The 113,866-nt window shown below is 53.4% G+C and carries 110 protein-coding genes and 1 tRNA gene (1 of these 111 cut by a window edge); 56 read left to right on the top strand and 55 right to left on the bottom strand.

Annotated features, from left to right (window positions below):
* Together AC2FNE_RS05480 and tig are read left to right on the top strand one after the other, a co-directional pair.
* Window positions 1-629, top strand: partial view of a porin gene (locus tag AC2FNE_RS05480; RefSeq protein ID WP_170605193.1) — the 3' portion only. 496 nt of this gene lie to the left of the window's left edge; the window shows 629 of its 1,125 coding nt (coding positions 497-1,125); its start codon lies beyond the left edge, outside the window; it ends in the stop codon at window positions 627-629.
* A 183-nt stretch (window positions 630-812) separates the two neighbouring features.
* Complete coding sequence (gene tig, locus AC2FNE_RS05475; RefSeq protein WP_170475298.1) at window positions 813-2,144, top strand: trigger factor; 1,332 nt, start codon at window positions 813-815, stop codon at window positions 2,142-2,144.
* A gap of 95 nt (window positions 2,145-2,239) precedes the next feature.
* On the opposite strand, the gene AC2FNE_RS05470 is transcribed toward tig, so the two are convergent.
* The 6 genes from AC2FNE_RS05470 to rpsF all read right to left on the bottom strand — a co-directional run bounded on the left by AC2FNE_RS05470 (window position 2,240) and on the right by rpsF (window position 6,044).
* Complete coding sequence (locus AC2FNE_RS05470; protein ID WP_496804922.1) at window positions 2,240-3,094, bottom strand: acyl-homoserine-lactone synthase; 855 nt, start codon at window positions 3,092-3,094, stop codon at window positions 2,240-2,242.
* A gap of 98 nt (window positions 3,095-3,192) precedes the next feature.
* Window positions 3,193-3,894, bottom strand: coding sequence for an autoinducer binding domain-containing protein (locus tag AC2FNE_RS05465; RefSeq protein WP_170605196.1), 702 nt, complete (start codon window positions 3,892-3,894; stop codon window positions 3,193-3,195).
* Window positions 3,895-4,159: 265 nt separating this feature from the next.
* On the bottom strand, window positions 4,160-4,648 hold the full coding sequence (locus AC2FNE_RS05460) for a lytic transglycosylase domain-containing protein (protein ID WP_170605198.1): 489 nt from the start codon (window positions 4,646-4,648) through the stop codon (window positions 4,160-4,162).
* A gap of 153 nt (window positions 4,649-4,801) precedes the next feature.
* Entirely contained in the window at window positions 4,802-5,422 is a 621-nt protein-coding gene (gene rplI, locus AC2FNE_RS05455; protein ID WP_496804921.1) for a 50S ribosomal protein L9, read from the bottom strand.
* A gap of 12 nt (window positions 5,423-5,434) precedes the next feature.
* The gene (gene rpsR / locus AC2FNE_RS05450) at window positions 5,435-5,662 is read right to left on the bottom strand and encodes a 30S ribosomal protein S18 (protein WP_005608650.1); all 228 of its coding nucleotides are present in this window, start codon (window positions 5,660-5,662) and stop codon (window positions 5,435-5,437) included.
* Between the two features lie 28 nt (window positions 5,663-5,690).
* The gene (gene rpsF, locus AC2FNE_RS05445; RefSeq protein WP_170382745.1) at window positions 5,691-6,044 is read right to left on the bottom strand and encodes a 30S ribosomal protein S6; all 354 of its coding nucleotides are present in this window, start codon (window positions 6,042-6,044) and stop codon (window positions 5,691-5,693) included.
* Between the two features lie 268 nt (window positions 6,045-6,312).
* Between rpsF and AC2FNE_RS05440 the strand changes: the two genes are divergently transcribed.
* Window positions 6,313-6,831, top strand: a complete 519-nt coding sequence (locus tag AC2FNE_RS05440; RefSeq protein WP_496804920.1) for a hypothetical protein — start codon at window positions 6,313-6,315, stop codon at window positions 6,829-6,831.
* A gap of 127 nt (window positions 6,832-6,958) precedes the next feature.
* A complete protein-coding gene (locus AC2FNE_RS05435) occupies window positions 6,959-7,531 on the top strand; it encodes a YceI family protein (RefSeq protein WP_496804919.1) in 573 nt (190 codons plus the stop codon).
* A gap of 60 nt (window positions 7,532-7,591) precedes the next feature.
* Here the strand turns inward: AC2FNE_RS05435 and AC2FNE_RS05430 are convergent, their stop codons facing one another.
* A complete protein-coding gene (locus AC2FNE_RS05430) occupies window positions 7,592-8,821 on the bottom strand; it encodes a cytochrome b/b6 domain-containing protein (protein ID WP_170605204.1) in 1,230 nt (409 codons plus the stop codon).
* A 174-nt stretch (window positions 8,822-8,995) separates the two neighbouring features.
* Here AC2FNE_RS05430 and fabD point away from each other — a divergent pair, with 174 nt between their 5' ends.
* The 7 genes from fabD (at window position 8,996) to mltG (ending at window position 15,333) form a co-directional block, all read left to right on the top strand.
* Window positions 8,996-9,934, top strand: coding sequence for an ACP S-malonyltransferase (gene fabD / locus AC2FNE_RS05425; RefSeq protein WP_170605205.1), 939 nt, complete (start codon window positions 8,996-8,998; stop codon window positions 9,932-9,934).
* 45 nt (window positions 9,935-9,979) lie between these two features.
* Complete coding sequence (fabG, locus tag AC2FNE_RS05420) at window positions 9,980-10,717, top strand: 3-oxoacyl-[acyl-carrier-protein] reductase (RefSeq protein WP_170472745.1); 738 nt, start codon at window positions 9,980-9,982, stop codon at window positions 10,715-10,717.
* 211 nt (window positions 10,718-10,928) lie between these two features.
* Window positions 10,929-11,162 (top strand): acyl carrier protein, encoded by a 234-nt coding sequence (locus tag AC2FNE_RS05415; RefSeq protein ID WP_039529899.1) that lies wholly within the window; start codon window positions 10,929-10,931, stop codon window positions 11,160-11,162.
* Window positions 11,163-11,299: 137 nt separating this feature from the next.
* On the top strand, window positions 11,300-11,839 hold the full coding sequence (locus tag AC2FNE_RS05410; protein ID WP_170472742.1) for a GNAT family N-acetyltransferase: 540 nt from the start codon (window positions 11,300-11,302) through the stop codon (window positions 11,837-11,839).
* Window positions 11,840-11,962: 123 nt separating this feature from the next.
* Complete coding sequence (locus AC2FNE_RS05405) at window positions 11,963-12,706, top strand: 1-(5-phosphoribosyl)-5-[(5-phosphoribosylamino)methylideneamino]imidazole-4-carboxamide isomerase (RefSeq protein WP_496804918.1); 744 nt, start codon at window positions 11,963-11,965, stop codon at window positions 12,704-12,706.
* 200 nt (window positions 12,707-12,906) lie between these two features.
* The gene (fabF, locus tag AC2FNE_RS05400; protein ID WP_170472736.1) at window positions 12,907-14,172 is read left to right on the top strand and encodes a beta-ketoacyl-ACP synthase II; all 1,266 of its coding nucleotides are present in this window, start codon (window positions 12,907-12,909) and stop codon (window positions 14,170-14,172) included.
* Window positions 14,173-15,333: an endolytic transglycosylase MltG gene (gene mltG / locus AC2FNE_RS05395; RefSeq protein WP_170472733.1), complete on the top strand. Its 1,161-nt coding sequence runs from the start codon at window positions 14,173-14,175 to the stop codon at window positions 15,331-15,333.
* Window positions 15,334-15,424: 91 nt separating this feature from the next.
* Here mltG and AC2FNE_RS05390 read toward each other — a convergent pair whose 3' ends face one another.
* The gene (locus AC2FNE_RS05390) at window positions 15,425-16,687 is read right to left on the bottom strand and encodes a DEAD/DEAH box helicase (RefSeq protein ID WP_170605330.1); all 1,263 of its coding nucleotides are present in this window, start codon (window positions 16,685-16,687) and stop codon (window positions 15,425-15,427) included.
* A gap of 507 nt (window positions 16,688-17,194) precedes the next feature.
* Between AC2FNE_RS05390 and AC2FNE_RS05385 the strand changes: the two genes are divergently transcribed.
* From AC2FNE_RS05385 to AC2FNE_RS05365, 5 genes are all read left to right on the top strand, one after another.
* Entirely contained in the window at window positions 17,195-18,082 is an 888-nt protein-coding gene (locus AC2FNE_RS05385; RefSeq protein ID WP_496804917.1) for a DMT family transporter, read from the top strand.
* 205 nt (window positions 18,083-18,287) lie between these two features.
* Window positions 18,288-18,650, top strand: coding sequence for a hypothetical protein (locus AC2FNE_RS05380; RefSeq protein WP_254442495.1), 363 nt, complete (start codon window positions 18,288-18,290; stop codon window positions 18,648-18,650).
* Window positions 18,651-18,702: 52 nt separating this feature from the next.
* A complete protein-coding gene (locus tag AC2FNE_RS05375) occupies window positions 18,703-19,818 on the top strand; it encodes a DNA-packaging protein (RefSeq protein ID WP_496804916.1) in 1,116 nt (371 codons plus the stop codon).
* A complete protein-coding gene (locus AC2FNE_RS05370; RefSeq protein ID WP_496804915.1) occupies window positions 19,779-21,392 on the top strand; it encodes a phage tail protein in 1,614 nt (537 codons plus the stop codon). Before AC2FNE_RS05375 ends, AC2FNE_RS05370 begins: the two co-directional genes overlap by 40 nt.
* A 6-nt stretch (window positions 21,393-21,398) precedes the next feature.
* The gene (locus AC2FNE_RS05365) at window positions 21,399-21,695 is read left to right on the top strand and encodes a DUF7742 family protein (RefSeq protein ID WP_170472718.1); all 297 of its coding nucleotides are present in this window, start codon (window positions 21,399-21,401) and stop codon (window positions 21,693-21,695) included.
* Here the strand turns inward: AC2FNE_RS05365 and AC2FNE_RS05360 are convergent.
* Window positions 21,676-22,014, bottom strand: a complete 339-nt coding sequence (locus tag AC2FNE_RS05360) for a TraR/DksA family transcriptional regulator (RefSeq protein ID WP_170472715.1) — start codon at window positions 22,012-22,014, stop codon at window positions 21,676-21,678. The two genes, AC2FNE_RS05365 and AC2FNE_RS05360, sit on opposite strands and share 20 nt — an antisense overlap.
* An 86-nt stretch (window positions 22,015-22,100) precedes the next feature.
* On the opposite strand from AC2FNE_RS05360, the gene cysE reads away from it, so the two are divergent.
* Complete coding sequence (cysE, locus tag AC2FNE_RS05355) at window positions 22,101-22,922, top strand: serine O-acetyltransferase (protein ID WP_170472712.1); 822 nt, start codon at window positions 22,101-22,103, stop codon at window positions 22,920-22,922.
* Between the two features lie 129 nt (window positions 22,923-23,051).
* Here cysE and AC2FNE_RS05350 read toward each other — a convergent pair whose 3' ends face one another.
* From AC2FNE_RS05350 to AC2FNE_RS05325, 6 genes are all read right to left on the bottom strand, one after another.
* Window positions 23,052-24,350 (bottom strand): pyruvate dehydrogenase complex dihydrolipoamide acetyltransferase, encoded by a 1,299-nt coding sequence (locus AC2FNE_RS05350; RefSeq protein WP_496804914.1) that lies wholly within the window; start codon window positions 24,348-24,350, stop codon window positions 23,052-23,054.
* Between the two features lies 1 nt (window position 24,351).
* A complete protein-coding gene (locus AC2FNE_RS05345; protein ID WP_170472707.1) occupies window positions 24,352-24,612 on the bottom strand; it encodes a hypothetical protein in 261 nt (86 codons plus the stop codon).
* A 4-nt stretch (window positions 24,613-24,616) separates the two neighbouring features.
* Window positions 24,617-25,981 carry a pyruvate dehydrogenase complex E1 component subunit beta gene (locus AC2FNE_RS05340; RefSeq protein WP_170605223.1) on the bottom strand — a complete coding sequence of 455 codons (1,365 nt, stop codon included), beginning with the start codon at window positions 25,979-25,981 and terminating at the stop codon, window positions 24,617-24,619.
* Between the two features lie 15 nt (window positions 25,982-25,996).
* On the bottom strand, window positions 25,997-26,986 hold the full coding sequence (pdhA, locus tag AC2FNE_RS05335) for a pyruvate dehydrogenase (acetyl-transferring) E1 component subunit alpha (protein ID WP_170472703.1): 990 nt from the start codon (window positions 26,984-26,986) through the stop codon (window positions 25,997-25,999).
* Between the two features lie 167 nt (window positions 26,987-27,153).
* Window positions 27,154-27,453 (bottom strand): FtsB family cell division protein, encoded by a 300-nt coding sequence (locus AC2FNE_RS05330; protein ID WP_170472700.1) that lies wholly within the window; start codon window positions 27,451-27,453, stop codon window positions 27,154-27,156.
* 144 nt (window positions 27,454-27,597) lie between these two features.
* A complete protein-coding gene (locus AC2FNE_RS05325; RefSeq protein ID WP_496804913.1) occupies window positions 27,598-28,788 on the bottom strand; it encodes a phosphoglycerate kinase in 1,191 nt (396 codons plus the stop codon).
* Window positions 28,789-28,922: 134 nt separating this feature from the next.
* Between AC2FNE_RS05325 and AC2FNE_RS05320 the strand changes: the two genes are divergently transcribed.
* A complete protein-coding gene (locus tag AC2FNE_RS05320) occupies window positions 28,923-29,429 on the top strand; it encodes a peptidylprolyl isomerase (protein ID WP_170472694.1) in 507 nt (168 codons plus the stop codon).
* Complete coding sequence (locus tag AC2FNE_RS05315; RefSeq protein WP_170605227.1) at window positions 29,422-29,970, top strand: peptidylprolyl isomerase; 549 nt, start codon at window positions 29,422-29,424, stop codon at window positions 29,968-29,970. The genes AC2FNE_RS05320 and AC2FNE_RS05315 overlap by 8 nt, the downstream gene beginning before the upstream one ends.
* 43 nt (window positions 29,971-30,013) lie before the next feature.
* Here AC2FNE_RS05315 and aqpZ read toward each other — a convergent pair whose 3' ends face one another.
* The 6 genes from aqpZ to AC2FNE_RS05285 form a co-directional block, all read right to left on the bottom strand.
* Window positions 30,014-30,703 (bottom strand): aquaporin Z, encoded by a 690-nt coding sequence (gene aqpZ, locus AC2FNE_RS05310; protein ID WP_496804912.1) that lies wholly within the window; start codon window positions 30,701-30,703, stop codon window positions 30,014-30,016.
* Window positions 30,704-30,819: 116 nt separating this feature from the next.
* A complete protein-coding gene (locus AC2FNE_RS05305) occupies window positions 30,820-31,599 on the bottom strand; it encodes a HalD/BesD family halogenase (RefSeq protein WP_496804911.1) in 780 nt (259 codons plus the stop codon).
* A gap of 131 nt (window positions 31,600-31,730) precedes the next feature.
* Complete coding sequence (locus AC2FNE_RS05300; RefSeq protein WP_170472683.1) at window positions 31,731-32,231, bottom strand: bactofilin family protein; 501 nt, start codon at window positions 32,229-32,231, stop codon at window positions 31,731-31,733.
* Window positions 32,221-33,546 (bottom strand): DUF5930 domain-containing protein, encoded by a 1,326-nt coding sequence (locus AC2FNE_RS05295; protein WP_496804910.1) that lies wholly within the window; start codon window positions 33,544-33,546, stop codon window positions 32,221-32,223. Before AC2FNE_RS05295 ends, AC2FNE_RS05300 begins: the two co-directional genes overlap by 11 nt.
* A gap of 173 nt (window positions 33,547-33,719) precedes the next feature.
* Complete coding sequence (locus AC2FNE_RS05290; protein WP_254442509.1) at window positions 33,720-34,541, bottom strand: ferritin-like domain-containing protein; 822 nt, start codon at window positions 34,539-34,541, stop codon at window positions 33,720-33,722.
* An 88-nt stretch (window positions 34,542-34,629) separates the two neighbouring features.
* Window positions 34,630-35,091: a peroxiredoxin gene (locus AC2FNE_RS05285; RefSeq protein ID WP_170472678.1), complete on the bottom strand. Its 462-nt coding sequence runs from the start codon at window positions 35,089-35,091 to the stop codon at window positions 34,630-34,632.
* 69 nt (window positions 35,092-35,160) lie between these two features.
* Between AC2FNE_RS05285 and AC2FNE_RS05280 the strand changes: the two genes are divergently transcribed.
* The 4 genes from AC2FNE_RS05280 (at window position 35,161) to AC2FNE_RS05265 (ending at window position 41,696) form a co-directional block, all read left to right on the top strand.
* A complete protein-coding gene (locus tag AC2FNE_RS05280; protein ID WP_496804909.1) occupies window positions 35,161-38,538 on the top strand; it encodes a YhdP family protein in 3,378 nt (1,125 codons plus the stop codon).
* 45 nt (window positions 38,539-38,583) lie between these two features.
* Entirely contained in the window at window positions 38,584-39,630 is a 1,047-nt protein-coding gene (gene queA / locus AC2FNE_RS05275) for a tRNA preQ1(34) S-adenosylmethionine ribosyltransferase-isomerase QueA (RefSeq protein ID WP_496804936.1), read from the top strand.
* A 108-nt stretch (window positions 39,631-39,738) separates the two neighbouring features.
* Window positions 39,739-41,010 carry an MFS transporter gene (locus tag AC2FNE_RS05270; protein WP_170605238.1) on the top strand — a complete coding sequence of 424 codons (1,272 nt, stop codon included), beginning with the start codon at window positions 39,739-39,741 and terminating at the stop codon, window positions 41,008-41,010.
* A gap of 107 nt (window positions 41,011-41,117) precedes the next feature.
* Window positions 41,118-41,696, top strand: coding sequence for a DUF924 family protein (locus tag AC2FNE_RS05265; protein ID WP_170472665.1), 579 nt, complete (start codon window positions 41,118-41,120; stop codon window positions 41,694-41,696).
* Here the strand turns inward: AC2FNE_RS05265 and AC2FNE_RS05260 are convergent.
* The gene (locus AC2FNE_RS05260; RefSeq protein WP_170605242.1) at window positions 41,693-42,127 is read right to left on the bottom strand and encodes a hypothetical protein; all 435 of its coding nucleotides are present in this window, start codon (window positions 42,125-42,127) and stop codon (window positions 41,693-41,695) included. The genes AC2FNE_RS05265 and AC2FNE_RS05260 overlap by 4 nt on opposite strands.
* A 213-nt stretch (window positions 42,128-42,340) precedes the next feature.
* Here AC2FNE_RS05260 and lpdA point away from each other — a divergent pair, with 213 nt between their 5' ends.
* Window positions 42,341-43,735: a dihydrolipoyl dehydrogenase gene (lpdA, locus tag AC2FNE_RS05255; protein WP_170605244.1), complete on the top strand. Its 1,395-nt coding sequence runs from the start codon at window positions 42,341-42,343 to the stop codon at window positions 43,733-43,735.
* Between the two features lie 54 nt (window positions 43,736-43,789).
* Here the strand turns inward: lpdA and AC2FNE_RS05250 are convergent, their stop codons facing one another.
* Complete coding sequence (locus AC2FNE_RS05250) at window positions 43,790-45,175, bottom strand: dipeptidase (RefSeq protein WP_496804908.1); 1,386 nt, start codon at window positions 45,173-45,175, stop codon at window positions 43,790-43,792.
* A gap of 335 nt (window positions 45,176-45,510) precedes the next feature.
* Here AC2FNE_RS05250 and hemA point away from each other — a divergent pair, with 335 nt between their 5' ends.
* The 3 genes from hemA (at window position 45,511) to ispG (ending at window position 49,271) form a co-directional block, all read left to right on the top strand.
* Window positions 45,511-46,734, top strand: coding sequence for a 5-aminolevulinate synthase (hemA, locus tag AC2FNE_RS05245; protein ID WP_496804907.1), 1,224 nt, complete (start codon window positions 45,511-45,513; stop codon window positions 46,732-46,734).
* Window positions 46,735-46,864: 130 nt separating this feature from the next.
* Window positions 46,865-48,079: a helix-turn-helix domain-containing protein gene (locus AC2FNE_RS05240; protein ID WP_170605336.1), complete on the top strand. Its 1,215-nt coding sequence runs from the start codon at window positions 46,865-46,867 to the stop codon at window positions 48,077-48,079.
* 70 nt (window positions 48,080-48,149) lie between these two features.
* Window positions 48,150-49,271 carry a flavodoxin-dependent (E)-4-hydroxy-3-methylbut-2-enyl-diphosphate synthase gene (gene ispG, locus AC2FNE_RS05235; RefSeq protein ID WP_170605251.1) on the top strand — a complete coding sequence of 374 codons (1,122 nt, stop codon included), beginning with the start codon at window positions 48,150-48,152 and terminating at the stop codon, window positions 49,269-49,271.
* Between the two features lie 95 nt (window positions 49,272-49,366).
* Here the strand turns inward: ispG and AC2FNE_RS05230 are convergent, their stop codons facing one another.
* Both AC2FNE_RS05230 and AC2FNE_RS05225 read right to left on the bottom strand, forming a co-directional pair.
* The gene (locus tag AC2FNE_RS05230) at window positions 49,367-50,125 is read right to left on the bottom strand and encodes a DsbA family protein (RefSeq protein ID WP_170605253.1); all 759 of its coding nucleotides are present in this window, start codon (window positions 50,123-50,125) and stop codon (window positions 49,367-49,369) included.
* The gene (locus AC2FNE_RS05225) at window positions 50,122-51,504 is read right to left on the bottom strand and encodes a M48 family metalloprotease (RefSeq protein ID WP_496804906.1); all 1,383 of its coding nucleotides are present in this window, start codon (window positions 51,502-51,504) and stop codon (window positions 50,122-50,124) included. The genes AC2FNE_RS05230 and AC2FNE_RS05225 overlap by 4 nt, the downstream gene beginning before the upstream one ends.
* Between AC2FNE_RS05225 and AC2FNE_RS05220 the strand changes: the two genes are divergently transcribed.
* From AC2FNE_RS05220 to AC2FNE_RS05210, 3 genes are all read left to right on the top strand, one after another.
* Window positions 51,503-52,666 carry a pyridoxal phosphate-dependent aminotransferase gene (locus tag AC2FNE_RS05220; protein WP_170605257.1) on the top strand — a complete coding sequence of 388 codons (1,164 nt, stop codon included), beginning with the start codon at window positions 51,503-51,505 and terminating at the stop codon, window positions 52,664-52,666. The genes AC2FNE_RS05225 and AC2FNE_RS05220 overlap by 2 nt on opposite strands.
* A 65-nt stretch (window positions 52,667-52,731) precedes the next feature.
* Window positions 52,732-53,952, top strand: coding sequence for an N-acetylmuramoyl-L-alanine amidase (locus AC2FNE_RS05215; protein WP_170472638.1), 1,221 nt, complete (start codon window positions 52,732-52,734; stop codon window positions 53,950-53,952).
* A gap of 95 nt (window positions 53,953-54,047) precedes the next feature.
* Window positions 54,048-56,537 carry a penicillin-binding protein 1A gene (locus AC2FNE_RS05210; protein WP_170605259.1) on the top strand — a complete coding sequence of 830 codons (2,490 nt, stop codon included), beginning with the start codon at window positions 54,048-54,050 and terminating at the stop codon, window positions 56,535-56,537.
* Here the strand turns inward: AC2FNE_RS05210 and AC2FNE_RS05205 are convergent.
* The gene (locus AC2FNE_RS05205; protein WP_496804905.1) at window positions 56,531-57,364 is read right to left on the bottom strand and encodes an aminoglycoside phosphotransferase family protein; all 834 of its coding nucleotides are present in this window, start codon (window positions 57,362-57,364) and stop codon (window positions 56,531-56,533) included. The two genes, AC2FNE_RS05210 and AC2FNE_RS05205, sit on opposite strands and share 7 nt — an antisense overlap.
* A gap of 77 nt (window positions 57,365-57,441) precedes the next feature.
* On the opposite strand from AC2FNE_RS05205, the gene prfB reads away from it, so the two are divergent.
* From prfB to AC2FNE_RS05190, 3 genes are all read left to right on the top strand, one after another.
* Window positions 57,442-58,566, top strand: a complete 1,125-nt coding sequence (gene prfB, locus AC2FNE_RS05200; RefSeq protein ID WP_170605263.1) for a peptide chain release factor 2 — start codon at window positions 57,442-57,444, stop codon at window positions 58,564-58,566.
* A gap of 179 nt (window positions 58,567-58,745) precedes the next feature.
* Complete coding sequence (locus tag AC2FNE_RS05195; RefSeq protein ID WP_170610501.1) at window positions 58,746-60,143, top strand: amidase; 1,398 nt, start codon at window positions 58,746-58,748, stop codon at window positions 60,141-60,143.
* Window positions 60,144-60,171: 28 nt separating this feature from the next.
* Window positions 60,172-60,969: a DUF2189 domain-containing protein gene (locus tag AC2FNE_RS05190; protein ID WP_496804904.1), complete on the top strand. Its 798-nt coding sequence runs from the start codon at window positions 60,172-60,174 to the stop codon at window positions 60,967-60,969.
* Window positions 60,970-60,992: 23 nt separating this feature from the next.
* Here AC2FNE_RS05190 and AC2FNE_RS05185 read toward each other — a convergent pair whose 3' ends face one another.
* The 4 genes from AC2FNE_RS05185 to AC2FNE_RS05170 all read right to left on the bottom strand — a co-directional run bounded on the left by AC2FNE_RS05185 (window position 60,993) and on the right by AC2FNE_RS05170 (window position 65,700).
* On the bottom strand, window positions 60,993-61,757 hold the full coding sequence (locus tag AC2FNE_RS05185) for a helix-turn-helix domain-containing protein (protein WP_254442497.1): 765 nt from the start codon (window positions 61,755-61,757) through the stop codon (window positions 60,993-60,995).
* 310 nt (window positions 61,758-62,067) lie between these two features.
* Window positions 62,068-62,628, bottom strand: a complete 561-nt coding sequence (gene ilvN, locus AC2FNE_RS05180) for an acetolactate synthase small subunit (RefSeq protein WP_170472618.1) — start codon at window positions 62,626-62,628, stop codon at window positions 62,068-62,070.
* A complete protein-coding gene (locus AC2FNE_RS05175) occupies window positions 62,625-63,887 on the bottom strand; it encodes a glycosyltransferase family 87 protein (RefSeq protein ID WP_496804903.1) in 1,263 nt (420 codons plus the stop codon). The genes ilvN and AC2FNE_RS05175 overlap by 4 nt, the downstream gene beginning before the upstream one ends.
* A gap of 61 nt (window positions 63,888-63,948) precedes the next feature.
* Window positions 63,949-65,700, bottom strand: a complete 1,752-nt coding sequence (locus tag AC2FNE_RS05170; protein WP_170605271.1) for an acetolactate synthase 3 large subunit — start codon at window positions 65,698-65,700, stop codon at window positions 63,949-63,951.
* 426 nt (window positions 65,701-66,126) lie between these two features.
* Between AC2FNE_RS05170 and AC2FNE_RS05165 the strand changes: the two genes are divergently transcribed.
* Both AC2FNE_RS05165 and AC2FNE_RS05160 read left to right on the top strand, forming a co-directional pair.
* The gene (locus AC2FNE_RS05165; protein WP_496804935.1) at window positions 66,127-66,972 is read left to right on the top strand and encodes a HalD/BesD family halogenase; all 846 of its coding nucleotides are present in this window, start codon (window positions 66,127-66,129) and stop codon (window positions 66,970-66,972) included.
* A gap of 46 nt (window positions 66,973-67,018) precedes the next feature.
* Window positions 67,019-67,408: a bleomycin resistance protein gene (locus tag AC2FNE_RS05160; RefSeq protein ID WP_496804902.1), complete on the top strand. Its 390-nt coding sequence runs from the start codon at window positions 67,019-67,021 to the stop codon at window positions 67,406-67,408.
* Window positions 67,409-67,444: 36 nt separating this feature from the next.
* Here AC2FNE_RS05160 and AC2FNE_RS05155 read toward each other — a convergent pair whose 3' ends face one another.
* Together AC2FNE_RS05155 and AC2FNE_RS05150 are read right to left on the bottom strand one after the other, a co-directional pair.
* Window positions 67,445-68,089, bottom strand: coding sequence for a response regulator transcription factor (locus AC2FNE_RS05155; RefSeq protein WP_170472595.1), 645 nt, complete (start codon window positions 68,087-68,089; stop codon window positions 67,445-67,447).
* Complete coding sequence (locus AC2FNE_RS05150; RefSeq protein WP_496804901.1) at window positions 68,089-69,525, bottom strand: cache domain-containing protein; 1,437 nt, start codon at window positions 69,523-69,525, stop codon at window positions 68,089-68,091. The genes AC2FNE_RS05155 and AC2FNE_RS05150 overlap by 1 nt, the downstream gene beginning before the upstream one ends.
* A 249-nt stretch (window positions 69,526-69,774) precedes the next feature.
* On the opposite strand from AC2FNE_RS05150, the gene AC2FNE_RS05145 reads away from it, so the two are divergent.
* The 3 genes from AC2FNE_RS05145 (at window position 69,775) to AC2FNE_RS05135 (ending at window position 74,278) form a co-directional block, all read left to right on the top strand.
* On the top strand, window positions 69,775-70,857 hold the full coding sequence (locus AC2FNE_RS05145) for a TRAP transporter substrate-binding protein (protein ID WP_170605279.1): 1,083 nt from the start codon (window positions 69,775-69,777) through the stop codon (window positions 70,855-70,857).
* A 122-nt stretch (window positions 70,858-70,979) separates the two neighbouring features.
* Complete coding sequence (locus AC2FNE_RS05140; protein WP_170605281.1) at window positions 70,980-71,906, top strand: TRAP transporter small permease subunit; 927 nt, start codon at window positions 70,980-70,982, stop codon at window positions 71,904-71,906.
* A 17-nt stretch (window positions 71,907-71,923) separates the two neighbouring features.
* Window positions 71,924-74,278, top strand: a complete 2,355-nt coding sequence (locus AC2FNE_RS05135) for a TRAP transporter large permease (protein ID WP_170605283.1) — start codon at window positions 71,924-71,926, stop codon at window positions 74,276-74,278.
* Between the two features lie 298 nt (window positions 74,279-74,576).
* Here the strand turns inward: AC2FNE_RS05135 and AC2FNE_RS05130 are convergent, their stop codons facing one another.
* From AC2FNE_RS05130 to AC2FNE_RS05115, 4 genes are all read right to left on the bottom strand, one after another.
* Window positions 74,577-74,969 carry a VOC family protein gene (locus AC2FNE_RS05130; protein WP_496804900.1) on the bottom strand — a complete coding sequence of 131 codons (393 nt, stop codon included), beginning with the start codon at window positions 74,967-74,969 and terminating at the stop codon, window positions 74,577-74,579.
* 6 nt (window positions 74,970-74,975) lie between these two features.
* Window positions 74,976-75,800, bottom strand: a complete 825-nt coding sequence (locus AC2FNE_RS05125; RefSeq protein WP_170472576.1) for an arginyltransferase — start codon at window positions 75,798-75,800, stop codon at window positions 74,976-74,978.
* 76 nt (window positions 75,801-75,876) lie between these two features.
* On the bottom strand, window positions 75,877-76,308 hold the full coding sequence (locus AC2FNE_RS05120) for an RDD family protein (protein WP_170472573.1): 432 nt from the start codon (window positions 76,306-76,308) through the stop codon (window positions 75,877-75,879).
* A 66-nt stretch (window positions 76,309-76,374) separates the two neighbouring features.
* Entirely contained in the window at window positions 76,375-76,797 is a 423-nt protein-coding gene (locus tag AC2FNE_RS05115; protein ID WP_170472570.1) for a DUF2852 domain-containing protein, read from the bottom strand.
* Window positions 76,798-76,909: 112 nt separating this feature from the next.
* Between AC2FNE_RS05115 and AC2FNE_RS05110 the strand changes: the two genes are divergently transcribed.
* The 5 genes from AC2FNE_RS05110 to AC2FNE_RS05090 are packed head-to-tail and all read left to right on the top strand — an operon-like array spanning window position 76,910 to window position 82,168.
* Window positions 76,910-77,338 carry a DUF4440 domain-containing protein gene (locus tag AC2FNE_RS05110; RefSeq protein ID WP_496804899.1) on the top strand — a complete coding sequence of 143 codons (429 nt, stop codon included), beginning with the start codon at window positions 76,910-76,912 and terminating at the stop codon, window positions 77,336-77,338.
* Window positions 77,335-80,127: a [protein-PII] uridylyltransferase family protein gene (locus AC2FNE_RS05105; RefSeq protein ID WP_496804898.1), complete on the top strand. Its 2,793-nt coding sequence runs from the start codon at window positions 77,335-77,337 to the stop codon at window positions 80,125-80,127. The genes AC2FNE_RS05110 and AC2FNE_RS05105 overlap by 4 nt, the downstream gene beginning before the upstream one ends.
* Window positions 80,114-80,386, top strand: a complete 273-nt coding sequence (locus AC2FNE_RS05100) for a hypothetical protein (RefSeq protein WP_170472560.1) — start codon at window positions 80,114-80,116, stop codon at window positions 80,384-80,386. The genes AC2FNE_RS05105 and AC2FNE_RS05100 overlap by 14 nt, the downstream gene beginning before the upstream one ends.
* 40 nt (window positions 80,387-80,426) lie before the next feature.
* Complete coding sequence (locus AC2FNE_RS05095) at window positions 80,427-81,629, top strand: RSP_2647 family RNA methyltransferase (protein ID WP_170472557.1); 1,203 nt, start codon at window positions 80,427-80,429, stop codon at window positions 81,627-81,629.
* Window positions 81,626-82,168, top strand: coding sequence for an RSP_2648 family PIN domain-containing protein (locus tag AC2FNE_RS05090; RefSeq protein ID WP_170605291.1), 543 nt, complete (start codon window positions 81,626-81,628; stop codon window positions 82,166-82,168). The genes AC2FNE_RS05095 and AC2FNE_RS05090 overlap by 4 nt, the downstream gene beginning before the upstream one ends.
* Window positions 82,169-82,235: 67 nt before the next feature.
* On the opposite strand, the gene AC2FNE_RS05085 is transcribed toward AC2FNE_RS05090, so the two are convergent.
* The 7 genes from AC2FNE_RS05085 to AC2FNE_RS05055 form a co-directional block, all read right to left on the bottom strand.
* Entirely contained in the window at window positions 82,236-82,925 is a 690-nt protein-coding gene (locus AC2FNE_RS05085) for a M48 family metallopeptidase (RefSeq protein ID WP_170605292.1), read from the bottom strand.
* 158 nt (window positions 82,926-83,083) lie between these two features.
* Window positions 83,084-84,907: a hypothetical protein gene (locus tag AC2FNE_RS05080; protein WP_496804897.1), complete on the bottom strand. Its 1,824-nt coding sequence runs from the start codon at window positions 84,905-84,907 to the stop codon at window positions 83,084-83,086.
* A 170-nt stretch (window positions 84,908-85,077) separates the two neighbouring features.
* Window positions 85,078-86,262, bottom strand: coding sequence for a vWA domain-containing protein (locus tag AC2FNE_RS05075; RefSeq protein ID WP_170608783.1), 1,185 nt, complete (start codon window positions 86,260-86,262; stop codon window positions 85,078-85,080).
* A 4-nt stretch (window positions 86,263-86,266) separates the two neighbouring features.
* Window positions 86,267-86,437: a hypothetical protein gene (locus AC2FNE_RS05070; protein ID WP_170478012.1), complete on the bottom strand. Its 171-nt coding sequence runs from the start codon at window positions 86,435-86,437 to the stop codon at window positions 86,267-86,269.
* Window positions 86,438-86,443: 6 nt separating this feature from the next.
* Complete coding sequence (locus tag AC2FNE_RS05065; RefSeq protein WP_496804896.1) at window positions 86,444-87,808, bottom strand: DUF2927 domain-containing protein; 1,365 nt, start codon at window positions 87,806-87,808, stop codon at window positions 86,444-86,446.
* Window positions 87,805-88,254 carry a GNAT family N-acetyltransferase gene (locus AC2FNE_RS05060; protein ID WP_170608785.1) on the bottom strand — a complete coding sequence of 150 codons (450 nt, stop codon included), beginning with the start codon at window positions 88,252-88,254 and terminating at the stop codon, window positions 87,805-87,807. The genes AC2FNE_RS05065 and AC2FNE_RS05060 overlap by 4 nt, the downstream gene beginning before the upstream one ends.
* Window positions 88,255-88,377: 123 nt before the next feature.
* Window positions 88,378-89,223 carry an AAA family ATPase gene (locus tag AC2FNE_RS05055; protein ID WP_170478003.1) on the bottom strand — a complete coding sequence of 282 codons (846 nt, stop codon included), beginning with the start codon at window positions 89,221-89,223 and terminating at the stop codon, window positions 88,378-88,380.
* Between the two features lie 367 nt (window positions 89,224-89,590).
* Here AC2FNE_RS05055 and dksA point away from each other — a divergent pair, with 367 nt between their 5' ends.
* Both dksA and AC2FNE_RS05045 read left to right on the top strand, forming a co-directional pair.
* Window positions 89,591-90,013, top strand: coding sequence for an RNA polymerase-binding protein DksA (dksA, locus tag AC2FNE_RS05050; protein WP_170478164.1), 423 nt, complete (start codon window positions 89,591-89,593; stop codon window positions 90,011-90,013).
* Between the two features lie 72 nt (window positions 90,014-90,085).
* Window positions 90,086-91,234, top strand: coding sequence for an FAD-dependent monooxygenase (locus AC2FNE_RS05045; protein WP_496804895.1), 1,149 nt, complete (start codon window positions 90,086-90,088; stop codon window positions 91,232-91,234).
* 4 nt (window positions 91,235-91,238) lie between these two features.
* Here AC2FNE_RS05045 and xth read toward each other — a convergent pair whose 3' ends face one another.
* Window positions 91,239-92,018, bottom strand: a complete 780-nt coding sequence (gene xth / locus AC2FNE_RS05040) for an exodeoxyribonuclease III (protein WP_170608787.1) — start codon at window positions 92,016-92,018, stop codon at window positions 91,239-91,241.
* A 60-nt stretch (window positions 92,019-92,078) separates the two neighbouring features.
* Window positions 92,079-92,402: a HesB/IscA family protein gene (locus AC2FNE_RS05035; protein WP_170608788.1), complete on the bottom strand. Its 324-nt coding sequence runs from the start codon at window positions 92,400-92,402 to the stop codon at window positions 92,079-92,081.
* Window positions 92,403-92,478: 76 nt separating this feature from the next.
* On the opposite strand from AC2FNE_RS05035, the gene AC2FNE_RS05030 reads away from it, so the two are divergent.
* The 6 genes from AC2FNE_RS05030 (at window position 92,479) to scpB (ending at window position 99,061) form a co-directional block, all read left to right on the top strand.
* A complete protein-coding gene (locus AC2FNE_RS05030; RefSeq protein WP_170608789.1) occupies window positions 92,479-93,621 on the top strand; it encodes a deoxyguanosinetriphosphate triphosphohydrolase in 1,143 nt (380 codons plus the stop codon).
* 102 nt (window positions 93,622-93,723) lie between these two features.
* Entirely contained in the window at window positions 93,724-95,469 is a 1,746-nt protein-coding gene (gene argS, locus AC2FNE_RS05025; RefSeq protein WP_496804894.1) for an arginine--tRNA ligase, read from the top strand.
* Between the two features lie 39 nt (window positions 95,470-95,508).
* Entirely contained in the window at window positions 95,509-96,627 is a 1,119-nt protein-coding gene (locus AC2FNE_RS05020) for an SPOR domain-containing protein (protein ID WP_496804893.1), read from the top strand.
* On the top strand, window positions 96,624-97,631 hold the full coding sequence (gene nagZ, locus AC2FNE_RS05015) for a beta-N-acetylhexosaminidase (RefSeq protein WP_496774151.1): 1,008 nt from the start codon (window positions 96,624-96,626) through the stop codon (window positions 97,629-97,631). Before AC2FNE_RS05020 ends, nagZ begins: the two co-directional genes overlap by 4 nt.
* Window positions 97,621-98,415, top strand: a complete 795-nt coding sequence (locus tag AC2FNE_RS05010; protein WP_170477989.1) for a segregation and condensation protein A — start codon at window positions 97,621-97,623, stop codon at window positions 98,413-98,415. Before nagZ ends, AC2FNE_RS05010 begins: the two co-directional genes overlap by 11 nt.
* Entirely contained in the window at window positions 98,408-99,061 is a 654-nt protein-coding gene (scpB, locus tag AC2FNE_RS05005) for an SMC-Scp complex subunit ScpB (RefSeq protein WP_496804892.1), read from the top strand. Before AC2FNE_RS05010 ends, scpB begins: the two co-directional genes overlap by 8 nt.
* Before the next feature lie 303 nt (window positions 99,062-99,364).
* Here scpB and AC2FNE_RS05000 read toward each other — a convergent pair whose 3' ends face one another.
* From AC2FNE_RS05000 to AC2FNE_RS04965, 8 genes are all read right to left on the bottom strand, one after another.
* Window positions 99,365-100,444 carry a 2'-deoxycytidine 5'-triphosphate deaminase gene (locus AC2FNE_RS05000; protein WP_170608793.1) on the bottom strand — a complete coding sequence of 360 codons (1,080 nt, stop codon included), beginning with the start codon at window positions 100,442-100,444 and terminating at the stop codon, window positions 99,365-99,367.
* 61 nt (window positions 100,445-100,505) lie between these two features.
* Window positions 100,506-100,582 (bottom strand) — tRNA-Pro (locus tag AC2FNE_RS04995).
* A 61-nt stretch (window positions 100,583-100,643) separates the two neighbouring features.
* Window positions 100,644-101,264, bottom strand: coding sequence for a MerR family transcriptional regulator (locus tag AC2FNE_RS04990; RefSeq protein WP_496804891.1), 621 nt, complete (start codon window positions 101,262-101,264; stop codon window positions 100,644-100,646).
* An 18-nt stretch (window positions 101,265-101,282) separates the two neighbouring features.
* Window positions 101,283-101,585: an integration host factor subunit alpha gene (gene ihfA, locus AC2FNE_RS04985; RefSeq protein WP_008755922.1), complete on the bottom strand. Its 303-nt coding sequence runs from the start codon at window positions 101,583-101,585 to the stop codon at window positions 101,283-101,285.
* A gap of 96 nt (window positions 101,586-101,681) precedes the next feature.
* Window positions 101,682-102,653 carry a beta-ketoacyl-ACP synthase III gene (locus tag AC2FNE_RS04980; RefSeq protein ID WP_170477977.1) on the bottom strand — a complete coding sequence of 324 codons (972 nt, stop codon included), beginning with the start codon at window positions 102,651-102,653 and terminating at the stop codon, window positions 101,682-101,684.
* 20 nt (window positions 102,654-102,673) lie between these two features.
* Entirely contained in the window at window positions 102,674-103,762 is a 1,089-nt protein-coding gene (gene plsX, locus AC2FNE_RS04975) for a phosphate acyltransferase PlsX (protein WP_170608795.1), read from the bottom strand.
* 24 nt (window positions 103,763-103,786) lie between these two features.
* A complete protein-coding gene (gene rpmF / locus AC2FNE_RS04970; RefSeq protein WP_008756996.1) occupies window positions 103,787-103,993 on the bottom strand; it encodes a 50S ribosomal protein L32 in 207 nt (68 codons plus the stop codon).
* 205 nt (window positions 103,994-104,198) lie between these two features.
* On the bottom strand, window positions 104,199-104,735 hold the full coding sequence (locus AC2FNE_RS04965; RefSeq protein ID WP_496804890.1) for a YceD family protein: 537 nt from the start codon (window positions 104,733-104,735) through the stop codon (window positions 104,199-104,201).
* An 84-nt stretch (window positions 104,736-104,819) separates the two neighbouring features.
* Between AC2FNE_RS04965 and AC2FNE_RS04960 the strand changes: the two genes are divergently transcribed.
* The 3 genes from AC2FNE_RS04960 (at window position 104,820) to AC2FNE_RS04950 (ending at window position 108,009) form a co-directional block, all read left to right on the top strand.
* Window positions 104,820-105,293 (top strand): outer membrane protein assembly factor BamE, encoded by a 474-nt coding sequence (locus tag AC2FNE_RS04960; RefSeq protein WP_170477968.1) that lies wholly within the window; start codon window positions 104,820-104,822, stop codon window positions 105,291-105,293.
* Window positions 105,294-105,390: 97 nt separating this feature from the next.
* A complete protein-coding gene (locus tag AC2FNE_RS04955) occupies window positions 105,391-106,131 on the top strand; it encodes a GNAT family N-acetyltransferase (RefSeq protein WP_496804889.1) in 741 nt (246 codons plus the stop codon).
* A 69-nt stretch (window positions 106,132-106,200) separates the two neighbouring features.
* Window positions 106,201-108,009: an ABC-F family ATP-binding cassette domain-containing protein gene (locus tag AC2FNE_RS04950; RefSeq protein ID WP_254442661.1), complete on the top strand. Its 1,809-nt coding sequence runs from the start codon at window positions 106,201-106,203 to the stop codon at window positions 108,007-108,009.
* A gap of 167 nt (window positions 108,010-108,176) precedes the next feature.
* On the opposite strand, the gene AC2FNE_RS04945 is transcribed toward AC2FNE_RS04950, so the two are convergent.
* Entirely contained in the window at window positions 108,177-108,932 is a 756-nt protein-coding gene (locus tag AC2FNE_RS04945) for a 3-hydroxyacyl-CoA dehydrogenase (protein WP_170608798.1), read from the bottom strand.
* Between the two features lie 187 nt (window positions 108,933-109,119).
* On the opposite strand from AC2FNE_RS04945, the gene AC2FNE_RS04940 reads away from it, so the two are divergent.
* Entirely contained in the window at window positions 109,120-109,836 is a 717-nt protein-coding gene (locus AC2FNE_RS04940; RefSeq protein WP_174823051.1) for a hypothetical protein, read from the top strand.
* A 95-nt stretch (window positions 109,837-109,931) separates the two neighbouring features.
* Here AC2FNE_RS04940 and tyrS read toward each other — a convergent pair whose 3' ends face one another.
* Window positions 109,932-111,176: a tyrosine--tRNA ligase gene (gene tyrS, locus AC2FNE_RS04935; protein WP_496804888.1), complete on the bottom strand. Its 1,245-nt coding sequence runs from the start codon at window positions 111,174-111,176 to the stop codon at window positions 109,932-109,934.
* Window positions 111,177-112,379: 1,203 nt separating this feature from the next.
* Here tyrS and AC2FNE_RS04930 point away from each other — a divergent pair.
* Window positions 112,380-113,669, top strand: a complete 1,290-nt coding sequence (locus AC2FNE_RS04930; RefSeq protein ID WP_496804887.1) for an MFS transporter — start codon at window positions 112,380-112,382, stop codon at window positions 113,667-113,669.
* Window positions 113,670-113,866: the final 197 nt, after the last annotated feature.

The raw sequence follows: 113,866 nt of genomic DNA, 5'->3' as shown, positions 1-113,866 counted from the left end.
AACCGGATGGAGTGCTAAGTGACATTACGGTGGGCGACTCGGCAAGTAACTTCGACGGCGGGCGCCGAGGCCGAATTCGTTATGACACTCCCGATTTTAATGGCTTTTCGGCCGCTATTGCCTATGGCCAGAACATCCTGTCCAGCAGCGACGATGATGACTATTACGACATCGCAGTTAGGTACAAAAACACGTTTTCCGGCGGTGTCGAGTTTGCTGCGTCCTTGGCTTATGCCGTGCGGGACTTTGACGATGGTTCGGGCGAGCGAAAGGATACGATCGGGTCGGCATCGGTTCTGTTTCCAAGCGGCTTCAGTTTTACAGCTGCCTTGGGATCACGCGATGATACAGCCGACGGAGCCAGCGACCCGGACTATTGGTACGCTAAGCTAGCTTACGAAGGCGACTGGGTTTCGTGGGGTAAAACCGGCGTTGGTATCGACTATTTCGATGGATCGGATTTCGAGAATGACGGTTCCAGCACCAAGTCGTGGGGTATCGCAGTGGTGCAACGCATCGACAGCATCAACACTGATGCCTACCTGAAATACCGTAACCATGACTTTGACGACACGGTTGATTTTGACAAAAACGAAGCATGGGTTTTGGGCGCGCGTTGGCGTTTTTAGTCCGGTTTGCTTGCGATGCCCCGCATTGAAGGTGAATAGGCACCTTTTTATAGGCTTTTACGTGGGCAAAAATGGGTTGATTTGGGCTTTGCCCCTTGCACGCAGGCTGCATGGCAAATAGAAGGCGTCAAATTTGCCTGGCGCGCCGTTTTGCGCGCCCCGAATCCTATGGGGAATACCATAATGCAGGTTACCGAGACGCTGAACGATGGTCTGAAACGCGGCTACAATATCGTAGTATCCGCAGCCGAGCTGGACGATAAGGTCAACGAAAAACTGACTGAAGCGCAGCCGGAAATCGAGATGAAGGGTTTCCGCAAAGGCAAGGTGCCGATGGCGCTGTTGAAAAAACAGTTTGGTCAGCGCTTGTTGGGCGAAGCAATGCAGGAAACCATTGACGGAGCGATGAACAAACACTTCGAAGACAGTGGCGAGCGCCCCGCGTTGCAGCCCGAGGTCAAAATGACCAACGAGGACTGGAAAGAAGGCGACGATGTCGAGGTCGCAATGTCCTACGAAGCGTTACCGGAAATCCCTGATGTGGACCTGAAGTCGGTTGATCTGGAAAAGTTGGTGGTCAAAGCAGATGACGCGGCAGTTGAAGAGGCGCTGAGCAATCTGGCCGAGACTGCTCAGGATTTCAAAGCGCGACGCAAAGGCTCGAAAGCCAAAGATGGCGATCAAATCGTATTTGATTTTGTTGGCAAGGTTGATGGGGAAGAATTCGAAGGCGGATCAGCCGAAGACTATCCGCTGGTGCTGGGATCCAACAGTTTCATCCCTGGCTTCGAAGAGCAGCTGGTCGGCGTAAAAGCCGAAGAGGAGAAGGAGGTAAATGTCACCTTCCCTGCCGAATACGGAGCCGAGCACTTGGCAGGTAAGGATGCCGTTTTTTCCTGCACGATCAAAGAAGTCAAAGAACCGGTTGCTGCCGAAGTCAATGATGAGTTAGCCAAGAAATTCGGTGCCGAAGACCTGGCTGCGCTGAAAACTCAGATATCCGAGCGTTTGGAGGCCGAATATGCTGGCGCATCGCGTGCGGTGATGAAGCGTGCATTGCTGGATGCGCTGGACACCAAAGTCGCGTTCGACTTGCCGCCGTCATTAGTCGAAGCAGAGGCCAAACAAATCGCGCATCAGCTTTGGCACGAGGAAAATCCCGACGTCGAAGGCCACGATCACGATCCAATCGAGCCAACAGACGAACACACCAAACTGGCCGAGCGCCGTGTGCGTCTGGGGCTGTTGTTGGCTGAACTGGGCCAGAAAGCGGAAGTTGAGGTAACCGACGCTGAAATGACGCAAGCGATCATGAACCAAGCGCGTCAGTACCCGGGTCAAGAACGTCAGTTTTTTGAGTTCGTGCAACAGAACGCTCAGATGCAGCAACAGCTACGCGCGCCACTGTTTGAGGACAAGGTTGTCGACTATGTCTTTGAGCTGGCAAACGTCGAAGATAAAGAAGTCAGCAAAGACGACTTGCAAAAAGCTGTCGAGGCGCTCGAAGAGGAATAGTCCTTTTTGTTACGTTTCCTGACAAATCTCAATTCGGAGCCGCCTTAACAAAGGCGGCTCCGAGATGGGGCTTTTGTTCAAAGAAAGCAAGTGAGTCAAGCTTCATGAACAAAAGCACGAGGGTTTCGAAGCAAAACAGTTTTTCGCTCGGCTGAAAATCCTGTCGCCAAAGCTGTTACGAGCCTAAAAACATCCTGACGCTCACTATCAGTGTTCGACGCGTTTAATTGTTCCAGAAAGTATCTTTCAAGATCGGTAATTGGTTTACGATCTTGATTTGCCGGTAAATGTTTCGCGGGGATTTTGGCATTTAAAAGCTCCAATGCGGTTTGCTTCGCAATAAAAACATCACCGTGAATACCGGCAAACTCGCGAACTGCCGATATCCTTTCTTCGGTGCAATCCAACAAAGCCGCCAAGGCGGAAACTTTGCCCATCGGAACCGTCCTGCCAACGTAATCGTAGGGCGCGCAATTTGAACGTTTTAGTACGCGGTCCATAACCGGGTCGATCACCGTAATGATGTCGCTGATACCCGCGCTGCGGGCATATTCAAGCGATCCGATCATCAATTCACACGATGCGTATGAGACCGAGTTCTTACCCTTGCTACGGGTTAATCGATTTGTGTCGACGCAAAAGCGGGTAGATTCCCAAAGTGTCGCGCTGCGAATGGGTGCCTGACCGTCCATGATCGCAGAAAAAACATCTGCCAGCATGTGTGGGCCAGTTGTTTGAAGAGCTCGAACAGCCGCGACGACATTTCCTCCGTCGTCCAGCCCTATTACATATGCCGGATCCAAATGATCAAATTCGTCAATTTCTCGGCCGTTTTCGATTTTGACATCCCAACCAAGGCGCCCTCCAAACACTCGGGCTCGTAGCCTGAACATGTCATCTAGTACATCTCTGAACTGATGTCGGTTTAACCCGTCAACTACCAAGATCATAGTTTCCCCCAAAGAGTGGTGTGTCGGTAACCAATGGTTCACCCTTTCTCACACTGAATCTATTAGGGGTTTCCCGTAGTTTGCCGCATTTCGGGGGCTTATCCTGGGTAGATTAAGCCGATTCCAATGGCACGACCTACCGCTTGCGGGGTGGTTAACGCATTAAGCTTTCGCCGTGCAGAACGCAAGTGAACTTCAACCGTACGATGAGAAATAGATAAGATATCGCCGATGTCCTGTTGGGATTTTCCAGCGGCTGACCATTGAAGAATCTCCAGTTCCCGATTGGACAAAGAAGGCTGGTACAACATCCGGCTTACCGTGTCGGACGACATAACGTTGTCGTGTATATGAACTGCAAGGGATTGCAGATCCGTTATCACGTTGCCAATCAGTTTTTTCCATTCTTCCGGAGAGCAATTACGCGTGGCACTCAGTAGGCCGATGTCGCCGTAAGGACCCCGAACGGGAATTGTAACCCCCTGATCAGGTATTCCAAAGTCATGTGCGTCGCTAAAAACGCGTTGAAAGTCCTTGCCTCTTTCCAAACGACTCCAATCTACGGGTGCGATACTTCGCTGCGCCCTGTGGAGAGTCGGGTCTATCAAGTGCAGGCCGTGCTCTTGATAGTGAACCTTCCATTCGTCGCTGTATGTCACGTGGCCATGGATCGAACCCGCTGCGGGATTGATACCGGCATACGCCGCATGATCCATTTCGTATTTCTCGCACACCTTTTTGAGAAACTCATCGTACTGAGCGTCCTCATCCGGCAGAGTGCTGAGATCGACTATTTCCATGTATCAATGACCCATCGTCCCGCGCGTCAGCGGCCACCTCCTTAGGGTTGAAAGGCCCCCTAACTTACCTAGCGTCATGCAAGACTTCACGCTTCCCAAATTATGACAAGAAGATGGGGCAATTGTGTGTCATTTTGGGCGGAAAACGCGGATGTCGCAGGTTTTACGTGTGGAAGTCGAGTATTTTGAGCGATTTCATGCCGTTTTTGCGAAATTCAGAGGCTAGGATATTGTGCGCCCAAATGGAAACTGAGCTGGAAATGCACTAATTTGCCTCGGGAACGAGGCCTGTTTCAACAAGCATTCCTCTCTTTTTCGCCTCAGGGTAGTATCCCTTGGCGTATAAGAAAATCGCGCGTTGCTGATCCCCATCAGACAAAAGCCAAGCGCCTCGCAGATACTTTCCGGCAAATTCAAGGTTTGTGTCAGCGTCCAACAGCCCTTGGGCGTTGCCTGTGTAGCCCATGGAACGCGCCGTTGCCGGCAGAATTTGCAGTAACCCGTAATAGGGGCGGTTCACTGCCCAAGGCCGGTGGGTGCTTTCACGTATCGCGAGTTTGTGGAGCAGTTCTCTTGGCATCGCGTAATGATCAGCCCATTTGTTGATGGAAGCACGGAGTTCTGGCGTCTCGTTCGGGTAAAGTGGAGGTTCATAAAATTCAGCGTTGCGGGTTGGCGTATCCGGACCACCGCAGGCGGCCAGGGGTGCGGCCGACAACAAGATAAGAACATTACGACGCAGAAGATTTGTCATATGATTGCTCCAAAACTCAGGCGCGAATGATATTGATCGGATTAGGGACTGCAACCTTACGCTGGAAATGCGGCCAAATTTTGCTGGCTGACATCAGTACGGAAAAAGGGCCGCGCAAGTCGCACGACCCTTGGGTGTTAAAAATCAAAAGCTTTAGGCTTTAGCTTTGTCTTCCTCCGCCGGAGCTTCTTCAGTAATAAGCTCTTCGTCCTCTGAGGCGGCTGAGCCGATGTCGTCAAACAGTTCTGCAATTTCGAACTCAGCGGCGGCCTCTTCTTCGGCAGCCAATTCTTGAATCGATTTTCCAGAGGCTTGCAGTTCGGCTTCTTCCTCCGAACGGGCAACGTTCATCTTGATCTCGACTTCGACTTCGGGATGCAATCTGACGGCAACCGAATGAAGGCCCAGTTCTTTGATCGGCGCGACCAAAGCAACTTGTTTCTTGTCGACAGTGAAACCTGCCTCGGTTGCGGCTTCGGCCGCGTCCCGGGGCGTAACGGATCCGTAGAGAGCGCCAGCATCAGAAGCGGAACGAATGACCACAAATTGCTGACCATCCAGCTTTTCGGCCAGAGCTTCAGCTTCTTTCTTGGTTTCTAGGTTATTAGCTTCGAGTTGCGCTTTTCTGGCTTCGAATGAGGCGATGTTTGCCTCAGACGCACTCAGCGCTTTGCCTTGGGGCAACAGAAAGTTGCGGGCAAATCCCGGTTTGACGTCGACGACGTCGCCCATCTGCCCCAGTTTCGCAACGCGTTCCAAAAGGATAACTTGCATGTCAGTCTCTCCTTACTTCACGGCGTATGGCAGCAGGGCGAGAAAGCGTGCGCGCTTGATCGCGCGTGCGAGTTCGCGCTGCTTCTTCGCCGAAACGGCAGTAATGCGCGAAGGAACGATCTTGCCACGCTCAGAGATGTAGCGCTGTAGCAAGCGGGTGTCCTTGTAGTCGATTTTCGGCGCATTTTCACCCGAGAACGGGCAGACCTTGCGGCGGCGGAAAAATGGTTTTGCGGCCATGGTTTTTTGTCCTTTCGTCAGGCGTTGATCAGCGGCGCTCGCGGCGGCCTTCGCGCTCGTCGCGCTTCTGCATCTGGACCGAGGGTCCTTCGGCATGCTCGTCGACCTTGATGGTCAGTACGCGCATAACGTCTTCGTGCAGGCGCATCAGGCGCTCCATTTCCTGAACGGCACCAGCAGGGGCGTCGGTTTTCAGGAAGGCATAGTGGCCCTTGCGGTTCTTGTTGATCTTGTAAGCCATCGTCTTGACGCCCCAGTATTCGCTGTCAACGACGTTGCCGCCATTGTCAGCCAAAACGGTGCCGAAGTGTTCGACAAGGCTCTCTGCCTGCGCGTTGGACAGGTCCTGACGCGCGATCATTACATGCTCATAAAGTGGCATGTGCACTCCTGTTTCTATCAAGGCGCATTTCAAAGGCGGGGTCATTTTGTCCTTCGCGACCCTGCCACGAGAGGCTGCGCGATTCATGTATCTTGCGAAGGATGGCCCCGTATACACGTTTACGCGCGCGGGGCAAGCCCTGCTGCTTGCGCCATTGAGAAGCCGCCCAATTTCCTTTGTGGCGCCCAATTCATGTCGCTTTTCACCCCGAGGTTGTTCATGAAGCCGGGAGAACCCCGGGGGATGGAAAAACTGACAGGGCGAGACAATGGCCGTGATGAACGCAAATACTTTCGAACAGGCGGCGCCAGCAGCAGCCTTTGAAAAATCGGTACCAGTACTGATCACCTTTGCGCCGAACTGGAAGGCTCGAATGGTTTTATCGAGGGTAATTGGCGCCTTTTTGGTCTTATCGGCGTTTTCGATGTGGCTGATGCCGGGATCAGTCATGGGCGCAGAAGTTTGGCCGATCAAGTTGGCTGCCTCACTTATGTTCCTTATCGTGGGTGTCAGCCTTCTTACCATAGAAGTCATGGACAGTCGCCCGGACGCTTATTTTGACCCGATCCGCCGCGAAGTCCGGATTTTGCAAAAGAACGAAAATGGCCGCCCCCAAACGGTTCTGCGTCGCGAATATGACTCGTTGGGTGGCGCGCGTTTCGAGGATAATCAGGTCGAACTATTTGATGTAGACGGCAGCCTATTAATGAAACTGCCGCTGGAATCGGCTGACGTCAGCCGTGCTCTCAAAGGGCAGCTGAGCCAAAACGTCACTATTTTCAGCTAAACTTCGATCTGTTCAAAAAAGAACAGAGTTTGTGAATCCTTTGGTCTTGTGTGCTGCCTTCGGGCAGCACATTTTCATTTTCGGGCATCCCCTTCGGGCTGCATCCAAACATTTGCGGAGATTGTTTATGAAATCCATCGTTTTTGCTGCTGCTCTGGCTGTTTCGGCAGGTGCGGCGTTCGCCAGCGCAGAGAGGTACGTTCTGGACCCCAGCCACAGCCAGGTCGTATTCAGCTATAACCACCTGGGTTATTCAACTACAACCGGCATGTTCTCGGGGTTTGAGGGCGAGATTATGTTTAACCAAGAAGACCCGGCCGCGTCGAGCGTCAGCGTTTCGATGCCCGTAGTCGCGATGATCACAGGTTGGAAACCTCGCGAAGACCATTTCATGACCGAGGACTTCTTTGGTGTTGCCGAGGAGGACTTGATCACGTTCAACTCCACCAACATTGAGGTGACAGGCGAGAACACTGCGAATATCACTGGCGATCTTACAATGAACGGAGTGACCAAGTCGGTTGTTTTGGATGCCAAGTTGAACCAGTTTGGCGAACATCCGATGGCCAAAAAACCTTGGGCGGGATTTGATGCGACCACCACTCTGGTGCGCAGCGAGTTCGAACTTGGCCAGTTTGCGCCATTCGTTGGTGATGAGGTTGAGGTCAAAATTTCCGTCGAGGCACAAAAAGCCGACTGAACCAAAACCTCTTACCCTTAGAAACCGCCGGGATTTCTAAGCCCAGCGGTTTTATTTTTGCTATCCCCCTGACTTTGAGGCGGTAAGTTCGACCGAGATTGTGACACCGAAAGCCAGAGAGTCTTCGGCGGGCATGGATTTCCCAATGCCAAAGTCCAGGCGGTTGACTTCTAATACACCCGAAACGGTCGCGATGCCGTCCTGCACCGCCAAGTCAAACGGCAAAGTAATGTCGATAGTTTCACCGCGGATCGTGAGGGGGCCACGTGCCTCATAACCGACGTCCGTTTTATAAATATCAGCGTCGAAATTTGCAGTTGGAAATTGAGCGCTGTCAAAAAAGTCAGAGCCCATGGCCTGATCTGTAACTGTCCCCAGGCTAAGCGAGCCTATCGCGATATTAACATCGACGGATCCAGCAAGACCTGGCTCGGGAGGGTCATCAAAAGTAATGGCAGCGGTCCAGTCCGCGAAGGTGCCAGTTACTGGGCTGCCTAGTTGTGTGATCGTGAATGACAATGTGCCTTCCTGCACATTCCAGTCGGATTGCACCTCGGTCAGTTCAGTGGTCTCAGTTCCGGCTGTTGAATGATGTGTGAATACGCCGGCATACCAACCACCTGTCAAGACCGCGGTCCAGACCGCCAAGGCCGCAAACGCTGGAGTTGCAGAATGATGCTGTGCAGGAGGCTCTGCTACATCTGATCGTCCGGGAAGCATTCGGCGCAGTGTCCCATCCCGATCAATGATGTGGTGCTTTAGCGCCCCCGCGATATGCATCAACAGAGACCCCGCCAAGATCAGAATAAATAACCAGTGCAGCCCTGCAGTGACTTCAGCCAACGTAGCCGATTTTGGAATCAAGGGCAGGTTCTGGCCAAAAGGCCATAATATGGGTGCGAAACCTTCGGCTGCTGCGTGGTGCACCCAGCCCGACAGCGGGACCAGAACCAGCGACCCATACAAAAGCCAGTGCACAGTTTCGGCAGCAAAGGCCTCGGGTTTGTTTTCGGCGTTCAAAAGACCGGGTTTCGTCTGGGTGGCTGCCCAAAGAATGCGGGCCAACGCAACAAAGAAAACGGCGATCCCAACCGTCTTGTGCAATGAAAACATGCCTGCCGCCTGGGCGATGTCCGCCTCGGTAGAGGGGATGGACGGGTCATAGATGGCCTTGGCAAGGTTGTTCGCGAACCAGCCTAATGGCAGGGCAGTGAAAATTAGAAAAGCAGTCAGCCAGTGAAATGTCTTTGTGACACTGCCATAGCTGGCGAAAGTGTTGCTTGAGGCCATAGGTCAAACGCTCCGGAACTGATAGGCTGTGCCCAACCTAGGGACCCCACGCACAGACACAACAGCAGGTTATGCACAATGACGGTGCCCTGATGCAGATCGCAGGCAATGCTTGTGCCGCGTGGCTTGTCGGTTTACACCCCGCCGAAACTTGATGTTACACATGAGGTTGCAATGACACTTGCGTTCGTTTTTCCGGGGCAGGGCGCCCAAACCATTGGAATGGGCAAGGCGTTGGCCGAAGCCTACCCTGCCGCTCAAGCGGTTTTTGACGACGTAGACGAAGCGCTGGGCGAGAAGCTGAGCAATTTGATCTGGACCGGTGAAATAGAAGAACTGACACTGACACAAAACGCGCAGCCCGCCTTAATGGCGACCTCGATTGCCGCGATGCGCGCCCTCGAGACAGAGGGCGTTTCGATTACGAAGGCATCCTTCGTTGCGGGGCATTCGCTGGGGGAGTATTCAGCGCTTGCCGCAGCTGGTGCTTTGTCGGTCGCAGATACGGCTCGTTTATTGCGTACGCGAGGTCTGGCTATGCAAAGTGCAGTTCCTGTCGGCGAAGGTGCGATGGCGGCAATTCTTGGCCTAGATCTTGATGCAGTTCGCGCCGTTGCTGAAGAGGCGGCGCAAGGCGCGATTTGTCAGGCCGCAAATGACAATGACCCGACTCAGGTTGTTGTTTCCGGATCGAAATCTGCTGTGGAGCGTGCAGCCGAAATCGCTAAGGAAAAGGGCGCCAAACGCGCGGTGATGCTTCCTGTTAGTGCCCCATTCCATTGTGCGCTGATGCAACCGGCTGCGGACGCCATGGCCGAAGCGTTAGCTGCAGTTGAGATTCAGGGACCCGTAGTTCCGCTTGTGGCCAATGTGCGCGCTGAAGCTATAACCGACCCTGACCTGATCCGGCGGTTGCTTGTGGAACAAGTCACTGGTTCAGTTCGGTGGCGTGAAAGCGTTCAATACATGGGTAAGCAGGGTGTTACCGAGACATGGGAAATCGGTGCTGGCAAGGCTTTGACGGGTATGATCCGCAAAATTGACAGAACTATCGTTGGCAAGGCCGTCGGAACTCCGGAAGATGTGCAAAAGGTCCTGCAAGCCGAAACTTAAAAAACAAAATCTAACCCATTCCGGGTGCTGGACGAGGAACAAAGAATGTTTGATTTGACTGGTAAGAATGCACTGATCACCGGAGCTTCGGGTGGGATAGGCGGCGACATCGCGCGAGCTTTGCACGGCGCAGGCGCGACGGTCGGCTTGTCCGGAACGCGGGTAGAACCGTTGAAGGCGTTGGCCGAAGAATTGGGCGAGCGCGCTCACATTTTGCCCTGTAATCTAAGCGATCCGGAAGCTGTAGATGCGTTGCCAAAACAGGCGATAGAGGCGATGGGGTCAGTTGACATACTTGTCAATAACGCGGGTATAACGCGTGACAACTTGTTTATGCGCATGTCTGACGAAGATTGGCAGAGTGTGATCGACGTTAACATGACTGCCACAATGAAGCTTTGCAAAGGCGTGATCCGAGGCATGATGAAGGCGCGATGGGGTCGTATAGTGAATATCTCTTCCATTGTCGGTGCAATCGGAAACCCGGGTCAGACCAATTATGCGGCGTCCAAGGCTGGTATGGTTGGATTCTCCAAAGCCCTTGCGCATGAGGTCGCTACACGCGGCATAACGGTAAATGCCGTTGCCCCAGGCTTCATTACAACTGCTATGACCGAGAAACTGACAGAAGATCAAAAGGCAGGTTTACTGCAGCAGGTTCCTGCCGGCCGGATGGGTGACCCTAATGAAATCGCCGCCGCTGTACTGTATCTTGCCAGCCCCGAGGCAGGCTATGTCACCGGAAGCACCTTGCATGTGAATGGTGGTATGGCCATGTTATAACTGCAACTCGCGGCCGATGCGAAAGCGTTTGCCTTGTGCGTAGTCTGTGCTATAGGCGGCGCATATGCACAGAGACCGGTCAGGTTGGCCGGTTTTCTTACTTTCCCGGGCATCCGGGACCCAAACCGCCCGGAAAGGGCAAATCAGAGCCACCCCGAGCGGGCATGGGCAGAACCGGGCACACCGCCCTGATAAGGAATGAGGAATAGACATGAGCGACGTCGCAGATCGCGTAAAAAAGATCGTTGTTGAGCACCTGGGCGTAGAAGAAGACAAGGTGGCTGAAAACGCTTCCTTCATCGACGATCTGGGTGCAGACAGCTTGGACACAGTTGAGCTGGTTATGGCCTTCGAAGAAGAGTTCGGCATCGAGATTCCCGATGACGCCGCCGAAACCATCCAAACTTTTGGCGACGCCGTCAAATTCATCACAGAAGCATCCTGATCGCATTGATCCCGATGAAAACGGCGCTTCCGGGCAACGGAGGCGCCGTTTTTTTGCGTTTATGTTCAATTCTAGCTTGCGAGAGGTAAAAGGTGTTCGCACTGTGGTGACGAGGCATAATTCGAGCGGGCAAGGGCATGATAAGATCCACCCCGATGATAAACACGGCGCGATTGACGCTGTGCGCACTGCGACCTGAGGACTTTGAACGGTACGCAGAAATATGGAGCGACCCAAACGTGGTACGCCACATTGGCGGTTCTCCGCGCAGCAGAGGTGAGGCTTGGGACTCTTTTCTGCGAAATGCTGGGCATTGGCAAATGACCGGATTCGGCCAGTGGGCCGTCGTATTGCAATCGAATCGCAAGTTAATAGGCCAGGCCGGGTTCTTTTTCGGGAATCGATCACTTGGGTCAGATTTTGACCAGTATCCCGAATCCGGATGGGTTTTGGCGCCCGAAGGTCAGGGTCAAGGTTACGGTTTCGAAGCAGCACAGGCAGCGCATGATTGGTTTGACCGAGTTATTCCAGGCCCGCTTGTTGCTTTGATCGATGCGGACAATTCAGCATCGCAAAACTTAGCGGTAAGGCTGGGATACTCGATGCTGCGCGAAGCAGAATACCGGGAAACTCCGGTTTATCTGTTTCGCAGAAATGGTCCTCCTTCAAAAGTTTGAAACGCTCGTTCAGCCACGATGACGCAAAATGCGCTTCGTTTGCCGAAACTGGGTGAAACACCGGTTTCAGCGACATGTATGCTATCCTAGGATTTCAGAGCGAATGGGCGGAGGAGCAAGCTCATGAGGATTTACCCTACGATGGAATTGCAGAACGGGCGTTGTGTTACATTAGACAAAGGGCGCCTGGACGAAGCAATGATCTGGCATGTAAACCCGGTTGAAACGGCCCGTAGATGGGCCGCCACGGGCGCTGAATGGATGCACCTGACTGATTTTGATGCGGTTGAAGGTCGCGATACTAACTCAGGTTTGGTGGAAGAAATAATTCGCAGCGCGGAAATCCCCGTTCAACTGGCCGGTGGAATGCGAACCCGCGAGAATGTCGAGTACTGGATCGACAAGGGCGCAGGCCGGGTCGTAATCGGCACAATGGCGGCCAGGGACCCCAATCTCGTCAAGGAACTTGCTAAGCTTCACCCTGATCAGATCGTCTTGGCGGTGGATGTCTGGCGCGGATACGTTATGACCGAAGGGTGGCGCACGCAGAGCGCGTTTACCCCCGAAGCATTCATTGACGCCTTCGCAGACACGCCTTTCGCCAGCATATTGGTCACGGACATCGATAGTGACATGGAAGACGTAGAGGCGCAGCTTGGTTTGATTTCAGGTCTGGCGCAGCACTCCCGAACGCCAGTGGTGGCCAGCGGTGTTGTTCGCAAGGTCGATGACATTTCCAGGTTGGCGTACATCCACAACATTGCCGGAGCTTTGGTAGGGCGCGCATTGTTCCGTAAGGCGGTCGATCTGGAGGAGGCTTTGAATGTGGCAACTGCTGCGCACGAACCCGTCGCACAGTTCCAGTAGGTGAATTCGTTAACCTTTTGCCTGCCCCTTTTCACGAAAACAAAGGGGCGGGTTTTATTTTGGCGATTTCATCCGATAACTTGGATCGTTTATCAAATGGTCAATGTATCTTGGCGCGGAATTTGCCGTTCCTCTTGCCCCCGGGGGGCGGAGCGGGGTATGGACGTTTCGCATAACAGGAAGCAGGCAAGAGGCACTTCATGCGCAGAGTCGTTGTTACCGGGCTAGGATTGGTCACTCCTTTGGCCAGCGGAGTCGAGGAAAGCTGGTCGCGGCTTTTGGACGGAGAATCCGGCGCTGGACCTATTACCTTGTTCGATGCCGAGGCAAGCGGGGTTTCCACGACTTATGCTTGTGAAGTTCCACGTGGAGACGGAACGAACGGAACATTCAACCCTGATGATTGGATGCCACCGAAAGAGCAGCGCAAGATTGAGGATTTTATACTTTATTCAATCGCTGCCGCTGAAATGGCTTGTAAAGATGCCAACTGGACGCCCGAGGATGAAGAGGACCGCTTGCGCACTGGGGTGCTGATCGGGTCAGGTATCGGTGGCTTGGGATCGATTGCCGAAACAGCCAACTTGATCAGGGATAAAGGACCACGCCGAGTATCGCCGTTCTTTATTCCCGGAGCACTGATCAACCTGGCGTCTGGGCAGGTTTCAATCCGCTTCGGTTTCAAGGGCCCGAACCATTCGGTTGTGACGGCATGTTCAACAGGCGCGCACGCAATTGGTGACGCCAGCCGTATTATCCGATCAGGCGATGCCGATGTTATGATTGCTGGCGGTGGCGAAGGCTGTATTTGCGAAATCGGTATCGCTGGTTTCAACGCGTGCAAGGCCCTTTCTACCAAGTACGCCGATAATCCCAAGGCAGCCAGCCGACCATATGACGTCGACCGCGACGGGTTTGTTATGGGGGAAGGTGCAGGTATCGTCGTGCTGGAGGAGTACGACCATGCAATAGCGCGAGGCGCAAAGATTTATGCCGAAGTTCTTGGCTATGGCATGTCTGGAGACGCCTATCACATTACTGCCCCTTCCGAAGATGGTGACGGAGCAGAACGCTCAATGAAAGCCGCATTGCGTAGCGCTGGGCTAGAGCCAAAAGATCTTGATTACATCAATGCTCATGGAACTTCGACCATGGCGGATACAATTGAACTGGGCGCTGTAGAGCGGCTGTTGGGGGACCACGCAAGCAATGCGACTATGACGTCGACCAAGTCCGCGACAGGTCACTTACTGGGCGCTGCTGGCGCTATTGAGGCAATTTTCTCGATTCTTGCTATTCGAGACCAGGTGGCGCCTCCGACGATAAATCTGGATAATCCTGCAGTGGAAACACCCATCGATCTGGCGCCAAATGCCAAGCGGGAACGAGAAATCAACGTGGCTTTATCTAACTCGTTCGGTTTTGGCGGCACCAACGCAAGTGTGATCTTCGGAAAGGTCAGCTAAATGTGGCGAGGTCTTGCGTCAAACATGCTGACCATTCTGGTGGTTGGCATGTTTCTAATTGGTGGCGTGATATTGTGGGGCCAGTCGCAATACAGAGCGGATGGGCCGTTGGAAACGGCAATTTGCCTGCAGGTGAAAAGCGGTTCGAATATGACACGGGTTAGCCGCGAACTTGAAGATCAAGGCGCGATCAGCAACGCAACGATCTTTCGCATGGGAGCGGATTATTCTGACAAGTCGCAGCAGTTGAAAGCCGGGAGTTTTCTGGTTCGGGAAGGCTCATCCATGGAACAGATCGTGGAGGACATCACAAAAAGCGGTGCCAGTACATGCGGGACAGAGATCGAATACCGTATAGGTGTGACCAGAACGCAGACGCGAGTCCGTGAACTGGACCCGGCTACGTTGGACTTTGTTGAAATCGCAATGTTCGAGACAGACGTAGATGAAACGCCGGATATTTACGGAGAAAAACGCAACGACGCGGATACTCGGTATCGTATTTCGTTGGCGGAAGGGGTTACCAGTTGGCAAGTCGTTGAGGCGTTGAAGTCGGCCGATTTCCTTGGTGGTGAGGTCGCGGAGATTCCGGCAGAAGGAATGTTGGCGCCTGATAGCTATGAAGTGACGTCAGGAACAGACCGAAATGAAGTATTAAGCGATATGCAGGCCAAGCAGCAATTGAGGATCAACGCCGCTTGGGAGAGACGGCAGGACGGTTTGCCTTTGAGCAATCCAGAAGAAATGCTGATCCTTGCTTCTATCATCGAAAAGGAAACTGGTGTGCCAGAGGAGCGCGGTCAGGTGGCCAGCGTTTTTGTGAACCGATTGAATCAGGGTATGAAGTTGCAAACGGATCCGACGGTTATTTACGGCGTAACTAAGGGTCGCGGCGTTCTGGGCCGTGGTTTGCGCCGCAGCGAACTGAATCGACCAACCCCTTGGAATACTTACCAGATCGATGGATTGCCACCGACTCCGATTGCCAACCCAGGACTCGCTAGTCTTGAGGCGGCTGTAGCGCCGGACGATACGGATTTTGTGTTCTTCGTGGCTGACGGAACAGGCGGCCACGCGTTTGCTGAAACGCTTCAGGAGCACAACCGTAATGTCGCGAAGTGGCGTGAGATAGAAGCGGAGCAAAACAACTCCAACAACTAAACTTTGTTTCGGCAAATGCCGGCGCAAGGATCTTATTGTTTCCTGTCGCTGTCATAGCGACAGGAAACAATATTTTTAATGTCCGGTGACGTCAGGCAGCCTTTCTGCGTCTTGGACGGCGTCTTTTTTGCGCCGCCGGTTTAGCACCGCCTAAGTTCTGATTGCTGCTTGGACCGCGGCGACCTTTGCCTCGGTGTCGCGCCTGTTTTGTTTTTTCTACTGCTTCCGGCATCGAGCCGCTTGCAACTGGTATTTCGGCTTTCATCAACTTTTGAATTTGCCGAAGTTGATCAACTTCGTCCGTGGTGCAGAATGAGATAGCCTCTCCTTCGCGCCCTGCGCGTGCTGTACGGCCGATGCGATGGACGTAATTGTCTGGTACCGTGGGCAGGTCGTAGTTGATTACGTAGGCTACGCCGGGAATATCGATACCACGCGCGGCGACATCGGTTGCAACCAAAACGTTGATTTCGCCTTGTCGGAATGCCTTGATCGCACGATCACGTTGACCCTGAGTTTTGTTGCCGTGAATTGAGGCAGCATTGAACCCGTCTGACACCAGTCCTTTCATCAGTTTTTCGGCGCCGTGTTTTGTGCGTGAAAACACTAGCGTCAGAGCGCCAGCGTCCTGGGACAAAATTTCGCGCAATTTGGCAGGCTTTTCGGAACGAGCCACAAAGTGTACGGACTGCGTGATCTTGTCTGCGGCTTTACCAGGAGGGGAAACTTGCACGCGTTTGGGATTGCTGAGATAGGCCCGGCTCAGTTCTTCCATTTGTTTTGGCATTGTCGCGGAAAACAGCATCGTTTGCCGTGGTGTGCCAAGTTCTGGCGCGATGCGGCGCAAAGCGTGAATAAAGCCCATGTCCAGCATCTGATCAGCTTCGTCCAATACCAGATGTTTGACCGAGCTAAGATCGACTGCGCCACGATCCATAAGGTCAATTAGTCGGCCCGGAGTGGCCACCAGAATGTCTGTGCCGCGCGCAAGAAACATGACTTGTTTGTTGATGGACTGGCCGCCAACCACGGTTGCGACCCGAATTTTTGTCTTATGCGTCAAGGCGCGTAAACTGTCGGCGATCTGATTGACCAATTCGCGCGTGGGGGCAAGGACCAGCGACTTGGTCGTCTTGGGCGCCGGCTTGCCGGGTTGCGCTAGAAGGTGGTCAATCAACGGCAGGCCAAATGCCAGCGTTTTTCCGGTACCGGTCTGTGCCAATCCTAAGATATCTTGGCCATCCAACGCCAATGGAATTGCCTGATTTTGGATCGGTGTGGGCTGGATGAGTTTTGCGCGTTTTAGTGCTTGGTTCAGTTCTGGCGCAAGCCCGAGCATGTCGAAATCGAACAAGTAATATTCCTTCATTTTCTGCGGGATTGTCCCACAGACGAGTTATTGCAGAGCACGCAGTATGCGTGGTCAGCAGGGGTTGTGCGCGACCTCGGGAAGAACGGAAATACCCCGCCACATGTGGCCGTCGCTTCAAGAACCCTGCGTGATGGGGAACTGGAGGTTATAGGGCGCTGCAGGACCAGCTCAATTGGCCCTTTGTTGCTCACGCGTTAGCGCTGTTTTGCGAGGCCAATGCGTGTTGAGGAAGAGAATGTCAAGACCGAGCTCGGTGGAATGGACTTCTTGTCTATGGTCAGTATCATTTTCGGAATAATATTGTATCGCGAGTGTTACACTGACGCGAATTGGCTTTAATGGTTACGCTTGGTCGCAACAATTTTCCTGTGATGTTAACGATTTGTTAAAAACTTTTTTTTCAATGCTGTTGGTTCCGAGTTGCATTCCAAAAGTAATTGGGCACGAGTGCAATCCATCAAAGTAACGACCTAAGAAATTGGACCGGTAATGACCCAGGGAATCACGCAAAATCACGACATTCGAACAGCCAGCATAGCACTGGTGTGTGGAGGAATGCTGTGGGGTCTTTATTGGATTCCAGTCCGATTTTTTTTGGAAATGGGTCTGGATGGCGCCTGGCCGGGGATCGCGATGTATACAACTGCGCTTGTCGTTTTGATCCCGATTTTGTGGAGAAGTCGACAGGCTTTGGCTCAAGAATGGCGCGGCCTAGTTTTCAGTGGTGTATTCACAGGGGCAGCATTCAGTCTGTATTCGATCAGCTTGGCCTACACAGAAGTCGCCCGATCGATCCTGCTTTTCTATTTGACGCCAATTTGGGGCACTGTCTTAGGATTTGTGTTCTTAGGCGAGAGATTGGGTCCCCTCCGGTTACTTAGCCTATTGTGCGGGGTTTGCGGGCTTTTTGTAGTTCTAGGCGGTGAACAATCGATTCCTTGGCCGCGCAATGTGGGCGACTGGTTAGCGCTGATTTCTGGCATGACATGGGCCGTTGGGACGCTCGGACTATACCGAACCAAGTCGGTGCCGGTTGGGGGGCAAATTTTCGCTTTTCTATTCGGCGCACTGATCCTGTCAATTGTTAGCTTATTCCTTGGGGCCGGGGCTTTGAGGTTGAATGGCGGCAACGGCGTCTTAATGGACGTTTTGCCATTCGCTGCCCTTTCCGTTCTTTATACTCTTCCGATGATTTATCTTACGATTTGGCCTTCTACAAAGCTCACTCCAGCGCGAGTCGGCCTGTTGTTGATGAGCGAGGTTGTGGTTGGACTAATGTCTGCTGCATTGCTGTCCGGAGAACCGTTCGGCATGCGAGAGTTCTTTGGCGCTGCACTTATCGTAAGCGCGGCGTTTTTGGAGATTGCGCGAGGATAGATTTAGTTTCAACAGAGCCTGCTGAAATGAATTTTTCTATGATGTTGCGCTTGATAGGTTCGATGGGCGTTGCGATCATGTTGCGTAACATATTGACTTCACGCGCTTTACAATTTTAAATTGTGCCATGCTAGAAGAAGTGTGAAGCGGCCCTGGGGCGACCTGGAGGCCGCTTTCGTTTCTCTCGTGCGGAGATCACTCACGCATGAGGTCACAGGCAAATATGACTTTGATAACCCCGGAAGAGCGGATTTCGCAGACTGCAGATCTTTTGCAGTCGCTCGAGAGGTCCATTCGCAATCTGCGCCAAGCAGCGGAAGAACTGCGCAGGCGGATTGGAGCCGGGGAGGATGCAGATTTTGCTGGTTCAGCGAAACAACTCGGTCAGCTAGAGGGGCTGATCCGAAGTTGCCAGAAAGTGGAGATAAGCTTTGTCGAACAACACCACAGGCAAGCCGGAATTGCCCAAGGAGGTTACGCGCTCGACCTTGAACGGGCGCGATCTGAGATTGGGTGCAGGCTGGCTCGCCTCCGCGCCTGCTGCGGTGCAGGACAGATTTCTAAGTGAGATTGGGGAGGGGGGGCTGTGCGCCCTCCCTTTTCTGTTCGAGTTTTGGGCAATGCCACATCAGCTGCCACCAGAAGGCGATTGGCGGTCATGGGTGATTATGGGCGGACGCGGTGCAGGTAAGACGCGAGCAGGTGCCGAATGGGTGCGCTCGATGGTCGAGGGTGCAAAGCCGATGGATTGCGGCGAAGCCAGACGGGTTGCGCTGGTCGGCGAAACTTTCGATCAGGTTCGCGATGTGATGATCTTTGGCGAAAGCGGGATTTTGCGGTGTTCACCGCCAGATCGCCGCCCAATGTGGAAAGCTACCGAGCGAAAACTAATCTGGCCGAATGGAGCAGAAGCACAGGTGTTTTCTGCGTATGACCCGGAAGGTTTGCGAGGGCCACAATTCGATGCGGCTTGGGTGGATGAGCTGGCGAAATGGAAGAAGGCAGGTGAAACTTGGGATATGTTACAGTTCGCCTTACGGCTGGGCGAGCGACCGCGCGTCTGCGTAACGACGACACCGAAGAATGTTAAAGTTTTGAAGGATCTTTTGGCGTCACCGTCGACGGTACAAACGCATGCAAAGACCGAGGCGAACCGCGCTAACCTGGCCGGATCGTTTTTAGAGGAAGTGAGGTCACGATACGCGGGTACGCGGTTAGGACGCCAGGAATTGGACGGCGTTTTGCTGTCAGATGCCGAAGGCGCGCTATGGACAGTGTCGATGCTGGACTCAACGCGAACTGACTATGTGCCCAATTTGGACCGCATCGTGGTCGCTCTGGATCCAGCAGTTACGGCGGGTTCAGATGCGGATGCTTGCGGAATCGTAGTGGTAGGTGCCCAGATGGAAGGATCGCCGGAAGATTGGCGAGCATTCGTACTGGCGGACAGAACAGTGAAAGGGCTTGGCCCAGCGGGATGGGCGCAGGCGGCGATTGACGCGATGGATGAATTCGGGGCTGAACGGTTGGTGGCCGAGATCAATCAAGGCGGAGATTTGGTTGAAGAGGTCGTTCGGCAAGTAGATCCTCTGGTCCCGTTCCGAGCAGTGCGGGCATCTCGCGGCAAGATCGCGAGGTCAGAACCCGTAGCGGCGTTGTATGAGCAAGGGCGGGTTGCTCACGCGACGGGGCTGTTGTGTCCGAAATCTGCCGTCGAGCTGGTGTCAGCGACATAGACGTGTCCGGGCTGCATGGGGTTGTGCGTGGTTACGCGATTGAGGATGTACTGGATGGCCGCCAAGCTCTGCAGCCGCTGATGATGCGATACGGGTTCGACGCTATTGAGCGCGACGGTAAGCTGGTGTTCCGGATGCGTAGTGGTCTTAAGGCCTTTGACGTAAACCCAGACGGATTTGCGATCAACTCTGATGTCGAAGGCACTGTTGAGTATCGGCGTGAAGCCGAGGCAGAGATGGCCGGACGGGTCCGACTACGCTTTGTTCAATCCGACGCAGATCACGATATCGTTGCCGAAGAAGCGGTGCTGCCGGATGATCGTACTCATGCAGTTGCAGTGAACGAAATGGCTCTGTCAATGACCCGGGGCGAGGGACGTCAAACTGTCGAACGGTGGCTCAGCGAGTCTCGGATGTCGCGCGAAACCGCGCGCTTCGCCTTGCCGCCGTCTCAGCTGAATCTTGGCGCTGGTGACGTTGTTCGCTTGAAAGGCATGGATCAGCAGGACTTCCCGAGTTTTCGTATTGACCGGATTGAACAGGCTGAAATGCAGCTGGTCGACGCGGTTCGGATTGAACCCGACGTTTATGCCCCCGCCGAGATCACTGACGATGGCGTCAACGCCAGACCTTTTATCGCGCCGACACCCGTTTTACCGGTACTTATGGATCTACCGCTCATTACAGGGGCAGAGGCCGCACATGCGCCCTATCTTGCTTTGTCGGCAGACCCGTGGGCGGGCAATGTAGCTATTTATGTCGCTGCGCAGGACGAAGATTATGCCCTGCGACAAGTTATTTCGGATCAGGCGGTAATAGGTTTCACAGAGTCACCGCTTTGGCGGGCCAGCTCCGGAATTTGGGATGAAGGCAGGCCACTTCGGGTCAACTTGATCGACGGCTTTCTGGAATCACGACCGCGAGAAGCTTTGCTGAACGGTGCCAACTTGGCTGCCATTGGTGACGGCACTCCCGATAATTGGGAAGTAATCCAGTTCTCTGACGCAACATTGGAAGAAGGCGGAATATTTAACCTTTCAGGTCGGTTGCGCGGCCAATTGGGAACAGATTCAGCTATGCCTGAAGTTTGGCCTGAGGGCTCTGTTTTCGTTTTGCTCGATGATCGTATCAGCCAACTCAACTTGCTCCGCAATGAACGACGCGTTTCAAAACATTATCGGATCGGTCCCGCATCGCGTGGGTATGAGGATCCAGCTTTTGTTCACCAGGTCGAAGCATTTGACGGCAACGGTTTGCGCCCATATGCGCCGGCTCATCTAAAAGTCGTGTCAAAGACCGACGCTGACAGCTTTTCGTGGGTGCGCCGCACGCGGGTGGATGGAGATGACTGGGGCGGCTTGGATGTTCCATTGGGTGAAGAGACCGAAGCTTATTTGGTTCGAGTTCGCTCAAACGGGGTACTATTGCGCGACGAGACGACCGCGACTCCAATTTGGTCTTACTCGGAAACAGCGAAGGCTGCAGATGGTGTAAGCGGGACTTACGTTGTCGAAGTTGCTCAAGTTTCAGCGATCTTTGGCCCAGGCCTTTTCGCATCTTGCACTGCAAGTTAGTCCATCTTGCGTACTGTTTTGCATGGTGATGTAAGTGCAGCGGCGCGGGCCTTGTTGGCCGCGCCGCCTTCCGAGCGGGAATCCATATGCTTACAAATGTTTAACGAGGCGCAATTGGCGCACGAATACACTTCGGATATGGGCCGTTTACATCCTAAATACGGGAACGGATCCCTGATGGCTGTCGCGTATATTCGTCGATTGGCGGATGAGCCCAGTTTCAACGACCTGCAATATTGTGAGTGTTTCGAGATAGTTCTACGTAATCTTATCCGGTTTAATATCAGTCAGAGGCACAACTGACGCACTTGCTTGCCGCAAGGTCCAGTTCCAGACGCCCCCGAGCGATTAAGTCTCCGCAATCTTCGCAATAGCCGTACTCGCCTTCGGCAATTCGGCTGAGCGCGGTCTGAAGCCGGCGCGTTTCTACATCCCTGCGGGCCTGCTGGGCCTTTGCCATCGCCTGGTTTTGTAACGCATCCATGCGGCTGAGGCGTCCAACGGCCTGCTGATCAAGTTCGACAATCGCTTGTGCGTCGTGGCCTGACGCTGACTCCGCCTCGAGAGACGCCAACCGAACTTTGATAAGTCGTTCAAAATATCGGTGATCATGTTCGTTCATTTTTTGTTGTATAACACATCAGGGGTTTGCGTTTGGTGATTTTGACCTTAGATGGCTATTCTAGGCGCAGAAAAGGATCAAAAGCCATGTTCGAAAAGCGCAGTCAAATCACCAACGTCGATCCTGTTTGGGATCGCATAACGGCAGAGGCTCTGGCGGCCGTGGAAAAGGAACCACTTATGGGTGGTCTGGTTCACGCCTGTATCCTGCATCACCGCAGTCTCGAGAGGGCTTTGTCCTATCGCATTGCCGCCAAGTTGTGCTCGAACGAGATGTCGATGATGGTCTTGCGTGAAATCGTTGAAGAAGCCTATTCGGACGACGCCTCTTTGCTAGAAGCGGCGCGGGCGGATCTGATGGCGGTATACGAGCGTGATCCGGCCTGTCACCGTCTGCTGCAGCCAGTGCTCTATTTCAAAGGATATCAGGCGATGCAGGCTTATCGCGTAGGTCATTGGCTGTGGCGAAAAGGCCGGCATGACTTGGCGTATTTTGTTCAGATGCGTTCGTCTGAGATATTTGGAATTGATATCCATCCGGCTGCGAAAATTGGCAAGGGGATTATGATCGACCACGCCCATTCAATCGTGATCGGCGAAACTGCCGTTGTAGGTGATAATGTTTCGATGTTGCACTCCGTGACGCTGGGCGGGACAGGTAAGGAAGAGGAAGATCGTCATCCCAAGATCGGAGATGGAGTACTGATTGGGGCTGGTGCAAAGGTTCTTGGGAACATCACGGTTGGCCATTGCAGCCGCATCGCAGCCGGATCTGTGGTGTTGGAGGAGGTTCCAGCCTGCAAGACGGTTGCGGGCATTCCCGCGAAGATTGTCGGTGAAGCAGGGTGCGATCAGCCCTCGATTTCAATGGATCATATGCTGGGAAAGAATCACCAGGATCCAAGTTAAGCTTGTCGCATCGATGCGAGAACAGTCTTTGAACTCTTGAGTTGATCGGAAACTAAACGCCGCTTTTCGATCATTACAAATCTTGGCCCCGCCCGATTTCCGTTCGGGTGGGGCTTTTTGTGAATTACATCAAGCCAGCATCACCATCGGGTTTTCAAGATTTTCGACAATGGCTTGCAGCAATTGTGCGCCAAGCGCTCCGTCGATAACGCGGTGATCAACTGACATTGTGACGGACATGATCGTGGCTACTGTCAGTTCTCCGTCATCTCCGACAACGGGTTTTTTCAGTCCAGTTCCGACCGCCAAAATACCAGCGTGGGGTGGATTCACGATTGCATCGAAGTTGTCGATACCGAACATGCCCAGATTGGAAACGGCAAACGTACCGCCCTGATATTCATGCGGAGCCAACTTACGTTCCCGGGCGCGACCAGCAAGGTCTTTCATCTCGGTCGACAAAGCAGAGAGCGATTTGGTATCGGCGTCTTGCAGTACAGGTGTGAACAAGCCGCCTTCGATAGCGACGGCAACAGCTACATCCGAAGGTTTCAATTGTAAGACCCTGTCTCCGGCCCAAACAGCATTGCACTCGGGTACTTGTTGCAGGGCGTTGGCAACGGCTTTGATGATAAAGTCGTTAACGCTCAGTTTCACTCCGCGACCTTCTAGCTGTTTGTTCAGCTGGCTTCGGAACTTCAACAGTGCATCCAGCTTGATGTCACGACGCAGATAGAAATGCGGAATGGTCTGTTTGGCTTCGGAAAGTCGGGCGGCGATCGTCTTGCGCATTCCGTCCAGTTTAATTTCTTCGAATTCGCGACCTTCGTACATCTTGGCAACTGCGTCAGCTGAAGGACCCGCTGGGGCAGCAGCAGAGGGGGGGGCGGTTGTAGCGGCCGGAGCGATGGCTGGTGCGCTTGCTGTCGCGCCTTCGACATCCGCCTTGACGATCCTGCCATGCGGACCGGAACCGTTAATTTGCGCTAGGTCGAGTCCTTTTTGCGCTGCAATTCTACGTGCCAAAGGCGAAGCGAAGATACGGCCTCCATCAGCCTTTGCAGGGGCGGCTGGAGCAGGGGCAGGGGCCTCGGATGTCGCGGGCGCGGCTTCGTCGCCCGCCGCCGTGTTTGGCGCGGCCGCAGGGGCAGGGGCTGGCGACGTCGAGATATCATCAGCGCTTTCGCCATCTTCCAACAGAACCGCAATAGCGGTGTTTACTTTAACGCCTTCGGTTCCTTCCGGGATTAGGATTTTGCCAACGACACCTTCGTCGACCGCCTCGAACTCCATCGTGGCTTTGTCGGTTTCTATCTCAGCCAGCAAGTCGCCGGAGGATACAGTGTCGCCTTCTTTGACGAGCCATTTCGCAAGCGTGCCTTCCTCCATAGTGGGAGACAGAGCAGGCATCAGGATTTCGGTGGGCATTTCAGCGCTCCTCAATCAAAGTAATTTGGTCAAAAGGCGCCCGTGGGCGCCCGGTGCCGCGTGCGAGTGTCGCTATCGCCGCTTCGATTTTTTCTTTGTTTTCAGCCATCCAGACGTAGGCTGTTTGGTGAGATGGCCGAGAACCGATCAATCGCATATCAGCCGCCAAACGCTCAGGCACAAGGGCCGTGATCGTACGATCGTCAATTACCAGATCGACACGGTAGCATTCGGTTGCTGGATCGCGGCCCCTGATATCCATTCTGTTACCGATAAGTCACCTGTTTGACAGCCGAGATCACCTCATCGGTCGTAACCAGCGCCAGTTTTTCAAGGTTGGCGGCATACGGCATCGGAACATCCTTTCCGGTACAAGTGATGACCGGCGCGTCAAGGTAATCGAACGCCTCCTGCATTACGACTGATGAGATATAGCTACCCACAGAGCCTTGGGGCCAGCCTTCTTCCACAGTTACCAGACGGTTGGTTTTCATTACCGAGTTGATAATCGCGCCAGTGTCCATCGGGCGGATTGTGCGAAGATCGATCACTTCGGCGTTTATTCCCTCCTCGGCCAATTTGTCAGCGGCTTCCAACGCGAATTGCATACCGATACCAAAGCTGACGATGGTCACATCAGAGCCTTCGCGCCAGATACGAGCCTTGCCCAGTGGGATGGTCAGGTCATCCACCTGTGGCACATCAAAAGATCGACCATACAGGATTTCGTTTTCTAAAAAGACTACCGGGTTAGGGTCGCGGATTGCCGATTTCAGCAGACCTTTCGCGTCGGCTGCCGAATACGGCATAACAACTTTCAATCCGGGAACTTGCATGTACCAAGCGGCATAGTCTTGCGAATGCTGTGCCGCTACACGCGCCGCAGCACCGTTAGGTCCGCGAAACACGATCGGACAACCCATTTGCCCGCCAGACATATACAGAGTTTTGGCGGCTGAGTTGATGATCTGGTCAATTGCTTGCATGGCGAAGTTGAACGTCATGAACTCAACAATCGGTTTCAACCCGCCAAAGGCTGAACCAACCGCGATGCCGGTAAAACCGTGTTCTGTAATTGGCGTATCAATCACACGTTTAGGCCCGAATTCGTCCAGCAGACCTTGTGAGATTTTATACGCACCCTGATACTCGGCGACCTCTTCGCCCATCAGATAGACATCCTCGTCGCCGCGCATTTCTTCGGCCATCGCGTCGCGGAGCGCCTCGCGGACGGTTTCAGATTTCATCTCGGCGTCGGCAGGCCAGTCCGGCGACAGGTCCACAACGGGCGCGGCAGGGGCAGCGGAAGGAGCAGGGGCATCAACTGCCGCCGGGGCGACCTCGGTCACTGGTGCGGGCGCTGCCGCGGGAAGCGCGGAGGCGTCTTCGCCTTCTTCCACCAACACCGCGATGGGTGTATTAACCTTTACCCCTTCAGTACCTTCGGCGATCAGGATTTTACCGACGATACCTTCATCGACGGCTTCGAACTCCATCGTCGCTTTGTCGGTTTCGATCTCGGCCATGATATCGCCCGAGGATACGGTGTCGCCTTCCTTGACTAACCATTTGGCTAACGTGCCCTCTTCCATAGTGGGCGAAAGGGCGGGCATGAGAATTTCGGTTGCCATGTCTTAATCGTCCTCTCAGGCGTAGATATCGGTCCAAAGCTCGTCCAACGACGGCTCGGGGCTTTCTTTCGAGAATTCGGCGGCCTGATTGACGATCTCTTTGATTTCTTTGTCGATCGCCTTCAGATCGTCCTCTGTCGCGTGTTTTCCTGTTAGCAAAAGCTCACGCACATGTTCGATTGGATCGCTCTGTTCACGCACTTTCTGAACTTCTTCACGCGTGCGGTACTTGGCTGGGTCTGACATTGAATGACCGCGATACCGATACGTCTTGATCTCAAGAATATATGGACCTTTTCCTGCGCGGCAGTGGGCTACTGCTTTTTCGCCAGCCTCTTTTACGGCCAGTACGTCCATTCCGTTGACGATTTCGCCCGGAATGCCGAACGCCTCACCTCGGTGGAAAATTTCTTTGGTTGAGGTCGAGCGGGCTTGCGCTGTGCCCATGGCGTACTGGTTATTTTCGATGACGAAGACGACGGGCAAATCCCACAGCGCCGCCATATTGAATGTTTCGTAAACCTGACCCTGATTAGCTGCGCCATCACCAAAATAAGTAAACGTGACCCGGTCGTTCCCCTTGTACTTATCAGAAAAAGCCAATCCCGCGCCCAACGGTACTTGTGCGCCGACAATGCCGTGGCCACCGTAAAAGTGTTTTTCCTTGGAGAACATGTGCATCGAGCCGCCTTTGCCTTTGGACAGACCACCAATGCGCCCGGTCAATTCGGCCATCACACCTCCCGGTTCCATGCCGCAGGCCAGCATGTGGCCATGATCACGGTAGGAAGTGATACGCTTGTCTCCGTCGTCTGCCGCAGCTTCAAGTCCTACGACGACGGCTTCTTGTCCTATATACAAGTGGCAAAATCCACCGATCAGGCCCATGCCATAAAGTTGCCCGGCCTTTTCTTCGAATCGGCGGATCAACAGCATTTCCCGATAGTAAGTCTTAAGTTCTTCCGCAGAAACATTTGGTTTCTTTGTGGTTTTTCGCGCAGCCATAGCGGCGATCTCCCCCTTCCGGCAAGATAGTTTAGCGTTAAACTATCTCATAGAGCATTTCGCTTGATCTGGCGAGTGTAAATGTTATGCAGCGGCAGGACGCGCAGGATTTGACCGGCGATCTAGGCAGGTGTCCCCTGGCCGAAAAGTTTCGATAATGCGTAACGTTATTGGATTACGATCTCGTCAGAACGGATCATACCTAAAATCGACCGTGCCTGTTGATCCAGAAGGTCGAGGTCCAGATAGGTATCCGACAACCGGCGAGTTAGGTTTTCCATCTCAGATATTTCGGAATTCAGCTTGGCGAGGTCGCGCGAAAGAGCGTCCCGTTCCGCAGCTATCTCCACTCTGCGGAAAAGACCATAATCGCCCTGCACGGCAGCAAAGGTGAAATACACACCCAGCATAAAAGCTACCGTGAAAAAGACGATTGCGCCCAATCTGGGTCTATTGGAACGGGACACTCTGTTGACCGCCGTATGAATTCTGCCTCAAGAAACGTGCCCTTTTTGGGCATCTCGAAGCACTATGTCATAGGTGATTCGGGATGTGAATCCCCTGATTCGCAAAAAACTCAGTGTGAGTCCAAAACGACCAAACTACTTGGTTCAGGTCTCTAAAGCGGCAACCCCAGGCAGTGTTTTGCCTTCCATCCATTCAAGGAAAGCACCACCTGCGGTCGAGATATACGTGAAGTCGTGTGCCGCGCCCGAAGCATTCAATGCCGCGACCGTATCGCCACCACCTGCGACCGAAATTAGTTGTCCTGATCGAGTAAGCGCCGCGGCCTTGAGAGCTGCAGCATTGGTGGCGACATCGAACGGCTCAAGTTCGAATGCGCCTAGCGGTCCGTTCCAAATCAACGTTTTGCTTTGGGAAAAGGTATCCGAAATCGCAGCCACACTATCGGGGCCCGCATCCAGGATCATGCCATTCTCGGGGCACTCGTCGGCAGGCAGTATTTGATGCGGTGTGTTCGCTTCAAACTTTTCAGCAACAACGATGTCTGACGGAAGAACGATATTGCAACCGGAGTGTGCAGCTCTGGACAGAATGTCCGATGCCGTATCTGCCATATCGCGCTCGGCCAACGATTTACCGACGCTAATTCCTTTTGCCACCAAAAAGGTGTTCGCCATCCCACCGCCGATTACAAGGTTGTCGACTTTGTTTATCAAATTGCCCAACAGTTCCAGTTTGGTTGAAACTTTGGCGCCACCGACCACTGCTGTCACTGGGCGTTTGGGATTTCCCAGTGCGCTTTGTAGAGCCTCCAATTCGGCCTGCATCAAGCGGCCTGCGCAAGCGGGAAGCAACCGTGCAATGGCTTCGGTAGAACTGTGTGCGCGGTGGGCGGCCGAAAATGCGTCGTTGCAATAGATATCCCCAAGTTGCGCCATTCCTGCCGCCAGATTAGGATCATTCTTTGTTTCCGCGCTGTGAAAACGGGTGTTTTCCAGTAGTAGCACCTGACCGGGTTGCAGCTCCTGCGCGGCCAGTTCAGCTTCTGGACCCACGCAATCGGCTGAAAAAAGAACCTCGACGCCAAATGCAGTCTCCAGAGCAGGGACCAACTGTTTGAGCGATAGGTTTTCGCGCCGTTCGCCACCGGGACGCCCAAAATGGGCCAAAAGAATGGGTTTGCCCCCAGCGGCCAAAATATCGCGGACGGTAGGGACAATGCGTTCGATACGAGTGGCATCTGTTACCATTCCGTCCACGACGGGCACATTGATGTCCACGCGCACCAGCACGCGTTTGTCGTTCAGGTCCATGTCGTCCAGCGTTTTCCAGCCCATGGCGCAATCCTCGGCACTTGAGTTCGATATAGGCGGTTCTTTTCCTGCATTTTGCCCTCAGGTCAATGCGTCACTTGGCTTTCGTCCGCGTGGCGCATAGGTATTTGCGCAAGACTAATCCACAGGAGGGCCACATGGCCGAGATCAAAGATCCCGAAAACACAATCATCATTGAGCTCAAAGATGGAAACGTTGTCATTGAGCTGCTGCCAGACGTGGCCCCGTTGCATAGCGAGCGGATGAAAGATCTGGCGCGTGGTGGTGAATACGACAATGTGGCCTTTCACAGGGTGATCGACGGTTTCATGGCGCAAACGGGCGATGTTCAGCATGGCGATATGGAAGATGGTTTCAATCTGCGGATGGCCGGTACCGGAGGTTCGTCATTGCCGAATGTCCCGGCTGAATTTTCTAAATTGCCCCATGATCGCGGTACTCTTGGTGCCGCGCGGTCAGCCAACCCTGACTCTGCGAATTCGCAGTTCTTTATCAACTTCAAAGACAACCATTTTCTAAACGGTCAGTACACCGTCTATGGGCGTGTTATCGATGGTATGGAGCATGTGGACGCGATCGTCCGGGGTGAGCCCCCTGCGAGCCCGGACCGTATGATCAGTGTGAAGGTGGCAGCCGATGCGTAAACTTGTTGCGGCATTCACCCTGTTGGCCAGCCCCGCCTTTGCAACCGGGCTTGAGATCGAAATTGAGGGGGAGGGCGCCAACGGCACAGTGGTCATAGACCTGTTCGAAGATCTTGCGCCCAAACATGTTGAACAGATCACGGCGCTTGCCGCTGCAGGGCAGTATGACGGAGTGGTTTTCCACCGAGTGATCGATGGCTTCATGGCCCAAACCGGCGATGTCGAGCACGGCCGCATAGGAAGCGATCTGCGGCGTGCGGGTACGGGCGGTTCGGACCGTCCTGATCTACCGGCTGAATTTTCGGACTTTAACTATGATCGTGGTGTAGTGGGAATGGCGCGGGCACAAGATCCCAACAGTGCCAATTCACAATTCTTCATAATGTTCGAACCTGGCCCATTTCTGAATGGCCAATACACAGTAATCGGTCAGGTCACAGACGGCATGGATGTTGTCGACGCTATTAAGAGAGGCGATGGTCCCAACGGCGCTGTCATAGGCCAGCCCGACGCAATGAAAAAGGTTACCGTAACCGAATAATATTGAGCCCGGCGCCTTAACAGGCGCCGGAGCTGTTTTTTGCTCAATCCTCTGGTGACATAACTTTCCAAATAAGTGCGCCCAATGCGCCACCTATGAGTGGTGCGACCCAGAAAAGCCACAGCTGAGCCAAAGCGGGACCGTCGGCAAACAATGCAACGCCTGTCGAACGGGCGGGATTGACCGACGTGTTTGTGACCGGGATCGAAATCAGGTGGATCAGTGTAAGCGCAAGACCGATTGCGATTGGGGCAAAGCCTGCAGGCGCTCCCTTTGAAGTCACTCCCAGAATGATCAAAATGAAAAACGCGGTCAGCACAACTTCGATCACAAGGGCAGACATCATCGAATAGCCCTTTGGCGAGGCATCGCCGTAACCGTTCGATGCAAACCCGCCAACCCCTTCAAAGCCCGGTGCGCCGCTTACAATCACGTAAAGGACAATAGCGGCGACAATCGCGCCAACAACCTGGGCGACCCAGTAGGGCAAAAGGTCTTTTGCCGGGAACCGTCCGCCAATCATCAGACCCAGGCTAACAGCCGGGTTGAAATGCCCGCCTGAGATGTGTCCTACAGTGTAGGCCATTGTCAAAACGGTCAGACCGAACGCGAAAGCAACGCCAAGCCAGCCGATGCCCACATCTGCAACGCCGGCCGCTAAAACCGCGCTGCCGCAACCGCCAAGAACCAGCCAGAATGTGCCGAAAAACTCGGCCATGAGTTTAGAAGACATGATTAACCCTCCGGAACAAATCGGCTTAAGTGTATATCAAAAAAACATTTTTTGTGGATTTCAGTCCATTTTTGACCACTTGTTGGGCGATTAGAGTCTTGCCTGTTGCTAATCGGTCAAGATATTCGGCCATAAAAAGTCTTGCGGGCGCTTTCGGATAGGGAAATGCCCGGTTCGGCGTTATATGCCAGCACGGCTAGAATTCGCGTTACATCGCCTTCGTTCGGGGCGACACGGTGCATTGAGTTTCGACCACGAAAGAAAACCAACGTTCCCGCCCGAGCATTCAGAGTTTCGACCGGTGTAATCCCATCCAATGCTTCAGCAACACCAGAATAGTTCATTTCGCCAGAGTCGGCGTCTCTGACGTCCTTGATGAACTCGAATTGGCCACCCTTTTCAGGTGCTTGAATCATCAGGGTAATGGCAAATGAAGAGTTGTCGAAATGCCATCCGAGTTCTTGACCTTTTTCGGCGAAATGCAGATTTATGGAAGACAGAGGGTCGGCGTATTCGAACAATGCGCCCTCTTCCAAAACGGCACACAGAAACTCTCGAAAAAGTTCTGCATTATAAAGCGTACGCAGCGCCGACCCTTGCGGAATCAGATCGTCGGTCAGACACCCCTTTGAGGACTGCACCAGTCGGTTTCGTGGATGTTCAGGTGGGAATTGTGGATCCTGTGGGCTTAAATACACTGTGTGTAGCTCAGTTTTTGCGTAAATAGCTTGAGAGTTAGTCAAACCTTCCGCGCAAATTGATTTAACGGCCTCGTCTTTTACAAAGCCAGGCATCTCCAACACCCCGTCCAGATCGAAGGTTCGCTTGCAGGCATTGCGAAAATTGCGGTCACCGATTGGGTAGGATTCAAGATCGATAATGTTATCCAAAATCATGAAAGGTCCCTGTCATCGCCAAAACGGTTCAATGCGATAATATTATCGCTGTTGGTAATAATGTGGAGCGCTTAATAAAGAACGCCGCGAGATTTCTCGCGGCGCTCAGCTCCCAACCACTTTGATCGGGGTTACTGTTTGACTTCTGCGGCAGGGTTAGCGCCAGATTTAGAACTGCGGCCAGGGTTCAAAGGATCGTCCTGACGCTGCACCGAACCTTCGAAATGCGCTCCGCTTTCAATGGCGATCGTCTTGTGGATGATGTCGCCCTCGACACGGGCTGTTGAAGTCAGGCGGACCTTAAGGCCGCGCACTCGACCAACGATTCGGCCGTTGATCACAACGTCGTCGGCTGTAACTTCGCCTTTGATGGTGGCGGTTTCGCCGATTGTCAGAAGATGGGCGCGAATATCGCCTTCGACGGTTCCTTCAACCTGAATATCACCCGAGGTTTTCATGTTACCCGTTATGTGAAGGTCGGAAGACAGAACAGATGCAGGAGGCTTAGGTTTAGGTGCCGTGTTGGTCTTGGACTCTGCAGGTGCAGGGGATGCCGATGTTGCCGGTGCGGCGGGTTTTGACGCCTCAGCTTCTTTGGATCCGGGCTCGTTAATTTTGCTCTTAGAAAACATTTCTCGCAGCCTTGATATAGGTCATAGGGTTCACGGGTTTTCCGTTTACGCGCACCTCATAGTGCAGATGCGTACCGGTCGACCGTCCGGTGCTACCCATATCAGCAATATGATCCCCGCGCGAGACCCTTTGACCGACCTTAACGCGGATCTTGGTGTTATGAGCGTAAAGTGTCTCAATACCGAAGGCGTGCTTGATCTTGACCAACCGGCCAAAACCGGACTGCCAGCCTGCGTGGGTCACAACGCCATCTGCGGTAGCAAATATGTCGGTGCCGTGAGAGCCCGCAAAGTCTGCACCGTTATGCATACGGCTGCCACCGGTTTTCGGGTCGCGGCGTTTGCCGAAACCACTGGTGTATCGCACTGCTGAATTAACCGGGCTGGCAAAAGGGGCCTTTTCGGCAGCAATTCGATACAGATTTAACTGATCCATTTGCTGCAGCAGTGCATTCGCGCGGATTTCGTCGGGGGTCAGTTCCTCACCGCGCGTGCTGAATGAAATTGGGGTAAGCGGCCCGCCCATGCCGCTGTATCCTCGTCGGACTTCTTCAATAATGCGATCTGTCGGCATTCCTGCCTGCCGGAACATCTTGTCCAGAGGTTCGACCGAGATCACCATCGCGTCTTCCAATTGCCGAAAAATCTCGTCGCTGCGTTCCTGCATCAGCCGGATTTCTAGCTCAAGTTCGTCCCGCTGATCCAGCGCACCCTGCGCATTCGCAGCGATCATATCGCGCTCTTGCGCAGTGCGGACCAGAGCGTCGGTCATAAACGCCATATGGGCAGGGTTCGACGACGCCTTAACATCCGACGTTCCGTTTTCCGAAGCCTGCTGCAATTCAGCCAACTCGCTGCGGGCTTCTTCTCGTTGCTTCATAGTCGTGCGCAGAGTTGTCTGAATGACTTCGATTCCAGTCTCCAGCTCGCGACGTCTGTTCTCGGACTCCAAAAGCTCCGATTGCATTGACGAGACTTGTTCCAATGCAGCGTTGAAACGTTCGTGTGCTGCCAGCGCTTCAGCCGCACGCGCATCGCGTTCGGCGGATAAAACATTCAGACGGTACTGATAGGTTGCTTGATCCCGTTTCGCCTGTTCGCGGAAATTACCCGACCCGATGCTGTCCATAAGAAGGATCGCCGTTGCAACGGCAGTCCAACCGACCATGACTGCGACCCCAGCAAAGGCCGCAAGCTGTGTCTCCGAACTCAGTCGAATGAATCTGGTGTCGTTGTCGGATTTCAAAAAAACCCGGCGTTCCGGAAAGTACCGCTCGAAAAGTGCGTGAAATTTGATTGCCAGACGTGTTCGCACGCGTCGTACCTCAATTGTCCCCGTATGCAAGGCCGGTCGTGAGTGTCTCGCCGCCTCTTGGGCCGACTGCATAAAGGGACGAAACCCATAGGGCAACATTCTTGACTATATTCGCCGTAAAATTGCGGGATTACCGCTGGGTATCGGCGGGAAGTTGCCGAAACTGGCTGGTGTTACCGGTCCGACGCCGTTTTATTTGACGGCATTTCTTCCGTCAGTGGCCAGTAGAAATCTGGCGGCAGCCCTGCTTCTGCACGCTTTTCCTCGTTGAAAGGCGGTTTGAGCACGCCGTGGAAGTATTTGCGTACCAGCGCATGGAAAACGTCCTTCGGATCGACATTCTCGCGACCGCACAAGAAATGAAACCACTTGGAACCATAGGCCACATGCGCAACTTCTTCGGCATAAATGACCTCGAGCGCTGAAATAGCCTGTTCTGCTTTCGCATTGCGAAAAATGTCTATCATTCCGGGTGTTACGTCGAGACCGCGAGCCTCGAGAACCATTGGAACAACAGCCAGACGTCCCATCAGATCTTCGGCCGTATCTTCGGCGGCGCGCCACATTCCGGCATGGGCCGGTAATGCACCATAATGGCTACCCATTTCTTCAAGACAGTCGCAGACCATCTCGAAATGACGAGATTCTTCTTCAGCACATTTGACCCAGTCGTCGTAGAACCCAACCGGCATCGGAACATGACCGAAACGGGCAATGATGTCCCAATGCAGGTCTACTGCGTTCAATTCGATATGCGCGACTGCATGTAACAGCGCAATGCGGCCTTCCTCTGTGCCCGGTCGACGTTTGGGTACTTCCCGTGGCGAAAGAAGCTCGGGTTTATCGGGTCGGGCAGGCGACAAGGGCGGCGTCGCTGTCCCAACTATGATCTCAGGGGCCTCGCCTGTGCGCGAGGCGAACCACGTTGCGGCATGACTTTTAGACAGATCTGTTTTGGCGCGCCCATCAGCAGTTGTAAGGACTTCGGTCGCCATCTGGGTTAGTGTTTTAGCCAAAGGATCGCTCCGCCTGAGTAATATTTCAGCGGGACATAATCTGAATGTTGTCGCGGGTCGAGGAGGATTATAATGAGCGGACGGCTTCCAGTACTTCCTCGACGTGACCGGGCACCTTAACCTTGCGCCATAATCGGGCGATGCGACCGTCTGCATCGATAAGAAATGTTGATCGCTCAATCCCCATCGATTTGCGCCCATACATGTTCTTTTCGACCCAGACTCCGTAGTCCTCGCAAACGGTTTGGCCTTCATCGGACAGTAGCGGTGTGGTTAGACCGTGTTTGGCGACGAACTTGTCGTGCTTGGCAACGCTGTCGCGAGAGATGCCGAAAACTTGAGCGCCGGCGTCGGCAAATGCCTGCAGTTGTTCTGAGAAACCGATGGATTCCTTGGTGCAGCCCGGCGTATCATCACGGGGGTAGAAAAATAAAACGACTGGATGGCCGCGGTGCTCTGCAAGGCTGACCTGGCCTCCCCCGTCTCGGGGCAGCGTGAAATCGGGTGCAATGTCTGAAACCTCGGGCATGTGCGATCTCCGGTTAATATTATTTTCGGTATCCCAATATCATAGGGCATGCCGGGCGGGTTAAAAGGTGTGGAAAGCAAATTGGTGCAATCAGAACGGCAAGTCGACAATGAAGTGGGTAAGAAACCACGTCGCCGCTCGCGCCGCCGTACTGCAGGGCTTTGGGCCATGCGGGGCGTATTTGTTCTGGTTCTGCTTGCCTTAGTAACCGCGTTCATGGTCGTCGGACAACGGGTGCATGCGCCGCTTTGGTTGCGCGACAGGGTGGAGACCCGGCTGGATGAAGCACTGGGCGGATTTCAAATACGCTTCGGCGACGTCAGCCTGATAATACATGAAGGTTGGCGACCACGTTTACGCCTGACAGATGTCCAGATAAGCGATGCTGCCGGCCAGCAAATCGCCGAAGTTTCAGATATGAGGGCCAGCCTTGCCATGCGCCCGTTGCTGCGTGGTCATGTGAGGCCAAAACGCATCATTTTGCAAGGCGCACAGATCGCCTTGTCGCGCGGCGTTGACGGAGCTTTGACAATGACAGTCGGAACCGACAGCGCACCGGTTGGCCGAGCGCCAAACATGGCCGAATTGATCGAGGCTTCGGACAGTATGTTTATGTCCCCGGCTTTGTCGGCGCTGACTTCGGTCGAACTGGATGCAATTACTCTGGATTACAGCGACCTCAGACAAGGTAGGTCTTGGATCCTGGACGGCGGTCGTATTCAGATGACCCGTAGTGCGCGCGAGGTCAGACTGGCCACCAGTTTTTCAGTGCTGGCAGGTCGAGATTACGTAAGCGAAATCGAGGCAAATTATACCAGTACGCTAGAAAGTGCCGAGGCTAGGTTTGGCATCACGATTACCGATCTTCCGGCCGAGGACATAAGCGGGCATAGCCCAGCACTGGCTTGGATGCAGGTTCTTAAATCTCCAATTTCTGGGGCCTTGCGTGGAAGCATTGATGCGGATGGCAATCTTGGTTCAGTCTTTGCCACACTTAATCTTGGTTCGGGCGCAGTGCAGCCAACGCCCGAGACGCGCCCAATAAATTTTGAATCAGCACGCACATATTTCACTTATGACCCTAAACGGCATGTGTTGGATTTTAATGAAGTTTCGATCAATTCAGCGTGGGGAAATGTTCAGGGCGATGGCAAAGCGTTCCTGCAAGGTGTCACTGCCGCCGGGTTGGAAAGCATGGACGGGCAGTTCCGGCTGAGCGGTATTCAAGTCAATCCCGCCGATTTGTTTCCTGAACCATTGACCTTAACGCATGCAGACGTGGACTTTCAGATGAAGCTGGCTCCGTTTAGGGTCAAGCTGGGACAAATGCGCGTTGAGGATGGCGATCATCGACTGCGGTTAAGCGGTGATATTGCTGGACTGCCCGATGGTTGGGTTGCGAATATCGACGGCCAGATCGATCAAATGCGGGTCGACCAAGTTCTTGGGTATTGGCCGCAAAAGTTGGCGCCAAAGCCGCGTAAATGGGTGGACGAAAATTTGTTTGAGGGCCAGATGTCTGATCTCGAATTTTCTCTGCGCGCGAAGCCAGATATACGACCCGACATTTTTGCAAGTTTCGACTTTGACAAAACGGAAGTTCGGTTTGCTAAAACGATGCCTCCGGTCAAGGATGCGCAGGGTCAGGTCAATTTTTTGAATGGACGTTTTACTGTAACTGCTCAACAAGGATTGGTGTTCGCCGACCAAGGCGGCGCTGTGGATGCGTCGGGTACGTCTTTCATAATCCCGGATGTAAGCATTAAGAAACGAACTCCCGGCATTGTCCGCTTGAAGGCGAACGGAAGCGTGACAGCCGCGCTTTCGCTGTTGGATAGGCCGCCTTTGCAGGTAATGACCAAGGCCAATCTTCCGGTTGACTTGGCTGAGGGCAGGGTGCGTCTGGAGGGCACGCTTTCGCTGCCTTTAATTAAGAACCTGAAACTTGAGGACACAGAATTTCACTACGCAGGTGATGTTTTCGATGTTCAAAGCGACAAGCTTGTTCCTGACGCAGTGGTAAAGGCTGCGCAGCTAGCTTTGACCGGAGATCAAACTCAGGTGTCGATTGGCGGGGATGGGTTTTATGGAGATGTCCCAGTACAAGCCAAATGGACCCAACCGATCGGAGGTGGTGCACCGCTGCGAAGCCAGTTAACCGGTCAGATCGAGTTATCCGACCGATTGATGAAGCAGATCGGTGCCGGCTTGCCGCAAGGGATGTTGACTGGCAGCGGACAGGCGGATTTCGCTCTGGGAATTGGCGCTGGTGATCCGCCCAATCTGACAGCACAGTCTGATTTGTTAGGGGTCGGTCTTGCAATACCAGAATTAGGATGGCGGAAGTCCGAAAGCGGTGAAGGTACGATGTCGATTGAGGCGACATTGGGTGAACAACCAAACGTCCAATCACTGCGATTGAACGCTGCAGGTCTTCGCTCCAGCGCATCGATTTCATTTCGTGACGGAGATTTTGATCGTATCCGTTTCAGCTCGTTTGAATTGGGTGATTGGTTGGCGGTGCCTGCCGAATTGATCGGACGTGGGGCAAGGGTTCCGGACATTCGCGTGTTGGGCGGTGTGTTGAATTTGGGCAAATCCACATTTGGGTCCGGCAGCGGAGGTGGTTCGGGTCCCGGTCCAAATTTGGAGGTCGCGTTGGATCGGTTGCAGGTCACGCAATCAGTAGCTTTAACAGGTCTAAGAGGGAACTTCAGAACAACTGGCGGTCTAAACGGTGCATTTACTGCCGCAGTTAATGGAGGAGCAGCGGTCAGCGGGCAAGTTTCTCCACGTGATGGGCGGAGCGCAGTTAACCTGAGTTCAGATGATGCAGGCGCTGTATTGCGCTCGGCCGGTGTCATAACCCAAGCCCGCGGCGGATCATTGGCTTTGCAGTTGGATCCAGTGGCCGAAGCGGGGAATTACGATGTGACCCTTAGGATGGAAAATACGCGCATCAAGGATGCCCCAGCGATGGCGGCGTTGTTGAACGCCATAAGCTTGGTCGGTCTTGTGGATGAAATGGCAGGCCAAGGTATCTTTTTTTCTGCCATCGATAGCAAAATGCGGGTAACTCCAACCGAGATTAAGGTACTTAGCGGCAGCGCAGTTGGCCCTTCGATGGGTCTTTCCTTCGATGGGACAATCGACACAGTCGAAGGTCTGCTGGACCTGCGCGGTGCAATATCGCCGATCTATCTGTTGAATGCTGTGGGAAGCGTTCTGACCCGCAAAGGAGAAGGCGTTTTTGCCTTCAATTATACTCTCAAGGGTCCACTGACCGGACCTGCTGTTTCCGTGAACCCATTATCTGGGCTGGCTCCGCTGTTTCTTCGAAATCTGATGCGCGCCCCTGCGCCAACTGTCTCTGATGGGCCGAATGCTACATTGAACAAATCGATTCAGGATCACCCGGCCTCGCATTCCAGAGGTGAGGACCGCTGAGTGTGAGTGGTGGAAGAATCTTTTTCGCCGATGTATGGCGCGGCTATGAAACTCAGCGATTTCGACTTTGACCTACCTGAAGAACTTATTGCGACGCGACCAGTAAACCCGCGGTCGTCTGCGCGGTTGTTGGTGGCACAGGGTGACTCCCTTACTGATCAGCATGTATTCGATCTTCCAAATTGGCTGCGCCCAGGTGATCGCCTGGTTCTGAATGATACAAAAGTAATTCCCGCGCGACTGAATGGGCGTCGCTATCGCGTCAGTCAGCAAGGTCCATTATCCGCTCGAATTGAGGCCACTCTGCTAGACCCACAAGCCGATGGCAGTTGGTCTGCGCTGGTCAAACCGCTAAAGAAGGTAAAATTGGGCGAAGAGATTATATTTTCCGAAAGGCTGAGCGCCACGCTTCAACGGATTGAAGACGGTCAGGCTTTGCTGCGCTTTAACAAAACAGGTGAGGATTTCGATCAGGCGCTGGAAAGAGCGGGTGCAATGCCATTGCCGCCCTACATAGCGGCCAAACGGCCGGCGGACGAACAGGACAAAACGGATTATCAAACAATCTGGGCACGCCATTCGGGAGCGGTGGCGGCGCCGACTGCATCACTGCATTTTGACGAAGCCTTGTTGGGCGCGCTTTCTGCGCAAGGTGTATCTTTTTCCCATGTGACGTTGCACGTTGGCGCGGGCACCTTTCTGCCAGTAAAGGTTGAGGATGTGACCACCCATAAAATGCATGCGGAATGGGGTCAGGTCAGCGAAACGGCGGCAGCCGAGATTCGGGCGACAAAGGCTGAGGGTGGACGGGTCATTCCTGTGGGTACAACGGCGCTTCGGTTGATCGAAAGCGCGGCCAAAGGAGGAGAGGTTCAACCTTGGGAAGGCGAAACCGACATTTTCATCTATCCCGGCTTTGATTTTAAGGTGACCGACGGCCTTGTGACGAATTTTCACCTGCCTAAATCAACACTGCTCATGTTGGTATCCGCCTTGATCGGGCAGGATCGCGTCCGAGCGGTTTACAGGCATGCAGTTTCAAACAAGTACCGTTTCTTTTCCTATGGTGATGCGTCGCTTTTGATCCCGTGAAAGACGTGTTTTCAGGATCATTTCGAGACAATGTCGTAGACAAGCGCGACCAAGGCGATTTTTGATCGCATCTAGTGGTAAATCGAATGATGGCTCCAGGAGACCGGGATGCTTCAGGTAATTTCAAGCGCATGGGCGCTTTTGCTCGGTATGGGGTTGTTGATGGTCGGAAACGGCCTGCAGGGAACGCTGCTGGGTGTCCGTGGCGAAATTGAGTCGTTTTCCACATTTCAGATGTCGATTGTGATGTCAGCGTACTTTTTAGGGTTTCTGGGAGGTTCGAGGCTTGCACCAGAGATGATCCGAAGGGTTGGGCATGTCCGGGTGTTTGCAGCACTTGCTTCGTTTATCTCGGCTGTAATGATCATGTATCCTTTGCTTACAGACCCGATTGCTTGGGCTTTAGGACGGGTGGTAATCGGGTTTTGCTTCTCAGGAGTTTATGTAACGGCAGAAAGCTGGCTGAATAATGCTGCCAGCAATGAAAACAGAGGACAGGCATTATCCCTTTATATGATCGTTCAGATGACGGGGATCGTCAGCGCACAGGCCTTGATGCTTGTCGGTGATCCAGCTGGGTACGAAACCTTTGTGATTGCCTCGATCCTGGTCTCGATCTCGTTCGCACCAATTTTGCTGTCGATTTCTCCGACCCCGGCGTTTGATACCACCAAGCCCATGACCCTTCGGCAGCTTCTAGATACTTCGCCGCTGGGATGCGTCGGAATGTTCCTTTTGGGGGGAGTATTCAGTGCCCAGTTTGCGATGGCTGCGGTATACGGCGCACAGGCTGGTTTGTCACTTGCTGAAATTTCGACCTTCGTAGCTTCTTTCTACATTGGTGCGCTGGTACTGCAGTACCCGTTAGGCTGGGTTTCAGACCGGATGGATCGCCGCCTTTTAATCATGTTGGTTGCAGCGGTCGGCGCAGTTTCTGCAATGGTGGGCATGATTTTTGGCGTGACATTTCCCGTTCTGCTGATCTCCGCCTTTTGGATCGGTGGAATGTCGAACCCGCTTTATTCATTGTTCATCGCTTACACCAATGACTATCTGGAATATGACGATATGGCTGCTGCATCGGGTGGGCTGGTGTTCATTAACGGATTAGGCGCAATTGCTGGCCCGGTTATTACCGGTTGGTTGATGGGAAGTGCGATATTTGGGCCACAGGGCTTTTTCCTGTTTATTGCAGCTTTGATGTTCGTAATGGCGATTTACGCGGCCTACAGAATGACTCAGCGTGCTTACGTGCCGGTGGACGAAACCGGAGCAATTGCACCAGTTTACCCCACGGCGTCACCTGTCGCCATGGAGGTTGCGCAGGAGGTTGCTATCGAAGCCGCGCAGGATGAAATTGATGCGCAAGAAACTGCCTAAGCGCCGGATTTATGTCGCCAGTGTTGCAATATGTTACTGTAACAGTTCTGTAAAACGGCCTTATATGACCTTACGTCCCTGGGGAGGGCATAAACGGAGTTTTGGGCATGGTTGGTCCCGAAGAAGTACTGAGTTTTTGGTTAGACGAAGTTGGTCCTGACGGTTGGTATATTCAGGACGAGACATTAGACACCTCAATCAGGGAACGGTTTTTGCCAACATGGAAAGCAGCCTGCGAAGGTCGGTTTTCTATGTGGTTAACGTACCCCAGTGGGTCACTGGCTTACATCATTCTGATGGATCAGTTTCCGCGCAATATGTTCCGGGGCAGCAAACAGGCGTTTGCGACTGACCGCGCTGCTCTTTCTGCTGCGAAATGCGCCGTAGATAAGGGCTGGGACATGAAGATTGACGAACCTGCGCGGCAATTCTTTTATCTTCCGATGATGCATTCAGAAAATCTGTGCGATCAGGAACGATGTGTTCGCCTGATGTGCGAAAGAATGCCAGAGTTTGGCGCCAGCAATTTGCTGCATGCCAGGGCTCATCGCGAAGTGATCAGACAATTTGGCCGTTTCCCTTACCGCAACGAAGCGCTTGAGCGAGCTACTACCGAACATGAAGCCGCTTACGTCAACAGCGGCGGGTATGGATCGACGTTCCGAGATTTGCAGGCGGCTGGTTAAGACGGCGGCTCGCAACCCCGAATAGCCACAATCTGTTTGCCAACGGCTTCGGATGAAGTGGTAATTGCGTGGTTGATCAGGTCTTCGGGATTTTCGACAAGACCCGCTAGTCGGGTCTGTGTCTCTTCCAGTTTGGCTTCAATATTGCCAAGGCGATCCAATGCGCCGTTAAGTTTTGACCGTGTAACTGTATCCAGTACATTGCCCTCTTCGCGAAATGTCGCGAGATCGCTGCGCAGACCAGCCATCTCTCCTGCAATACCTTGCATCTCATCACGTAGCGGAGCGACCATCTTGAGATTCTCAGTGAAACCCGTACGAATATTTTCGACAGATTGTGCCAGCTTCCAACCTAAAAATAGGCACAACGCCAACAGGATAAGCGTTGCATTCAGTAGGGCGAGCAATAAATCCTTGAGCGTTTTTGCCATTACAATTCCCTCGACTATCAGTCAGTTCGGAAAACCCTAAGTGTTTTGCGTCTCAGTTCTAGCCTTAGCCGCACTAGGGGTATAGGCTGAATTCAGCGCAAATGCGCCTTTCTTATCCTGCGCCTCATATGTCGCGGAGACCATTATTGAAGCGTTGGAAAAAATAGTTTAACGGTAAACTAGTTTAAAACAGACCCGCGCCGAGAGGAACACATGGCAGCACAATCCTTTGATCTGATCGTAATAGGGGCAGGCCCCGGGGGCTATGTTGCCGCCATTCGTGCCGCACAACTGGGAATGAAGACAGCAGTTGTGGAACGTGAACACCTTGGTGGAATTTGTCTGAACTGGGGTTGTATTCCGACCAAGGCGCTGCTGCGCTCGTCAGAGGTGTTTCACCTTATGGAACGAGCCAAGGATTTCGGCTTGGCGGCAGACAAGATAAGCTACGATCTGGATGCAGTGGTCAAACGATCGCGTGGCGTGGCCAAACAACTAACAAGTGGCGTTGGGCATCTGCTGAAAAAGAACAAAGTCACCGTGGTCATGGGCGAGGCGACGATCCCCTCGAAGGGAAAAGTCAGTGTCAAAACAGACAAAGGCTCCGAAGAGTTGACTGCGAAAAACATTGTCTTGGCCACTGGCGCGCGGGCGCGTGAATTGCCGGGTCTCGAGGCGGATGGCGATCTCGTCTGGACCTACAAACACGCTTTGATGCCACCCCGGATGCCAAAGAAGCTACTGGTAATCGGCTCGGGTGCGATTGGCATAGAATTTGCAAGCTTTTACAACACTTTAGGATCTGACACTGCTGTCGTCGAAGTGATGGACCGCGTGCTGCCCGTAGAAGACGCTGAGATAAGCGCATTTGCCAAAAAAGCCTTTACGAAACAGGGCATGACCATAATGGAAAAGGCGATGGTCAAACAACTGGATCGCGGCAAAGGCAAAGTCACCGCTCATATCGAAGTCAACGGAAAAGTCGAAAAACACGATTTCGACACCGTTATTTCAGCGGTTGGAATTGTCGGTAATGTTGAAAACCTTGGGCTCGAGGCGCTGGGCGTCAAAATCGACCGCACCCATGTTGTTACGGATGAATTCTGTCGCACGGGTGTCGATGGACTGTATGCGATTGGTGACATAGCCGGTGCACCATGGTTGGCGCATAAAGCCAGCCACGAAGGGGTCATGGTGGCAGAATTGATCGCGGGCAAGCACGCACATCCGGTCAAACCAGAAAGCATCGCCGGCTGTACTTATTGCCAGCCGCAGGTGGCGTCTGTTGGTTACACTGAGGCGAAGGCCAAGGAATTGGGTCACGACGTTAAAGTTGGCAAGTTCCCTTTCATCGGAAATGGCAAGGCGATCGCATTGGGTGAGCCAGAGGGCTTAATCAAGACGGTTTTTGATGCCAAAACGGGTGAACTGCTGGGCGCCCACATGATCGGTGCCGAAGTCACCGAACTAATTCAGGGCTACGTTGTTGGTCGGCAGCTTGAAACTACTGAAGAAGACTTGATGAACACGGTCTTCCCGCACCCAACCTTGTCAGAGATGATGCATGAAAGCGTTCTCGACGCTTACGGGCGCGTAATTCATATGTGAAAATGGATTGGTAAATAAAAAGGGCACCGCCAAAAAAGCGGTGCCTTATTTAGCTCATTTGTTCAAAGCATCCAAAATGCGCGCCCAGGACCGAATTCCCTTGTGGAAGCTTTTCACGTCGTACTTCTCGTTTGGCGAGTGGATCGCGTCGTCATCATTAGCGTAACCGACCAACATAGAGTCCAAGCCAAGAACCGTATCAAAATAGCCGACTACAGGTATGGAACCGCCCATACCTGTAAAGACAGCTTCTCGATTCCATTCATCGGACAACGCACCGCGTGCAGCTTCGAATTCTGGTCGATCAAGGTTCATGACCGAGGCGGGCGAGCCTTCCAAATCGTTGTCCCAGACGACTTTCGCGTCGGTGGAAAGTCGCGCTTCCACGTGTTTGCGGATTTTGTCTCGTAAATCGTCAGGGTCCATTTCGCCTACTAGTCGGCAGGTTATCTTGCAATGCGCCTCGGATGGGATAACGGTCTTAGAGCCAGCGCCATTGTAACCGCCCCATAGGCCGTTTACTTCTAACGTTGGCCGTGCCCACTGTTGTTCGAGCGTTGAGTAACCTTTTTCGCCATGCGGCTGAGTATAACCCACCGAGTTCAGGTACTCAGCTTCGTCAAATCCGCAGTTTTCCCATTGACGTAACTGTTCTTCAGGCACTTCGTAAACGCCTTCATAGAACCCATCTACCGCCACTCGACCTGTCTCTTCGTCATAAAATGAGGCGACGATTTTTGACATTTCACGCAGCGGGTTCAGGCCAGGGCCGCCGTAATGACCTGAATGCAGATCGATACGGGGGCCGATGATCGTGAACTCGTCCTTTAGCATGCCGCGCAACTGCGAAGAGATTGATGGCACCCCGCGTGAAACCATTGATGTATCGCAGACCAGCGCCAGATCTGCCTTCAGCTCTTCCTTGTTGGCTTCGAGGAAAGGCACTAACGACGGGGACCCGGATTCCTCCTCGCCCTCGAAAAAGAAAGTGATGCGGCAGGGAAGAGTGCCATGAACCGCTTTCCAAGCGCGACAGGCCTCGACGAAAGTCATCAGTTGTCCTTTGTCGTCCGAAGAGCCGCGCCCGCGAATGACTTGTCCGTTTTCAGTTTCTTCCAAAGCTGGGTCAAAAGGTTCACGGTTCCAAAGCTCTAAAGGGTCCACCGGTTGAACGTCATAGTGGCCGTAAAACAAAAAATGGGGACCGATGCCATCCTCGCCGACATGACCGACGACCATTGGGTGGCCGGGCGTGGCTCGTTTTTCGGCTTTAATCCCTATGCTTTTGAGGTCGGCAACCAACCAATCTGCCGCCTGGTCGACCTTTTCTTTGAAGGCCGGATCAGTGGAAATCGACGGGATGCGTAAAAACTCCATCAGACGGTTGATTGAGGTGGACAGGTCAGAGTCGATCCTGCTGAGAACAGCGTCTAACGACATGGGTTTCTCCTGAAAGTCTTGAACTGGCGCGGAGCCTATCAGGGCAGACAGCGCCGTCCAGTGCGTATCGCCAAGAAATGGTGTATACTATCGGAAACGTTGAGACTGTGTTGCGATTGCCTGCGGCGTTTCCTCGCGTCTGATTGCCGTAACTATACTTGTCGAAAGGCTTTAACGAAGATAATTGATGCAAATCAATGATGCGACTCTGGATTTCTCGCTAGGCACGGTTATCAAAGGGATGCAGATCCGCACGCACGGCTTGCGCTGTTACCTGCGGCTAAAGAGTGGTCCGGTTATTACAAGAACGAAGCCGGGCGCAGAAGGAGAAACCGTTGGACTATAATGCTAAGCTCGACTCAGCAATTTCTAGGCTGCACGAGGAAGGTCGTTACCGGACCTTCATCGATATCGAACGCCGCAACGGTCATTTTCCGCACGCTGTACGTACTTGCCCAGATGGGTCGCAACAGAACATAACTGTCTGGTGTGGCAACGACTATCTGGGTATGGGCCAGCATCCAGTTGTCTTGAACGCAATGCACGAGGCGATTGATGCGGCCGGCGCCGGTTCGGGCGGCACTCGCAATATTTCGGGCACCACTGTTTATCACAAACGCCTCGAAGCCGAGTTGGCTGATCTGCACGGCAAAGAGGCCGCTTTGCTGTTTACCAGTGCTTACATCGCTAACGATGCGACGCTTTCGACGTTGCCCAAGTTGTTTCCGGGTCTGATCATTTACTCCGATGCATTGAACCACGCTTCTATGATCGAAGGAGTGCGCCGCAACGGCGGTGCCAAAAGAATTTTTCGACACAACGACGTTGCCCATCTTCGAGAGTTGCTTCAGGCCGACGATCCCTCTGCGCCCAAGTTGATCGCGTTCGAATCTGTTTATTCGATGGATGGTGATTTCGGTCCTATTGAGGAAATTTGCGATCTGGCAGATGAGTTTGGTGCACTGACCTATATCGACGAGGTTCACGCAGTTGGCATGTATGGCCCCCGAGGCGGCGGTGTAACCGAGCGAGATCGTCTGGCGCATCGTATCGATATTATTAATGGGACGCTCGCAAAGGCATATGGCGTTATGGGCGGCTATATAGCAGCCAGCGCCAAAATGTGTGACGCAGTAAGGTCATATGCGCCAGGCTTCATATTTACGACCTCGCTACCGCCTGCTGTCGCAGCCTGCGCAGCAGCATCTGTTGCATATCTCAAGGGTGCAACTGAGTTGCGGGAACAGCATCAAACGCAAGCCAAGGTCCTCAAATTGCGGCTCAAGGGCATGGGTTTGCCGCTAATTGATCACGGCAGCCACATCGTTCCGGTTATCGTCGGCAACCCTGTTCATACAAAGAAGTTGAGCGATATGTTGCTGGACGATTACGGAATTTACGTTCAACCGATCAACTTCCCAACGGTACCTCGGGGAACTGAACGCTTGAGATTTACCCCTTCTCCCGTTCACGGACCGGGCGAAATGAACCGTCTGATCCAAGCGATTGACGAACTTTGGTCACATTGTGCGCTAAATCGCGCCGAACTTGCAGGTTAACCTAACGCCAAAGTGTGCAACGTGTATGTCGCGTGTTAAGCTTGCGCTAATAAAATTGGTGGACGAATCGTTTTGGGGATGATTCGCCATTGGCGTGTATCGCGCAAAAAGGCAGAATGGGGCAGCAGGAATGATTGGGCGCAGATCACAGCGCGATTCCGACGAAGAAACCGACGTCAGACCAAAGGGTTTTGACGATTACGAGTTGCGTCTTGGCGATGTCATGCGTGGTGAGCGTGCCACGATGGGCAAATCTCTTCTCGATGTTCAGCGAGAGTTGCGGATCAAGGCCAACTACATTGCTGCCATTGAAAACGCTGACCCCGACGCATTTGACACGCCTGGCTTTATCGCGGGATACGTGCGTTCCTATGCGCGCTACCTGGGCATGAATCCTGACGAATCCTTTGCTACGTTCTGCGCGGAAAGTGGTTTCGAAGTAGCCCATGGCATGTCGGCCGAGGCATCTGTTGTCCGCAAGCCGACCGGCGAACTTCCATCGCGCGGGCCGAAAGCTCGCGATCCATTTGTTTCGCCGAACACGCCATATCTTCCAGGTAGGGAGTCCTTCGTCAGTCAGATCGAGCCTCGTGCGATAGGATCTTCGCTTGTTCTTTTGGCGGTTATTGGCGGTATTGGCTATGGCGGATGGTCCGTTCTGAACCGTATTCAGCAGGTTCAGGTCAGTCCGGTAGAACAGGCACCGGTTGTCCTGACGGATTTGGACCCGTTGGACGCTGCAAGTATTCAAGTTGACGATACTGAGATTGCCAGCGTTGACGCGCCAAATGCTCAGGCGCTGGATCGTTTGTATCGACCGCAGGCCCTTGATGTTCCAGTTTTGGTTGCCCGAGACGCGCCGATTTCGACATTGGATCCACGCACCGTTGGCACTTTCCGTCCGCCGGAACCTCCTCAGGTTGAGGTTGCCGAGTTTCACACCGTTGAGCGCCCTGCATTGCCCCAAGTGGTCGAGCAACTGGACACAACTTTGAAAATTGTCGCTGTCAATCCTTCCTGGATGCGGGTTACGGCCTCGGACGGCAGTGTCATATTTGAGGGCACGTTGGGCACTGTAGAGCAGGGCAGCACCTTCGAAGTGCCTCTGACAGAAGAGCCGCCCCAATTGCGTGCTGGAGCCTCGGGTTCTGTCTATTTCGCGATGAATGGCGAGCATTTTGGCCCCGTTGGTGCGCCGGGAACAGTAACCAAGGGGGTTATCCTGTCCAAGGATGCTGTGGCAGAGCGGTTCGAAGTTGCTGACCTTGAAGCGGATCAAAACAGTGCGCTCAAGCAGTTGGTGGCCGAACTTAATACTCAGGTAGTAGAAGAACCTGCAGAGTAATACCGGCATTGCGATACTTGGCGGGCCGAACTATCTAAAGCGCAACGCAGGTAACGCCGGAACAGCCCATATGTCCCTCAATCACGTGCGCCCGTGGCGCGACATTTATCGCCGCAAGTCCCGTCAGATTATGGTTGGCGATGTACCCGTCGGCGGTGATGCTCCGATCGCGGTGCAAACTATGACGAACACGCTTACAACCGATGTGGCCGCAACCGTGGCGCAGGTACAGGCTGCGGCAGAAGCAGGTGCAGATATCGTCAGGGTCTCTGTCCCGGACGAAGCGTCTTCAAAGGCACTTAATGAAATCGTTCGGGAAAGCCCGGTTCCGATCGTTGCGGATATTCACTTCCACTACCGGCGCGGTATAGAGGCGGCTGAAGCCGGTGCCGCCTGTCTTCGCATCAATCCCGGAAATATTGGTGACGAAAAGCGTGTGAAAGAAGTTATCAAGGCCGCGCGTGACCACAATTGTTCAATACGTATCGGCGTCAACGCGGGCAGTCTGGAAAAACACCTACTTGAGAAATACGGTGAGCCATGCCCCGAGGCGATGGTCGAAAGCGGGCTGGAACATATCAGGATTCTTGAGGACAATGACTTCCATGAATTCAAGATCAGCGTAAAAGCCAGCGATGTTTTTCTGTCAGCCGCCGCTTATCAGGGTATTGCCGAGGCTACCGACGCTCCCATCCATCTGGGCATAACCGAGGCAGGCGGACTGGTATCCGGCACCATCAAGTCGGCAATTGGTTTGGGTAATCTGCTTTGGATGGGCATTGGTGATACGATCCGCGTAAGCCTGTCCGCCGATCCCGTAGAAGAAGTTAAGGTCGGTTTTGAGATACTGAAGTCGCTCGGTCTACGTCACCGCGGTGTCAATATCATCTCGTGCCCATCCTGCGCGCGTCAGGGATTTGACGTGATAAAAACTGTCGAAGTGCTTGAGCACCGATTGGAGCATATCAAGACTCCCATGAGCCTTTCGATCATCGGTTGCGTTGTGAACGGCCCGGGCGAGGCATTGATGACAGATGTCGGTTTTACCGGCGGCGGAGCGGGGTCGGGAATGGTTTATTTGGCAGGCAAGGCTAGCCACAAAATGTCGAATGAAAAGATGATTGATCACATCGTGGAAGAGGTCGAGAAAAAGGCAGCAGAGCTTGATGCAGTTCAGGCGGCGGCTGAGTAATTCACCAACAGCGTTCTGGCACTACTTATGACGCGCATTGAACGCCACCGCCTAGAAGCCTAAATCTGGTCTCTGACGAATGAAAAGGGATTGCTTTAGCTTTTGTCCGCCCTTACGCCATCCGCGATCTGCTGCATCTGATCCGCTGGCAGGAAGCCCCGCAGCATTTCGGTTCCCAAAACAAATGAGGGCGTGCCAGAGATATTCATCTTCCTGGCAAGCTCGCGCGTCTGATTGATCTCAGCAGTGACGTCGTCGCTGTCCATGGCCACGATAATCGCATCGCTGTCCAACCCTAAACCGTCCGAGATACGGCGCAAGGTAACTTCGTTGGGTTCGCCGCTGAACTCCAACAGGGCGTCGTGTACTTGTTTATACGCGTCGTCTCCGGCAACCTGTTTCGTCGCTACAGCAAAGCGGGATGACATAATTGATGCTTCACCCAGAATGGGCAGCTCTTTTATCACAAGGCGAATGTTGCCGTCAGATTCTAACAGACTGGCCACTTCGGGCACCGCGCGGCGGCAATAGCCGCAACGATAGTCCATAAATTCGACCAGAGTTATGTCACCATCAGGATTGCCGCCCACCCAGCTATAACCGTCGTTGAACAGTTCTTCTTGGTTGGCAGCCACGAGCTGTTTATCGGCCTCGGCTTCGGCTACGGCGTTGCGCTGTTCCAGTATGTTTATTGCCTCGATAATCACTTCAGGGTTTTCGAGGAGGTATTCCCGAACCTGCGCGCCAAATTCAGCCTTCTCGTCGTCGCTGAGTGCGCTGAGGTCGAGCGCGAGCACAGGACCGGTAATCAAGGAAAGCCCCAGAAGGGCGGGTGCAACATGTCTGAGGATCATTTCCTTCTCCTTTTGTTTTTCTCAGCGCGTTCCGAAGCAATCAGCACATCCTGCGCCCTTTGCCAACCCGGAGATCCTTCGGGCAACTGCGCAACGGCACGTTTCGCATGAATGCCAGCGTCTGCCAGACGGCCCTGCAATGCGTATTTTTCCGCCGTAACGGCCGAAGCCATACCTTTGTTTCCTAGCTGCGCGTAAGCGACGCCCAAATCCTGCATTAGTCTTAAGTTTCGGTAGTCCCTGGTGCGTGCTTTCTCAAGTGCTTTTAAAGCCTCATTCGTCTGGTCGTCGGCCAGCAAGGCGCGCCCATAGCCCGCAAGTATCAACGCGTCATGCGGCGCCATTTCTACAGCGGCGCCATATGCTTCAATAGCGTCTTTTACCTGCCTGTTTTCCAATAAAATTTGCCCTTTCAGTTCATAATAAAATGGATCGTCTGGGCGAAGTTGCAGGGCAGCGTTGATGGCCTTGCGGGCTTGGCTTAAATTGCGGTTTTGATGATAGGCTGACGCCTCACGCATAAGCCTTATGTCCTGGTGGTTTTCTTCGGCCGCTCGACGCAGGGTCCAACCGGGCGCTCGTAAAAAAGCAGACAACTTTCCCTTGATGCGGGCGAACCAGTAATCCGCATTTGCGCTGCGCGTGGCTTGATCGCCGAACTCTTCCAAAAAAGCTTCTGCCGCGCGGAGTCTTTCGCGGCTAGTCGGGTGCGAACGCATATAAGGGTCCTGATTATACGTAGTCAGCAATTCCTGACCGGCGAATTTTCTGTGCAAGTTGACCATACCGCTTGGTGAAATTCCGGCCCAACGCAGATAGCTGGCGGCACTGCGGTCTGCTGCTGCCTCTTCGGCGCGGGTGTGCCCAAGAAAACTGCGTAAAGCCGACGAAGACGTCCCCACTGCAATGCCCGCTGCAGCTTCACCGCCGCCAGCGAGGGCGGTAATCAGGGCGAGCGCTGTACCGAACTGCGCATTCCGTTGAGCTGCTCGCAGGTTTTCTGCGCGCCTTGCCAGATGACCGTTGGCGATATGGGCAGCTTCGTGTGCGATCACTGCCTGCAACATCTCTGGACTTTCGCTTGAAAGGACCAGGCCATAGTTCAGGTAGATTGCGTTATAGTCGATGACAAATGCATTGAAGGTCGAGTCGTTGACCACAAAAATCCGCACTCTGTTTGTGTTTAGGCCAGCCGCCCGCAAAAGAGGAAATGCCAGTTCCCTCAACCCATGTTCGATATCCGGGTCACGGATCAGACTTTGAGCACTGGCCTGAGCAAGACTTGATATCCATGTCGCTGCCACCAACAACAGGGTCGGGATTGACGCCAGCCTGGATAAGCGTTCAAAAGCCATGTCTGCAACATGGGAGATGGGCATGAGAAACTCAACCCGGTCCAGGGTCGATCCCTTTATCGTGATGGATGTGATGGAAGCGGCGCGCCGAGCGGAAGAAGCAGGGCGTCACATCATCCACATGGAAGTTGGCCAGCCAGGAACGGGTGCACCCAAAGGTGCTGTTGATGCTTTGGCAAAAGAAATGTCCCAAGGTCCATTGGGTTATACGGTTGCCTTGGGTTTACCAGCCCTGAGAAAGCGGATCGCACAGTTGTATGGCGATTGGTACAACGTGGACTTGAACCCGGAAAGAGTTGTTGTAACCCCCGGATCGTCGGGCGCATTCCTACTAACGTTTACTGCCTTGTTCGACAGCGGTGATCGCGTCGGAATTGGTGCGCCGGGATATCCATCGTATCGTCAGATTCTCAAGGCTTTGGGGCTGGTGCCCGTCGATTTGCAAACCGCTCCGGAAAATCGGTTGCAACCGGTTCCAGGGGATTTTTTGGATAAGGATTTACAAGGGCTAATGGTCGCTTCGCCTGCGAATCCGACTGGAACGATGCTAAATCACGGTTCAATGGGCGCATTGATCGAAGCTGCGCATAGTCAGGGCGCATCCTTTATCAGTGACGAAATTTACCACGGGTTAGAATATGAGGCCAAAGCCGTTACAGCGCTGGAGTTGACCGACGAGTGCTATGTCATCAACTCGTTTTCCAAGTACTTTTCGATGACTGGCTGGCGTGTTGGTTGGATGGTTGTCCCCGAAGATCAGGTGCGTGTCGTCGAACGCATTGCGCAGAACATGTTTATCTGCGCTCCTCATGCCAGCCAGGTGGCGGCACTGGCGGCGATGGAGTGTGACGATGAGTTGCAAGCCAATCTGGACGTTTACAGGGCAAATCGCGCGTTAATGCTCGAGGGGCTCCCAAAAGCGGGTTTTACTAATATCGCGCCGCCAGATGGGGCATTCTACGTTTATGCCGACGTTTCCGAGTTAACTGATGACAGTCTCGCATTTGCTGCTGAGATTCTGGATGAAGCTGGGGTCGCCGTGACGCCAGGGTTGGATTTCGATCCATTACGAGGTCATACAACGCTACGTTTTTCTTATGCTCGTTCATCTGCCGACATAGAAGAAGGGTTGAGTCGCCTGCGTGAATTCATGGCAAACCGAGGTGCAGGCTCAGCTGCGGGCTAGAGCGTTCACAAACTCCCTTCCGTGCTGTAGGGTGGGGCAAAAGAATCTCAAAAAAACTTGAGGTCATGAGCAGGATAATTTTCGCCATCGCGCTTATCTGGTCGTTTAGCGGCGCTGCGTTTGCGCAGAGCTTTAACGCGCTAGCACGCATATTACCGGAACAATCCCGAATAACCGATCAGGGCAGGGCGGGAGTCCGCGTTGAATTGGCGCTCAGCCAAGGTGTGCCTTACCGGATATTCACTTTGCGCGATCCCTACAGGATGGTTTTGGACTTTCAAGAGGTGGACTGGACAGGGTTGGATCGCGACGTGTTTTTACAGACTGGTCGCGTCAGCGATGTTCAGTTTGGGGCTTATGTTCCCGGTTGGTCGCGGTTGGTTTTGGAACTGGGCGCACCGCTAGCAGTCGAGACTTCCGATTTGCGGGTCGATTCTGCGACAGGCGGCGCAGTGCTGACGCTAAACCTCATGGGAACGGACTTCGAAACTTTTGCTGCCGGCGCTGGCGCGCCGCGTCAACCGGGATGGGATTTACCGGAACCTTCAGTTTCTTCAGTTGCGCCAGGACTAGATGCCAAAGGTCCGGTGCGCGTGATGCTCGACCCAGGTCATGGTGGTATTGATCCCGGTGCAGAAGTGGGTGGTGTCGACGAGAAAACCTTGATGCTGACATTCGCGCGCGAGCTGCGTGAAGTACTCCTGCGGTCTGGTAGCTACGAAGTCGTTTTGACCAGAGTGGACGATCACTTTGTTTCTCTGGAGCGCCGCATCGCGCTTGCCCATCGGGCCGGCGCAGACATTTTTATCTCGTTACATGCAGATTCACTTTCGGAAGGCCGCGCTCACGGAGCAGCCGTTTATACTTTGTCGGCAGAAGCTTCAGATGTTGCCAGCCTGAAACTCGCTGAACGACATGATCGCGGTGACCTAATTTCGGGTGTCGATTTGAGCGGATCGGATGATCAAGTGGCTGACATACTTTTGGACATGGCTCGCCGTGAAACCCAACCACGTACGCAAGCTTTGGCGAGAGCCATAGCAGACGGAATGGCCCAGCAAGGCGGGCCGATGAACAGCAAACCAATCCGCACAGCATCTTTTTCTGTACTCAAAGCGGCGGATATCCCCTCTGTTCTGGTTGAACTGGGGTTTTTGTCCAGCCCCCGTGACCTTGAAAATATCCGAAATCCGGAATGGCGCGCTGGGATGGCGCAGGGAATTTTTAATGGACTGGAAAGGTGGCGTAAGGAAGATCTGGTAAAACGATCCCTGATCGGTCAGTGACCCGACGGCGCAAAACGGCTAATGTAGCCTTTCGTGTTTTGACCCGCGGGCAGGGCGGCACTATATAGGCGGCACCGCGAGAAAAAGGCAGTAACGTGATCCGGTTTATTCTTTCTTTTTTCGGGGCAATCTTCAGCCTCGTGACTTTGGGAATCTTTATGACCGCGCTGGTGATTGGCGCGATCTTCTGGATGTATGGGCGCGATCTGCCCAGCCACGAGTCGCTGGCTCAATACAAACCGCCGACCATAAGCCGAATTTATTCCGGCGAAGGTCAGTTGATAGACGAGTTTGCCCAAGAACGCCGCTTGTTCACGCCGTCCGAAGAAATTCCCGACCTCGTGAAACAAGCCTTCATCTCTGCGGAAGATAAGAATTTCTACACCCATCAGGGCTACGATCCACGCGGTATCGTGGCCGCCGGTGTCGAGGCCGTACGTACCAAAGGTGAAACCGTCCGCGGGGCGTCGACAATCACGCAGCAGGTGATGAAGAACTTTTTGCTGTCGGGTGACAGACGGGCAGAACGCAAGATCAAGGAAATAATCCTTGCCACCAGGCTTGAGGATACGTTGGACAAGGAACAGATTCTCGAACTTTATATGAACGAGATTTTTCTGGGCCAGAATTCGTATGGCGTTACGGCTGCTGCGCAGACTTATTTCAACAAGACGCTACAAGAACTGGCTCCGCATGAGGCTGCAATGTTGGCCGCGATGCCCAAGGCGCCGTCAGATTACCATCCTGTCAGACAGAAAGAACGCCTGCTGGCGCGACGTAATTATGTCCTGCGGGAGATGCAGCAAAACGGATACATCGATCAGGCGACCTATGAGGCAGAGGTCGATATGCCGCTTCGCTCGGTCCAAAATGGCGACTTTGAAAGCTTCCGCACCGCGCTTCCACCTCGTGATTACTTTACCGACGAAATCCGCCGCCAACTCAGCGAGGATTTTGGCGAGGGCGAATTTTTTACAGGTGGCTTTACAGTCCGTGCCTCAGTTGACGAGGAAATGCAGGTCGAAGCAGCCCGAGCCTTACGAGAAGCCTTGCAGAAATATGACCGATCACGCGGAAGATGGCGCGGAACAGGTGAAGTCATACCGGAAGACAAACTCGGAGATGAAGCTCAATGGCGCGAGGCGTTATCCGTCATAGAAATTCCCCGCGACGTTCTATTGCCGACGCTGTGGTATCCAGCCGTTGTACTGAATGTGGCCGAGCAATCGTTGACCGTAGGAATCGAAAATGGTCCGGCGGATGGAGTTATCCCACGATCTGATATCCAGTGGATGCAGGGTGATTTTGCGGCCAATTTCAAACGGGGTGACGTCGTCCTTGTTGTAGCTGGCGAAGAAGGACAGTGGTCCGCCCGTCAGGTGCCCGAAGTACAGGGCGCCTTTGTCGCGATGGATGTAAACTCGGGCCGTGTTCTTGCGATGCAAGGTGGGTTTTCCTACCAAGACACTGTTTTCAATCGCGCTACCCAAGCACAACGCCAGCCTGGGTCCAGTTTTAAACCTTTTGTCTACGCCGCCGCCTTGGATAGTGGATACAGCCCTGCAACAATCGTTGTGGATGCTCCAATTGAGGTCAACACGCCTCAGGGTCTTTGGAGGCCCAAGAATTCGTCCAACAAGTTCTATGGACCTACGCCGCTTCGGACTGGAATTGAACAATCGCGGAACCTGATGACCATCCGTTTGGCTCAGGAAGTAACCATGCCTGTGGTCGCGGGATATGCAGAACGCTTTGGCGTATATGACCGCATGGGCGCGTTCCTTGCCAACTCTTTGGGGTCTGAAGAGACAACTCTATATAAAATGGTCGCAGCATACGCGATGTTTGCCAATGGCGGCGAACGCGTCGACCCCACCTTGGTCGACCGGATTCAAGACCGTTTTGGCAAAACGATATACCGGCACGACGATCGCCAATGTCTTGATTGCAACTCAAGTTGGCTGGAACCGAATGAGACTCCGCAGATCGTAACCGATCGCGAACAGGTTATGGATGCAATCACCGCCTATCAACTTACGTCCATGATGAAAGGTGTGGTTGATCGCGGCACTGCGGCGCGTCACGTCAATCTGCCTGTGCCGACGGCTGGCAAAACCGGTACTACCAACGACTCTAAGGACGCTTGGTTTATCGGATTCACCTCGAACATCGTGGCTGGCTGTTACATTGGATATGATCGCCCACGCGCAATGGGGCGTGGGGCATATGGTGGCACAATGTGCGGCCCTGTTTTCCAAAGCTTTATGGAAAAGGCTGTTGAAAAATATGGAGGCGGTCCCTTTGACGTTCCCCCCGGTGGTCACTTCATAAAAATCGATCGCTTTAGCGGTGCGCGACTGCCGGATGATGCGGCAGGTGAATACGTAGTTGCCGAATACTTCCGCGATGGCGTTGATGGTTTTATTGACCGTGTTTTCGACGGTGGCTTTGCCATGGGGTCTGATCTGCCCTTGTTTGAAGAAGCTCAGGGATCGGCTCGCCAAGTCACGACTTCAACTGGCGAGAGCATTATCGTCGGTCCCAATGCCAGTCAGGGTGAGTTACAGGGCGGTGGGCTTTATTGATCCACGATCTCAAGCAGCAGATGCAGTAAGTCGGCCTCGTTGTCGTGCTTGATCTGTCCGTCGGCACGCCAGAATATCGACAGTGCGCATTTTGCAGCGGCCCATTGCGCCAGTCGCTCAGAGCTTACGTTCATCGCACTGGAATAGAGTGTAAGGCACCGCTCAATCTGACTTCGTTGTCGCACCAGTTCGACCATGCCCTTTGGATGGCGCAGGGCATTTGCGAGTTCAAACGCGGGATCACCCAGATACCCTTTGGCGTCGAATACCCGTGGGCCATCATCTGTTAGAATGACATTGTCAGGATGCAGGTCTCCGTGTAGCGCGGTCGCAATCGGTTGGCTGGTCAGCAGGGTTCGCGCCAGATGCATTGCTCGAACCATATCCCTCCGAAAGTCGCTTGGGCAATTAAGTGAGAATTGGCAAGAGAATATGGGGTCAAAAACCTCATGAAGAGGTTTCAATTCAGCGTCCTTAACGACCGGCGCATGATGGAGGCGACCGGCGATTTTGGCCAGCACGGCGAGTGCAGCATCAGGCCTGCCGGCCCGCGCCAGATCACCAAGAGATGGCCCATCCAACCAATCCATAAGTACTGCAGATTTTTCATCTTGGACAATTCGAACCGCACCGCGACTTTGCCATAGCCGTAATAAGCTGGACCCGTGCGTCTCGTTGCCGCGATCCGAACGACGATACAGTTTTAGCGCGGCAAAGCGACCGTCAGCTTGTACAACCCTCCATACCTGCGCCTGATCGGTTTCAGCGACCAGAACTGGAAAGGTCAGTTGCCATTTGGCAAGAAACTCGTCTCTTGGATCAGTCACAACATTTCGGCTCGTCTTGTGGTGGCCCAAAGCTCTTGCTATCACGCAGGCCTGATTGAGCAAGTTGGGACCTGACCATGCGCGCCGAAACCCAGAATGTAGTGACGGAAATCGAAAAGTCGCTGGAGCTTTTGGCGCAGCGTATGGACTATGAGACGGCGCCACACCGATTGGAGGAGTTCAACGCTCGCGTCGAGGATCCAAATCTTTGGGACAACCCTGAAAGCGCCCAAAAACTGATGCGCGAACGTCAGTTATTGGTGGACGCCATCGAAACTTACGATTCGATCAAAACTGATCTCAACGACAACATCGAACTGATTGAACTGGGTGAGTTGGAGGAAGACGAGGAGGTTGTTACCGACGCCGAAGAGGCACTGACCAAACTGAAGGCGAAGGCTGCGAAAAAAGAGCTGGAGGCACTTCTGGATGGTGAGGCGGACGGCAATGACACGTTCCTCGAAATCAACTCGGGCGCAGGAGGTACGGAAAGCTGTGATTGGGCTTCAATGCTGGCGAGGATGTATGTTCGTTGGGCGGAGAAAAAGGGTTACACAGTCGAGCTCCAATCAGAAACGGCTGGCGAGGAAGCGGGAATTAAGTCCGCAGCCTACAAAATTTCCGGGCACAATGCCTATGGCTGGCTAAAGTCCGAAAGCGGAGTACATCGGCTGGTTCGTATCTCGCCGTTCGACTCGGCTGCAAAACGGCACACGTCTTTCAGCTCGGTTTGGGTATACCCTGTGGTCGACGACAATATAGAGATCGATGTAAACCCCGCGGATATCCGTATCGATACGTACCGATCATCTGGTGCAGGTGGGCAGCATGTTAACACGACCGACTCGGCGGTGCGGATCACACACATTCCAACTGGGATTGTTGTGACGAGTTCAGAAAAGTCTCAGCATCAAAACAGGGACATCGCGATGAAAGCCCTGAAATCGCGCTTGTACCAGCAGGAACTTGACCGTCGCAACGCAGAAATCAATGCAGCGCACGAAGCCAAAGGGGACGCAGGTTGGGGCAATCAGATCAGATCCTACGTTTTGCAGCCCTATCAAATGGTCAAGGATCTGCGGACGAATTTTGAAACCTCGGACACCAAGGGAGTTTTGGATGGCGATCTCGATGGTTTCATGGCCGCGACGCTGGCACTAAATGTCGCGGGCAAAAGCAGGTCCGAAGCGCAGAGCGACTAAACTGCCTGCAGAATATTCAATCATATCTCCATGCCGAAATCACTCGGGGGTAATTCGGGCCAGACAAAAATGCGTGTAGGGCAAAGCAGGAAAAGATGTATTCAAACTGCGTGTTTAAATGATGATGCGCCCCGGATAGGCTGAGTCAGGATACCCACAACAAGAGCCTTTTCTGCCTTATGGATTTAGCCCAAACATCGGCCACTTCATTGCAGCGCGAACTGTCATCGGGGCGCCTCAGCGCACTTGAATTGATGCGCGCAACGTTGGAACGGATCGGGGAAGTGAACGGGCGCGTGAACGCCATCGTCGCCCTTCGGGAACCTGAGGTTTTGCTGGCAGAAGCGCGGTCGATGGACGAAGGCGCCAACAGGGGGCCACTTCACGGAATACCGATCGCGGTCAAGGATCTGGTCAATGTAGCCGGAGTTGTTTCGACTCAGGGATCACCTATCTTTCGGGATCATGTTCCCAAAGCAGATGACCTGCTTGCGTCTCGCTTACGTAAGGCAGGAGCAATTTTGATTGGAAAAACGAATACTCCGGAATTCGGACTTGGGTCGCATACCTTCAACCCTGTTTATGGGGCGACAAGAAACCCCTACGACCCGTCGCGATCCTGCGGGGGATCGTCAGGCGGCGCGGCAGTAGCACTAGCAACAGGCATGGTGTCACTTGCTGATGGTTCTGACATGATGGGCAGCCTACGCAACCCAGCGGCATGGAACAACGTCTATGGATTTCGACCCAGTTGGGGTCGGGTTCCTTCCGAACCCGTTGGCGACAGTTTTCTTCATCAGTTGTCTACGGCTGGTCCAATGGCGCGTTGTCCCGAGGATTTGGGGCTATTGTTGGATGTTCTGTCAGGGCCTGAACCAAGGCAGCCGCTCAGCCGTGCGAGCCTTCCAGTGAGCCCATTGGCTGACACCGATTTGTCCGAGCTGCGGATCGGATGGCTTGGCGACTGGGGAGGGGCCTTTCCATGCGAAGAAGGGGTGCTTGATATTTGCAAAGATGCATTGCGAGCGTTTTCCGATTTGGGTGCGGTGGTTGAGGACTTGGCGCCGCCTTTCGCTGCAGACCGGATTTGGGACAGCTGGATCACTTTACGATCCTGGAGCGTTGCAGCAGGATTGATGCCGTTGGCCAATCGCCGGGAGTTGCTGAAAGACAGCGCACAGTGGGAACTTTCGCGAGGAATGAACTTCAGCGCAATGGATGTACACAATGCCAGTGTCGTCCGGTCCGAGTGGTTTCGGCAGGCTGTAGAACTGTTTGCGGAATTTGATGCGCTTGTCCTGCCAGCTGCACAGGTATGGCCTTTCGATGTCGATATTCCGTATCCAACAGAAATCGCCAGCACGCCTATGGAAACTTATCATCGCTGGATGCAGGTCGTGACACCTGTCAGCTTAATAGGGCTGCCGTGTTTATCTATGCCTGCTGGCTTTGGGGCGCAGGGTTTGCCGATGGGAATTCAGTTGCTTGGCCCGCGGGAATCCGATGCGAAATTGCTGTCAATTGGAGCGGCCTATCACGAAGCGACGAAGTGGCCGCAAACCAGACCTGCTGCGTGACAACAACTTTCGGGAGGAGAACCGAAGAATGGAAAAACCCTTCGGTGTGCCGACAATGAAATCAGCGGATCCGGCGATGCTACGGAAGGCCCTGGGCATGGCTTGGCAGGACTATCGCCAAGCGCCCGTTTTTGGACTTTTGTTCGCGGGTTTCTATGTTATCGCTGGCTGGATTATGGCCTGGATTACGGTGAAGACGGGAACTTCATTTTGGCTGGTTCTGGCAGCGATTGGATTTCCTTTGTTGGGGCCATTTGCCGCTGTCGGGCTTTATGAGGTGTCACGCCGATTGGAACAGGGCGAACCGCTGAGTTTCAATGCGATCTTCGGCGTGGTGCTTCAGCAAACCAGTCGGCAATTACCCTCGATCTGCGCTATCATAGTTGTCATGTTTTTGTTTTGGTTTTTTCTGGGGCACATGATCTTTGCATTGTTCTTGGGCCTTTCAACAATGACAAATATCTCGTCTTCGCCCGAAGTTCTTTTGACCCTAAACGGATTGACCATGTTGGCATTCGGCACGGTGGTGGGTGCGGTATTCGCGTTAATTTTATTTATGATATCGGTGTTGTCGATACCGATGCTGTTGGATCGAGAGCTGGACTTCGTGACTGCAATGATCGCCAGCTACTCTTATGTCAGGACGAATTTTTGGGTTATGCTAATGTGGGGTGCCTTTATCTCGATAGTCACATTTTTAGCGATGATACCTTGGTTCTTAGGTCTATTGGTGGCCCTGCCAATATTAGGGCATGCCAGTTGGCACCTTTATCGCTTGATAACAGAGGGCGACATTTCGAATTCACCGAGTTCGGCTGGTGACTGATAATACATGTCGCAGCAGACAGGCTAACCATCGGTAACTGAATCCAATTCCGGGTGGCCGAGTTTTGCATGCCCTGAAACTTTTGACGAAACCCGAGACAGTTTAATCGCCATTGAGAGGTTACCCCCCAAAAACAACAGCTTGGTTGGGCGAACGACCGAAGGGCGATCATCAGTTCCGGACAAATACGACGTATAGCCGAACCATATAGAGGTGCTTTCACCTAGCTGTTCCGAGACAACCATGACGCGGCTGTCTTGTCCTCCGCGTCGAGACATCAAAACACAAACCTGTGCGTTTGCATGACAAACAATGCCCTGAAGTTCACGCAAATATGTCGGTGTGTCCGGCATTATCTGCCTTGATTCATAACCTCTTAACACGGTCGTCTGGCCGACCCTGCGTATGAATAAAAGCCGACTACACTCTTCTTGTTTGGCGCTTGAATGGGTCTCTGTCATCCAAAAAAAACCCGGCGGTAAAGAAGGTTGAGCCTTTGATGTCAGGAAGTTCTCAAACACTTCTGCGGACGGATAACTCAGTTGAGGATCTATGTCGTCCAAGGGCTTCAGCAGAATTCGGGCATCTACTTCGAAAAATCGGCATATTCGGTCAAGCACATCAGGCCGGGGAAAGCTTTCCCCTGAAAGGTACCGGTTAAACTGGGTACGATTTATGCCAAGTTGTCGGCACAAAGCGGCGACAGAAGGATAAACCTGCGCTAGGCGCCGTAAGTTAGCCCCAAACATATTGCGCAATTCTTTAGGGCTGCGAATGGTATCGGCCATGTCCGTCCAAAATTTTCTAACACTGCAGGAAAACACGACCGCTCGGACAAAATGACCGAATAACAGTCATAATCACAAAAAAGACTACATAGGACGTCAGATTCGCCACTTTGCGGTACATAAGCTAACGACCAAAATGGCAAACGCAATAGGCTTTATGGTGTTTTGCATAAACAATTTCATGCATTTTTTAGGGTAGAGTCATTAGGCCCCCAGCAAGACTACTGGGTGAAGATCAAAACGAACATATTGCAACTACAACTCGGCCCGCCGGATATATTCCGAACGGGACAAGGTGCGTCGAGAATGATCAATCGCCGCGAAGAAGGGCTGCGACACCAGTTCTGGCGACCTCGACTAAACCGAGTGGGCGCATGAGGTCCGCAAATGCATCGATCTTGTCCGGCGCACCGGTAATCTCGAAAATAAACGAGTTCAGCGTACTATCTACAACATTAGCGCGAAAAATATCCGCCAGGCGCAGGGCCTCGACCCGTTTGTCGCCTTCGCCAACAACTTTGACGATGGCTAGCTCGCGCTCGACCGAAGGCCCTTCGACGGTCAGATCGTGTACGTCATGCACAGGCACAATTCGACCGAGTTGCGCTTTGATCTGCTCGATAACTTGCGGTGTACCGGTGGTCACGATTGTGATCCGGCTCAGGTGGCCAGTATGATCGACCTCGGCCACCGTCAGGCTTTCGATGTTATAACCCCTGCCGGAAAACAATCCGATAACCCGGGCCAAAACACCGGGTTCGTTTTCAACCAGCAAAGCAATTGTGTGTCGTTCTTGTTCGTCAGAAAAGGTCGGTCGCAGATTGTAGGCCGAATGGCGGTTGGAACCTTTGACGATGTTCAGCGGGGTCATGGATGTTCCTCCAGATTGTCAGGCGCAGAACCAGCCGCTCCCAAGCGGTGGATTACGGCCCAGAAACAGGTTGCAAAAGCCAAAAGCACAATAGGTGCAAAAGAATAGCGAAAAGACGGTTCGAAACCGAACACGACCAGCATCAAAGCAGGGGAAAGCCCAAGCCACATTGCAGCGCTTAGCAACAGTCCCAGCAGGTTGGGTTTCAGAACACCTGCTCGAAGTAGGAAAAGCGCGGCAGGGGCCAAAAGCGCGGACTCATAGTACCAGAGATAAGGTGTAGACAATAATATCGCTATGATGAGGACAGCAGCGCGCAAGTCGAACCCAACCGCAGGGCTACGCCACGCTATGGCGACTGTTGCTGCGGCTACGGCGGTGAAACACCACTGAATCGTTAGTGCAGTTGAAACCTGCACCCCCAATCCGGCGAGTACGCCAAATGGGCTGACCATAAGATCATTCACTGCACTTGTGCTTTTAATGACGCTGAAATGAATCTCCATCATTTCGCGTAGCTCGGACCAATACTCTACACCAACAATTAGCGTCGCGCCGACGGACAGCATTATGGTGGTCACAGAAGCTGAAACAAATGTACGCCATGCGCCGCTGGCGATCAGTGCGATAGGGATAAGGATACCCAACTGAGGCTTTAGGGTAAGCAAGCCGATAAGGACGCCTGCGATAACCGGCCTATTGTCTTTTATTGCAGCCAAGGCAGCCAAAAGGCCCGCTGCCCAAATCAAACTGTTCTGCCCCATAAACAGGGGCGGCAAATAGGCTGGGGCGAAAGCAAAGGCTAACCAAACCTGGGGATGACCTTTGGTGAACGGGCGCGTGGCGGCAGCAATAGCCAGCATCGACAAAACGCTGAAAACGCCCCAAGCCAAAGGAAAGGACATCATCCCCAAGGGCATCAGCGCGACCAGATAGGATGGCGGATACGACCACGGCATCCATCGCCCATCGCTGACGCCGTGCATTTCTGCGAGTTTGTCTATGTCAAAAGCCGCTAAAGGGGTGTCAACGATTGCCAGCCGTGCTGCACCCCAGAAAATGCGGAAATCATTGTTGAACGATGTTACATCAGCGTCGATGATGCTTGCTAACCCGCTGAAAATCCAGGTGACAAACATCGTCAATACAAACGCGGGCATTAAAATACCTAACTGCCATCCCCGACGCGTATCGAAGACTTGCAGTCGTAGCGAGGCCTCGTCCACCTCCTGTGCGTCTGCGATTCCCATGTGGGCCATCACTTTTACCTTCTATTTGTGCACTTTGCAGGCCGCGTCACACTCACCTTCATTGGCCGGATCATACGAGAACAGCACCACCCGCCTGAATAACGCCTTGTGTCTCTGCCTCGCCCAAAAGCATCTCGTTATGTGCTTTGCCTGACGGTATCATTGGGAAACAATTTTCGTGTTTTTCAACAACGCAATCAAAGATGACCGGGCCATCGTAATTGATCATTTCCATGATCGCTTCGTCCAAGTCCGCGGGATCAGAACATAGAATACCCTTTGCTCCAAACGCCTCGGCGAGTTTTACAAAATCGGGCAGAGCCTCTGACCAGCTGTGCGAATACCGCTCGCCGTGCAACAACTCCTGCCACTGACGGACCATGCCAAGGCGCTCATTGTTGAGTATGAACTGCTTTACCGGCAGGCGATATTGCACAGCGGTGCCCATTTCCTGCATGTTCATCAGCCACGATGCTTCGCCCGCAACATTTATCACTAAGGCGTCCGGATGCGCCATTTGCACACCTATTGACGCAGGAAAGCCATAGCCCATGGTCCCGAGCCCGCCGGATGTCATCCAGCGGTTTGGATCTTCGAAACCCAGATACTGTGCCGCCCACATTTGGTGTTGCCCAACCTCAGTCGTGACATAACGGTCGTGTTTTTTGGTCAACTCCTCAAGGCGTTGCAGCGCATATTGTGGCTTGATCGACTTTTCACTGTTGGTAAATGCAAGGCAGTTGACCTTCCGCCATTCCGCTATCTGGTTCTGCCACTTTTTTACATTCGCTGAGTCTGTTTTGCGGCCTCGTGCTTTCCAGACTTTAAGAATGTCTTCCAGAACATGTGCAACGTCACCAACAATCGGAATGTCTACGCGGATCACTTTGTTGATCGAGGACGGATCGATATCGATATGTGCCTTCTTGGAGTTGGGTGAAAACGCATCGATGCGCCCGGTGATCCGGTCGTCGAAACGTGCGCCAATATTGATCATCAGATCGCAGTCATGCATCGCCAGATTGGCCTCATAAAGGCCATGCATCCCCAGCATCCCAAGCCAGTTTTCACCAGAGGCAGGGTAGGCACCCAACCCCATGAGTGTCGACGTGATCGGAAATCCCGTGCTGTCGACAAGTTCGCGCAAAAGCTGACTTGCGGCAGGGCCGGAATTGATAACGCCGCCGCCAGTATAGAATATTGGCTTCTTGGCAGTTTCTATTGCCGCAACAAGTTCGGTGATTTCTTCAAGATCGCCCTTCAGTACCGGCTGGTAGTGCGAGGTCGAAGGTTTTGGTGCCGAGTATTCGCCTGTGGCGAATTGAACGTCCTTGGGGATGTCGATCAAAACAGGGCCCGGGCGACCAGACGTGGCAACGTGGAATGCCTCGTGCATGGTTCCTGAAAGAGAATCTGTGTCTTTTACCAGCCAATTATGTTTGGTGCACGGGCGGGTAATGCCAACCGTGTCAGCTTCTTGAAACGCGTCAGAGCCAATCATGAAGGTCGGAACCTGACCAGTCAGGACGACAATCGGGATCGAGTCCATCAACGCGTCAGTCAGGCCGGTAACGGCATTCGTTGCGCCCGGGCCTGATGTAACAAGGGCCACGCCCGGCTTGCCGGTCGATCTGGCATAACCTTCGGCTGCATGAACCGCGCCCTGTTCGTGCCGTACCAGAATGTGCCTAATGTCGTTTTGCAGAAATATCTCGTCATAGATCGGTAGGACGGCGCCACCGGGGTACCCGAATACCGTATCCACGCCCTGATCCTTGAGGGCTTGAACAACCATTTTTGCGCCGGTCATCTCACGTGTCATCTGCTTTGCTCCGTTCGCGACATGTGTCTTGCATTCAGCAAAAAAAAAGCCTCCGAGGTCTTCGGAGGCGCATGGGGTCGATTATGGTTTACCGTTACCGGCCCATGCGCTTGTTTCCTACGATTACGACTAGCGCTCTCATCGCCAGAGGCTCCTTCTTAGCTTGCAGGCGACATTATGTTCGGGGGCAGGGGCCGTCAACAGGCAATCGACCCAATTTCCTAACGGAAAAGGTGATTTTTGCGACATTTTATTGCGTAAAGTGACCTGTGTCGGGAATTTCCGCGAAATTTGAGCCTCTTTTGATTGCGACCCGTGGGATTTTTCAGGTCTGAAAACGTCAGGTCTATGTCCGAAACGGGCATGATCGACATGTCGTGTTCAGACAATCTGAACCTGACAGCGAAAAAAATGGAGGAGCGGATCATGCTGCAGGATCTGGTTGACCTCGGGCGATACCCAATCGATCGTCCGGATTCGTGGGGTTACACTCAGATGATCAATGATCTTCGCCGTGATCTAAACGAGGAAGGCTGCGCAGTCTTACCTGGTTTCGTGCATGAGAACGGCCTTAATCATATATTGAGCGAAGCAGACGGAGTCTCTGACAAGGCGCACCGTTCCTTTAATCGCACGAACGCTTACTTTACCAAAGACGATACGCGTTTCGGGGTCGGGCACCCAATACGCCGTTTTTATGAACGCTCCAACGCGTTTGTGCCTGCAGATAATTTCGCCAAATCTGGTCCGCTGCGCCGTATTTACGAGGATGCATCATTTTTACCTTTCATCCGGGCAGCGCTAGACGAACCGAAAGAGCGTTTTTTTCGGTACGACGATCCGCTGGCTGACGTAATCATTAATGTCGTGGAAAAAGGGCAAGGATTCCCATGGCATTTCGATACGAACAATTACACTGTAACCTTGGCCATTCAGAATGGTGAAAAGGGTGGTGCGTTTCAATATGTGCCCAACCTCCGTACTTCCAAAGAGGAAAACTTTGACGCAGTAGCTTCTGTTTTAGACGGAAACATGAGCCAGGTCCGGCATCTGGATCTGCAGCCTGGCGATTTGCAGATATTCAAGGGCCGATATTCATTGCATCGTGTTGCGCCGGTCGAAGGCGAACGGAGGCGCTACGTTGGTATTTTCTCATTTGTCGAGGCTGAGGGAATGTGCGGGGGCGTCGAGAGGACCCGACAACTATACGGTCGCGTTTTACCACAACATTATGAACGGGAAGGTATTCGGAAAGACCGACTTCTGGATTAGACGGTCGCCGAAAAAGTTGCGCTCGTCACTTACTATGGAGGGCCACGTGTCTGAAATTGTGCAGCTGACGCCGTTTGTTTTGTGTTCTTCGTTGCAAAACCAAATCGACTTCTATTGTGACCGCCTTGGATTTTCCTGCACCTTTAGACAGGAAAATTACGCATTTCTCAGAAATGGTAGTGTCGCGATCCGCCTTCTTGAATGCCCGAAACGACCTGACGGGCGACCGTTGGGGGATAATCAGTCATTTTACATCGATGTTATGGGTATTGATGAGCTGTACGCACGATTGGAACCTAACTTGTCCGATTTGCCACCGGGTCGCGTTCGACCGCCATTCAATCAACCCTATCATCAGCGAGAGTTTCACGTAATCGACGAAGATGGCACTTTGGTTTTCTTTGGGCAGGCCGTTGGCGCGCGACCATCGGCATAATCGTTGCCCTTGTCTTGAGAGCCTCAAGCAACCCTGTCAGAAACTATGGCCGGTTCCTTGCAGCATTCCGTGTTCCAGTGCGTATCGGGTCAGGCCAGCAGTCGACGAGATGCCAAGCTTACGCTTTATGTTCTTTCTGTGCGTCTCGACCGTGCGAACTGAAATATCCAAACCCAACGCAACCTCTTTGTTGGATTTGCCCTGCGCCAGTTCCAGCAGGATGGTTTGTTCACGCCCAGTCAGAGCTTCTCGTGCATTATCCTGCTTGGGTTTCAGCGAACCGCTGGCCCCGGTGCAAAGGTATTTGTCACCTCGCATAACCGCGTCGATGGCCTGTTTGATCTCATCCGTAGGGACATCTTTGAGTACATAGCCGCGGGCACCATGGCTCAGCGCGGTCGAGATATATTCCGGGCTGTCATGCATCGACAGGATTAGAACGCGCGTTTCCGGCAGGCGCTCTAAGATGATTTCGGTTGCGCTCAGCCCTCCAAGGCCTGGCATATTAAGGTCCATCAGGATTACATCTGGCAATAAAGTAGTTACCTGATCTACGGCCTCTTGCCCGTTAGACAGGGTGCCAACGACCTCAATCTCGTCATAGCTTTCCAATAAAGATTGGATCCCTTCGGCGACCATGGGGTGGTCGTCTACGATCAGGACTCGGATCGCGTTCGTCATCAGGAACCGGCCTTTCGTTTCGGAGTTGCATCTTCTTCCTGTGGAGAAAGCAAGTGACTCAGTGGTAGGCTCGCTTCGATTACCGTGCCGCCGCGTGCCCCGCGGGATGACAGAATACGCAGCGATCCGTCAAGCTGTTCGATTCGTTCTTGCATGTTTCGCAGGCCGATGCCTGTGCTGACTCGATCCGGGCCGTTGGGTAAGCCATGACCGTTGTCGGTGATCCTCATGGTCGCGCCCTTTTTGTGACCACGCAAATCTATAGTTACATGTGTCGCACCGGAATGGCGCTCAATATTGGTCAAAGCTTCTTGGGCAATCCGATAAAGGGCGATCTTGCTGTCCTGATCCAGCCTGTTACGGAATACGACCGTCGAAAATTCAGTTTCGATCCCGGTTCGTTCGCGAAAGTCGTCGGTCAGAGCTTTGAGCGCTGGCCCAAGGCCCAAATCATCCAGAACACCAGGGCGTAGGTCTCTGCTTATGCGCCGAACTTCCGTGATGGCGCTGCCTAAGTTTTCTATACCTTTGTCCAATGGCACCCGCGCGCCTTCATCATCACCCCGCGAAAGTCGTCGCCGGGCGTTGTCCAGCGCATATCTGACGCCGACTAATATCTGGCTGATACCGTCGTGCAGTTCACGTGCCACTCGACCACGTTCTTCTTCTTGTGCATCGAAAACGCGTTGGGTCAGTTCTTTGAGTTTGGCGTCAGCCAGCCTGCGCTCACGGAAGTTCAGCAACATGCCCGAGGCGAAAACGATCAGCACCGCAGCAAGTACGATTCCGCCGATATATAGGAATGTTCGCTGAACACGGGCTTCGACTTCGGCGCGTGCGTTTGCCACCGTGGCGACGATGTCATCAATGAACACTCCGGTTCCAACCACCCAGCGCCAATCCTGCAAACCAACGACGTACGCGATCATTTGTGCTTCTTCCCCGGTCGACGGTTTCTGCCACATGAAACTGTGCCATCCTGCGCCTTGTCGGGCGAGGCGGATGAATTCGTCAACGACAGGTGTTCCGTCACTGTCCGTCAAACCAACCCAATTTCGGTTGATAAATTCAGTCTGGCGAGGGCTTACGAGGTTGTTGCCTTCATAATCATAAACGAAAAAAAAGCCGTCCTTTCCGTAAATCATGGCAGACAGAATTTGAGTGACCAGTGTTTTCGCAGCCTGATCTTCAGGTGAGGCCCGCCCGTAAATATATGCGAATCCGTTGCGCGCTTGTGTCACGTAATTACGCAACTCGATTTTCTTCGCTGCGACCAATCGGCGCTCTAACGCCTGAATTTCCCTTTCGGCGGTTGCACGGGCTTCGTACGCGACAAAAAACGCAATAGCTGCCACTGCCACGATCAGGGGGATTGCTGCCACGAGCGACAGCTTCTGTCCGTAGGTCAGCGAAATTAAGTTACGAAATCCCCTCATAGACGAATCGATACGCAAGCCAGCGGAAAATTGCAAAAAGATTGGGCGAATCCGGTGTCAAAGAACTGAAGACTGGGGTTACAAAACGCAAAACAGCCCTGATTTTCAGCGTTGAGTAGCAAAAAACAGGCTCAGCTACGTAGTTCTTGGTATTCACTTTCAATCGAGTGTCAGTAGGCTGGCGCGCACTGAGATCAATTGGTCCGGGCTTCGCTCGGGTCGTGAATTATGAAGGGGAGGATCACTCACATGGATCGCCGTAAGTTTCTTAAAACGTCAGCACTTGGTGGATCTGCAGCCGCAGCTACAGCGCTGGCAGCACCAGCCTATGCTCAGGGCAAGCGCACTTTGACAATGGTTACCTCGTGGGGTCGTGGCCTAGCAGGCGTTTTCGACAGCGCTCAGCGCTGCGCCGACAGCATCACCGCGATGTCGGACGGCAATCTGACAGTTGATATCAAAGCGGCTGGCGAACTGGTTGGCGCGTTCGAAGTGTTTGACGCGGTATCGTCCGGTCAAGCCGATATGTATCACGCGGCTGACTACTACTTTGTCGGTCAGCATCCGGGCTATGCCTTCTTTACAGCTGTTCCGTTCGGAATGACTGCTCAAGAGCTGGTAAACTGGTACTACCACGATGGCGGTATGGAACTGCATGACGAGCTGGGTCAGATTTTTGGCCTTAAGTCTTTCCTTGCCGGTAACACTGGTGCTCAGGCAGGCGGCTGGTTCTCGAAAGAGATCAATAGCCCCGATGATTTCAACGGCTTGAAGTTCCGTATGCCTGGTCTGGGTGGCAAGGCGCTGGGCAAACTTGGGGCGTCGGTACAGAATATTCCGGGCTCGGAAGTTTATCAGGCTCTGTCATCAGGCGCGATCGACGGAACCGAGTGGATCGGTCCCTGGGCAGACGAAAAGGCTGGTTTCCAGGAAATCACAAAGACTTATTACACAGCGGGCTTCCATGAGCCGGGTGCGGGTCTTTCGCTGGCGACCAACCGAGAAGTCTTTGACAGCCTGACACCCGCTCAGCAAAAGATTATCGAGATCGCGGCAGGCGAAGCGCACCAGTGGAACCTAGCTCAATTCCTGGCCAACAATGGCGCTGCATTGCAGCGTCTGCAGGCGGGCGGCGTTAAAGTCATGGAATTCCCGGATACTGTCTGGGACGCGTTCGGTACTGCAAGCCAGGAAGTTCTGGACGAAAATATGGGCGACGAACTGTTCAAGAAAATTCACGACAGCGCCATGGACTCGATGGCTGCTTCGTCGGCATGGTTGAACCTTTCGTCGGGTGCCTACACCGCGCAGCGCGATCGCGTTCGCGGCTAACACTCATAACCAAAAATTAACTGGTTTCTCCGCGGACGCGGGGAAACCTTACCCGTTGCACATGCTCGGACATGACCATACCACGATAAACAGCAGTGCAACCGAGACGACCTGGGGACAACATGCAGGACGATAACGGCATCTCGTTTTTCGGCGCCCTGTGGAATGGACTGATATGGTTCATTCAGAACATTGCCGAAGCCTTTTATAATTTTGGATACGCCATTACGCATCCGCAGCTCTGGCTGAATTGGTCGGACAAAGAAGCAATCATGCGCTTTGTCTACTACGGTGGTTCTGTAGAGTTTTTCTTTGTTGTGTTCACACTTTTTTTGGTTCTGACGGCAATCGGCCTTTACTACCGGAATTTCATGTGGGGCATGGTCCGCGGTCTCGAAGGCTTTGCCAACACCACGGGACGTTTCTTTGCATGGGCTGGCCTTTTGATGGTTATTCAGCAGATCGTGATCGTTTTCATGCAACGCGTGTTTGCACGGCCAGACATGGCGTTTGGTCTGGGTATCCCGTTTCAAATGGATATCAGTTGGTATGCTGAAGAGCTGAAACTTTATAATGCCATGGTCGTCTGTCTCTGCTGCACCTACACATTCGTGCAGGGCGGTCACGTTCGCGTGGACCTGATCTATGCCGGGGTCAGTCATAGAACCAAACGTGTCATTGATATGCTGGGATCGGTTCTGTTCATGATGCCAATGGCTGTGCTGACTTGGATGTACGGCTGGTACTTTATGTGGCGCCACTTGATCGTTCCGAAACCCTCGGCCAGCGATACGTTGGATCGCCTTGTAATGAAGTCTCGTGCCTTGCGCTGGAACGTTGAAACCATTGGCTTCAGCCCAAACGGTTTCAACGCATACTTCCTTTTCAAGATTCTACTGGTCGCGTTTGCGGGCATGGTGTTCTTGCACGCCATTGCATTCCTTTACAGATCCTATCTGGAATACGTTGAAGGGCCTGAAAGCGTTGGAAAATACCTCGACAAAGACAGCCTAGGCGATGGTGAAGAAGCCTACGAAGGCGCACACTAGGGACGGAGACCAAGACAATGCTATTCGGACTTGATGGCGTCGAGATAGGCCTGATTATCGTATTTTTCTGCCTCTTTGGTGGTATTCTTTCTGGGTTCCCAGTGGCATTTGCCATTGGTGGAGCGGGTGTTATTTCTTTCGGAATAATTGCGGCGTTGGACAGCGCTGGATTGCTCGTTCATCAGGCGATTGACACAGGCTCGCAAGCCTACCGAGACCTTGTGAATTCAGGGGTCAAACCGGACATAATATCCGTCTTCCGATATCCGGACTTGCCAAGAATCGGCGAGCCGGTGTTCCCGGCTGGATGGGAAACTGCACTGGACCGCAACGTCTCGTTCATTGTGAACCGAATGAATGAGCGTGTGTTGGCCGGACAATCCATTGAAACACTTCTGGCGGTTTTGATGTTTGTCCTGATGGGCATCACTTTGGAGAGGTCTAAGATTGCCAACGACCTATTGACCACGATGGCGCGGGTTTTTGGCCCACTGCCGGGCGGACTGGCCGTGTCAATTGTGGTTGTGGGTGCTTTCTTGGCGGCATCGACCGGAATCGTAGGCGCGACCGTTGTGACCATGGGTCTGCTCGCCTTGCCAACCATGTTGCGCAACAACTACTCGCCAGAGTTGGCCACAGGTGTCATTGCCGCCTCGGGTACGCTTGGGCAAATTATTCCACCTTCGATTGTGATCGTACTGCTGGGGACATTGGCTGGCGATCTTTATTCGACGGCGCAAGAAACCCGCGCGGTCGAGGCTGGATGTACTGACGCGTTAACATACCTTGGTGAGCCAGCCGTGGTATCAGTTGGGACTTTGTTCCAGGCAGCTTTGTTGCCGGGTATAATGCTGGCGCTGCTGTATGCGCTTTATGCGTTTGGCTATGCATTGTTAAACCCAGAGAAAGCTCCAGCAGTTGAACTTTCAGGAGGAACAGGCGAACCCATCACCCGTTCCGAAGGTTTGACTTGGCTGTTGGGAGTACCGGTCGCGATAATAGTCGGTGCGGTTCTGCTTGGCAGCGCGGGTGTGATTGGCAGCCAAAATATCTCAGTTTCAGCCTTTTCAGACGTTTCTGAGGGCGCATCGCTGCGTACCAACGTGTCACCCGAGTGTCAGGCGTCGATGATCGAGCTTCATGGCCAATCCGCGTGGGATCAGGCCGTCGCTGAGCAGGAGGAAATTGACGCCGCAGGAGGTGCCGCCAGCGCTGAACGTCTGAGCGAAGAAGAATTGGTGGCGGCTCGCGAAGCAAAAATTGCTTCGGCAGCGCCGATCGGAAACGGCGTGGCTGTTGTTGTCGTATTGCTTGGGCTCATGCTGGCGATGGCCAGAGGCATCGCACCGTCGCGCGCTGCACAACCGCTGATCGTCGGAGCCATCGGTCTGGTGCTGATGTTGCTGTTTGACATATTGTTGATATCGCCGACCACATCATCGGGGGCGACATTCCTGTTGCTGGCTTTGCCTTTTGCTTTGGCTGCATACGGCTGCAAAGAGGCAGCGGCACGCTGCGCGACCAATGACTTGATCAGGGTGGTTTTCCCACCGCTGGTTCTGATCATCGCTGTGCTTGGTTCGATACTTGGCGGCATAACCAATCCGACACCTGCTGCAGCATTGGGCGCTGGTGGGGCAATCATGCTCGCGGCATATAGGAAACTGCAAGATCAAGGCCGATCTGGTAAAGTCATCATCTGGTCAACCTTTGCAGTGATCATAGCGTTGCTGATGGGTGTGAATTTTGACCTTCGCATCAATCAGGGTGGCGTGACCGTAGAAACCTGGATTGCGTTTATCGTTGCCTACGCCGCTTACATCTTCGCGTTGTTCGGCCTGCTGTTCGGCTGCTGGGTCCTGTTCTCAAGCGGAGTGCTCACTCCGGTCGTACGAGAAACTGCCAAAGTAACATCGATGGTCTTTACCATCTTGATTGGATCGCAATTGCTGAACCTCGTGGTCATATCGTTTGGCGGTGAGCATTATATCCAGCAGTTCCTCAAGAGTTTTGACAACGAGTTCACAGTCTTCCTGATCGTGATGCTTGTGCTGTTCATTTTGGGGTTTGTCCTGGATTTTCTCGAAATCATATACATCGTGATACCCATTGTAGGCCCGGTTATCTACGGCGGGTCGTTTGACCCCAAATGGGTAACCATCATGGTGGCAGTGAACCTTCAGACTTCGTTCCTGACGCCACCATTTGGGTTCGCGTTGTTCTACCTCAGAGGCGTGGCACCTAAAGAGGTAACAACTGGCCATATTTATCGGGGAATAATTCCGTTCGTGGTCATTCAAGTGGTTGGAATTGCCATCTTGTGGTTCTTCCCAACGATCGTGACAATTGTTCCGGATCTGATCCCGAACTGATCGGAGGAATGAAAATAGGGCCAAGAAAAGGGGGCGGCGCGCGCCCTTTTTCATTGATGTCTGTTGATACGCCGATGGAAATGACTCAGTCGAGATTTCCGTCAGGTTTAATTCGGTAGACTAAAAATTCTCGGTCGACGAGATAGTAAAGTAGTTGAGACGCGAAAGAGCATTGCTATAAGCTAACTTGTTGATACCCTTTGTGAAGCCCATCGATTTTTTGCGAACCTGTGTCACGCTCCAGTTCAATACGAATGGTAGCTTTTAGCGACAGAACAAGCAGAGTTCAAAGTTATACTTAGTCATTAAACTCAATCAGGTCCCAGCGGTTACCAAATGGGTCTTTCCAGACAGCTACAGTGCCGTAGGGTTCGTAACGGGGTTGTTCCTCAAACGTCACTCCGAGGCTTCGCATTGCTTTGTAGTCGCGTTCAAAATTGTCAGTTTCAAGAAAGAAACCCACTCGCCCGCCGGTTTGGTTTCCAATTGAGGCGAATTGTAGGTCGTCATCGGCCTGTGCCAACAATAGTGAACCGCTGCAAGATCCTGGTGGAGTTACCAATACCCAGCGTTTTCCACTACCGAGGTCGATATCTTGACTAAGGTTAAAGTTCAAAACACTGGTGTAAAAGTTAATTGCGGCGTCATAATCCGGCACCACGAGCGTAACCGCATGAAGGTTTTGCCTCATCCAAAGTTAACCTTTGGTCGGGTGACGATCTGGTAACTGGATATTGGCGACTTGCTCGGCGATTGGCGGCGAAGACAGTGGGTGATGCACCGTATCCGTAAACCGCTCGGGTTCTCTTATCTTCTGCCAATCTCCCATAAAATAAGCTTGGAAACCAGAAAACTTGGCTTTGTATCCCATCTTCGGGCTGCCCGGTACCCAGTAGCCCAGATAGACGTAGGGCAATCCTGCTTCGCGGGCGATCTCAATATGATCGAGGATCATGTAAGTGCCCAAAGAGTCCTGCTGTTTCAGTGGGTCGTAAAAGGAATAAACCATACTAAGCCCGTCATCCAGGACGTCGGTCAAACTTACCGCTATTAATGCACCCGTCTCAGGATCGGCGTATTCAACCACCCGGCTGCGGATAGGTGTCTCTTCGATCATGGCCGCGAACTCGAAAACATCCATATCAGCCATGCCGCCATCAGCGTGACGAGCATCAAGATAACGGCGGAACAAATCAAACTGCTCGTCGGTTGCCCAAGGCGAGGTCGCACGGCGTTTCAGATAAGCGTTACGCTTGATCACCCGGCGTTGGCTTTTGCCGGGACAAAATGCCGAGACGTCAATCCGCGCCGACAAGCATGCAGCGCAATCGGTGCAAGAAGGTCGGTACAACACGTTTTGCGAACGGCGAAACCCTTGCTGTGAAAGGCAGTTATTCAACTGATCAGCACCTTCACCCTGAAGCGCTGTGAACAGTTTACGCTCCATCCTGCCCTCAAGATAAGGGCAAGGCTGTGGTGCCGTCACATAAAATTGTGGCGCTATTGGCAGCGTGTGTCGCATGAGGGTCCCGTGTCTCCCGCGACGGGATGATAGCAATGCTTTTGGAACGCGCCAAGTGATTCACGCAAAGTATGCTTTAAGCGCGCTGATTGATCATAACCGTGCCGAGAAATGCGTCGGTCAAGCCCTGACAGCGGGCACTGGTTAACATCATGATAACCGAGATAATCTGAAGCACTGGAAAGGCCATGCTAACGAAATAGCCTGCAGTATGGGCCACAGCCTTACCCGTATCCATGCGTGAACCGAATGCGTCGCGCAGTTCGATACCCATAAACCGCATTCCCAACGTGGCTGAACCGTTCGCAATCGTGACGACGCGATAAACGAAACTAACCACCGCGTAAATCAGCGCAAGGACAAAAAAACCAAGACCAAAGGTCAGCAAAATCGCAACGGTGCAAAGCAACGAAACGAACGCTATGTCGAATAGCCACGCAAAAAAGCGTTTGGTCGCCACTGATTGATAGAATTCTGGCTGACTGTCAGGATCGGGTAGATGGGTCATTAGGGTAAGTCCAAGTGTGAAATCTATTTCACCCTGTCCCGAAGTACGGGACAGGGCAAGACTGGGTCAGGCTCGCTCACCGCTATCCGGTTCATCATGATTTTCGCGAGCGCGTTCGTTCATGAACTGGTCAAACTCTGCCTTGTCCTTGGCGTCACGCAAACGGCGAAGGAAGGCCTCGAACTCTTGTTGCTCACGCTCCAAGCGGGCCAGAGTGTCAGCTTTGTAGGCATCAAAGGCTGTGTTGCCAGAGGGTTTCATCGCGCTCATGTGACTGTTCCAAGAAGAACGACGGCTACAGGACTTGCTGAACATGCGTTTACTCCAGATCATATAAGCCAAAAGGGCAAGGCCGACGGGCCAAAAAAAGATAAAACCAAGGACCATCGCAGCGATCCAGGCACCTTTTCCTTTGCTGTCCATCCAGGTTTCGGCTCGGTATATCCATCCCGGGTTTTTCGGGACGGCGGTGTCGGAAAGTGCTGTCATTTGTTGTCTCCGGGTTGATGTAAATTCTGTTTACATTCTCTAAATGGGGGGCGAATGACACGTTGCAAGGGGGGAATGTGAAAAAGATTTACATTTTAGATCTGCGACCAGAATGGTTGACGTCCCTAGGTATCAGGCGCACTTTCCGATCATGCAAAATATTGATAACAATTCACCTCCGTCGCTGGACGAAATTCTTGCTTTAGAGAAAAGGGTTTGGACTGCGCTGGTCGAGGGAGACGCCCAAGCAGACCGAGCGCTTTTGAGTCCGGATTTCCTTGGGGTTTACCCTACTGGTTTCGCCAATAGGGATGATCATGTTGGGCAATTCGCAAATGCCCCTACCATGGCGAGTTTCGAACTTAGCGAGGCTCAGTTGCGCGTTTTGACGAATGACGTCGTATTGCTGTCTTATCGGGCCGATTATGAACGTCCCGGTGCCGTTATGACCAAGGTGATGCTGATTTCATCCTTATGGGAAAAGCGGCATGAGGTCTGGGTTAACAGTTTCAGCCAAGATACCCCCTTGGAGCGCCAATGAACTCAGCGTTGTCCATTGAACGGCTCCCCCGTGCCTACGATGTGTCGCTGGGTGAAGAAATTCGCGCTGCGCTTCAGGGTTTAACGCGCGAACAGTCAGACTTGGTTGCAGGTGTAGCAGGCTCCAGTCCCTATTTGAAAGGGTTGATCGAGCAAGATGGCGACTGGCTGTCCGAGGCGTTGCAGGGGCCTGATATGGCTTTAGCCGATGTTATGACGGCAGTCCGCGACTTACCTTCAGATCAATTAAAGCCCGGTTTGCGTCTGGCAAAACGACGCGTTGCTTTGTTAACAGCGCTAGCTGACCTTGCGGGAGCATGGCCACTGGAAAAGGTCACTGCAGCGTTGACTGACTTTGGCTCCATTGCTGCTGATGTTGCCGCGAAAACTGAGATTGAGAAATTGATCCAGCGTGGCAAGTTGCCGGGTTTGTCGCCAGACGACATTGAGACGGCCGGCGGGATGGTAATTTTGGCTATGGGCAAAATGGGGGCGCACGAGCTGAACTACAGCTCGGACATTGATCTGATAGTGTTGTTCGATGAAACCCGCTTTGACCCGGACGACTTTTACGAGGCGCGGCACGGCATGGTACGAGCCACGCGAAATTTCTGCGCTACGCTAAGTGAAAAAACCGCTGATGGTTACGTTTTTCGAACAGACTTGCGCCTGCGGCCGGACCCGGCAGTAACCCCGGTCTGTCTGGCCATGGAAGCGGCAGAGCGATATTATGAAAGTCTGGGCCGAACTTGGGAACGAGCCGCGTACATCAAGGCACGACCATGTGCAGGCGACATTGCCGCAGGCGAAAGATTTCTGCAGGCGCTGCGACCCTTTGTGTGGCGTCGGCATTTGGATTTTGCGGCCATACAGGACGCCCATGACATTCGGCTTCGAATCCGCGAAAGCAAAGGTACCGGGGGGGCAATCTTGGTTCCGGGCCATGACATGAAGTTAGGTCAGGGCGGAATACGTGAGATCGAATTTTTCACTCAGACTCGGCAACTGATCGCAGGAGGGCGCGACCCGGACCTACGTGTTCGGGGTACGGTTCCGGGCCTCGCGGCATTGGCGGCCAAAGGTTGGGTGCCTGATGAAGTGGCTGAGAAACTAACTGACCATTACCGCGCCCATCGGGAGGTCGAACACCGCATACAAATGGTTCACGATGCGCAAACCCACAAGATTCCACAGGCCGAGGACGGGATCGAGCGGATCGCCTGTCTCATGGGTGTCAGTAGCTCAGAACTAATCTCGGGCATAAAGCGGCGACTGACGGAGGTGCACGAGTTGACCGAAGGGTTCTTTGCCCCTGGTCACAGCATTCCTACACCTATTAATACGGAGGTCGAATTTGACAAAAGCGTTCTAGCGAGATGGCCGACCTATCCGGCGCTGCGTTCGCAACGTGCACGGCGCATTTTTGAACGTCTCAGACCCGAATTGTTGTCCCGGCTTGCCAAGACTGCACAACCCTCCGAGGCGTTGATGGCACTTGATGGGTTTCTCGCGGGGCTTCCCGCAGGTGTGCAGCTATTTTCGTTATTCGAAGCCAACCCTCAACTCATTGATTTATTGATCGACATTGTGGGTACATCGCATGCTTTGGCTTCTTACCTGTCAAGAAATGCGTCCGTCTTTGACGCGGTCATCGTCGGAAGCTTTTTCTCCGATTGGCCCGGCTGCGAGGTTTTGGAAGCCGAGTTGTCTCAGGCGTTGAAGAACGAAACCGATTATGAAAATCAACTGGACTTAGCCCGTCGTTGGAGCAAGGAGTGGCGTTTCCGTATTGGCGTTCACCACTTGCGTGGATTGATAGACAGCGCGAGTGCGGGGCAGCAGTATGCCGACCTGGCTCAGGCTGTTATTGCGGCAATCCTTCCCGTTGTCGCGGCTCAGTTTGCGACCAAGCATGGTCCTGCACCGGGGCGCGGCGCGGCGGTTCTAGGAATGGGCTCGTTGGGGGCAGGGCGGGTCAACTCTCAATCCGATCTGGATGTAATCGTGATATACGATCCACTAGATCAAGAAATGTCCGAAGGACCGCGACCGCTAGCAACCCGAACCTATTATGCCCGTTTTACCCAAGCATTCATCACCGCATTGTCGGCGCCAATGTCTCAAGGGCGGCTTTACGAGGTGGACATGCGCTTGCGTCCGTCGGGAAATCAGGGTCCGGTTGCAACGAGTTGGGCAAGTTTCACCAACTATCAGCAGAACGACGCATGGGTATGGGAACATCTCGCTCTGACCCGTGCTCGTGTTGTCGCGGGAGATTCAGAATTGGTGGCAGACATCGAAGATTTCAGAGCCGAGTTTCTTTCGCGGCCTCGTGATCGCAGAAATGTCTTGCGCGAAGTTGCCGAAATGCGTGAAAGACTGGCCGCCGCAAAATCGCCCTCTGGCATTTGGGATTCAAAGAATGGCGCAGGCCGGATGATGGATATCGAACTAATTGCTGAAACAGGAGCCTTGCTGGCAGGCTCCGCAAAGCGCGATGTACATTCTGGCCTGGATGGCGTAGCCGCCGCCGGATTGCTGGAAGTCGCGCAGGGACAGACACTTAAAGAATGCTATGATTTATGTTGGTCCCTACAATGTGCCGCGCGACTTTTGTCCGGCGAAATGATCGAGGCTGACAAGATTGGTGAGGGAGGAGTGGCGTTTCTTTGCCGTGCCACCGGCTTTGACGAGGTGGGGCAACTACAGGCCGCGCTGACTAACGCTTATGACACAGCAGCAGAACTTATCACGGCCGTGTTTGAGGAGGGCAAGGATGGGACGCAGTGATGACCCGAACGACCCAAAGGGGCTGATACAGGAAGCTTATCGCATCGAAGGCATCGCTTTGCCGGAATGTCGTAGTATCTTTCTGGATTGGGCACTGGGATTTCCAGAAAACCGCGACCAGAAACAAGCCTTGTCGGAACTACACGATATTTATGCAGCCCAGTATGAGAACCATCCAATGACGCAAGTTTTGCGCGAAGGATTGGAGACCGCACGGGCACCCAAACGACGCGGCGGGTGGCGCGGCAGATCGCGGTGAGGGGGTTTCCCATCCGCAGCTTCCCTACTATTAGGGCGTTATGAGTGAACCCGCTAATCGACCGAGAATTCGCCTGAAACCCAAGGCAAACGCGAAAGGCCTGCGCCACGGCTTTCCGTGGGTCTACGCCAGTGACGTAGTTACGGATCGCCGGACCCGCAAAATCGAACCAGGATCTTTGGCTGTTCTGGTGGATGATAGACGGAGCGAGATTGCGTTAGTTGCCGTCAATCCGGCATCGAAGATCATGTGTCGTGTTTTGGATCGCGACGTGGATGCCGAGTTAACTTCGGAATGGTTTGAGGCACGATTGAAGCGCGCGCTGGATATGCGCGAACACCTATTTGAAGATCCATTTTATCGCCTTGTACACGCCGAGGCAGATGGATTTCCTGGCGTTATCATCGACCGCTTTGGTGACGTCTGTGTGATCCAACCCAACGCAGCGTGGGCTGAAAATCACCTTGAAGTTCTCACTGCCACGTTGGTCAAAGTTACCGGTGTCAAAACTGTAATCAAAAACGCCTCGGGCCGCACGCGCGGACTAGAAGGATTGGACGACGTGAACACAACGCTTCACGGCCAAACACCGGAATCTCCGGTACCGGTGCCAATGAATGGCGCGACCTACATGGCAGATTTAACAGGTGGGCAGAAAACCGGCTTGTTTTTCGACCAGCGTGCGAACCACGCCTTTGCCGCAAGACTGACGAAACCCGGCTCACTAGTTTTGGATGTGTTCTGCCATGTTGGTGGATTTGGTCTTGCAATGTTGGCCGGCGGCGCTGGGCATGTTTTGTCGGTCGACGGTTCCTCTGCTGCTTTGGCGCTAGCTGAGAAGGGCGCGGCAGTCTCAGGATTTGCGGGGCGGTTTCAAACCCGTCAGGGCGACGCGTTCGAAAATTTGGCAGAGTTAAATGAAGAAAAGGCCGCCTTTGACGTTGTGATTTGCGATCCTCCGGCCTTTGCGCCTTCGAAGCAGGCCTTGGATGCTGGTTTGCGGGCTTATGAAAGGATTGCCCGGCTTGCAGCACCTTTGGTTAAACCGGGCGGGTATCTCGGGTTGTGCTCGTGCTCGCATGCCGCTGACCTGAGTCGCTTTCGAGACGCTTCCGCGCGTGGTATTGGGCGCGCGGGAAGGCAGGCTCAGTTAATTCACACCGGCTTTGCTGGACCTGATCATCCACAGCTGCCGCAATTAGCCGAAAGCGGGTACCTAAAAGCTGTTTTCTTTAGGCTATGAAAGCGGTTCTCGATACCTGTGTAATCTACCCTTCGGTGATGCGAGAGATGCTATTGGGCGCTGCAAAACAAGGGCATTTTACCCCGATCTGGTCTACTAGGATTTTGGAAGAATGGGCTCGTGCAGCTCGCAAACTTGGAGCGGCTGGAGAAGTACAGGCACGCGCCGAAATTGCACTAACGCGGACACACTGGCCCAATGCCGAACAACCGCCCTCAGCGAACATCGAACAAAAACTTTGGTTGCCCGACAGTGCAGACATACACGTATTGGCGACCGCCGTGGTTAGTTCGGCTGACGCGATAATCACTGTCAACGCCAAGGACTTTCCCAAGAACATCTTGGCCGAGGAAGGTCTTGAAAGATGCGACCCCGATACTTTTTTACTCGGATTTTACAATGAGGACCCTCAAGGTATGGGTAATGTCGCCATGGGCATTCTTTCCGAAGCCAATCGGCTGTCTGGTGACCGATGGACGATGCGCAGTCTTTTTAAAAAAGCTCGGTTGCCAAGGTTGGGCAAAGCTCTCACAACCTAAGCCTGACCGCTGCAAAGCCGTCAATTTGATGACACGGCATGAAAGGCTTGTCCGTGCCTACTCGAACCTATGAGCTAGTGCCCCAACGCTGTTCCAAAGCTTCTAAAGCTGCAATTCTTTCATCGGTTTTTGGATGGCTCATTAACCAGGCTGGAACAACGCCTGCGCGTTGCTGAGTAAGGTCTTCGAGCTTATGAAACAGCGATTTTTGCGGTTCAATTCCGATTCCTGCTTTGGTCAGCAAGGCAGCCGCATATTCGTCTGCTTCATATTCATCCCCCCTTGAAAGGCGCGACGCCAACAGGGCGGTCAATGCGTTGGCTATCCACGCACCGATAAACGGAATAAATCGGTTCAGAAGCATCATCAGTGCGGCGCGCATAGCGTTTTGGCCTGAAAAATCGATCATCCTACGGCGGGCGTGACCTAATGCAACATGCCCTAATTCATGTGCGATTACACTGGCCATTTCTTCTGCGGAAACCTCACCGTTTCTGAACTTGCGGTAAAAGCCTCGGGTTATGAATATCCGCCCATCCGGAGCAGCCAATCCGTTCACAGGATCAATTTCGTAGATATAAACCGGAACACGTTCGATATCTAAAGCCGCCGCCAACCTGTCCGTCATGCGTTTTAAAGCTGGGTCGGCAAGCTCAGTCGATTTCGCGTCCAATTCTCGATGTGTTCGCCAAACCGAAATCCGGTACATCGCGATCGCATAGAGAACGGCCAGCAGAATAGGTGTGATGCGCAACATGCTTTAGATATGGGCGGAATGATGTGGCAGGGCAAGGTTGCATCAATTCACTTTTTTGCAAAACCAAAGAGTCATCATAAGCGCCCGTTGAGACCTTGATATTATGCACCAACATTGCTGCCAGCTTCCCGAATTTTTTCAGTCCAGTATATCAGGACTCAGTCGGCCGGGATCGGCAGTTGCAAGTTGCCGTGCAATTCCGCAAGCGAGTCTTCGGTTAAGACGGTGCCACGAGAAGCTTCGAAAAAGGCGTGTTCAGCTTCTTTCTGAGCGACCAAAGTATCAACTCGCAAATCCCTAACGTCGGAGCGCAAGGAGTCACGCGCGTCTTCATAATCTAACGCGTCGCGTAACTCTTCTTCCAGGCTGTCCAGGGTGTCGTTGTAATCCGGGTCGGTAGGGTCTAGCGCGGCGATGTCATCGGCGATCTCTTCGCTGCTGCGCCCGTCGTAACTCTCGTTCAGTTCGCGCAGGTCCCGGCGGGTGTCGTACAGGTCTTCGCGCAGGTCATAATATTCCGACGCCGCCTCCTGATAAGTGGCGATCTTTCCGACATTGCTGTTTGCGGAGGCATTCTGGAATGCTGCCGCCGCCGCATTTGACGCGTTCAGGTTCCGCAGCTTGTCCGACCCGTACGGATCCGTGATCGCCGCAACAAGCGGATCGCGATCATAACGCCGCTGACCATGTCTGTTTGGGCGACGGTCCAGTTCTTCTTCCAAGACGTCGTCCAGATCATCAAATATGTCGTCGACATAGCGCTCTGGATATGCGTCCTCGGCAGGCAGGTTTTCCACGCTCAGATCGCCTCTGTACCGGTCCCTCGGTTGCGGTAAATCCAAGTTTTCATGGAACTCACCCAGAGCGTCCCTGGTGAGCGTGCGGCCCTTGGAGGCGTCAAAGAAAGCTTCTTCGGCGTCCTGTTTGGCCTCGTAAGCATCGCGTCTGGCGCTAATGATATCCTCGCGCAATGCGTCGCGCTCTTCCTCATAGGCCTCAGCGTCGCGTAACTCTTCTTCCAGGCTGTCCAGGGTGTCGTTGTAATCCGGGTCGGTAGGGTCTAGCGCGACGATGTCATCGGCGATCTCTTCGCTGCTGCGCCCGTCGTAACTCTCGTTCAGTTCGCGCAGGTCCCGGCGGGTGTCGTACAGGTCTTCGCGCAGGTCATAATATTCCGACGCCGCCTCCTGATAAGTGGCGATCTTTCCGACATTGCTGTTTGCGGAGGCATTCTGGAATGCTGCCGCCGCCGCATTTGACGCGTTCAGGTTCCGCAGCTTGTCCGACCCGTACGGATCCGTGATCGCCGCAACAAGCGGATCGCGGTATCTGTGATTTTGATTTCTGTCAGAAGTTGCAACGGGATCATCGACAGGCTTGCGGAGAACCGGTCGCGGAGAACGCTCGATCGGTGCAACAGAAGCCGTTCGGTAGGCACGATTTGAGTTTCGCTTGGTTGACCGGGTAGGCTTCTTGCCAAACAGCTCTTCTACGTCCCGCTTGAACTCTTTGCCAATATTAGCAAATGCCGATTCGTTTGCCTTTTTGGGCTTGCCACTATTGCCGTTGGAATTCTGTTTAGTAGCATTTCGACCACTGAGGAATTTAAAGCCACCTTGTCCATTAGACTTTGTTTTGCGCTTCCCTTGGTTTTTGGAATTTCCGGATCCGTTAAATAAGGCCTGCAAACCTTTGGAATTGTCAGATTTGCCCTTGGCGGACTTGCCCCCACCAGACTGGCCTTTATCAGAATTGCCTTTGCCAGAATTGCCCTTGCCGGATTTCCCTTTACCGGAGTTGCCTTTGCCGGAATTGCCTTTGCCAGCGTTTCCGTTGCCCCCTCCGTTGCTTTTTCCTTTTTCGCTTTTGGCGTATGCAGCGTCTGGAGAAAGTGTGAAGCTGGCAACCGTTCCGTACGTAAGACATATCGAAGTGGCTGTCAGAAGCGACGTGAAAGTGGTGCGGATGTTTTTGCGCGTCATGTTCTTCCCCCAGGGTCATCCCACGGCAACCTAACATCAAACTCAAGGAGCAACCAATAATTCGGAAACTAGGTTTCCAACGTGGCCTCAGTGGAGGGTAATACTTTCATTGAAGGCTTATTGTTTTCAAATTGGACACAGTCAACTAAGTGAAATTGCACTGAGGCTACCTATCGCGTCAGTTCCCGCATTCCCTGTTCAAGCCCGGCCAAAGTCATAGGAACCATACGATTATCAAAAATTTCCCGAATCATTGCGATGGAGTGTGTGTATTCCCAGTATTTTTCCGGAACCGGATTTATCCAGAGGTTTGAACTCCACTGCTCGCGTGCGCGCTGCAGCCAAACCTGCCCAGCTTCTTTATTCCAATGCTCATTGGCCCCACCGGGATATGCGATCTCATATGGGCTCATCGACGCATCCCCAACGAAGATACACTTGTAGTCCCCACCATAAGTTCGCAGAATTTCTTGGGTTGCGGTCTGGTGATCCCACCGGCGGCGGTTGTCACGCCAGACGCCTTCGTACAGACAGTTGTGGAAGTAGAAGTACTCCAAATGTTTGAACTCGGTACGCGCGGCCGAGAACAACTCTTCCACCACTTTGATGTGAGGGTCCATCGAGCCGCCAACGTCCAGGAACAGCAGTACTTTGACAGCGTTGTGACGTTCAGGGCGGGTTTTAACGTCCAGATATCCATGTTCGGCTGTCGCGCGAATGGTTCCGTCCAAATCCAGCTCTTCCGCAGCGCCCTCCCGCGCCCAACGTCGCAGGCGTTTCAAGGCTACTTTGATGTTGCGGGTCCCCAATTCAACTGTGTCGTCCAGATTCTTAAACTCGCGCTTATCCCAAACTTTGACAGCACGCTGGTGGCGGCTTGCTTTTTGACCGATGCGAACACCCTCAGGATTATAGCCATACGCTCCGAACGGCGAGGTTCCGGCAGTCCCTATCCATTTGTTGCCGCCTTGATGGCGATCTTGCTGATCTTTCAAACGTTCGCGTAGTGTTTCCATCAGCTTTTCGAAACCGCCAAGCGCTTCGATCTCAGCTTTCTCTTCGTCAGAAAGGTGCTTCTCGGCCATTTTAGCCAGCCACTCTGCGGGGATATCGACGGCATCCAGGACTTGTTCGAATGTTATTTCGGACAACCCTTCGAAACTGGCGGAAAAGGCCCGATCAAACTTGTCGATGTTGCGCTCATCTTTGACCATAGAAACCCGGGCCAAGTAGTAGAAAGCTTCAATATCGTAGGTGGCTAATCCTTTTTTCATACCTTCAAGAAAGGTCAGGTATTCCCTTAGTGATACAGGGATGCCAGCCTTCCGAAGATTTTGGAAAAATGGCAGGAACATCCGGCTAGGCCACCATCCGAGCGATGACCAGGGAAAGGACCAGCCCAATCAATGCAAAGGCGATTCCGTACCCTGCTGCATATTGCGCAATATCCGCGCCGCTACCATTGCGCTTTCGCGCAGCCCGGACTCCCAGTAATGCGCCCGCTACAGCCAACCCAAACACAACCAGCATTTGTCGTCATCCACCTGAATTTCGTGATACGCTCTGGCCGATCTCCTGCGTTACCGACCGCACGACCACATCTGAACCAAAGCCGTACCTTGCCCACCCGATACTGTCCAGCCTGACAGTACGTGCCTGGTCGAAACGGCCGGCCTGACGAAGTGCTTCGGATTTCAACAACATTAGCGTGGCAAGCAATGCTGCGTTCTCTGCTTGCGTCATAACGTCAATTGCCCGGTTTATTTCCGGCAAAGCATCGGGGCCTCGTCCTTGCGCCAACGCATAAGCTGCGGTCTGGGCTGTTATGTGAGCGCGATGAACCTCGGTTCCGGGGGTCGCGTTGAGATATTGTAGCGCAATCGCGTATTGCCGTCGGGCGCCTTCAGGATCATCAAACTGACTCATCCTGCCCATAAGGTAATGCGGATAAGCGCGGCGTTGATCTGTCCAGCCCTTGCTCTGCCCGATCCGGGCGGCTTCTTGTGCCGATCTGACACGGCGGGGCGAAGGTGATCCTGGACCAAGCGCCCGTTGAACCGCATCAATCCACTCCCTAGGGGTGTCAGACTGTGGCTGCGGTCGGATGCTTTGGCCTTTGGGGTTGAGTCTGCGCAATAGGTTTGGAAGGGCCGAGGTTACCTGTTCTTTAGTCATACCACTGCGAAGTTCAGGAGAGTATGTTGCGCGTAAGATCAACATATCGAAGCCGGTCAGAATGGTGTGGAAATTGTCATCGTTGAAGACAGAGTCCGGCAAATGATAAAGGTCGTTCAACGGCCCTAACGCTTGCGCCACCTCTTCGTGCAAACAATCGCGCACCTCTTGAGGACTGACGTCGTAGGGTATGAAGACCCCGATCCGTTCGCGGCCACGCAGTTCGGTCCAGTTGCTTTTGTTTTTGCGTCGGTCGCGTCGGTATTCTTCGAGGCTGGAGGAGTTTGGCACCACAAAACAAGCCGCTTGCGGCAGAATGCGGCGAATTTGCCTTTGGCTCACGGCTTCGATTGTGATGTTGGCCTGTCCTTCAGACACTTGTTCTATTTGTATTCCGGCTTCACGCCGCAATCGGGACAGAAGGCGTGAAAGATCTGTTTGCATTGACGCCGTAGGGGTTCCTGTCAGACGTACAGTAATTGGCTGATCGAAACGCGTGAATACTGGTAATTCAGCGCCGCTTTCTAATGCAAAATGCAGCGCAACGAAGTCGGACGCGATGTTCACGTTTGATCGCACTGGGGGGATTGGCCGCGTCGAGGAAAAAGTTCGGGTTGGCGGCAATGCGGCTTCAACTATTTTTTCCCGGGTGGGCGGTTCAATTGTGCTGACCTGGCTGCACCCCGCCAGAGCTACCGTCGCCAATGCTGCGAACAAGCGCATCATGGTCTTTGATACTTGATAAATGGTGTCAGTTTGCCAACGCGATCATAGAGTTTCCGCGCGGTGTGATTGAATTCCTGTGTAAGCCAATAAACCGTTGGAGCGCCTAGTCGGTCAGCTTCTTTGTAAACCGCCTCGATCAACGCACGACCAACACCTTGTCCACGCGACTGGGGTCGTGCGTATAAATCTTGCAGGTAGCAAACGCTTTCTTCTTTCCACGCATGGCGGTGAAACAGGTAATGCGTTAATCCCAGTAGGTTGCCATCGGACTCGGCCACAAAGCATGAAAAGTCGTTTGGGTCATCCCCCAGCAGACGTGAAAACGTCGTGTCGTAAGTCGAGTCAGGCACGGTCGTTTCGTAAAATGCCAGATAGTCCCGCCACATCTCGGCCCAATCACTGCGATCTTCGGGGCGCAAAGGGCGGATCAAGGGTGTGTCGGGCAAAAGGCAAATCCTGTACTCAGAACAAATCCCCGACGTTGCCGGAGCAATTAAATTAGGATGCTGACATTCGGTTTGGTCCAGCGCAAGTCATGTTCATGAATTGATACGCGGATTGTTGCGTGGTCACCGCTTGCTGCGGGCCATAAAGGCCAGCCTTTCAAAAAGGTGCACGTCTTGTTCGTTCTTCAGCAATGCACCGTGCAATTTCGGCAACGCGTTGACACCGTCGCGTTTCAAGTCCTCGGACGTCAGATCTTCGGCAAGCAGCAGCTTGAGCCAATCCAGCACCTCTGAAGTTGAAGGTTTCTTCTTGAGGCCCTGGGTCTCACGAATTTCATAGAACTGGGTCAGGGCGGTAGTAAGCAGTGCGTCCTTGATTCCCGGATGGTGAACTTCGACGATCCTGCGCATTGTCGACTCGTCCGGGAAACGTATGTAGTGGAAGAAACAACGGCGCAAGAAAGCGTCGGGCAGTTCCTTTTCGTTGTTTGAAGTAATGATAACGATTGGGCGGTGCTTTGCTTGTACTGTGTCGCCAGTTTCGTAGACGTGAAACTCCATCTTATCGAGTTCTTGTAGTAGGTCGTTTGGGAACTCAATATCGGCCTTGTCGATCTCGTCGATTAACAAAACAACCTTTTCTTCCGCTTCAAAAGCCTGCCAAAGCTTGCCTTTGCGGATATAGTTCGAAACGTCATGCACGCGTTCTTCACCCAGCTGACTGTCGCGTAATCTGCTGACGGCGTCATATTCATAAAGGCCTTGTTGGGCGCGCGTTGTGGATTTCACATTCCATTCGATCATTTTCAAACCCAGTGCGCCGGCCACCTGTTTGGCAAGCTCAGTCTTTCCGGTACCCGGCTCGCCTTTGACAAGCAACGGACGTTCCAGCGTGACAGCGGCATTCACTGCGATGTTTAGATCGTCGGTGGCAACATATTCTGCTGTGCCTTGGAAACGTGCCGTCATAAGTGCCTCATTCGATTTCGCATCTATCGCTTGCTGGGTTACAGTTGGACGGTCTCTTTTACAAGCGGGCCGCAACGTCGGGTTGCCGCTGATGATCAGGTTGTGCGCGCATTCGATTTGATTCGCCTGTGATTTGCTCTTCTTTCGTTTTCAGTTCGCCTTGAAAACGCCCCGTAGATTCCACAGAAAAACAGACTTTTGTGTATAAAAGTCTCACTATTAGATCGGTTTAGGAAACGACGTGGTAGTCCTACGTTTGTGTAGTGACATTCCTACGTCCGTCAGATAAACGCTGCGCAGAAGGGGGTGCCAAATGTCAGGTGAAACGACCGCGACCGACGTTTCTGGCCATACCGAAGGAGCCAATATGAAGCAGGAAGTTTTTCTGCCGGAAGATTACCGTCCGGCCGAAGATGAACCTTTCATGAATGATCGTCAGCTTGAGTATTTCCGCCGCAAGCTGTTGGATTGGAAGAATGAACTTTTGGCGGGCAGCCGCGACACGATCGAAGGGCTGCAGGACAACACCCGCAATATTCCGGACGTTGCCGACCGCGCGAGCGAGGAAACCGATCGCGCGCTGGAATTGCGAACCCGTGATCGCCAGCGCAAGCTGGTCGCCAAGATCGATGCAGCATTGCGTCGGATCGATGAGGGAGAATACGGATACTGTGAAAAAACAGGCGACCCGATTTCGTTGAAGCGTCTCGACGCGCGACCCATCGCGACCATGACGTTGGAAGCGCAGGAGCGTCATGAGCGCCGTGAGAAAGTTCACCGCGACGATTGATTGCTGTATTGCAGGAATTGAGAAACGCCGGAGCCTGTGGCTCCGGCGTTTTTTGTGGGATACTTCAAATTTATGAACGTAGCTGATTTGAAATTTGCCGTAGTCGGGGCTGGTATCGGTGGTCTTGCCGCGGCAATCGCACTGCGTATGTTGGGTGCGCAAGTTGTGGTTCTTGAGCAAGCGCCTGAAATAACGGAAGTCGGGGCCGGGCTGCAAATCAGCGCAAATGGAATGACCGTGCTTCGCGCCCTTGGTGTAGTCAAAGAGTCACCTGAGCAGGCTCAAATCTCACACGGCACGGTTCTGCGTGATTATAAAAACGGGAGATTCATTAGTCTGATTCCCCAACCCTTGGCCGGACCGACTTATTACTATCACAGGGCCGATCTTATAGATTTGCTTTTGAAGCGAGCATACAAGGAAGATGTTGAGATCCGGCTGAAAACCAAAGTTCAAAATATAAAGGAAAGTTCGGGGCCGGTTGAAATTCGTCTGCCGAATAGTCAGCCGCTCAGAGTCGATTGCTTGATCGCCGCTGATGGTGGACGCAGCGAAATCCGCGCCACTTTGAACGATCAAGAGCGTCCGAGATTCACAAAGCAGGTTGCTTGGCGAGCCACCATTCCTTGGGATCGCAATCTCAGTTCACCGAAGGCCCATCTCACTATGGGGCCAGGGCGTCATATAGTGACCTATCCGCTGCGTGATCAGAGCCTTCTGAACATCGTCGCGGTCGAAGAACGTTCTGACTGGCAAGAAGAAGGGTGGCGTTTGAAGGGTGACCCCGACGAACTGCGTGCTCGTTTTTCCGACTTTGGTGGAAATGTGCGCGAGGTTCTTCAAAAAGTGCAGGAAACCTATCTATGGGCACTGTTCTTGCGTCCAGTTGCCGGGAGTTGGCAGAATGGGCGTATCGCCCTTTTGGGTGATTCTGCGCATCCGACATTACCGTTCATGGCGCAAGGGGCTTGCTTGGCACTCGAGGACGCTTGGGTCTTGGCGCGATCTTTTGAACGGACCACTTTGGCTGAAAGTCTTGAAAAATACGAACATGCTCGATCAGCAAGGGCGCGCCGGGTTGTCGACGTGGCATCGGCAAATGCACGAAACTTCCACCTGAGCGGCCCTATGCGCTTGGCTGCACAAATGCTTCTGAAAGCGGTGGGCCCTAGAATGGGTCGCCGTTATGACTGGATTTACGACTACGACGCCACGGCATAGAACGTTAAAAGTCCAGATCGACCCATACCGGTACGTGGTCCGAAGGCTTTTCGTGTCCGCGAATCTCGGCATCGATTTGGCAGTCGCGCATCAGATCAGCTGCTTGAGGCGTGAGCAGGAAATGATCGATACGGATGCCATCGTTTCGGTTCCATGCACCGGCCTGATAGTCCCAAAATGAATAGTGTTCGGGTCCTTGCGTCACGGCGCGAAACGCCTCGGTGAACCCGAGGTTCAATATCTTGCGGAAGGCTTCGCGGCTCTCAAGGCGGAATAGTGCATCCTCGCGCCAAGCGTCGGGGCGTTTGGCGTCTTCTGCTTGAGGGATAATGTTGTAATCACCGGCCATAAGAGCAGGCTCTTCCGCAACCAAAAGGTCGCGGGCCCGATCATACAATCGGTCCATCCACGCGAGTTTGTAGTCAAATTTCGGTCCCGGTGCAGGGTTGCCATTCGGCAGGTAAAGGCCGCAGATGCGCAAAGCTTTCTCTCCCACAATGGTGGCCTCAATCCACCGCGCTTGTTCATCTGCATCGTCTCCGGGAAGTCCACGGCGGACATCTTCAAGTGGAAGCTTTGAAAGGATTGCGACGCCGTTAAAGCTTTTTTGACCATGGGTTTCGACGTTATAGCCACGCTCTTCGAACATCTCGCGCGGAAAGTTTTCGTCAACTGATTTGATTTCCTGAAGCAAAACCACGTCAGGCTGTGCTTCGTCGAGCCAGCGGGGCAGGGCCTCGGCTCGCGCTTTGATGCCGTTGATGTTGAATGTGGCGACTTTCATACGCAATCCTCCGGCTAGCTGCCGATTGATCTATCTCTCAACCAAACGGTCAGGGCAAGATCACATTGAGAATGATGTCCCACATCCGCAGGACGAAGTTGCGTTGGGGTTTTCAATAACAAACCGTGCGCCGATCAGTTCCTGCGTGAAGTCGATTACCGCATTTTCCAGGAAGCGCAGAGAAATTGAGTCGACAATGACTTTCTGGCCCTTACCTTCCAGGATCAGATCATCTTCCGTCGGTTCGTCCAGCGCAATTTCGTATTGAAAACCGGAACATCCGCCGCCTTCTACCGCGACGCGCAATGCCTGCCCTTGATCGGCTGCGCCAATTTCGGCAAGGCGATCAAAAGCGCGATCTGTAACTGTAGGAGGCAGATTCATGCCGGACTCCAAAGGTTTATTTCCTCTACTCCTTCCAATATAGAAATTGCAAGGACAGGCGACAAGGACAAGACCTTTGGACAGAGCGGGTTTTGCCTCGGACCCGGGTCGTTCGCGAGGGCGACTTGTGGCCGAGGAAGAAAGCAGTTTCCGGTCATGCTTTCAGCGTGATCGTGACCGCATCATTCACGCGAGTGCTTTTCGGCGCCTCAAACACAAGACTCAGGTGTTTGTTGAGCACGAAGGCGACAGCTATCGCACGCGTTTGACCCATTCCATCGAAGTTGCGCAAGTTGCTCGTACTATTGCCGGAGCTTTGGGTCTGAACGTTGAGTTGACCGAAGCAGTGGCTTTGGCGCATGACCTTGGCCACACACCGTTTGGGCACACGGGAGAGGATGCGCTGCACGTACTAATGGAGCCCTACGGTGGGTTTGATCACAACGCTCAAGCCATTAGAATCGTTACAAAGCTTGAGCGTCACTATGCGGATTTCGATGGGTGTAACCTGACATGGGAATGCCTGGAAGGTATCGCAAAACACAATGGCCCTGTACTGGGTCAATTGCCTTGGGCGCTGGCTGAATGCAATTCCGACTTCGATCTGGAGTTGCACACACACGCAAGCGCTGAAGCCCAAGTTGCGGCGTTGTCCGACGATATTGCGTACAACAACCACGATTTGCTGGACGGGTTACGGGCAGGGCTGTTCACTGACAAAGAAATTCAACAATTGCCGATCGTAGACGCTTGCTATGCTAACGTTGATCGAAAGTATCCCGGACTGGACGATTATCGCCGCAGGCACGAAGCGCTTAGGCGCGTTTTTGGTGTGATGGTTTCCGACGTGATCGAGACATCGCGCGAGTTGATCGCGTGTTCCGACGCGCAGTCTGTCGAGGATATCCGAAATCTGGGATATCCAGTGATTCAGTTTTCGAGCAACTTGTGGGCCAAGCTCAAGGAAATCCGCGCGTTTCTGTTTACCCGCATGTACAGGGCACCCAGTGTCATGGGTGTGCGAGCTGAGGTCAGCAAGGTCGTCCAAGACCTGTTTCCAATTTACCTAAACGATCCCAAACAAATGCCGTCGCGCTGGCACGGAGATATCGAAGCCGCCGGTGATGAAACCGCCCTTGCGCGGATCGTTTCGGATTACATTGCCGGTATGACGGATCGATTTGCCCTGCAGGATCATGCAAGACTAACCGGAACTTGATCATTCGACTTCCATACTGGCCGAAGTTACGTGAAGTTTAGGCGCGCATTGACCTTGCCGTGATGCGTGTTAAACCGCCGGGCAAGTAAAAGGACACCCGAAATGAACCTGTTTTCCGAGATCCGCGGCTTGGTGTTGGACGCGCTGGCGCAGATGCAGTCCGAGGGAGCTCTGCCCGAAGGGTTGAGCTTTGATAACGTGACGGTCGAGCCTCCGCGCGATGCCGCCCATGGTGACATGGCGACCAACGCTGCCATGGTGTTGGCCAAATCGGCCCGGATGAAGCCACGGGACATTGCGGAGGCGTTGGCAGGAAAACTGGCAGATGATGATCGTATCAGCAGCGCAGAGGTGGCTGGACCGGGTTTTTTGAACCTGCGGCTGACTGTTTCAGTTTGGCAAGGCGTGCTGGCAGCAGTTCTTGAAAAAGGTGCGGATTACGGTCGCTCCGTCATGGGGCACGGGCAAAAGGTAAACGTCGAATATGTTTCGGCCAACCCAACTGGCCCACTGCATGTTGGCCATACGAGAGGTGCGGTTTTCGGTGACGCGTTAGCAAGTCTTTTGGCCTTCTCAGGCCATGATGTGACCCGCGAATACTACATCAACGATGGCGGTGCTCAGGTGGATGTGCTGGCGCGGTCCGCATATGAACGTTATCGCGAAGCAAATGGGTTAAGCCCAGAGATCGCCGAAGGGCTATACCCCGGAGATTATTTGATCCCAATCGGCAAGGCGTTGAAAGAGAAATACGGTGATAGCCTGATCGACAAGCCCGAAAGCGAATGGCTGGAGGATCTGCGCACCTTCGCCACCGATGCGATGATGGATTTGATCCGCGAAGACCTGAAGGCGCTGGGTGTCGAGATGGACGTGTTTTTCTCAGAAAAGTCGCTCTATGGCACCGGCCGTATCGAGGCAGCGCTGCAATCGCTGACTGAAAAGGGGCTGATTTACGAGGGTGTATTAGAGCCGCCCAAGGGCAAAAAGCCGGAAGACTGGGAGCCGCGCGAGCAAACTCTATTCAAATCTACGGAACATGGGGACGATGTCGATCGCCCGGTGAAGAAATCGGACGGCAGCTGGACCTATTTCGCGCCTGATATCGCCTATCACTATGTCAAGGTGTCACGCGGCTTTGATGCGCTGATCGATGTGTTTGGTGCTGACCATGGTGGCTACGTCAAGCGGATGAAGGCAGCTGTTTCAGCTCTTTCCGATGGGAAAGTTCCGCTGGATATCAAGCTCACTCAGTTGGTGAAACTGTGGAAAAACGGCGAGCCGTTCAAGATGTCTAAACGGGCAGGAACCTTTGTCACCCTCAGGGACGTGGTGGATCAGGTCGGCCCGGACGTGACCCGCTTTGTCATGTTGACCCGTAAGAACGACGCACCATTGGACTTTGATTTCGACAAGGTGCTGGAGCAGAGCCGCGAAAACCCTGTGTTCTACGTTCAATACGCCCACGCCCGTGTGATGAGTGTGCTGCGTAGGGCGGCGGAAGCCGGCATTGCTGCGGACGACGCCACGCTGTCTGCTGCGGATTTGAGCAAGATTGACCACGTTGCAGAGCTGACTGTAGCCAAAAAACTGGCCGAATGGCCACGTTTAGTTGAAATCGCTGCGCGAACTAATGAACCACACAGGATCGCCTTCTATCTCTATGAACTCGCAGGAGATTTCCACGCGCTTTGGAACAGGGGCAATGACGAAACTCAGCTGCGCTTTATTCAAGATGGCGATGTGGCCACAAGTCAGTCAAAAATCGCATTGGCCCGGGCAGTTTCTGTTGTGATTTCAGCGGGCTTGGGTATTCTTGGCGTTACTCCGGCGCAGGAGATGCGGTGACAAACATCGCCCGAACCGTCGGTCTGAGGTAGGCAAGAAATGACCCGCGCGCCAAATTTTGGGCGCGAAACGGGCAGTGAGGCGGACATGGCGAGTTACGATCCCTCGGGGCAATTGCGTCCTGAGCAAATGAATTACCCGAATCAGTTGTATTCGCGGGATGCTCAGAACTATCCCGAAGACTTTGATGGCTATGAGGAAACGCCGCGCGGGACAGGCGGTTTGGCTCGAATGGCCAACTTTCTGGGTGCAATGGCGTCGCTGGCTTTGGTCGCCGGGGTCTCGGTTTGGGGATACCAACTAATTATGCGGGACGTCAGCGGAGTGCCCGTAGTGCGCGCGATCGAAGGACCGATGCGTATTCAACCCGAAAATCCCGGTGGGTCACCAGCTGATCATCAAGGGCTAGCGGTTAACACGGTGGCGGCCGTGGGTTCGGCTGCGGCTCCTGCAGATCGATTAATCCTTGCCCCACGCCCTGTTTCACTGTCGGACGAGGATGCTCCGATGGGCGATCTAAAGCCGACGAAAGCGGTTCATGTTGTCGAACAGGAGATTTCCAAAGATGAGGCCGCCAAGCTGAGGCAGAACGCTGTTGACGCGCTAGTTGCAGAACTGGCCGGGAAGGTAGCGAATTCCGAGCCGTCAGCAGAGCAGGGCGTTCAAGTTGCGTCTTTAGCGACGCCCGAAGAGGAACCGGCCATCGATCCTGCAGATCTGGCTGCTCAGCTGCCGGACCCGGCGATTGCAGCCTTGCCTGGAGTGCGTAGGTCATTGCGACCTCACTCTCGACCAGCTCGTAGTATGACACAAGGCGGGATATCACCTAGCAGTGGCACCGAAACCTCGATTAATGCCGCTGTAAAGGCAGCAGCAGGGTTGGATGTTGATCCCGAATCTCTTGCCAAGGGCACGCGTCTCGCTCAGCTTGGTGCATATGAAAGCGATTATGTGGCTCGGGAAGAATGGAATCAGGCCGCTGCAAAATTTGGCGAGTATATGAAGGGAAAGCAAAGAGTTATTCAGAAAACTTCAAGTGGAGGGAGGACGTTTTATCGCCTGCGGGTTCTTGGTTTCGATGATCTGAGTGAATCACGCCAGTTTTGCGCAGCGCTAGTGGCGCAAGGGGCGGATTGCATTCCGGTTGCCGTGCGGTGAAATTTGGCGCTGCTATCACGGATGCTGAAGGCACGCGGCTAACGCCTGAAGAAAAAAGATTGTTTCGTCGGATGAACCCTTTTGGGTTCATCCTATTTGCTCGCAACATCGAAACTGCAGATCAAGTTCGCTCTTTGTGCGGCGATTTTCGAGAAGCTGTGGGACGAGACTGTCTCATAACGATTGATCAAGAAGGCGGTCGTGTACAACGCTTGCGCGCCCCCTTGGCTCGTGAATGGATGCCGCCTTTGGAGCACGCTAAAATTGCCGGCGACATTGCAGAACGGACGATGTATCTGCGATACCGCTTGATCTCGCAAGAGCTTTTGTCGCTTGGAATCGACAGCAACTGCGCGCCCATGGTGGATGTCGCGCGGGCGGAGACTCATGCATTTTTGCGTAATCGTTGTTATGCTGAGGATGCGAAGCGAGTTGCTCAAATTGGTCGCGCGGTGGCGCAAGCCCATTTGGATGCAGGTGTTTTACCGGTGTTGAAACATATGCCAGGCCATGGGCGCGCGACTTTGGATAGCCATTATGATCTACCGCATGTCGACTTGCCTCTGGAAGAACTGCAAACGGATGACTTCGCGCCGTTCCGAGCGCTCAAAGATTTGCCTTTGGGCATGACTGCTCACTTGGTCTACGACCAAATAGACTCTCAGCCAGCCACGCTTTCTGCTCGGATGATGGCAGTTATCCGCGAAGAAATCGGGTTTGATGGGCTGATTATGACAGACGACATTTCAATGAAAGCGTTGCGCGGTACGCCCGCAGAAATCGCTGCTCAGGCATTAAGCGCGGGATGCGACGTGGTTCTGCATTGTAACGCTTCGCTGGCTGATCGAGAAGCAGTACTGGAGGCTGCGGGGGAAATGACCGGTGAGGCGCAGGCGCGTGCAGAACGGGCGCTTGCAATGCGATCACAGCCGCAGGCGCTTGACATCCAGGCCGCCGAAGCGGAACTATCTCGCCTAATGGGCGGGCAGGTATATGTCAGATAACCTTATCAGCGAAGACCCGATTTCGGTCGCCGATCGTCTTGCGGCCGAAGCGCTGATTGTGGATGTTGACGGGTTTGAAGGCCCGTTGGACGTGCTTTTGATGTTGTCCCGTACACAAAAGGTCGACTTGCGGAAAATCTCGGTCTTGGCGCTGGCGCAGCAGTACCTTGCCTTTGTTGAACGTGCTCGCGCGTTACGGATCGAATTGGCAGCAGACTATCTGGTGATGGCAGCTTGGCTTGCATTTCTCAAATCCAGGCTGCTTTTGCCTCCCGATCCCGACGAAGACGGACCTACGGGTGAGGAGCTTGCCGCACATCTGGCCTTTCAGTTGGAGCGTCTTCAGGCGATGCGGGACGCTGCCGCACGGCTGATGGCGCGCGACCAACTGGGACGCGATTTTTTTAAGCGTGGGCAGGGTGAGGACGTCACGCGTATTCGAACTGTGACGTATTCTGCGACGCTTCTGGATCTGATGCAGGGGTATGCCCGCATTCGCACTCGGGATGAATTTCGTCCTTTCGTTATGGATCGCGACGCCGTCTTCACCATGGAGCAGGCGTTAGAGCGAATGCGGCCATTGATAGGTTTTGCCGGGACGTGGACTGATATGGAGACCTATTTGCCAGAAGGATGGGACACCGATCCCGTACGCCGAAGGTCGGCAACTGCTGCGACATTTGCGGCCTCGCTGGAATTGGTGAAGGAAGGACATATGGAAATGAAGCAAAGCGATACCTTTGCTCCGATCCAATTGCGCAAGAGGACTGAAACCCGTGACTGAAGCCCCGCAGGACGAAGGCACTGGCACTCTTTTCGAAGCGCCTCCGCTTTCTGAACAAGAGCGCATGGTCGAAGCTGTTCTGTTTGCCAGCTCTGAACCAGTGACAATTGCTGATTTAGAAGCACGTATGCCCCACGGCAGCGACGCGGCGCAAGCGATAGAAATGCTTCAGAAACGTTACGAAGGACGTGGCGTGCGTGTGGTCAAGGTTAGCGAAGCTTGGGCTATTCGTACAGCACCAGACTTGGGTTTCCTAATGCAAAAGGAAACCGTGGAAACCCGCAAACTTAGCCGCGCAGCAATCGAGACACTGGCTATTGTAGCCTACCATCAACCGTGTACCCGCGCCGAGATCGAAGAGATTCGCGGTGTTTCAGTTTCGCGCGGTACAATTGATCAATTGCTGGAGATGGAGTGGATCAGGTTGGGTCGTCGTCGAATGACTCCGGGCCGTCCGGTCACTTTTGTGGTGACGCCACAGTTTCTTGACCATTTCGGACTGGAAAACGCTCGTGACTTACCGGGGCTTAAGGAGCTGCGCGCAGCCGGGCTGCTTGAAAACCGACCACCGCCAGGTGCTGCGCCGTTGGGTGCGCCAGAGGAAAGTGAAGATGACGATCAATCGGAATTGTTTGAGGAAGATTGATCAACTCGCACCTTTTGAGCCGCAAAACCGTCTGTCTTGAGGTAAGAAAAGGGAAGAGTAATGAATGCCAATAGAATTATCGATATGATTGTGCGCCAAGTTATGCGACGCATTGTCAAAAGCGGGGTCGATAAGGGGTTTGAATGGGCAAGTAGGGCAACAGATGCCCGCGCGCATTCTAATCAAGATCAAGCGTCGAATGCATCTCGCAATGGACCGCACAATTTAAAACGCCAGAAACAGGTCATGCGGCAAACACAACGTTTGTCCCGCAATGCGCGGCGTTTCATGAAATTCTAAGGGTTAATCGACGGACCTAAAGTGCTTGGATAGCTTTAGGCCCTGTCCCTGATAATTCGACGCGATCCCCGCTCCGTACAGCTGAGTAGGTAGTTCGGCCATTCTCTCGTAAACCAATCGGCCCACGACCTGACCATGCTCCAAAACAAACGGAGCTTCATGGCAGCGCACCTCAAGAACTCCACGTGATCCGGCTCCGCCAGCAGCCGCGTGACCGAAGCCCGGGTCAAAGAATCCGGCGTAGTGCACGCGGAACTCACCCACCATCGCCAGATAGGGAGCCATTTCTGCGGCATACATTGGAGGGATATGTACGGCCTCACGGCTGACGAGTATGTAGAAAGCACCCGGGTCTAGGATGATGCGGCCTTCATCGGTGCGTACTTCTTCCCAATAGTCCTGTGGATCATATCCTCCGATGCGGTCGAGGTCGATTACCCCAGTGTGCGGCTTAGCGCGATAGCCAACCAGATCGGTATCTGGCAATTGCAGGTCGACAGAAAACCCCAGTCCGTCTTGAATAACTGCAGGGCCGTCAACCAATGGGGACTCCGCATGCAAAGTGGTTAGCTCGTCATCGCTTAGTACCGCCTGTCCTTGCCGGAAACGAATTTGGTTAAGCCGCATTCCTGGACGAACAAGAACCGAAAATGATCTTGGGCAAATTTCGGCATAAAGCGGTCCGGCGTATCCCGCCGGAACGCGGTCGAATTCAGTTCCGCCATCGGTAATAGTACGGGTCAGCAAATCGAGGCGACCGGTAGAGCTTTTTGCGTTGGCGACAGCGTTGACGCCTGGCGGTAGCGCGAGCGACTCCATCAATGGAACAAGGTAGACGCATCCTTTTTCCAGTACCGCGCCGTCCGCGATATCGATTCGATGCATCTCAAATTCGCGAAGGCTGTCTTCGACCGTGCGGCCTTCGCCAGAGAGGAAAGAGGCTCGGACCCGATAAGCTATTGTTCCAAGTCGTAAATCCAGGCTGGCTGGTTGGATTTGTTCGGACATGACTGCGGGGTTAGCGGTAATTTCACCGCGGTCTATCATCGCTTGTATCTGCTGGTTCGCGCACACGCCTGTCATGCTGATCCCTCCTTACACCAGAGTGGGACCTGGCCTGTGTGCCGTATACGCCGGTGTGATTTGGTCGGGCTAGCAGGACTTGAACCTGCGACCTTCCGTCCCCCAGACGGACGCGCTACCAGGCTGCGCCATAGCCCGACGATGGGGTGTACATAAAGACTTTCCCGGCAGGGGCAAGAGGAAAACATCGCCGTTATTGTTATCCCGCTGCCCGGCCATCGACCCGATCCAGCCAAGCGCGGAGATCCCGTGCAATGGGGGCGATCCGATTCAAAAGATCATCGTCAAATTCTGATCGATTCCAAGCAAGTGCTGCAACTCCACTTACTATCGGCGGGGTGCCGTCAGCGTCTTCCATAGGCGATGTGGTTGCATCAGCGCCAGGGGAGGTCGTTTCCTGCGAAACAGCTACATTCGCCTTTCGGGATGGCCGCTGGCTTTCTGTATCCTGCAGGTCCAGTCGGATTTGTTCTGCAGAGGGTGATGGTTTGGCGGCAAAGGGCACCACAGTCGTATCTGCCGTAACCTTTTCAACTGCGGCTTCGTCGATGTCGGGTGAAAGTGCAGCGACGTGGGCGACACCCTCTTCACGCAGAATACGTTGTACGCCTTTGATGGTAATACCATCATCATGCAACAACTTCTTTATTCCGCCTAATAACCGCATGTCATTGGGTCGATAGTATCGACGACCGCCAGCTCGTTTGACAGGTTTGACCTGTGAAAAGCGGCTTTCCCAAAATCTTAGAACATGCGCCTGTACGCCGAGCCAGTCCGCAACCTCACTTATGGTGCGAAATGCGTCGGGTGACTTGCTCATCTCTTTGGAACCTCGGGCTTACTTGCGGTTCCCAGCGGCGACGCGATCCTTCATCAGGTGCGACGGGCGGAACGTAAGGACACGGCGTGGTTGGATCGGAACCTCTTCGCCGGTCTTAGGATTGCGACCGATGCGAGCGGTTTTATCCCGAACGCTGAAAGTACCAAAAGACGAAATCTTTACCTGCTCTCCACGCACTAATGCGTCGGACATGTGGTTCAATACGCTTTCGACGAGTTGAGCACTTTCATTGCGTGAAAGGCCAACCTCACGAAAGACGGCCTCGCTTAGATCCATTCGGGTTAGTGTTTTGTCACCCATGCCAATTCCCCTGTTGATAGCAAATCATACGGCGATGCAAAATTCGCTGTCAATATCAATGAATTGCAGGTGGCTGTGTAAGCTGGTTTGTGCCGGTTACCAACGCAGTGCGATTGCACCCCACGCCAGACCGCCGCCAATCGCCTCAGTCACGATCAAGTCGCCCGGTTTTATCTGGCCCCGTTCTTTGCCAACCGACAGCGCCAGCGGAATTGAAGCCGCAGAAGTGTTTCCGTGGTCCTGAACCGTTACCACAACCCGATCCATGGGTACGCCCATCTTTTTAGCGGTACCCTGAATGATTCTAATATTGGCCTGATGGGGCACTATCCAGTCGACATCGTCATTATTCAATCCCGCGCGATCCAGCGCGGTTTCCGCAGTTTTCGAAAGCTTTTCAACGGCATGTCGGAAAACCTGATTGCCTTGCATGCGAAGATGTCCGGTAGATTGCGTCGAAACTCCACCATCCACGTAAAGCAGGTCTTTGTAGCGACCGTCTGAATTCAGATCGATCGCAAGTATGCCGCGATCCTGCGAAGTTCCTTCCCCCTCCTGCCGTTCGAGAACCAAAGCGCCTGCGCCGTCGCCGAACAGGACGCATGTGGATCGATCAGTCCAGTCCATAATTCGGGAAAATGTTTCCGCGCCGATTACTAGAACGCGTTCCGCCTGACCCGACAGAATCAGTGCGTTGGCATTACTAAGAGCAAAAACAAATCCAGCACATACCGCTTGCACGTCGAACGCAAAGCCCCTGGTCATTCCCAAACGAGCTTGTACCATCGTTGCGGCAGACGGAAAGGTTAGATCGGCAGTGGAAGTCGCCAAAACAATTGCATCGATGTCGTCTGCCACAAGCCCCGCATCCTTCAGGGCGTTCTGGGCCGCGAATGTCGCTAGGTCCGAAGTGGTTTCGTCATCTGCTGCAAAGTGTCGGCGTTCGATCCCAGAACGGGTTCTTATCCATTCATCCGTCGTGTCCAAGGTTTTTTCAAATTCAGCATTCGGGACAACACGTTTGGGCAGGTAATGCCCAACACCTACAACAACTGAACGGCCTGCCATGCTCGGGTACTGCCTTTTTGTTATTCTTCGAACTGCGATGCAGATTGCGCGGCATCTTGTGCAAGCGCGGCTGTGGATGCAACCCGTGCCGCCAATTTTTCAGAGAAGCCGGATTCGGCCAATGTAAAGGCCAGCTTGATCGCGGCGGAAACTCCGGTTGCGTCGGCGCCACCGTGCGACTTGATCACGGTACCGTTCAAACCCAGAAACACGCCTCCGTTTACACGACGCGGATCAATTCGTTTCTTCAGGCGGTTCAGTGAAGTGATCGCAAGGATCGAAGCCAGTCGCGACAGCGGGGAGTACTTAAATGCCTCGCGCAGCAAATCGCCGATCAGGCTAGCCGTGCCTTCGCCAGTTTTAATCGCAACGTTGCCAGTAAACCCATCAGTTACAATGACATCGGCCTTGTCACCCGGAATATCACTGCCCTCGACAAAGCCGACAAAATCGAAATTTGCCTGCTCTGCAAAATCCGAAATCATGGCGTGCGCTTCTTTCAGCTCTGCCCGACCTTTGTGCTCTTCAGTGCCGACGTTCAACAATCCGATCCGAGGACGAGCCAATGCCATGCCGTTTCTTGCATAAGAGGCGCCCATCAACGCGTATTGCAACAGGTCCTTGGCATCAGCTCGGACATCTGCCCCAACATCGAGCATCACATTGAACCCCTGCGGGTTGCGCGAAGGCCACAGTATGGCGATGGCGGGGCGGTTGACACCCGGTAGTTTGCGAAGGCGCATCATCGATAACGCCATCAATGCGCCAGTATTTCCGCAAGATACGGCACCATGCGCTTCGCCTTGCCGTACAGACTCCAGCGCGGACCACATGGATGTTTCTTTACCGCTGCGTACGACCTGGCTGGGCTTGTCTTCCATCGTGACAACATCTGGGCAATCACGAAAAACGACGCGCCCATCAAGAACACGCCGTTTTGAAACCAGTTTGCGCAAAACGCTTTCGTGACCGTGAAGTACGAACCCGATCTTGGGGTTTATGCTTGCAGACTTGGCTATGCCTGCAACAACGACCGCCGGACCGGAATCTCCGCCCATAGCGTCAACCGAGATGACTGTCCTTCCGGTTTGCGTGGGCTGGTCCGTCATACCTTGGCCGATGCTCTGTCGGGCTTAGGCCGCGTCTTCATCCAAGTCAATTTCATCAGCCTGCGCAACGACTTCACGATCGTCATAGTGGCCGCAGGAAGCGCAGACGTGGTGTGGGCGTTTCAGCTCGCCGCAGTTCGGGCATTCGTTCGGGTTAGCAGCAACCAGAGCGTCGTGTGCGCGGCGGTTGTTGCGACGCGACTTGGAAACTTTGTTCTGTTGGACGGCCATGGTCTCAACCTTTGTCTGACTGGGGCCTGCAGATTCGCTGCTGGCCGGGTTTCGTTCTTCGTTTTTTCTTGGTTTGACGCGCGTTTAGGCGACGAACGCCGCGATGTCCAACCTAAATTCCGATGAGCGCGCGAAAATACTGCGATTCTCGGCATGTTCAAGCGATTTTTCTGAGCGACTGCTATGACAGGAAATCAAGGCTCTGTCACTCGTCTTTTTTTAAAGCATCGCGCAGACTGGCCAACCCAGCAAAGGGTTTGACTTCCTCGTCCGACATGACCTGCTTCCCAGGTTCGGTAAAGGAGCTTTGGCCAAGGACGGCATCTTTTTTCCTTGGATATTGGGGCAGCGCCAGAGACAAGGCCTCGGCCATAACTGTTGCAAGGTCAATGTAGGGACCAAGTGCCTCGGTGTCGTCATCTTCGGGCATTTCGAATTCAGGTTCGTCAGGCTCGTCCCATTCAGCAAGAAATACCCGGTGAACCGGGGTTTCGATACGAGTCGTCACCGGTTCAAGGGTGACAACACAAGGTTGGGTCACTGTTGCACCTAGTTTCGCATTCAAAACCCAATCCCGTTTACCCTGCGTCCGTACGTTGCCGACAAAGGAAAGCTTTCGTAAACCCAAAAGGTCCAGATCCCGTTTCAGCCTTTCCAATTCGGTGGTTCCCGGGCGCAATTCAAATGGCGTGGGGGCGTTCTGCTGCAGATCGGCGACACGCAATGGGTTGGTTTCGGTCATTTGTGACCCTTTCCTGTGTTGAACCACGGCAATGGTTTCTGTAATCGGATAGAAGCCGTGCGAAGCCAAGGCAAGAGGGTGTGAATGTTGAAGGTGACTAACAAAGCGAAACCGGTGATCAGGGCGCTGGCCGTTGGCAGCGTACTGTTGACGGTTGCCTGCACCCCGATTGTAAAGAAGCACGGTTATGTCCCGCCACCCGAAGATTTGGCAGAAATCAAGGTAGGCGTCGATACACGAGACACAGTTGTTGAGACGATCGGTGCACCCAGTTCGTCCGGTGTAGTGCGGGATTCAGATTATTATTATGTGTCGTCACGCATTCGCCACTATGGTCCAAAGCGCCCCGAGGTGGTGTCGCGCGAACTGGTAGCGATTAGCTTTGACCAGCGTGGGATAGTCCGCAACGTCGAACGTTTCGGTCTTGAGGACGGGGTGGTCGTTGTGCTCGATCGTCGGGTGACCGATTCCAGTGTCCAAAACAAAGGTTTCCTTCGGCAGCTGCTGGGCAATATCGGCAACTTCAACCCAGCGAATATTCCCGGGGCTAACAACTAATTTTGCCCACTGGCTTGTGATTTCACAGGGTCGTCACATTTTCTATGTTAGGGACGCGACAAGGACAAACAGGTCAGCAACCGTGGGGAATGCGACCATGGTCACAGCAGATGTCTTGAACAAAGGTCGGTATCTTGCAAGGCAAGCGCAGTCGCCGCAGGATATTGCAGCAGCTCAGGAGTTGAGGACGCTGGCCTTTGCGACCAAACAAACCGACAGCGACGTTTTTGACGAAATGTGCGATCACATCTTGGTCGAGGATACGCGATATGGCGGGTGTTTGGTTTGTTGCTTTCGCATGCTGACAATGCACGAAGGCACGGAAATCGCGAATAGCTATTCCGCGCAATACTACGATTTAACAGCGCTTCAAAATTTTAGAGGCCGAATGGTCGAGATGGGGCGCTTTTGCATTCACCCTGAATGGACCGACCCAGATATTATACGAGTCGCGTGGGGTGCGATGACTACCTTTGTTGATCAGAACGATGTTCAATTGCTGTTCGGATGTTCGTCGTTTGAAGGCATCGAAACTGATGAGTATCTGGATGCGTTCGCAATGCTCAAACAAAAGCACCTTGCGCCCAAGCGCTGGTTGCCGCGGGTTAAGGCGCCTGATGTGTTTCGTTTTGCCGCACGTTTGCGTCGGCTCCCGGACGCGAAAAAAGCTATGCTTCGAATGCCCCCCTTATTGCGCACCTATCTGATGATGGGAGGTTGGGTGAGCGATCATGCCGTAGTGGATCGGCATATGAACACGTTGCATGTATTCACTGGTCTCGAAATTGGGGCCATTCCCCCGACTCGCAAGCGCTTGCTTAGGGCCGTATCAGGTTGAACCCAGAATTCAGGAAAACGAGCCGCTCGGGACGTTGACGCTTTCGCTTTGCCGTATTAGCTGGCAGGCATGGCGAGAATTCCTTTGTTGCAGATGTCCGGCATTTCGCTGACCTTTGGGGGCGATCCGTTATTTTCCGGTCTGGATCTGGTTGTTCAGCCCGGTGACCGCGTTGCGTTGGTGGGCCGTAACGGATCAGGCAAGTCAACTTTGATGAAAGTGATGGCTGGGTTGGTCGAACCTGATCATGGGCAGATAGTGATCCCTCCAGGAAAATCCGCTGGCTACATGGAACAGGATCCGGAGATGGAGGGGTTCGCGACGTTGGGCGATTATGCTTCCAGCGGTTTGGAGCCGGGGGAACTTTACAAGGTCGAACGTGCTGGCGAAGGCTTGAAATTCGAACCTTCTCGCGCGGTTGAAACGGCTTCGGGTGGCGAACGGCGACGGGCAGCACTGGCAAAGCTTATGGCCGAAGCACCCGATTTGATGCTTCTGGACGAACCAACTAACCATCTGGATATTGAAGCGATTGCTTGGTTGGAACGCGAATTGGGCGCATCACGCGCGGCCTATGTACTGATTTCCCACGACCGCGCATTCTTGCGAGCACTTACCCGTGCAACCTTGTGGATTGACCGCAGTGTCGTGCGTCGAAAGGAACAGGGTTTTGAGGCATTTGAGGCCTGGCGGGACAAAACTTGGGAAGAAGAAGATCAGCAGCGGCACAAGTTGAACCGCCTGATCAAATCAGAAGCCCGCTGGGCGGTCGAAGGCATTAGCGCCCGTCGCAAGCGTAATCAGGGTCGTGTACGCGCATTGCAGGCTTTGCGCGCCGAAAAAGCCGCACAGATCAAGCGTCAAGGGGCGGCCGCTATGTCTCTGGAGGCGGGGCCCAAATCCGGTCGCAAAGTGATAGAGGCTAAAGGGTTGGCGAAGAGTTTCGGCGACAAAAAGCTCGTCCGAAACTTTGATCTGTTGGTTCAACGCGGTGACCGCGTGGCATTTGTCGGCCCTAACGGTGTGGGGAAAACAACGTTACTGAAAATGTTGCTTGGGCAAGAGGAGCCTGATTCTGGATCAGTCCTTCTGGGCACCAATCTGGAGATCGCGGTTTTCGATCAGGCAAGGGCCCAGCTGGATCCTGAAATGTCGCTTTGGGATTCCCTGACTGGTGATCCGGAAATGCGAGTCTCAGGCAAGGCTGATCAAGTCATGGTTCGAGGGCAACCAAAACACGTCGTCGGTTATCTCAAGGAATTTCTGTTTGACGATCAACAGGCAAGGGCTGCGGTCAAGTCTTTGTCCGGAGGTGAAAAAGCCCGGTTGCTGCTTGCAAAGTTGATGGCAAAGTCATCCAATCTGTTGGTGCTCGACGAGCCAACCAACGATCTGGATGTCGAGACGTTGGATTTGTTGCAAGAGCTGTTGGATGACTTTGACGGCACCGTCCTTTTGGTCAGTCACGACCGGGATTTTTTGGATCGCGTTGCGACTACTACTATTGCGATGGAAGGTGATGGCCGCGCTACGGTTTATGCCGGCGGGTGGTCAGACTATGTCGCGCAGCGGGGTGACATTTTTCAGAAAACCACAGTTAAGGCAAAGTCTTCGAAGCCAAAGGTTCAACAAGAATCCAAACCCAAAGCAGGCTTGTCGTTCTCAGAAAGGCACCGGCTTGAGAAACTACCTTCCGAAATTTCTCGGCTGGAGGCAGAAATTGCCAAGTTGGAGGAGTTGATGTCGGATCCAGACCTGTTCAATCGTGAACCTGTGAAGTTCGAGAAGGCAACTGACGCACTGGTTGAGAGGCAAGAAAGACTGCTTGCGGCCGAAGAGGAATGGTTGACGCTCGAAGAAAAGGCCGAGGGTGCGTGAGCTTTCGATCTTAATGTCAGGCGATCACTGAGACGTTCCTTTTTCTGTCGCGACCAACTGTTTGGCAGGCCTAAAAAGGCCGCAGCGCGTGCTTTTCGGTCGTACCTATAAATATTTCAAGCGCCCAGCACTCTGCACTTTCGCGCGTAGCCAGTTGTTGAACATTATCAACGCATTCGCAGTGCGCCGTCTATGCGGATTACCTCTCCATTCAGATAACTCATTTCAACAATGAAAGCGGCTAAACGCCCGTATTCACGCGGGTCCCCCAACCGAGCCGGATTTGGGACGTCAGCAGCAAGCTGGGCCTGAATATCTTCTGGTAATCCGGCCAACATGGGTGTCATGAAAATACCCGGTGCAATGGTCATAACCCGTATCCCGCTGGACGCCAGATCGCGTGCCATCGGAAGCGTCATGCCGACTACGCCACCTTTGGACGCTGCATAGGCAGCTTGCCCCTTTTGGCCGTCAAAAGCGGCGATGGAAGCAGTATTGATAATCACACCACGAGCGCCGTCCGGGTCAGGGCTGTTCTTGACCATTTCGGCCGCAGCAAGTCGCGAGACGTTGAAAGTGCCCGCGAGATTGATGTCAATCGTTCGCTGAAATGCGTCCAAAGGGTGTGGCCCATCTTTGCCCACTGTTTTGATCCCATATGCGATCCCGGCGCAGTTTACTGCAGCGGTAATCTTGCCCATGCTCTCCGCAGCCAACGAAACAGCTGAGGCAACCGAAGTCTCATCAGTGACATCGGTTTCGGCAAAATAGCCACCGATCTCGGACGCGACACTACTGCCGCGTTCAGCATCCCGATCCAGAATTGTTACTTTCGCGCCGTGTTCCGAGAAGTAACGAGCTGTTGCTTCACCCAGGCCAGACGCACCGCCGGTGATGATCACAGCTGTATCGGAAAGTTCCATGTTTCTCTCCTTGTTGGATATGAACAGATGTTCATTAAATGCATCTTTTGGGGCGTGTCCACAAAATTGAAGCAAGCTTATCTTGAAGGAATCCTCAGCGATCTTTCATGTTTGCTTCACGCTCGGTCACCACCTCGGCACTGAACAGCCTGTCCCAGTCGGGATTTTTCAGCCAAGAGGTATGGAAATGTCAGAGAGTTACCGAAAGGTTCTGGGCGCAGCTATCGCCGCGCCAGCACTTGGCGCAATGATGCTCGGCAGCGCAGAAGCTGCACAAGACGTTTGCGATTGGCGAACCGCTCGTAACGTCGCAAGCAGTGGGAATTACGCCGCTTTGTGTGACTGCACGCACGTAACGCCCAGCTTTATTAAGCGGTTGCAAAACAGGGCGGACTTCAGTCACACTTTGCAAGCAACGTCAGCGCAATGCCCGGGGCTTACCGAATTGTTGACTGATCTTCCAACAGCCAATCTAACAAATGCTCAAGCCGCTGGAACCGGCGGTGAAAACCGGGACTCTGACAGAGATGATGTCGGGCTGAGCGCTAATGGAGAAACCGGTGATGGGCAATACGTTGGCAACTCTGGTGGAGAAAGCTTCGGTGAGGGCAATGGTGCTGGTCCAAGCGACGGCGGCGCTAATAGCGGCGGGAATTCCGAAAACGGCGGAGAAAATGACAGTGGGGGAAGCAACGAACCGGGTAACGACGACGATGGACCCGGTGAAACTGGAGATGGCCCCGACAATGGAAACGACGGCCCCAGCATTGGAAACGACGGACCTGGCAAGGGAAAAGATGGCCCCGGCCAGGGGAAAGACGGACCTGGAAAGGGGAAAGATAGCCCCGGGAAGGGCGCCGGAAAAGGTGGAAATGGTGACAAGGGCGGCAAAGGCAAAAAATAAGATTTGCGACCCTAAGAAAGCACGCGACTCGCTAGGAAACAAAAGTGACCACCTCATTAAGTGGTCACTTGCTGTTTTAACGCTCCGGCAAGAACCTATCCCAGCTGAACCAGCGCATGCCGTTTTTTACCGGCGCTTAACTTAACGGGTGAGGACAGAATTCCTTGATCGATCATCAAGCCGGCGTCAGTTAATGGAGCATCGTCAAGTTTCGCTCCGTTTTCGGCAATCAGGCGCTTGGCTTCTTTCCCAGATTTGGCGAGCCCCGATTTGACTATCAATTGAACGACCGAAATCGGTAACTCTCCTCCGGATAACGTCAAAGTTGGCAAGTCGTCTCCAACACCACCTCGCTCAAATACTTCGCGGGCGGTGGCTTCAGCATTGATTGCGGCGTTGGTCCCGTGCAGTAGGCTAGTAACTTCATTCGCCAAACGGATCTTTGCCTCGTTTATTTCTGATCCCGCCAGTGCCGCTAGACGATCACACTCGTCAACTGGCAACTCGGTGAAGATTTTCAGGAACCGACCAACATCAGCATCTGTTGTATTTCGCCAGAACTGCCAGAACTCGTAGGCCGATAACATGTCTCCGTTTAGCCAAACAGCACCCCCCTGTGACTTACCCATCTTGCGGCCGTCACTAGTTGTAAGCAGTGGAGTGGTCAGTCCATAGATTTCATGATCCAACACACGGCGTGTCAGGTCTATGCCGTTTATGATGTTTCCCCATTGGTCCGACCCGCCCATTTGCAGCACACAGCCGTAGCGGCGATTTAGCTCAAGGAAGTCATACGCCTGCAAAATCATGTAGTTGAATTCGAGAAACGAGAGCGACTGTTCGCGGTCCAACCTAGATTTCACCGATTCAAACGAAAGCATCCGGTTGACCGAAAAATGCCGTCCAATGTCGCGCAGGAAATCAAGGTAATTCAGATCGTCCAACCACTCGGCATTGTTGAGCATCAAGGCTCCAGTTTCGCTGTCGTCATAGGACAGGTACTTTGAGAATACTTGCTTCATGCCCTCGATATTGGCGTCGATCTGATCAGGACCTAGAAGGGGGCGTTCGTCTGAACGGAATGAGGGATCACCCACCTTTGTTGTGCCCCCGCCCATCAACGTAATTGGTTTGTGTCCGGTTTTTTGTAACCAGCGCAGAACCATGATGTTCATCAGGTGGCCCACGTGCAGCGACTGCGCAGTGGCGTCATAGCCGATATAGGCAGTCTGTACCCCGCTTATCAGTGCTTCATCCAGGCCTTGATAATCGGTGCAGTCGGCAAGAAAGCCGCGCTCGATCATCGTGGCGATGAAATCCGATTTGGGGTGGTAGTTCATGACGCTCAACAGGCCTTTTGTTTTGGCCCTTTCGGCAAGGGCAGGTGGAAGTTATAGGTCAGTGGAAATCAAACCAGACCCGCCTGTCCACACGAATAGGGCAAAGTTTCGTTGGACATTGTTTCCTAATTCCTTATGTCTTCACGAATGTCCAGTCACTACTCGAGACATGTTGTCCAGTGCCAGATCTGGGGCAAGGAAATACCTAAACATATTCTCAAAGAAATAGTGGCAGTCACCACCCCCTAACACCCTTCCCGATCCTCGCCTAGGTGATTTACCAGAGCTTGAAAGGAAATTTGGGTGCAGTGGCTATGCAGAATATCCAAAGGTCACTAAACCCAACGGGGATTTGGGTTCTGGTCATGTCTTTATTAACTAGACTAGCGTTTCGGATGGAGGTTCCTGCCGCAAAGTGGGCGTTCACCGAGATTGAGTGAGCAACCGCCTTGGGCCCAAAAGCTGAAATTTTCGGTTTCTACGGATCGCGGACACAGCAGCATGTAGGGTGAAAAGGCCCGAAAACTGTCCCACCTGGGCAAATCAAGCGATACACACGAGGCGCAAAGTTACCTGCAGACCTAGACTGGACAGATATTGGTGATTTGGACAAGTGAAACCTTCCTGCTTCTGGCAAAGGAAACAGATACATTCGTGTCGACAATTAGATCCTCGAAGTTACAGATGATCTCAACACAGTGGTTGAAGCCATTGGTATAGTAGATAACTTACTGAAATACGTAGGGTGGTCGGACAAAAAGTGGACTTCACCGATTGACGTACTTGCAGCGCGATTTTAGTGGAGAATATTTGCAATCTCCGGGGCCATGGGTTCAAGGTTACTAATCCTCTTGATGTCGCAGTATGTTATCATTGGGTTGATGCAGACGTTCGCAGCGCCTACGGGCGTTTGATCCGAACGAACGACTACTTTGCGGGCAAAGCTGACGTTATCAATGATCAGCCAAAAGTTCTGTGCGAAATATAAATTTTATCAATAAGTTGGCGCGGGTATCATCCAGACTGCCGACGTGGTTCAGCTCCATATCTTAGCGGACCCAACGTTGGGAAGCGTCCTCGTCCGCTGCGCGGACAAAGTGAGCTTTAGCAGCGCTTGTTCGAACGACGTTTTTACGCACGCGGGATGGACATCGCCTCTGCGGAGGTATTGCGCAGATCGCCTGCAAGGCTGAAGGTGCGAGCATGGCAACGGAATTAAAATTCTCCTTCGCTGCGCTGACCTTTCCAGCTAGACGGCACATCCGGGTGTTTCAGGTCCACCAGTTTCTCGATCGTTTTGCGATGGGTTTGACGGTCGCCGTTGTTGCACTGGCGTTGACCGATCGAGGCATGAATCTCTTCCAGATTTCGCTTCTTTTTGGGGTCTACTCACTGACAACCATGGCGATGGAACTCCCGTTCGGCGGATTGGCCGACAACATTGGACGAAAGCCAGTCTTTCTGGTCGCGGTCGTCGCCAGCGTGGTTTCACTCGCTCTCTTTCTCTCGACAAGCGATTTCTATGTTCTCGCGCTCTCGTTTGTCTTCATCGGTTTTGGACGCGCATTGCGGTCGGGCACGCTCGACGCTTGGTTCGTCGAAACCTTCAAAGCCGCTGCGCCGAATGTGGATGTTCAACCTGCTCTTGCAAAGGCGCAATGGGCCAATGCCATGGGCTTGGCGGTGGGGTCTGTTTTAGGAGGCCTTTTGCCCGATCTCTTTGGCTCGGTGGCAAAGAGACTGGGTGTCAGCATCTATGATGTGTCTTACGCGGCGAGCCTAGCAGTGATGCTTGGGGTGTTCGTCTATACCCTGTTTTTCATTGTGGAAAAACCGCGCCCGTTGAATCCTCATGCTCTGAAACAGGGGTTTGCCACTGTGCCCCTGGTGATCAAAGATGCAACTCTTCTCGCATTGAGACATCCGGCGTTGTCGGTACTTTTGGCAGCGCTGGCGTTTTTCCTAATGGCGACCAATCCAGTCGAGGTGATTTGGCCGACCCATGCCAAGCCAATGTTGGAGGAAGGCTATGAAAACACTATCATTGGTATCCTGACCGCTGCCTATTTCTTCTCAATAGCTTTCGGCGCGTCGCTGTCCCCTTACATCAGTCGGATTTTCAGACGGCGGCACGCAATTGCACTTGCGGCGGCTTTTGCTTGCATGGCGGGCGTTCAGATCGCATTGGCTTTACAGGACAGTATCGTCGGCTTTGTGACGGTTTTCATCATCTATTCCGTTGTCCTTGGTGTTTCTGAAACGCCAGCCAGCAGTATTCTTCATAGATGCGTAGAAAACAGCCAGAGATCTACAATGCTGTCTCTTAGATCGCTGATACAACAACTTGGAGCAGCTTTGGGCCTGATTTTGGCCGGCGCTATTGCTGAGGTCTACTCCACACCCACGGCTTGGATGTTTGGCGCTGTGTTTCTCGTCATGTCCGTGTTCCTAATCGGCATCTTAGCCAAACGGCTTACCGCCAAGATTGAATAGCAGCCATTTGTGCGACTTGCAGCATTCGGCAATTTTAGCCCAATGCCAACGTTCAGTGAATTCGCTCTATGTCGACTTTGCGGTGCCGGACAAACCTGCCATTTGCGGCAATGCGGCACCCAAAGGTTACCTGAATGTCTGCTCCGTAACAAAACAGACATTCATTTTTAAATGCTGTAAAGGGCGGATCCGGCCCT

This window comes from Ruegeria sp. YKSD179 (assembly GCF_059612885.1).
This window is presented reverse-complemented; position numbering and strand designations above follow the sequence as displayed.

Excerpts from the sequence above, each read along its gene's own strand:
- AC2FNE_RS05120 (WP_170472573.1), bottom strand. The coding sequence starts at position 76,308 with ATGACCCATCTACCCGATCCTGACAGTCAGCCAGAATTCTATCAATCA.
- AC2FNE_RS05045 (WP_496804895.1), top strand. The coding sequence starts at position 90,086 with ATGAACGTAGCTGATTTGAAATTTGCCGTAGTCGGGGCTGGTATCGGT.
- AC2FNE_RS05145 (WP_170605279.1), top strand. The coding sequence starts at position 69,775 with ATGGATCGCCGTAAGTTTCTTAAAACGTCAGCACTTGGTGGATCTGCA.
- AC2FNE_RS05225 (WP_496804906.1), bottom strand. The coding sequence starts at position 51,504 with ATGCCCATCTCCCATGTTGCAGACATGGCTTTTGAACGCTTATCCAGG.
- AC2FNE_RS05240 (WP_170605336.1), top strand. The coding sequence starts at position 46,865 with ATGATTGGGCGCAGATCACAGCGCGATTCCGACGAAGAAACCGACGTC.
- xth (WP_170608787.1), bottom strand. The coding sequence starts at position 92,018 with ATGAAAGTCGCCACATTCAACATCAACGGCATCAAAGCGCGAGCCGAG.
- AC2FNE_RS05385 (WP_496804917.1), top strand. The coding sequence starts at position 17,195 with ATGACCCAGGGAATCACGCAAAATCACGACATTCGAACAGCCAGCATA.
- AC2FNE_RS05440 (WP_496804920.1), top strand. The coding sequence starts at position 6,313 with ATGGCCGTGATGAACGCAAATACTTTCGAACAGGCGGCGCCAGCAGCA.
- dksA (WP_170478164.1), top strand. The coding sequence starts at position 89,591 with ATGAAGCAGGAAGTTTTTCTGCCGGAAGATTACCGTCCGGCCGAAGAT.
- AC2FNE_RS04950 (WP_254442661.1), top strand. The coding sequence starts at position 106,201 with ATGGCGAGAATTCCTTTGTTGCAGATGTCCGGCATTTCGCTGACCTTT.
- fabG (WP_170472745.1), top strand. The coding sequence starts at position 9,980 with ATGTTTGATTTGACTGGTAAGAATGCACTGATCACCGGAGCTTCGGGT.
- AC2FNE_RS05265 (WP_170472665.1), top strand. The coding sequence starts at position 41,118 with ATGGTTGGTCCCGAAGAAGTACTGAGTTTTTGGTTAGACGAAGTTGGT.
- argS (WP_496804894.1), top strand. The coding sequence starts at position 93,724 with ATGAACCTGTTTTCCGAGATCCGCGGCTTGGTGTTGGACGCGCTGGCG.
- AC2FNE_RS05350 (WP_496804914.1), bottom strand. The coding sequence starts at position 24,350 with ATGCCCACCGAAATCCTGATGCCTGCTCTGTCTCCCACTATGGAGGAA.
- AC2FNE_RS05065 (WP_496804896.1), bottom strand. The coding sequence starts at position 87,808 with ATGATGCGCTTGTTCGCAGCATTGGCGACGGTAGCTCTGGCGGGGTGC.
- fabD (WP_170605205.1), top strand. The coding sequence starts at position 8,996 with ATGACACTTGCGTTCGTTTTTCCGGGGCAGGGCGCCCAAACCATTGGA.
- AC2FNE_RS05100 (WP_170472560.1), top strand. The coding sequence starts at position 80,114 with ATGGGACGCAGTGATGACCCGAACGACCCAAAGGGGCTGATACAGGAA.
- ilvN (WP_170472618.1), bottom strand. The coding sequence starts at position 62,628 with ATGACCCCGCTGAACATCGTCAAAGGTTCCAACCGCCATTCGGCCTAC.
- AC2FNE_RS04965 (WP_496804890.1), bottom strand. The coding sequence starts at position 104,735 with ATGACCGAAACCAACCCATTGCGTGTCGCCGATCTGCAGCAGAACGCC.
- AC2FNE_RS05010 (WP_170477989.1), top strand. The coding sequence starts at position 97,621 with ATGTCAGATAACCTTATCAGCGAAGACCCGATTTCGGTCGCCGATCGT.
- AC2FNE_RS05470 (WP_496804922.1), bottom strand. The coding sequence starts at position 3,094 with ATGATCTTGGTAGTTGACGGGTTAAACCGACATCAGTTCAGAGATGTA.
- AC2FNE_RS05405 (WP_496804918.1), top strand. The coding sequence starts at position 11,963 with ATGAGGATTTACCCTACGATGGAATTGCAGAACGGGCGTTGTGTTACA.
- AC2FNE_RS05360 (WP_170472715.1), bottom strand. The coding sequence starts at position 22,014 with ATGAACGAACATGATCACCGATATTTTGAACGACTTATCAAAGTTCGG.
- AC2FNE_RS05315 (WP_170605227.1), top strand. The coding sequence starts at position 29,422 with ATGCGTAAACTTGTTGCGGCATTCACCCTGTTGGCCAGCCCCGCCTTT.
- AC2FNE_RS05155 (WP_170472595.1), bottom strand. The coding sequence starts at position 68,089 with ATGACGAACGCGATCCGAGTCCTGATCGTAGACGACCACCCCATGGTC.
- tig (WP_170475298.1), top strand. The coding sequence starts at position 813 with ATGCAGGTTACCGAGACGCTGAACGATGGTCTGAAACGCGGCTACAAT.
- rpmF (WP_008756996.1), bottom strand. The coding sequence starts at position 103,993 with ATGGCCGTCCAACAGAACAAAGTTTCCAAGTCGCGTCGCAACAACCGC.
- AC2FNE_RS05270 (WP_170605238.1), top strand. The coding sequence starts at position 39,739 with ATGCTTCAGGTAATTTCAAGCGCATGGGCGCTTTTGCTCGGTATGGGG.
- AC2FNE_RS05105 (WP_496804898.1), top strand. The coding sequence starts at position 77,335 with ATGAACTCAGCGTTGTCCATTGAACGGCTCCCCCGTGCCTACGATGTG.
- ihfA (WP_008755922.1), bottom strand. The coding sequence starts at position 101,585 with ATGGGTGACAAAACACTAACCCGAATGGATCTAAGCGAGGCCGTCTTT.
- AC2FNE_RS05285 (WP_170472678.1), bottom strand. The coding sequence starts at position 35,091 with ATGCCCGAGGTTTCAGACATTGCACCCGATTTCACGCTGCCCCGAGAC.
- ispG (WP_170605251.1), top strand. The coding sequence starts at position 48,150 with ATGTCCCTCAATCACGTGCGCCCGTGGCGCGACATTTATCGCCGCAAG.
- cysE (WP_170472712.1), top strand. The coding sequence starts at position 22,101 with ATGTTCGAAAAGCGCAGTCAAATCACCAACGTCGATCCTGTTTGGGAT.
- rplI (WP_496804921.1), bottom strand. The coding sequence starts at position 5,422 with ATGCAAGTTATCCTTTTGGAACGCGTTGCGAAACTGGGGCAGATGGGC.
- AC2FNE_RS04955 (WP_496804889.1), top strand. The coding sequence starts at position 105,391 with ATGGTCACAGCAGATGTCTTGAACAAAGGTCGGTATCTTGCAAGGCAA.
- AC2FNE_RS05020 (WP_496804893.1), top strand. The coding sequence starts at position 95,509 with ATGACCCGCGCGCCAAATTTTGGGCGCGAAACGGGCAGTGAGGCGGAC.
- AC2FNE_RS05380 (WP_254442495.1), top strand. The coding sequence starts at position 18,288 with ATGAGGTCACAGGCAAATATGACTTTGATAACCCCGGAAGAGCGGATT.
- AC2FNE_RS05130 (WP_496804900.1), bottom strand. The coding sequence starts at position 74,969 with ATGAGGCAAAACCTTCATGCGGTTACGCTCGTGGTGCCGGATTATGAC.
- AC2FNE_RS05035 (WP_170608788.1), bottom strand. The coding sequence starts at position 92,402 with ATGAATCTGCCTCCTACAGTTACAGATCGCGCTTTTGATCGCCTTGCC.
- rpsR (WP_005608650.1), bottom strand. The coding sequence starts at position 5,662 with ATGGCCGCAAAACCATTTTTCCGCCGCCGCAAGGTCTGCCCGTTCTCG.
- AC2FNE_RS05260 (WP_170605242.1), bottom strand. The coding sequence starts at position 42,127 with ATGGCAAAAACGCTCAAGGATTTATTGCTCGCCCTACTGAATGCAACG.
- AC2FNE_RS05230 (WP_170605253.1), bottom strand. The coding sequence starts at position 50,125 with ATGATCCTCAGACATGTTGCACCCGCCCTTCTGGGGCTTTCCTTGATT.
- AC2FNE_RS05435 (WP_496804919.1), top strand. The coding sequence starts at position 6,959 with ATGAAATCCATCGTTTTTGCTGCTGCTCTGGCTGTTTCGGCAGGTGCG.
- AC2FNE_RS05175 (WP_496804903.1), bottom strand. The coding sequence starts at position 63,887 with ATGGCCCACATGGGAATCGCAGACGCACAGGAGGTGGACGAGGCCTCG.
- AC2FNE_RS04980 (WP_170477977.1), bottom strand. The coding sequence starts at position 102,653 with ATGGCAGGCCGTTCAGTTGTTGTAGGTGTTGGGCATTACCTGCCCAAA.
- AC2FNE_RS05290 (WP_254442509.1), bottom strand. The coding sequence starts at position 34,541 with ATGGCGACCGAAGTCCTTACAACTGCTGATGGGCGCGCCAAAACAGAT.
- AC2FNE_RS05170 (WP_170605271.1), bottom strand. The coding sequence starts at position 65,700 with ATGACACGTGAGATGACCGGCGCAAAAATGGTTGTTCAAGCCCTCAAG.
- AC2FNE_RS05140 (WP_170605281.1), top strand. The coding sequence starts at position 70,980 with ATGCAGGACGATAACGGCATCTCGTTTTTCGGCGCCCTGTGGAATGGA.
- fabF (WP_170472736.1), top strand. The coding sequence starts at position 12,907 with ATGCGCAGAGTCGTTGTTACCGGGCTAGGATTGGTCACTCCTTTGGCC.
- queA (WP_496804936.1), top strand. The coding sequence starts at position 38,584 with ATGAAACTCAGCGATTTCGACTTTGACCTACCTGAAGAACTTATTGCG.
- AC2FNE_RS05075 (WP_170608783.1), bottom strand. The coding sequence starts at position 86,262 with ATGTTCCTGCCATTTTTCCAAAATCTTCGGAAGGCTGGCATCCCTGTA.
- AC2FNE_RS05115 (WP_170472570.1), bottom strand. The coding sequence starts at position 76,797 with ATGACAGCACTTTCCGACACCGCCGTCCCGAAAAACCCGGGATGGATA.
- AC2FNE_RS05110 (WP_496804899.1), top strand. The coding sequence starts at position 76,910 with ATGGTTGACGTCCCTAGGTATCAGGCGCACTTTCCGATCATGCAAAAT.
- AC2FNE_RS05250 (WP_496804908.1), bottom strand. The coding sequence starts at position 45,175 with ATGTCGTTAGACGCTGTTCTCAGCAGGATCGACTCTGACCTGTCCACC.
- AC2FNE_RS05325 (WP_496804913.1), bottom strand. The coding sequence starts at position 28,788 with ATGGGCTGGAAAACGCTGGACGACATGGACCTGAACGACAAACGCGTG.
- AC2FNE_RS05430 (WP_170605204.1), bottom strand. The coding sequence starts at position 8,821 with ATGGCCTCAAGCAACACTTTCGCCAGCTATGGCAGTGTCACAAAGACA.
- AC2FNE_RS05165 (WP_496804935.1), top strand. The coding sequence starts at position 66,127 with ATGCTGCAGGATCTGGTTGACCTCGGGCGATACCCAATCGATCGTCCG.
- AC2FNE_RS05340 (WP_170605223.1), bottom strand. The coding sequence starts at position 25,981 with ATGGCAACCGAAATTCTCATGCCCGCCCTTTCGCCCACTATGGAAGAG.
- pdhA (WP_170472703.1), bottom strand. The coding sequence starts at position 26,986 with ATGGCTGCGCGAAAAACCACAAAGAAACCAAATGTTTCTGCGGAAGAA.
- plsX (WP_170608795.1), bottom strand. The coding sequence starts at position 103,762 with ATGACGGACCAGCCCACGCAAACCGGAAGGACAGTCATCTCGGTTGAC.
- AC2FNE_RS05055 (WP_170478003.1), bottom strand. The coding sequence starts at position 89,223 with ATGACGGCACGTTTCCAAGGCACAGCAGAATATGTTGCCACCGACGAT.
- AC2FNE_RS04960 (WP_170477968.1), top strand. The coding sequence starts at position 104,820 with ATGTTGAAGGTGACTAACAAAGCGAAACCGGTGATCAGGGCGCTGGCC.
- AC2FNE_RS05320 (WP_170472694.1), top strand. The coding sequence starts at position 28,923 with ATGGCCGAGATCAAAGATCCCGAAAACACAATCATCATTGAGCTCAAA.
- AC2FNE_RS05085 (WP_170605292.1), bottom strand. The coding sequence starts at position 82,925 with ATGTTGCGCATCACACCTATTCTGCTGGCCGTTCTCTATGCGATCGCG.
- AC2FNE_RS05070 (WP_170478012.1), bottom strand. The coding sequence starts at position 86,437 with ATGCTGGTTGTGTTTGGGTTGGCTGTAGCGGGCGCATTACTGGGAGTC.
- AC2FNE_RS04940 (WP_174823051.1), top strand. The coding sequence starts at position 109,120 with ATGTCAGAGAGTTACCGAAAGGTTCTGGGCGCAGCTATCGCCGCGCCA.
- AC2FNE_RS05000 (WP_170608793.1), bottom strand. The coding sequence starts at position 100,444 with ATGACAGGCGTGTGCGCGAACCAGCAGATACAAGCGATGATAGACCGC.
- AC2FNE_RS05305 (WP_496804911.1), bottom strand. The coding sequence starts at position 31,599 with ATGATTTTGGATAACATTATCGATCTTGAATCCTACCCAATCGGTGAC.
- AC2FNE_RS05415 (WP_039529899.1), top strand. The coding sequence starts at position 10,929 with ATGAGCGACGTCGCAGATCGCGTAAAAAAGATCGTTGTTGAGCACCTG.
- AC2FNE_RS05080 (WP_496804897.1), bottom strand. The coding sequence starts at position 84,907 with ATGACGCGCAAAAACATCCGCACCACTTTCACGTCGCTTCTGACAGCC.
- AC2FNE_RS05465 (WP_170605196.1), bottom strand. The coding sequence starts at position 3,894 with ATGGAAATAGTCGATCTCAGCACTCTGCCGGATGAGGACGCTCAGTAC.
- AC2FNE_RS05090 (WP_170605291.1), top strand. The coding sequence starts at position 81,626 with ATGAAAGCGGTTCTCGATACCTGTGTAATCTACCCTTCGGTGATGCGA.
- AC2FNE_RS04990 (WP_496804891.1), bottom strand. The coding sequence starts at position 101,264 with ATGAGCAAGTCACCCGACGCATTTCGCACCATAAGTGAGGTTGCGGAC.
- AC2FNE_RS05125 (WP_170472576.1), bottom strand. The coding sequence starts at position 75,800 with ATGCGACACACGCTGCCAATAGCGCCACAATTTTATGTGACGGCACCA.
- AC2FNE_RS05190 (WP_496804904.1), top strand. The coding sequence starts at position 60,172 with ATGGAAAAACCCTTCGGTGTGCCGACAATGAAATCAGCGGATCCGGCG.
- rpsF (WP_170382745.1), bottom strand. The coding sequence starts at position 6,044 with ATGCCACTTTATGAGCATGTAATGATCGCGCGTCAGGACCTGTCCAAC.
- AC2FNE_RS05195 (WP_170610501.1), top strand. The coding sequence starts at position 58,746 with ATGGATTTAGCCCAAACATCGGCCACTTCATTGCAGCGCGAACTGTCA.
- lpdA (WP_170605244.1), top strand. The coding sequence starts at position 42,341 with ATGGCAGCACAATCCTTTGATCTGATCGTAATAGGGGCAGGCCCCGGG.
- AC2FNE_RS05460 (WP_170605198.1), bottom strand. The coding sequence starts at position 4,648 with ATGACAAATCTTCTGCGTCGTAATGTTCTTATCTTGTTGTCGGCCGCA.
- AC2FNE_RS05185 (WP_254442497.1), bottom strand. The coding sequence starts at position 61,757 with ATGGCCGATACCATTCGCAGCCCTAAAGAATTGCGCAATATGTTTGGG.
- AC2FNE_RS05150 (WP_496804901.1), bottom strand. The coding sequence starts at position 69,525 with ATGAGGGGATTTCGTAACTTAATTTCGCTGACCTACGGACAGAAGCTG.
- mltG (WP_170472733.1), top strand. The coding sequence starts at position 14,173 with ATGTGGCGAGGTCTTGCGTCAAACATGCTGACCATTCTGGTGGTTGGC.
- aqpZ (WP_496804912.1), bottom strand. The coding sequence starts at position 30,703 with ATGTCTTCTAAACTCATGGCCGAGTTTTTCGGCACATTCTGGCTGGTT.
- AC2FNE_RS05220 (WP_170605257.1), top strand. The coding sequence starts at position 51,503 with ATGAGAAACTCAACCCGGTCCAGGGTCGATCCCTTTATCGTGATGGAT.
- AC2FNE_RS05215 (WP_170472638.1), top strand. The coding sequence starts at position 52,732 with ATGAGCAGGATAATTTTCGCCATCGCGCTTATCTGGTCGTTTAGCGGC.
- AC2FNE_RS05375 (WP_496804916.1), top strand. The coding sequence starts at position 18,703 with ATGCCACATCAGCTGCCACCAGAAGGCGATTGGCGGTCATGGGTGATT.
- AC2FNE_RS05410 (WP_170472742.1), top strand. The coding sequence starts at position 11,300 with ATGATAAGATCCACCCCGATGATAAACACGGCGCGATTGACGCTGTGC.
- prfB (WP_170605263.1), top strand. The coding sequence starts at position 57,442 with ATGCGCGCCGAAACCCAGAATGTAGTGACGGAAATCGAAAAGTCGCTG.
- AC2FNE_RS04945 (WP_170608798.1), bottom strand. The coding sequence starts at position 108,932 with ATGGAACTTTCCGATACAGCTGTGATCATCACCGGCGGTGCGTCTGGC.
- AC2FNE_RS05345 (WP_170472707.1), bottom strand. The coding sequence starts at position 24,612 with ATGGATATCAGGGGCCGCGATCCAGCAACCGAATGCTACCGTGTCGAT.
- AC2FNE_RS04930 (WP_496804887.1), top strand. The coding sequence starts at position 112,380 with ATGGCAACGGAATTAAAATTCTCCTTCGCTGCGCTGACCTTTCCAGCT.
- AC2FNE_RS05300 (WP_170472683.1), bottom strand. The coding sequence starts at position 32,231 with ATGTTTTCTAAGAGCAAAATTAACGAGCCCGGATCCAAAGAAGCTGAG.
- AC2FNE_RS05135 (WP_170605283.1), top strand. The coding sequence starts at position 71,924 with ATGCTATTCGGACTTGATGGCGTCGAGATAGGCCTGATTATCGTATTT.
- tyrS (WP_496804888.1), bottom strand. The coding sequence starts at position 111,176 with ATGAACTACCACCCCAAATCGGATTTCATCGCCACGATGATCGAGCGC.
- AC2FNE_RS05095 (WP_170472557.1), top strand. The coding sequence starts at position 80,427 with ATGAGTGAACCCGCTAATCGACCGAGAATTCGCCTGAAACCCAAGGCA.